Source organism: Nostoc sp. (assembly GCF_036917535.1).
GTDB lineage: Bacteria > Cyanobacteriota > Cyanobacteriia > Cyanobacteriales > Nostocaceae > Nostoc.
In genome coordinates this window covers 1-115,343 of record NZ_JBALDA010000038.1, presented here as the reverse complement: position 1 = coordinate 115,343, position 115,343 = coordinate 1, and the positions used below count along the sequence as shown (strand labels likewise).

Sequence of the window (115,343 nt, the reverse complement as noted above, 5' to 3'; positions counted from 1 at the left end):
CGCTCAAATTACTGCTGGTATTCGCCGTTATTTAGAACAGCGAGATTTTCTGGAAATTGAAACACCAGTTTTGCAAAGTGAAACTGGGGGTGCAGACGCACGTCCATTTATCACTTACCACAACACTTTAGAAATGGAATTGTATCTGCGAATTGCCACAGAACTCCATCTCAAGCGGTTGATTGTAGGTGGTTTTGAAAAGGTGTTTGAATTAGGTAGAGTTTTCCGCAATGAGGGAATTTCAACTCGACACAATCCCGAATTTACGACGATTGAAATTTACCAAGCCTACGCTGATTACAACGATATGATGGCGCTGACAGAAGGGATTATTACGACTGTTGCCCAAGAGGTACTCGGCACATTGGAAATCACCTACCAAGGGGAACCTGTAGATTTAACACCACCTTGGCGTCGGGTGACAATGCACGATTTAGTTAAAGAATCTACGGGTTTGGATTTCAATTCCTTCCAAACTTTACAAGAAGCTAAAACAGCAAGTAAAAATGCTGGTATTCCTGGTCTAGAAGAGTGCCAATCGATTGGTAAGTTACTAAATTTAGCTTTTGAAGAGAAAGTAGAAGCTAATTTAATTCAACCTACCTTTGTAATTGATTACCCTGTAGAAATTTCGCCACTAGCAAAACCGCACCGTTCTCAACCTGGTTTGGTGGAAAGATTTGAGTTATTTATCGTCGGGCGAGAAACTGCTAATAGCTTCTCAGAACTTACCGATCCCATCGAACAAAGAGAACGCTTAGAAGCACAAGCTGAAAGAAAAGCTGCTGGCGACTTAGAAGCCCAAGGTGTAGATGAAGACTTTCTCACCGCCTTGGAATACGGTATGCCACCTACAGGTGGTTTAGGGATTGGGATTGATCGGTTAGTAATGTTATTAACCGATTGTGCCAGTATTCGGGATGCGATCGCCTTCCCCTTACTCAAGCCAGAAAAATCAGAATCATCCCTAGATGAAGCCAGTAGTAACAATTCGTAATTGAACCGGGGACTAGAGACTGGGTACTGGGGAAGATTTTAACTCTTCCTCCTCATCTGCCTAATCCCCGCAGTCCTTATACCACTGCTTTTTCTAAGATCAGCTTAGAACGTTTCACTTGCTCAGGAATCGCCACGGGATAATCTCCGGTGAAGCAGGCAGAACAGAAACTATTGGTGTCTTCTCGTGTAGCTTCTAGCATTCCCTCCCAACTCAGATAGGCGAGGCTGTCTACTTCCAGTTGCTTGGCAATTTCTGCTACTGACTTGGTAGCAGCAATTAGCTGATCCTGAGAATCGGTATCGATGCCATAGAAGCAGGGATGAGTTACAGGTGGAGAAGAAATTCGCATGTGTACCTCTACTGCACCTGCGTCACGTAAGGTTTTGACTAGTTTACGGCTGGTAGTACCGCGAACAATCGAGTCGTCTACAATAATTACTCGTTTACCTGCTAGCACATCTTTGAGGGGGTTGAGTTTCATCCGCAGACCCGATTCCCGCATGGTTTGGGTTGGTTGAATGAAGGTTCGCCCAACATAGCGATTTTTAATCAGTCCTTCGCCGTAAGCGACACCAGACGCTTGGGAAAATCCAATAGCAGCAGGTATACCAGAATCAGGAACACCAAAGACAATATCGGCATCTACAACAGATTCTTTAGCTAGCTGGTGTCCTAATCGCATTCGATAGCTGTACAAACTCTCGTTGTGCATGACGCTATCAGGGCGGGCAAAGTAAATCATTTCAAAAATACACAATTTCCGCTCGGATTTTTGACTCCAATGATAGGAAGCTAAACCTTTTTCAGTAATCCAAACTAATTCACCTGGTTCTACGTCTCGCAGGTATTCGGCTCCAATGATGTCTAAACCACAAGTCTCAGAAGCCAAAACGTAACGGACTGGATTCCCAGCCAAAGTCCCAATTACTAAAGGGCGGATTCCATTGGGATCACGGACACCCATAACGCCAGTGGGAGTGCCAATAACTAAACTAAAGGCTCCTTGGCAACGGTGAAATGCCTGAATAGCACCTTCTAGCCAATCAGTACCCGTATCTATGGCTTCGGCGATCGCAAAAGCGATCATTTCTGAGTCTGTTGTTGTGACTAAGTTACATTTATTCTCAAGCAACTCTTGACGTAGTTGCACAGTATTGACTAAATTCCCATTATGTGCAAGAGCTAATGAACCTAAACGGGTTTCTAGTACTGCGGGTTGGGCATTAACTTTGCGGCTAGAACCTGTGGTGGAATAACGAGTATGACCAACAGCAAGACTACCAGGCAATCGATCTAAGACAGATTCATTAAAAACTTGAGACACCAAGCCCATATCTTTATAAAGATGTACTTGTGTACCCTCAAAGGTGGCAATACCAGCTGATTCTTGACCCCGATGCTGGAGGGCATACAATCCAAAGTAGGTCAGTTTAGCAACGTTTTCTCCTGGGGCGTAGATGCCAAAAACACCACAAGCTTCTTCTGGCTTGTCAGGCTGATTTTCATGACTATTGATTGGGTTGTTGGTCTGGTCGGGGTATTCATCCGAAGTGACAGAATGAATAGAAATCATGCTAGCTTTGCTCCTGGTGGGGGGTCAATCAATCTTGGATTTGAAATTGACGATTTTGGATCGATCGCACCGTAGTAAGGATGCGGCTTGGAATTTAAGAATAGCTATTTGAGATTTTTTTGCCCAGTAAGAACAAGATATGAATTAGAAGCAACGCTCCTAATCCCAAATCTCAAATTCAAAATCTCAAATTGGTAGTCAGTCACTGGGATTATATAGATGGCTGCGGAGTTCTTAACAAATCTTTAACCATCCATTAAAACACTACCGTAAATTTGCTCACAGACGCTAATAGTTATGACTAAAGTCTGAAATACTCAGCACTCAGAAATAGTGGTATGGATGGCGAGACGTCTGGCGATCGCATGGAAATAGCGATCATTCATATCTTCGATACTAACTTTGATTAAGGTTTGGTTATCAGTGGTGAAAACCCCCAAACCCGTCTCAAAATTACCAACTACACCCAGTTTTTGCCATTCTTGACTCAGATGTTCCTGTAAATGTGATTCCCAAATTTCTTGTTGTGCTGATGCTACAGAAACTAAAATTCTGGCACCACCTTCGGCAAACAACACCTCGTCGAGGCGAGGCAGTGCGGTCTTCTCCCAAGGGGAGACGCCAAGGGCGATGGGGTCTCCCCAAGTGGAGCAACTGCCGTGGTTTAACTGTGTTGGTGGTATTTCTAAATTGATTTCGACACCAAGATTGCCAGCAAGACAACATTCTGCTATTGCGATCGCCACTCCTCCCTCAGCAGAATCGTGGGCTGAACGTACCCAACCATTACGAATTCCTTCACGACAAACTTTCTGGACGCGGCGTTCCAAGTCAAAATCTACCCGTGGTAGTTTTCCGGCAACAGTATCGTGGATAGTGGCTAAATATTCAGATGCTCCCAAACTGATTTTAGATGTCAGAGGCAATCCGAGAAGATAAATCACATCACCGGATGCTTGCCAACCTTGACCACAAATTTTGGTTATATCAGGAATCAAGCCCACCATACCGACAACAGGGGTAGGATAGATTGGTTGTGGGATGCCTTGAGAATCAAGAGTTTCATTGTACAAAGAGACATTTCCGCCCGTGACTGGTGTCGCCAATTCTCGGCAACCTTCCGCCAAACCGCGACAAGCTTCTGCCAATTGCCAGTAACCAATGGGTTTTTCTGGAGAGCCAAAATTCAAGTTATCCGTTACTGCTAAAGGTTCTGCACCCACACAGCTAAGATTACGTGCAGCTTCTGCCACCACTGCCTTAGCTCCTTCGTAGGGGTCAAGATAAACATAACGAGGATTACAATCTACAGTGGCAGCAACACCAGATTGGGCTTTAAGGGTTTCCTTGTTTTCTTGTCCTCCTTGTCCCCTTGTCCCCTTGTCCTCTTCCAAAGGGCGCAAACGGATAACAGCTGCATCTGCACCACCTGGCAGCATAACTGTATTATTTTGTACTTGATGGTCATACTGACGATATACCCAATTTTTAGAAGCGATCGTGGGTGTATCAAGCAAAGTTAAGAGAATATCATTCCAACTTTGCAGTCCTCCTTGAAGTTCTATTCCAGCAATTGTAGAAGTAGGTAGGGAATCAGCAGTCCATTCCCAAGCTTGACGCGCATATTCTGGTGCTTCTGCCAACAACTCCCGGTTATACAGTGGGGTATTCTCCGCCAAAGCCTCAGCAGGAATTTCTGCTGCTACTTCACCTTGAAAGAGAATTCGCACAATCGGATCAGCGATGACTGTACCAGCGACAACGGCTTGAAGTCCCCAACGGTGGAAAATGTCGATTAATTCCTGCTCCCGCCCTTGATGAGCAACAAACAGCATTCGTTCTTGAGATTCCGAAAGCAGGTATTCATAAGGAACCATCCCTATTTCTCTGACAGGAATCTTATCTAAATCTAGTTCAATTCCCACACCGCCTTTTGCTGCCATCTCTGAGGTAGAACAGGTGATCCCTGCTGCTCCCATATCTTGGGCGGCGACAACTGCACCTGTCTTAAATGCTTCCAGACAAGCTTCAATTAACGACTTTTCCAAAAAGGGATCGCCCACTTGCACAGCAGGGCGATCGTCTATGGATTGATCGCTCAATTCTGCACTCGCAAAACTCGCGCCTCCCATGCCGTCGCGCCCAGTGGTAGAACCAACATACAGCACGGGATTGCCTAAGCCAGATGCTCCAGATTTGACGATTTCTGGCGTTTCCATCAATCCTAGCGCCATAACGTTCACCAGAGGATTTCCAGAATAAGCAGAGTCAAAGTAAACTTCGCCGCCAACGGTGGGTACTCCCACACAGTTACCATAATGAGATATTCCTGCTACCACACCGCTAAACAGTCGTTGGGTTTTGGGATCTTCTAAGGAACCAAAGCGTAACGAGTTTAACAGGGCAATGGGACGCGCACCCATTGTAAAAATATCTCTAAGAATACCTCCTACTCCCGTTGCAGCTCCTTGAAAGGGTTCGACCGCTGAGGGGTGATTGTGAGATTCAATCTTAAAAGCTAGTTGGAGTCCGTCACCCAAGTCTACAACACCAGCATTTTCACCAGGCCCTACGAGGATGCGGGGGCCATCAGTGGGAAATTGTTTAAGTAGAGGTCGAGAATTTTTATAACAGCAATGCTCTGACCACATCACGCCAAACATTCCCAGTTCAGCTTTGTTGGGATGACGGCCTAGCCGACGGACAATTTCTGCGTATTCTTCTGGTTTAATACCTTCAGCAGCAATTTCTTGGGGGGAAAAGGCTGGTTTTGAGGTTGCAGTCATGGAAGTAATGCACTCTGGGGGGACAGAGCATTATTCTATCGATTTACTTGCCCTGTAAGTGCAGTTCCAGAAATGCAGATAATTCTTCTTTGGATATTTCTTTCTGAACTACTTGAATCACCAAGTTGTAAGCTTGCTCTTGGGATAAGTTCAAACTGTAGGCGTTTAAGGTTATGAAGGTATCCATAACCGCAAATGCAGTGCGTTTGTTGCCATCAATAAACGGATGGTTCATTTGGAAGCGACGGGAAACTCCATCCCCTTGTGGGTGGAGAGGGATATGTAGATTGAAGCGCGATCGCTCTTCAATTTAAACTTTAACTAAATACTTATATTTCCAACTTGGTAAATATTGGCAGAAGATGCTTGTGCAGCCTTTCTTACAAGAAGCAAAATTGTTTCTTGGATGGAGGGGTAGAAAAACCTCAGAATGCACTCAACAGGATTATTCCGATAATAAGGTAGACAAGATGAAGATCATTAGCACACCAAATGCTGTAATCTTCAAAGATAACTTGATTTTTTAATCTTGGTGAAATTTCTAGCTTTTTTACTTACGTAAATCTAGTGTCCATTCAGAGATTATTCGGGTATATGCAGTTTAGATGTAACAATCAAGTGACGAGAATCACACATATTGATGATTAGGATCGTCTCCCAGCAATCGGTAACTAGGCATAATTAATGACAACTGAACTCTAGCCGAGTCATTAATAGGGAACACACTTAACAGCCGACAGCCTTAATCAAAGACTGTCGGTTTTTTGTATTTGTCATCTGTCATTTGTCATTAGTTAAATGCCCAATGCCCAATGCCCAATACTTCTCTACAAGACCGCTATGCACTCAGTACAAGTGTCCCATGCCCATATCCATAAAATTTCCCCACAACTGGTTGGTAACTTGACAGAGATTTTGCCACAGCCACTACCAAATGTGGGGAAGGTACGATCAAATTGGGGATTTTATACCTATCGAGTGCTAATACCTCGCACTCACTCTAGTAGACCGAAAGTATATTCCTAGAACCAGCACACACTTTGTATTAAGACATCGCTTGAATGATGTAATCAAAGTAAGGTGATGCTTCAGCAGCGTCTTCCGTACTCAGTAAGCTAAGGGAGGCTGTTTTGAGGGAATTAATCGCTTCTACCATTCCAGGCACGGGAACGCCCAATGAATTATACATTTCCCGCACACCAATTAAACCGATTTTTTCAATTGGCTCTTTGTCACCGGCAAGTACACCATAGGTAATTAGGCGTAAGTACCAGCCAAAATCACGGATACATAAAGAGCGTTGGCGTTCTCCGTAAGCATTACCTCCAGGGGAGATAAAGTCAGGACGCTTTTGCCAAAGTTGTTTGGTTGCTTCCTGAACTATTTTTTTTTCGTTTTCGGCTAAGGTAGCCGCAATCCGTGTTCTTTGTACGCCGGTTTGCAGAAAGTCTTTGATATTTTTAAGTTCGCCACTGCTGGGATAACGCAGTTCGTCGTCGGCTTTGAGAATAACTTGGCTAATTACAGTCATGATTATTGAAATCACCTGAAATATTATCTGTTAGTTTAGCGAGTTGGAGGTACACAAGTGAAGGGATAGGAGCTACTTATGTATTGAATTTATCTATTTGGGGAGAGTGGGGAGTAAAGACAATGCCCAATGCCCAATAACAAATGACCAATGACCAATGACAAATGACAAAAATAATTTGGCAGCAGGGCGAATTAATTGAAGTGACCATCGCTAATCTGAGTGATACAGGCGATGGTGTAGGACGTGCTGATGAACGTGTAGTGTTTGTCCCAGATACTGTCCCAGGCGATCGCGCTATTGTCCGCTTAGTTCATGTTAAACCAAAATACGCCCACGGGAAGCTCCAGCAGCTGTTGTCACCATCCGCCCACCGTATTCGACCTAGTTGTATTGTGGCGGATAAGTGCGGTGGTTGCCAGTGGCAGCATATTAATTATGATTACCAGCTAGTAGCCAAGCAAAATCAAGTTATTCAAGCTTTGGAACGCATTGGCGGTTTTATTCAACCACCGGTAGATCCGGTACTCGCCGCCCCTTCTGCTTTCAGCTACCGTAATAAATCTACATATCCTTTGGGTACATCAGCGACAGGACAGGTACAAGCTGGTTACTATCAAAAAGGTAGTCACCAATTAATTAATTTAAATCAATGTCCAGTCCAAGATACGCGATTAAATCCCTTACTTGCTGAAGTTAAGCAGGATATTCAACAACGAGGTTGGCGAATCTATGACGAACAGCGTCATCAAGGACAAATTCGCCATCTCGGTTTACGTATTGGCCGACACACTGGGGAAATGTTGCTGACTTTGGTGGTAAAGGACTGGAATTTATCAGGAATTGAAACCCAAGCCCAGGAATGGTTAAAGCGCTATCCGCAGTTAGTGGGAGTGTCGCTCAATCGCAATAGCGATCGCACAAATGCTATCTTTGGATCAGAAACCCGTTGCATCGCTGGAGTACCCCACCTGCGTGAATATTTTGCTGGACTGGAATTTCAAGTACGCCCAGATACATTTTTCCAAGTGTATACAGAAACGGCAGAGGCACTATTGCAGGTAATTCAATCAGAACTCAATCTTCAAGGGCATGAGTTCCTAGTTGATGCCTACTGTGGTATTGGGACTTTAACTTTACCCCTTGCCAAAAAAGTACGTATTGCTACAGGATTAGAAGTGCAACCAGCAGCAGTAGAACAAGCAATTTTGAATGCCCACCGCAACAAAATTGATAATGCGACATTCCAAGTCGGGGCAGTAGAGAAATTACTTCCCCAAATGGGCACAATACCAGAAGTAGTAATACTCGATCCGCCACGTAAAGGGTGCGATCGCGCAGTCATAGATACTTTACGGCAATTGAAACCATATAGGATCGTTTACGTCAGCTGTAAAGTAGCTACCCTTGCCCGCGATCTGAAATTGCTTTGTCAAGATAGGCAATATACCATTACACGGGTACAACCTGCTGATTTTTTTCCTCAAACTGCTCATGTTGAAGCTGCCGCCTTTCTTGTGCTATCACACTGTTGACAAGCGTAGTAATTCCTTCAAAAAAACTGAAATTTGAAATTTTTAGTCTAGTGCATACTAAAGATGCTAAAATTGAATTAAGCGAAAAATAAAAATTCATTTTGTTTAAATAAATTCAAGTAGCATAGGTTCTGAAAAACATGAAGAAGATTGTGTGAATTATAAATCGGTAACTAATTAGAGTATGCCAATACTCTCTAAAATTAACAGCATATTTTTAATTTGCTGACTTAATTATCAAACTTATTCCAGCCGATATATACTGAAACAATCCCAATTCAGACTATAAAACCAATGCTCCCTAGCATTTTCAAAATTTAGTTTTAAAGACGCAAGTTTGAAGGCAGCATGACCACCTCAAGTTTAATCAGGGTGACTGTAATAGCAAACTGATGTCTAGCTAACTGAAAGCTATGGGGTTTCTCTTGTGATTACTATTTCACTCCGTCCAGTTGGACGTTATTGGGGCACTATTAGTTTTGCCTCAACCCTCTACCTTTGTCCCATATTAGACTTATTGTTGGCAGAAATTCCAGCAAGATTACAAGCAGAACTGCGGCTAGGACTTCAAGAAGCCTTAGTCAACGCAGCTAAACATGGTAATAATCTCGATCCGAGTAAAACAGTTGTAGTTCGTTTTTCGGTAATAGATAATCAATATTGGTGGATAATATCAGACCAGGGTAGTGGCTTTACTCCTTTATCTACTAGTAATGAAGAACCAACAGACTATCTTCCACCAAATGAATCAGAAAATGGTCGTGGTTTATGTCTTCTGCATCAAATTTTTGATCAGGTAGAGTGGAACCGTAAAGGTACAGAATTAAGGCTTTGTAAACAAATGGAAAATCGCCGGGGATTATCTTTGCGGCGGTAGGAGAGTTAGGAGTTGAATAATAATTCATAACTCCTAACTCTTAACTTTTAACTTTTTCCGTGAGTCGGACAGGGAGGGGCAGAAATGGAGCGATCTAACCAACCAACTGCCTGTTGTAATCTAGCTTTAGCTTCTTCTGGCTGATTCTTTAAAAGATATACAATCGCTGCTGCCACTTGTTCATTGGCGCGGGAATTGCGGTTAGACTTGAGGCGATGCCAATCGTTAGGGGAAATAGTCAGCCTTTCCATAAGGGCTTGAGCTAGTTCCAGAGTAGTAAGTTCGTTCAGTTGACTGGTTTTAGGCAGCTGAGTAAATTGAGACATAATTATGAGTGCTGAGTGATGTTAGCGGAAGCGGGGCGTTTAGCCTGTGCTGAGTCAAAAACTCGTAGTTTTAATTTTGACTATTGGCAGGTCGCATTTAATCTTAGTTTACTATTTGTACATGAAGCCGTCTAAACAATCACAGCCGTCAGGGGAAACTCCCGAACCAGATTTTGAACAAGAACTAGAAGAAGTAGAGCGATCGCTCCTATTTTTAAAAGAACGTTACGATCAAGTGCAATGCGATCGCCAACAACAGGCACAATGGCAACAGCGCCGGGATCAACTAAAGCACAATAAATCTCAGACACCAGAAATCAAAGCAGAGTTACGGCAAATTCAACGGCAGTTGGAAATACTAGAACTTAACTTAGAAAGTCAGTTATTTTCTTGGCGTAGCCTCAAAAAACCTTTCTGGCAAGTCGTCCGCTTTGGTGGAATGGGCGTTATCATAGGCTGGATATTAAAGTCTTATGCTGGATAAATATGGTAAATCGACGGATTGCAGAAATATTGCGAAGTGGTCAACCTGATGAGTCCCTCCAAGTGCAAGGCTGGGTGCGGACAAAGCGCGAGTCCAAAGGGTTTGCTTTTATTGAAGTCAATGACGGCTCATCACTAGCTAATTTGCAAGTCGTCATCAATCAGGATTTGCCAGATTACGAAGCTATCTTGAAAAAACTGAATACAGGTGCTGCTGTCGAAGTGACAGGGGTATTAGTGGCTTCTCTGGGTAAAGGACAGCGAATTGAGTTGAAAGCAGAATCGTTGAAAGTTTACGGAGAAGCTGATCCCGATACATATCCCCTGCAAAAGAAACGCCATTCCTTTGAGTTTCTGCGAACCATTGGACATTTGCGATCGCGTACTAATTCCTTTGGTGCAGTTTTTCGCGTCAGAAATGCTTGTTCGACAGCGATTCACCAATTTTTCCAACAAAGAGGCTTTTTGTGGGTACACACACCCATTATCACTGCTAGCGATTGCGAAGGCGCGGGTGAACTGTTTAGCGTTACCAGTTTAGATTTAAAGAATATTCCCCGCACACAAAACCAAGCAGTAGATTACAGCCAAGACTTTTTTGCTAAACCCACATATTTAACAGTTAGCGGCCAGTTGGAAGCGGAAGTTATGGCGATGGCGTTTTCTAACGTCTACACATTTGGCCCTACCTTCCGTGCAGAAAATTCCAACACCTCCCGCCACCTAGCAGAATTTTGGATGGTTGAGCCAGAAATGGCTTTTTGTGACTTAGAAGGCGATATGGATTTAGCTGAGGCGTTTCTTAAACACATTTTTAAATATGTGTTAGAAACTTGCCCAGAAGATATGGAATTTTTCAATGAACGCATTGATAAATCTGTGTTGGCAACAGCCGAAAATATTATTAATAATCAGTTTGAACGCTTAACTTATACAGAAGCCATCAAACTTTTAGAAAAAGCCAATGTTAAATTTGAATATCCTGTGAGTTGGGGTTTAGATTTACAATCAGAACACGAACGCTACCTAGCTGAACAATTATTTAAAAAGCCTGCGATCGTTACAGATTATCCAGCGCAAATCAAAGCTTTTTATATGCGCTTGAACGGCGATGAAAAAACCGTCTGTGCAATGGATATTCTTGCACCTAAAATTGGCGAAATTGTCGGCGGTTCTCAACGGGAAGAACGTCTAGAAGTATTAGAACGCCGTGTATTAGCGCAAGGATTAAAGCCAGAAGACTTGTGGTGGTATCTTGATTTGCGTCGTTATGGTACTGTTCCCCATGCGGGTTTTGGGTTAGGTTTTGAACGACTCGTACAATTTATGACGGGGATGGGAAATATTCGTGATGTGATTCCGTTTCCCCGTACACCGCAAAGTGCTGAGTTTTAGTTTGAGAATTTGAAACCCAGGCGATTAGAAATCGCGTCTACATAGGGCTTGCTGAATGAAGGTGTAACGTTTTCTATACAAGGGGTTCAAGCCTTTTTTTACCAAACAAGTGCAAGGCTATAACATCTAGAGTCTCAAAACCCTTGCACAATCGTTAGTGATCGCTGGGGAAATTTGTCAACTGAGTAACGAAACAACTATTTTGCAACCTGTGTGGCTTCTAGATTCGCTTTAGAGACTTATTCAGCAAGCCCTACATAAACCAAGTCCGTCTGCGCGTACTCATAAGAACTTTGAAACCCGCGAATGCAGGTTTTTGCTTGTATAGCCGCGTATTTTATAAAGCGATTAGTTAAAGTTAAGATTTTTGAATCTCCTCTTGTAAATCTTGAATTTGCTCAATAGGTAATTCAGTAACTTGAGCAATTTGCTCTAAACTCATTCCAATTCGCAACAAATTTAAAGCCAACTTTCTTGTTTCTGCTTTACCTTTGGCTTCGCCTTCTACCTTGCCTTTAGCTTCGCCTTCTTATAGGATTTGTTGATAAATGACTGATTCGCGCATAATCTCACTCCTTAAAATCTTGGTAATTACATTTTTATCTAACACCAGACCTGCTAAAATTCCACTAGCAGCAGCTATATTTCTTTGTAGCTGGCGATCGCTAATTGCTTCAACTGCTTTGGCTACTTGCCTATATTCAATTTGCTCGAAAACCGCTATAGAATAACAATTAACCTCATAACTGCTGAATTATGAGCAATTCTTCACATTTACTATATATAGATTAAGGGCACTGTTTCCCAGATTGAAAGTACCTTAACTTACTTGGATGAACTGTATTTAGAAGTTTTGCACCAATCCAGCCTTGAAGTAGATGGTTGGTAGATTTAGTTAGGAGTTAGGAGTTAAAAAATTCATAACTCCTAACTTTTAACTCTTAACTTTGTTTAAGCCATTTGATTTTCAATCGCCCACCGCGCTAGTTCAGTACGGTTGTGGAGATTGGTTTTGCCCAACATATTGGACACATGACTTTCAACCGTGCGCTGACTAACATTTAGTTCTTCAGCAATTTCCCGGTTAGCTAAACCCCTAGCAACAAACTGGACTACTTTCAGTTCGGTTGGGGTTAATTGCACATCGAAGGGAACCTGGATACGGGAACCGTTTTCGCCTCCTTTTGCTTGGTGTTCTTTCCAACGGATAGTTTGTTTCAGCGAGGATTCAACTTGTGCTACGAGTTCTTCTGGTTCAAAGGGCTTGACCATATAAACATCAGCACCTTTGTTCAGACCTTTAACTCGGTCTGCACTTTGTCCTTTAGCTGAAAGGAAAAGAACCGGAATCCAGCTGGTGCGTTCATTTTGCCGGACTTGTTCCACAAAAGTATATCCGTCCATTTCCGGCATCATCACATCGCAGATGATCATGTCTGGAACGTCTTGCTCTAAAATTTCCAGAGCTTCACGTCCATTTTCAGCAGTGATGACTTCATATCCCCGGAATTCTAAGTAATCCTTCACCAGCAAGATGAGGTTAGGGTCATCATCAATCAATAGAAGTCGTTTGTGATCTTTCATGCTGGGCTCTTTCATAGCAGTGGCACTTGTCGCGCTTCGGTCCATCAAAGTCTTGAATATTTATCCTCTATGGTGGGTTATTCGAGATGTTGTCCTTTTTCCTACTTAACTTGCCTTTGCTGTCTCGAAGTCTCAAAAATGCCGAGCACTTTCAATAGACTAGTAGCTCGATAGCAAAAGTCCAGCAAGGATACGTATAGCAGTAGTATCTATAATGCGCTATTATATATCGCTTTGAAAGGGGCGGGGTAAAAAGCACTGATAAAATAATAGTCCTTCTGACTCACAAGTAAGTATTGGCTTAAAGATGACCCTACCTCAAAACCAACCCGCTCTTTCTTAAAGCTTACTGCTATACCATATCCTTTGGTACCTCTATAAAATGTTCACAAGAAACTAGGGAAGTTTCTGGCAAAAGATGGATTGAAAACGCATATTTTTCAACCGCCATTATGCCTATTCAGTGTTCTCGGATGATCCGCAGAGTAACTTCCGGGTTTGCTTGGCGATACCAGACACCATCAGGGTAAATCACCATTATGGGTCTAGAACAAGAAACACGCAAGCAGTTGGCTTTAGTTTTATAGACGCAAATAGAATTACTTTAGTGCAGCTCATTAAATTTTAAATCTTTAAGTCGCTTTTTTAAGTAATCCCAGAATTCCAGACTAGCTCGTTTTGAGCAGCAATTGCCTGGTCAGCGCAAATAAAAATATGTCGCTGAATTTTTGCAAGTCCTAAACTTTCTACACAATTACTCAGGGTCTTATGTTCCAGAGACTTAGTAGTTTTAGGAATTTGATGGCTAAACTGGATCGCTGTCACTGTATTGTTACTCATCAAGTGGCTCCCTGATTACAGTTCTATAACAAATTGCAAGCTTTGCAAATAAAGTTAACTGGGGAGTGGGGAAGAATTTTCATCCCTTCCTACTCCTCACTCCCTACTCTCTTCGTAACTTACAGAACAAAACCTGAAAGGTAGAAATAATTAAGCATTTATACTTAAGTACATCTATGACTCTCTAGTTCGGGAACCCGTACTCAAGAGATTCTTGCCATTGGACGCCACTTTTCGGTAAATTAGCACTCAGGAGTTGAGAGTGCTAAACTGGAGAAAATAATTATGGCAGCTTTATCTCTAAGCGTTTCTACAGTTAAACCTTTAGGCGATCGCGTTTTCGTAAAAGTGAGCGCCTCTGAGGAAAAGACCGCAGGTGGTCTGTATTTGCCCGATACTGCCAAGGAAAAGCCCCAAGTAGGGGAAGTAGTGGCCCTTGGCCCTGGCAAGCGTAATGACGATGGAAACCGTCAGGAATTGGAAATTAAAGTTGGCGATAAGGTGCTGTACTCTAAGTACGCTGGCACTGACATCAAGCTCGGCACTGAAGAATATGTACTGCTTTCTGAAAAAGATATTTTAGCAGTTGTTATCTAGTGGTCATTGGTCATTAGTCATTAGCCAATGACATAGACGCGCCAGCGGCTTCCCACATGGTAGGACAAATGACAAATGACGTAGACGCCCTCCGGGCGGCTTCCCAAAGGGTAGGACAAAAGACAAATGACAAAGGACAACTAATAATAAATTATGGCAAAGCGCATTATCTACAACGAAAACGCCCGTCGCGCTTTAGAGCGAGGCATTGACATCCTGGCTGAGTCTGTAGCTGTTACCCTTGGTCCTAAAGGTCGTAACGTAGTTCTAGAAAAGAAATTTGGCGCACCGCAAATCGTCAATGACGGTGTAACGATCGCTAAAGAAATCGAATTAGAAGACCACATTGAAAATACTGGCGTAGCTCTGATTCGTCAAGCTGCTTCTAAGACCAATGATGCTGCGGGCGATGGCACTACAACTGCTACCGTTTTAGCTCATGCGATCGTCAAAGAAGGCTTGCGGAACGTTGCAGCTGGTGCTAACGCAATTTCCCTCAAGCGTGGTATTGACAAAGCTACTGGCTTCCTCGTAGAAAAAATTGCCGAACACGCCCGTCCAGTGGAAGATTCCAAAGCCATTGCCCAAGTTGGTGCGATTTCGGCTGGTAATGATGAAGAAGTCGGTCAGATGATTGCCCAAGCAATGGATAAGGTGGGCAAAGAAGGCGTAATTTCCCTAGAAGAAGGGAAATCTATGTTCACCGAGTTGGAAATCACTGAAGGGATGCGCTTTGACAAAGGCTACATCTCTCCCTATTTTGCTACCGACGCTGAACGGATGGAAGCGGTTTTTGATGAGCCTTTCCTACTACTGACCGATAAGAAAATCGCTTTGGTACAAGACCTTGTACCAGTATTAGAGCAAGTAGCTCGTGCTGGTCGTCCTTTGGTGATTATCGCCGAAGATATTGAAAAAGAAGCTTTAGCAACCTTGGTAGTAAACCGTTTGCGCGGTGTACTCAATGTGGCTGCTGTTAAGGCTCCTGGCTTTGGCGATCGCCGCAAAGCTATGCTAGAAGACATCGCTGTTTTAACTGGTGGTCAACTAGTTACCGAAGATGCTGGTCTGAAGCTAGATAACACCAAGCTGGATAGCCTGGGTAAAGCTCGCCGGATCACCATCACCAAGGACAACACCACAATTGTTGCTGAAGGTAACGAAGTTGCTGTTAAGGCTCGTGTCGAACAGATTCGTCGTCAAATCGATGAAACCGAATCTTCTTACGACAAAGAGAAACTGCAAGAGCGTCTTGCTAAACTCTCTGGTGGTGTCGCTGTCGTGAAAGTGGGTGCAGCGACCGAAACCGAAATGAAAGATAAGAAGTTACGTCTAGAAGACGCTATCAACGCTACTAAAGCTGCTGTAGAAGAAGGTATCGTTCCTGGCGGTGGTACAAGTCTGGCTCACCTAGCTCCCGACTTGGAAACTTGGGCAAAGAGCAATCTTCAGGATGAAGAGTTGATTGGTGCGTTGATTGTCGTTCGCGCCTTACCTGCACCTCTAAAGCGGATTGCTGAAAACGCCGGTCAGAATGGTGCTGTAATCGCTGAACGTGTGAAAGAGAAAGAATTCAACGTTGGCTACAACGCTGCAACTAATGAATTCGTCGATTTGCTAGCTGCTGGTATTGTTGACCCTGCTAAAGTAACTCGTTCTGCTCTGCAAAACGCTGCTTCTATCGCTGGTATGGTGTTAACAACTGAATGTATTATAGTTGACAAGCCTGAGCCTAAAGATAGCGCTCCTGCGGGCGCTGGCGCTGGTGGCGGCGACTTCGATTATTAATACTTTGTAGTTACATAATTTGTAAAACAGCTGCTTCCCTTATGGAGCGGCTGTTTTTTTGTGTCAGGAGAAGAGGAAGAGGGTGAGTTACGACAACGCTTGTAAATATTTAGCTGAACAGTATCCAGCCGAGTTTGTGCGTTGGTTGCTTGGGATAGAGGTGCAGCAAATTGAAGTCTTAAAAACGGAACTCACGCTTGAGCCAATTCGTGCCGATTCTGTGACATTTTTACAGGCGGCTAACCAAATTTTGCACATTGAATTTCAAACTTTGGCGAAATCTAATCCGGCACTTAATTTCCGAATGCTCGATTATTCTGTGAGGTTGAAGCGTCAGTACCGTTGTCCTGTAGTGCAAGTGCTAATCTTTTTGCAAGAAACTACTAACGAAATGGCTTTTATTGAAGAATATCGAGACAATACGACAATTCACCAATATCAGGTTGTTCGTCTTTGGGAGCAAGATTCAACACTGTTCTTAGTTAATTCGGCGCTGTTACCTTTAGCAAGTTTGACGCGAACTGACTCACCGCAAACTTTACTAGCACAAGTGGCTGAACAAATCGCTACAATTCCAGATAGGGAGAAGCGACAAAATATCGCGGGTTGTGTAGAAATTCTGGCGGGTTTGCGGTTTGAAAAGGATTTGGTTCGGCAATTTTTGCGGGAGGATATTATGAAAGAGTCTGTAATTTATCAAGATATCGTTCAAAAAGAAGCGTTTAAATTGATTAGTCGTCAGCTTAAACGGCGTTTTGGTGATATTGATGGCTCATTAGTTGAGCAGGTTCGGAATTTATCTGCTGAACAGTTAGAGGAGTTGGGAGAGGCGCTGTTGGATTTTTCGGAGGTTGCTGATTTAGTAACTTGGTTAAAGCAGCAGGATAGGGACTAAAATTTTTGCAGAAGGATATTATTAAATAATCTACAATTCAGAATCACTAAGTGTTGGGTCAGATTTACTGACTGGTAATGGGCTTGAAAAATATTCAATAATAAGCAGACTAATACAAGAAGCTAATAGTACCGAAAATAAGGAGTATGATTACGTATTAATTGACTTACCACCCTCATTTAATAATTTGGTTAGAACTGCACTATATTCTTCTAACTATTTTATTGTTCCTTGTACATCTGATATTTTTTGTTTGTATTGTGTTGGACTAATAGGAGAAATACTACCGCGGTTTATTAAGGAATGGGAAATAGGATGTCAACTACATAACAGCAATAATCCTTATAATCAAAAATATATAAATCTTGGTAAACCTGTATTTGCCGATTGGATTTTCAATGGATACGATACAAGAAAGCCTAAATATGAGAGAAACAAGAAAATTATTGTAGCAGATAATGTAATGGGATCAAAGATAATACAGGGTGTTAAAAAACTTGTAGAAACGCTAGAGAATCAAATAAAAGAACACCTGTCTGTTTTACAAAATCACCCATCTGAAATTTTTTGGCTAGGCGGAATAGAAGATATGAACGTTCTAGTTCAAAATAGTATGTGGTTAAACTGCCCTATTGCAAAACTAGACCAAATGGAACCAGTAAGGAAGCTTCAGATTCGGGGACAATGGTCGCCAAACCAATTAGCTCAAATCACTAGATTAAAAAATAATTTTTCGTCGATAGCTGACAATGTAATTAAACACTGTATTTGAAAAAATAAATGTAAATCTATTTTGATATCTAGTAGCAACGTAATTTGGATAAAAGAAAGCGATATAAAATAACCCGCAGTATGCTAGGTTATTTTATATTGCTTTTTTATAAAAAGATACGAGAAATTTATTTATTTGCATAGTTTATATCAAAGTTTGGTGATAAAAATGAAATCTAGTTCGGCAATTTCTGTATAAGGATATTATGAAAGAGTCTGTAATTTATCAAGATATTGTTCAAAAAGAAGCGTTTAAATTGATTAGTCGTCTACTTAGACGGCGTTTTGGTGATATTGATGGCTCATTAGTTGAGCAGGTTCGGAATTTATCTGCTGAACAGTTAGAGGAGTTGGGAGAAGATTTGCTTGATTTTTCTAAAATTACTGATTTGGTAGCTTGGTTAGAACAGCAGGAGCAAGCTTAATTGAAATGAATAAAAACCCCCTTTATTACTAAGAGCGGTTAAGAAAATCTTCAGGTTCAATACCAGCTTGCTTTAAAATTGCACGTAATGTTCCTTCTGGCATATCACCAGAATGATTGGGAATAGTAGTGTAACGGTTACTTTCAGGATTAAACCAGATTTCATGACTCCCTGCGGCTTGACGATGAAAAACGAAGTCAAAGGTTTTTAAGATTTTAATAATTTGTCTGTAGCTAAACCCAGCTAGCCGTCCCATGAATTGACTACCGACCTACAACTAAAGGATAGTTAAATTGTTCAGCTATTGGTTGCAAATAATCTAGTTCTTGATCCTGAGATTGTGCTTCTAATAACTTACGCGCTACATCACGGGCAATTTCTAAAGTTTCAGCAACAGTCCGTCCTTGAGCTACTAAACCTTGAAGCTCATCAGATGTTGCTAAATAAACGCCTTCTGGTAATTTTTCAATGTGGATGTTTAGCAATCTTTCCATTATTGTATGTAGATGTTACTATTTGGAGCGATTTAATTCTTATCGTATCGCTTTTCTGGACTACAGCGATGTCTACGAGGGGCTACGCCTACGCACTTCAACTTTTACATCAAAATGCATGAGCCAAATTAATCCCAAAATAACCCCCTTACATACCTTAAACCCACTCAACCGATTTTCTGACAGAGCGGAGGATTATGTAAAATATCGACCAAGTTACCCCGCAGATGCAATTGATATTATCTTGGAAGGATTAGGTGAAAATTCGCAACTCATAGCAGCAGATATTGGTGCAGGTACAGGAATTGCTTCAAGATTATTAGCTGAACGGGGGATTAATGTCATCGCCATAGAACCAAATGCAGCAATGCGAGAAGCTGCACAAGCGCATCCTTTAATAGAGTTTCGTGATGGAACAGCTGAATTTACCCAACTTTATGATAATTCAGTTGATTTAGTTACTTGTTTTCAAGCTTTCCACTGGTTCAATCCCGAACCAACTTTATTGGAATTTCACCGCATTTTAAAACCATCAGCACGCTTGGCTGTGGTATGGAATAACCGTGATCAAGAAGATACGTTAACTACAGAATATAGCCGAATAGTCCGCAAAGCATCTAATAATCACCCAGCAGAATCTCGAATGCAGTCGGTAAAGCCACTGTTAGTAACTCCCCATTTTATTAACATTCAAGAATACATTTTTACTTATAGACAACAGTTAGATTTAACTGGACTTATTGGACGAGCAATGAGCGTTTCTTATTTACCGCGTGAAGGCTTGGTATACGAACAGCTTATTGATAATTTTCAAGAATTATATCAGCGCTTTTGTGATGAGAGTGGTTTTGTCTATATGGTCTATTGCACTAGCGTATACCTTGGTGAAGTAATTTAAAAATAAAAAATGGGAATTATGAGAAGTAGAGTGCGTTAATTCACTCTCAATAAATATCAGGATTCAGATGGCACAACCAAAATATCAAGGTTATTGCGAATGCACTCCTACCAAATTAATCCGAGAAAAATTTGGAGATGTCAATGTTTATGCACAAAATGCTAAATCACTCTTAACAAAAGCTACTGGATTTATTGGTGATTATGATTTTACTCTAAATCCTTATAGGGGATGTCAATACGGTTGTAGTTATTGCTATGCTGCTGCATTTAGTCCTACTTTGGTAATTCAAACTCGTAGTCCAATTATTATTAGAGATATTGATTATTTACAGCAATCTTCAATTTATAAATGATCTGCAATCCGCAAATATCAGAAGGTTGGCATGGCAAACTTAATTTAGTCTATGCTGATCGCCAGAGTAAAACCCAATTAATTTACAATCACCAACAAGCACCCCTGAAGGTACAACGCCCATTCTATCCAGAAAGGGAAAAAGTTTGTCATAGCGTAATTTTACATACAGCCGGGGGAATGGTGGGAGGCGATCGCTTATCCTCTAACATCCACCTCCAACCCCAAGCCCAAGCCTTAATCACTACAGCTGCTGCAAGCAAGATATATCGTAGTAATGGCTTACAAGCTAGACAAACCATCCAGATGCAAGTTGATGCTGGTGCTTGTTTAGAATGGTTGCCACAAGAGACAATTTTATTTAACGGTGCGATTTATCGGCAAGATTTACGGGTAGAATTAGCAACCGGGGCTAGTTGGTTAGGTTGGGAAATTAACCGATTTGGTCGCAGTGCTAGAGGAGAAAAATTCTTGCAAGGAGAATGGCGATCGCACACGGAAATTTGGCAGCAAGGTGTTCCTTTGTGGATTGATCGCCAATATTTACCAGGTAGTGAAGATGTTTTTCACAGTCCTCACGGCTTGGCAGGAAAACCAATAGTAGGTAGTCTAGTTTGGGTTGGTGGTGCAGTTTCAGCAGAAATTGTCGAAAAAACGCGAAATTTATGGAATGGGGAGGGAGAAGCGGGTGTTAGCCGATTACAACATGGATTATTGTGTCGGTATCGCGGTGCTTCTACATCTGAGGTGAGAAAATGGTTTACTGATGTTTGGCAGATGCTGCGAGTTTCTTTTTTGAATCGTGGTAATTGTATACCAAGAGTGTGGCAGGTTTGAACGAGCCATAGAGGAGGAAGTACGAATGCAACTTACGCCGCAGGAAAAAGATAAGCTATTAATTTTTACAGCTGCTTTATTAGCAGAAAGACGTAAAGAAAGGGGTTTAAAACTGAATTATCCTGAAGCTATCGCTTATATTTCTGCTGCCATTTTAGAAGGTGCAAGAGATGGGCAAACTGTAGCTGAATTGATGAGTTATGGTACAACTCTCTTAACGCGAGATGATGTTATGGAAGGGATACCAGAAATGGTGCATGAAGTGCAGGTAGAAGCAACTTTTCCTGATGGTACAAAGTTAGTTACAGTACATAATCCAATTCATTAAATTTACTTCATACTGTGTTCCTTTTAAGATGAAAGTCTTTTATAGACATTGATTAATAATCAAGTATATAATTTAACGCATTATCAGAAGTGTACTGCTTGATTATCATCAAGCATAAAGGCAATGAATACAGGAAACATCGGCTTTACAGCAACTATTATAACCACTGCCATAACTACTGCCTTTGCCGTTGTAGCCGGAATAGTCAATCACATTCTGTCTGGCAACAGAGACAGAGAAAATCAGCAGACAACTGCATCGTTAAAATATACTGAGCAGCAGCTAAAAGAATTATATGGGCCACTTGCTTTTCTGATCTGGGAAGGTAGACGTACTTATACAGATTTAGTAGAAAAGTTAAGAGAAATGCGCGGCCAAAAACGTATCTTAGAATCTATTCAAGTAGGAGAAAAAAATGCTTATACAATTTTCCCCTTCAAAAACGAAGCAGAAATTAAATTATGGATTTTTTGGATAGAAAAAGATGCTTTTCCCCGCCATGAAAAAATTAAAAAGCTTTTGATGACAAAGACACACTTAATTGAAGGTGAAATACTGCCAGAAAGTTATCTAAAGTTTTTGGATTATCATAATTCTTGGAAAATGGAACATCTGCGGTGCAAGAACAGCAAATTGAATATTCTTATAAATCAAAATTTGGCTTCCCATTCCAATTTGAAGATGAGATTATTCAAACTTTTAAAAACCTTAAGCGTCAACAAGCAAACTTTTTAAAAGTTAATCATGACTTACACAAAAATAGCCAAACTTATGCAAAAATATCCAAAAATTTATTGAATCGCCTACTCCTATGGAGAAGCAAGCTACGCGGAGAGTCTCGTAAAGAAGATGCGAAGAACGTCAAGAATTCATAGAGTGTGCATAAGCCTTATTTAAATGAAATATTGGATTGAACATGATACCAGGAGAAATCATTACACCAGCGGGTGAAATTGAACTGAATGTTGGTCGTCCAACTGTAAAATTGCAAGTGTCCAATACAGGCGATCGCCCCATACAAGTTGGTTCCCATTATCATTTTTATGAAGTTAACACCGCCTTAAATTTTGACAGAGAGCAAGCGCGAGGAATGCGCCTCGATATCCCCGCCGGAACCGCAGTTCGCTTTGAACCAGGCGACGCAAAAGAAATAACTCTAGTCCCCTTAGTCGGTACTCGCCAAGTCTACGGCTTCAACGCCAAAATTAACGGAAACCTCTAAAAACCTCCGCGTAACTTTGCGTTTAAAAAAGTTATTGAATAGGTTTAATTTCAAACTCCAATTTGGAACGGTAAAAACAAACATCGAATTCCAAGAAAAAATTGGTTTGTCCAAGAATTAAAGGAGTGTTAAGACTGCTTACCCATGCAAATACTAACTGCACAGGTGGAAAATTGCTAATTTCAGCCCTTGCAAAAAATGCTATAGCAGGTTGATTGCTGAGATTTCCTGCCAATTGAATAATAGCTTTACGCTCATCCCAAATCCCACCCAACTGAAGCCCTAGTTCATAAGGCATAACATTTTTAGCAGTCTTATTACTATAAGAATTATTTGTCTGTTGACTTGAAGAGTACTTTATTGCTCCGGGAATTAGCCCAATGACGAATGACTTCTACAGTATGACGAATAACCTCTACAGCAGTACATTTTACAAACTCTCTGAGGACTGTTGTACCAGCAGCAAATAGTGCTTCAAATAACATATAATTAAATGCCGAATTTGATTAAAGTTTAGACATAACTCTAGATAATACAGGCTACATCTGCTTTCTTAGCTTACCTATGTAAATATTGCAGTACAATCTGTATTTATACGTAACTTTTTCATTAAATGTGCCAAATATTTTTCATCCCTGTTAACTTCAGTTTTATTTCATTAATATTTATTTCCCTAAATTTACTGCCATCGTAAAAATATCAAATTATACAAAAATTATCACCTTATCTCCATAAGGTTGCTGAAAAATATTAAAATCAAAACCATTACTAGGAGTAGTATTATGCCTTACAAAATGGATCGCCGCGCCTATGCCGAAACCTACGGCCCAACAGTAGGCGATCGCATCCGACTTGCAGACACAGAATTATTTATTGAAGTTGAACAAGATTTCACTACCTACGGCGACGAAGTGAAATTTGGTGGCGGTAAAGTTATCAGAGACGGAATGGGACAATCCCCCATTTCTAATTCCGATGGTGCTGTAGATTTAGTAATTACTAATGCCTTAATTCTCGATTGGTGGGGTATTGTCAAAGCAGATATCGGCATTAAAGATGGCAAGATTTTCAAAATTGGTAAAGCCGGAAATCCTTATATTCAAAATAATGTAGATATTATTATCGGTCCCGGAACTGAAGCTTTAGCTGGTGAAGGAATGATTCTCACTGCTGGCGGTATTGATGCCCATATTCATTTTATTTGCCCCCAACAGATTGAAGTGGCGATCGCTTCCGGTATTACTACCATGATCGGCGGCGGTACTGGCCCAGCCACGGGTACAAATGCCACTACCTGCACCCCCGGCCCTTGGAATATTTACCGAATGTTGCAAGCTGCTGATGCTTTTCCCGTCAATTTAGGATTTTTGGGTAAAGGTAACGCTAGTCAACCCCAAGGACTTGTAGAACAAGTAGCCGCCGGCGCAATGGGGTTAAAACTACATGAAGACTGGGGAACCACACCCGCAGCAATTGATACTTGCCTTAGTGTTGCCGATGAATATGATGTACAAGTAGCGATTCATACTGATACTCTAAATGAAGCTGGATTTGTGGAAGATACGATCGCAGCTTTCAAGAATCGTACTATCCACACCTACCACACCGAAGGCGCGGGCGGAGGACACGCACCAGATATCATCAAAGTTTGCAGCCAAGCCAACGTTCTCCCTTCTTCCACCAATCCCACACGTCCTTACACTCTCAACACCTTAGATGAACACCTGGATATGTTGATGGTATGCCATCATCTTGACCCTGCGATCGCCGAAGATGTCGCTTTTGCCGAATCTCGTATCCGTCGGGAAACCATTGCCGCCGAGGACATTTTGCACGACTTAGGCGCATTTAGCATGATTTCTTCCGATTCCCAGGCGATGGGAAGGGTAGGTGAAGTGATAATTCGCACCTGGCAGACATCTCACAAAATGAAGATGCAACGAGGAACTCTTAATCCACAAGGAACTGAGCAAAAAGCAGATAATTTTCGTGCAAAAAGGTATGTTGCTAAGTATACTATTAACCCGGCGATCGCTCACGGAATTGGTCAATATGTAGGTTCAGTGGAAGAGGGAAAATTAGCAGATTTATGTTTGTGGCGTCCGGCATTTTTTGGTGTGAAACCAGAGATAGTGATTAAAGGTGGAATGATTGCATGGTCGCAAATGGGCGATGCTAACGCCAGTATTCCCACACCCCAACCAGTGTACATGCGACCAATGTTTGGTAGTTTTGCAGGGGCGCGTCATGCTACATCATTAACTTTTGTTTCCCAAGCAGCTTTAGAGAAAGAAATTCCCAGCCAGCTAGGTTTACAAAAGGCAGCAGTTGTAGTTTCTGGAACTCGCCAATTGAGTAAGCGGGATATGAAGCTGAATGATGCATTACCCCACATTGAAGTAGATCCAGAAACCTATGAAGTAAAGGCTGATGGAGAGTTACTGATTTGTGAACCTGCGACAGTTTTACCAATGGCACAGAGGTACTTTTTGTTTTAATTCATGACCCAATTAGGTTTATAAACTTCAAACATTAAGGGAAATGTCATACCCTCGAATAAACCATAAGCTGTAACTGCTACTATTCCATTCTCTATTTTTCCTAAATTGCCAATATATTGCCGTTTAACATAATCTGTTGTACTCCCTTTCTTTGGATCTCCTGTTTCATCAATAATGAGTCTGATTTCTGATCCCACCAGAAATCTAAGGGTAATCCAATGGCTCAGATTTTAATCGGGACTGTGCGATCGCCTGATGACAACGCTCAAGACTAGGATCTCCTGCAAAAACTCGCCGATTTAACTGATGAGCGATTTCGATTATATCCCTACTTGGTAGCCAGGGAAAAATCACTATATCCCCAGATGCCGAAAACATCTTGATTAGCTGTTCAATCAGCTGCTCCTTCAAATCTGATTCCGGAAAAATAATCACAGTCTTCGCCCGTTCAATTAACCAATCATGATCCCAATCATCGGAGGTAATGGCAATGGCAAGAGCAGCAAAAGGTATGCGCTCGATGAATTGTGGTGAAGCTGTATCACCACAGAAGACAAAATGTTGCTTTTCTAGTAAAAACCAACTTGACTGAATTTCATTAGGATTCACAACAACAGGTAACACTGAGGATGACGCTGCTATAGTCACCTCTAAAGCTGGTGTTTCAATTTTAATTGGCTCCTTGGGAAGGATAGCCAGGATTTCTGGCTTCTTAGAAGTGAGTAGTTGTGATAGCTCATGTAAAGCAGGAGCAGAGATAGACTGTGATTTCTCGTCCTCAATTACTTGACGAATACTCTTATGAGTTATGGCTTCGCCTTCATGAGCACGTTGTAGAAATTCCTCGCGGATGTTTTGTGGAGTTGATGGTGCTGCCAAAAGATAGAGTGCAGACGTGGCAATATCTATTTGTGCAAAATTTGCACGTTCAGCCAATGTTTCATAAACGTTAATAAAATTGTAAGCTGTGCGTCGGCTCCAACCAAACTCAGCTTTCAGCCAAGTCTCAAACTGCCCATGTTTGAGCCGAGAACGCACGTCAGTCAACTTCTGACCAATTTCCCAAATATCTTGTGCTGAACGTCGTAAGCGCTCCTTAATTTCTCCTGTTCGTTGCTGAACAACAATTCGCTGTTCAGAATCCAAAATTTCATAGTCGAAGCTAGTGACTACTTCGCTCTGTTTTTTTAACTTGCTCACAATATTATTTAAACTATTTTCTACACAAAATTTATCATAGTTAATTATGAATTGATTTGATATTTTCTAAAATTAATGATAATCTTTTTGATTAAGTAAATTCAAAAAATCAAAAAGTTTTCCAAAGATCTTACCAGCCCTTGATTTGGCATGGGTAATACAATCCTCTAAAATAACTTTGACATTTGAGACAAAGGATTGGCATAATGGTGATGTTAGATTAACAAATTTTCTGAAAAAAGTGCTTTGACTATGAGTAGAGTTGTTGTTGAATGAATTGAAATTTATGTGGATGATAATAATTATTTTCTAGCATTAGAAAAATTATTTGTCAGTATTAGACATCTCCAGAAATTAGGTTTTCACCTAGAATAAACAACTATGCTGAGTATGATTTTAAAGGTCGTTTTTTCTCATTAGCTTTTGGGATGTAAATTCGTTGTACTGGTGATGCTGGCAGAACTCTTAGAGATATTAATTCCACTCCACAGCAAAAAGCTGATGCTGGGTTTCTTCTAAACCAATACAGACAATGTGGGGGCTGTTAAAAATTTTAGAGCAAATGCCATACCTCTATTTATCACTTTTGACTCGAATTAGTCTTGAAAGATGGTGCAGAGTATTGGTACTACTGTGCACTATCAAAAAAAATTAACAGCCAAAATCCAGACAGAGAAAGACTTTCAGCCTTAGCGTACAATTTTCCCGTTTTGGCACTCATTTATTTGAGTAGCCAGAACATCTGGATTTATCTCTGTGTGATTGGTGTATAACAGAATTTGCGATCCTGTTGCGATTTTAGGTGGCTTTAGCAGAGCTATGAGCTAAAATTTCCCTATTTTCCTAATTTTACAGCAGTTTTCAATTGAGTAGATTACAAATCTAATAAACTAGAGAGGCAGTAAAAATACTCATAAACCAGTTTCCCTAAAAGTTTACTTTTACCCCCTAGCTTGCAGTTTTATGACTTCACAATCTTCTCGCTCTGACAAAATTCTGGTTGTTGATGACTCTCCTGATAACGTATTTTTGATCAAAACTATTTTGGAGGAAGAAGGTTACACGATTAGCACCGCCGAAAATGGAATTTCGGCCTTGGCAGAATTGAAAGCTTCTCCTTGTGACTTAGTTCTCCTGGATCTGATGATGCCAGGTATGGATGGGTACGAAGTCACCAAACACATTCGTGGAGAGATGAAATTGCCGCAATATATCCCCATATTGCTAATCACTGCCCATGATGCGCCCAATGTCGCCCACGGATTAGACTTAGGTGCTGATGATTTTATCCGCAAACCTGTAACAGTAGATGAATTGCTGGCAAGAGTGCGATCGCTCCTACGTTTGAAGCATAGTATGGATGAACGTGATGAAATTGCCCGCCAGCGAGAAGATTTTGTCTCCCGTCTCACCCACGACTTACGCACTCCCTTGGTAGCCGCTGATCGCATGTTAATGCTATTTCAGCAAGGTGCGTTGGGAACATTATCACCGCAAATGCAGGAAGTAATCGCTATCATGGCCCGTAGCAATATCAATCTGCTTTCTATGGTGAATACTTTATTAGAAGTTTATCGCTTTGAAGCAGGTCGCAAAAGTTTGGCATTTCAACCAGTTAATCTGGACCAATTGCTAGATGAAGTGACTGGAGAATTGTCACCCTTAGCTCAAGATAAAACACTGTCCCTAAATTTGGACGTTACTGACGAGTCAAGCACAAACACAGTGATGGGCGATCACTTGGAATTACATCGTCTATTCACCAATCTTATCGGAAATGCGATCAAGTTTACCGACTCTGGTTCTGTAACTGTTCGTTTTACTTCCCAACGCCAGTTCAACAAAAGTAATCAATCTCAGTTCTCTGAAAAATCCAATTCCGTTGACTATATTAGAATTGAGATAGCGGATACCGGCCCGGGTATTCCCCCTGAAGAACAAGCAACCATATTTGAACGATTTCGCCAAGGCAGTCACAAGAGTTCTGGTAGTGGCTTAGGACTGTATCTTGCTCGTCGAATTGTCGAAGCACATCAAGGCATTATTCTGCTTAATTCAGAGTTGGGCAAAGGTAGTGTATTTATTGTACTTATACCCACCAAAATATGATAAAATTAGTAATTATAAATTATGAATTATCAAGTTTTTTATTCTGATAATTCATAATTTATAACCTTACTACTATCTACCGATAATTGAAATAAAAATTCAAATTGGAAAGTTAAACGCTAAAATTTGACGAATTAAATATGCTGAACTAATAGCACTAGTATTAAATAGTTTTTGAAAGGATAAAACAATGATTACCACTGAATTATCTAACATTGGCAATATTATTCAGAATCAGCGAGAGTTTTTTCAAACAGGCAAAACTAAAGATGTAACTTTTCGCATTGAACAATTGAAAACTCTTAAGCAAGCAATTATTGAGCATAAACAGTCAATAGTCGAAGCATTACAAGCGGATTTACATAAACCAGAAGTAGAAACTTACCTTACAGAAATCAGCGTAATTAAGGATATTGATTACGCGATCAAACATCTTCAAAACTGGACTAAACCCCAAAAAGCAGCGGTTTCCTGGGATTTGTTTTCCTACTCAGCGAAAATTTATCCAGAACCGTTAGGGGTTGTCTTAATTATTGGACCTTGGAATTATCCATTTAACTTAATTATCTCACCGTTAATAGGTGCGCTCGCAGCTGGAAATTGTGCAATTATCAAACCTTCAGAAATTGCTTCTCATACGTCTGATATCATAGCTAAGATTATTGCCAAACATTTTGACCCTGCTTATATTGCAGTGATTGAAGGAGGCGTGGAAGCAAGTCAAAAACTACTTGCAGAAAAGTTTGACCATATATTTTTTACTGGTGGCACAGCCGTCGGCAAAATCATTATGGCAGCGGCAGCAAAATATCTCACACCAGTGACTTTAGAATTGGGTGGTAAAAGTCCTTGCATTGTAGATACTGACATTAATCTTGAACACACTGTCAGACGAATTACTTGGGGCAAATTTATTAATGCTGGACAAACTTGTATCGCCCCCGACTATCTTTTAGTTAATAAAACAATCAAGAAAGATTTAATAGATGGGCTGGAAAAATCTTTAAAAGAATTTTATGGTGAGAATCCTGTAAACAGTCCTGATTATGCTCGGATTATCAGTCAAAAACACTTTGATAGATTGGTGAGTTTTCTCAAAGACGGTGAAGTTATCGTCGGTGGAGAAAATCAACCTTCAGAGCGTTATATCGCCCCAACACTGATTGATAATGTCTCACTAGAAGATTCTGTAATGCAGGAAGAAATCTTTGGGCCCATTTTACCGATCATTGAATATACTGACATTGCAGAAGCGATCGCTTTGATTAACTCTAGACCCAAACCCTTGGCGTTATACTTATTTTCTCAAGACAAAAACCTGCAAAAGCGAGTTTTGCAAGAAACTTCCTCTGGTGGAGTTTGTATTAACGACACAGTTATGCAGGTTGGTGTCTCGTCTTTACCATTTGGTGGAGTGGGAGATAGCGGTATTGGCAACTATCACGGCAAAGCTAGCTTTGACACCTTTTCCCATAATAAAAGTGTATTGCAAAACTCCTTCTGGCTCGATTTAAAATGGCGATACGCTCCATATCAGGGCAAATTGCCGCTAATCAAGAAATTTCTGGGTTAAAAGTTATGAGCTATGACCGAAAACGAAAAGGATACAAGCTCCTATCTTACAAAGTTGAGGCAGTCCGTTGGCGGGGTTCCCCCGCTTAAAGGAACTGCCGTCTGATGCCTGCGGCGGACTGCGCTTACGAGTGGAAACCTCCGCTCAACGCCAGGAAAGCCCAAGTCGGGAAACCCTGACTGTGCGACTGGCTCGACTTTGCGCTAAATTTATTTATGGAGATGATTAATTTTGAATTTTGAATTTTGAATTTGGAGCGTACCCCTTTGGGGAAGCAAGCTACGCGTAGCGTCTCGTAGAGAAGCGACGTGACTTGAGTTCATAAAATCTTCCAATCCCAAAACTGCTTTGCATCACGAAAGTTAAACTCGATTTGAAAATGAAGCTTGCAGTAGTCTACTGTTTTCTTGTAGGACAAATTTAAATTACTAAAAAATAGAATTACATGACTACGAGCATTAGTTTGAAGATTGGTTTTGACCAGAATAGCTATATTTAGTGCTTGAGCAAATTCTTTGTGGAGTAACAACAAGCGTGCTATTCCGTTATCAAAATATGAGTTAACTCAAACTTGAAATGGCAATAAAAGCCTACTGCTCAAACAAAGCAGTTGATTTATGATTGGGTTTGGCTTTTGAGAAAAAGATTTTCTGCACTCGGCAAAATAATCATTAGTCCTAAAGACGCTTGTGCGATTGCTTCAGTTGTCCAGTTATGACTCACTACTACATTGAAGATGGACGAAAAAACCGTTAATCCAATCGCTAGCCAAAGTGTGATCGTAACGAAATTTTGTTTCCATGTTGGTTGCTGGCGCAGTCTATTTTGGCTTTGTAGTAAGGTTTGACGCCAAAACGGGGAGGTACTGAATCTAGAGAAAGTGTATAGCATTCCTGCCTCTATTAGCAAGATGGCTTTAAGGTTTGGACTCATGTTAGAGTACTTAAGTGCAATCGCAGTTGAGCAGACTCCCGCAGCTAGATACAGTAGCGTAAACAAGGTAAAACGTCTCATGGTTTTTTCCTTAATTTTTAGTACTATCAGCTTTGTTCGTGTTATCCATGTTTACCATTGTAATTCTAAGACTATTTATCTGCTACCAACATGACCTTAAAAATTGTTTGTCTCTAACTAAATTGAATAACTTCTAACTTTTAAATCCCAAAAGCTTTGCTGTAACGCTCCTCAGCCCAAGGTTCACCACGGCGATGGTAGCCATTGCGCTCCCAAAAACCAAGTTCTTCAGCAGCTAAAAATTCCAAACCATTAATCCACTTAGCACTTTTCCAAGCGTAGAGGTGGGGTACAACTAGACGCATCGGACCACCGTGTTCAGATGGAAGGTCTTCACCAAAGACTTTAAAAGCAAAGAAGTTTTCTTCGCGCAGAAAATCTTCTACAGAAATATTGGTGGTGTAGCCGCCATAGCAGTGTTCCATAATGTGGGCTACTTTCGGGTCTAATTCAATCAGATTCATGAAATCTGTAACTTTAACGCCAGTCCATTTGACATCAAGTTTAGACCAGCGCGTTACACAGTGGAAGTCAGCTGTGAATTCGTGTTGAGGTAGCGCCATAAAGTCTGACCAACTAAAGGTAGCAGATTTTGCTAAACCCCAAACTCGAAACTCCCATTCCTCAGTGCTGATTTGGGGAGTTTCACCGTAAGTTAATACGGGAAAACCTTTAGCTAAGTGTTGACCAGGAGGGACGCGTTCGCTCTCTTCTTTGCCTGGTTTCTGAAAAAATTTTCCTAGCATAGTTGGAGAAAAATCAGTTTTCTCAAAATATTTACAAGCTTTTTTGCTGAGTTACCAACAGACTAGATGTTTTACTCTTTATATGAACTCTTGAATGATAGGTAATGGGTAATGGATATTTCCAATTACTCACTACCAATTTTTTCGATCTAATGAGCTTATGTAGAGTGTCTCTGATTCATAATGCAATCAGGAAAGCTAAGAAAAAGCATTTATCCAGCTATCGGAAGTTTGATTGTTGAGTTTGGCAATCAAATCTATCGGTGCTGTTCATGCTTTTCCTGACTGAGAAATTATGATTCTTCTTCCTCTTCTTCAGCAGCTGGATAAACAAATGTAGAACGTCCAGTCAAAATTGACTTACCCAGAGATAGGGCTTTCTGAGCTTCAACGACGGCTTTATGCCTCCAAGTAGCTCGACGTTTATCTCGTTTTGATTTGGAAGTTTTCTTCTTAGGAACAGCCATGTCAGCAGATATCGCGATTCTTGACAACCTTCTTATTCTAGTCCATCCACTGACGCCAAAGACAACAGTTGAGTCAGCAATAAGTAAGTTGGGTTGAGACTCACGCAAGCACGCGGGGACAAAAAGAATGACCTTCTTTAAGTCACCCAAGCTTCCGAGCCAAGAAAGCTTTGGCTCGGACTTCTTGCTCAACCCGTCATTTTGGCGTTGATACAGCGCTAGCTGCTGGAACTTGATTAGAGTTATTTTCAAAGAAAAGTAGAGATCGCGCAGTTTTGAAGTAAGTAGCCCAACTTTGAGCATCGGGACGCGATCGCCATTGAGGACGACTGACATCTAATGTCAGGACTGGTGCGATCGCTCCATAATTTTGTACGGACACAATGATGGAAACATCTGTCACCAAGATATCTTGGTCGAAGCTCCTTTGAGCAGCTGCCCTAGCGACCGCTTCCGCCCTCCTGAGAACGGTTTCATAGTTTTCTTCTGGCAAGCGGTCAATAGCTAGATCAACTCTAGCGGTGTAAGCTCGCACAACCTGCGGTGCGATCGCTTCCATCAAAAACCACGCAGGAACAGTAGATATGAGCAAAACTACTAAAGGAATTATCCGGATTCTTCTGGCAATTTGGCTAATAACTGAAAAGGGAGCGAGCGATGATGGTAGGTGAGCAGAAATTTTGCTCATGACCTTCTATCTCCTTAGTAATGATCTGTTATTGAAATTAGGTAAAGGTATTTTCCGGCTAGCTATCGGTAATAAAAATTACATTTTAACTTAAAATTCAATCAGAATCACCTAGACTATAAGACATGGGTTAGCTTTGTTTTTTTGACAAAGCCAACCGCAATTTTAAGACCAGCAAACAACAATAACTGACAAAGAGCGGGATGGCAAATTACTGGGCGATCGCGATTGGTATCAATCAATATCAGTTATTTCAACCTTTAAGTTGTGCCCAAGCAGATGCTGAGGCACTAGAAGATTTTTTGGTGACAGAGGCAGGTTTTCTCCCCAAGCACTGTTTTGTCATGACAGATACTTCGCCACCGATTGGCGATAGGTCAACTTACCCAACAAAGGAGAATATTTTGCTGCTACTTGAGGATTTGGCAGCAACAAGTTGGCAACCGGAAGACTATCTGTGGTTATTCTTTAGTGGCTATGGAGTCAACTACAAAGGCAAAGATTACTTAATGCCAGCAGAGGGCAACCCCGAACTCGTGCAAGAGACTGGCATAGAATTGCGATCGCTAATGCAAAGTCTGCAACTTGCCGATCTGAATGTATTGCTACTACTCGATATTAACCGCGCCTTTGGCACTCAAGCGGATGCTCCTGTTGGTGAAGAAACAATAGAATTAGCTCAAGAGCTACAACTGGCGACAATTCTTTCTTGCCAACCAGAGCAATTTTCCCATGAAAGTAGCGAATTAGGTCACGGATTCTTTACAGCAGCTTTGTTAGAAGCTTTACGTTCTGGTAATGGTAGCAACTTGGCAGATTTAGAAAGCTACCTGAGCCTGATTGTACCAAAGTTATGTCACCACCACTGGCGTCCTATTCAAAACCCTGCCACTATCATCCCATTAAGGCAGCAAGTAATCTTGCCAAAAATGGCAATGAAAAGTGATTTTCAGCCAGAACTGATGATTTATCCAGAAGAATCTTTTGCTGTTGCCCTGGCAGCTCCTCCCCTCGACGATTCATCTAAAACTTCAGCAGATCAGGGCAGACGGGGAGAAGCTAGTATGAACTCCTCCCAACTGGTGAAAGGTCAAAAAGTCCGGGAGTCAGGAGGCAGCTTAGTTTCCCAACCAATGGCAGAAACTTCTTTGGGAGTAAATACCAGAGGAAGATTTATCCCCAATTCCTCAAAAGGTTACGTCTCTCGATTGCCAGCGAATCAGCCAAGCATCCCTTTTTGGAAACAGTTTATCTTGTGGGGCGGAGGCAGCTTGCTGGTAGCAGGTTTAATCGCTGTAGTTTTTCTGCGTAATCAAGAAACTTTTAGAATTAAGCAAATATCAAGTACATCACCCAATGCTTCTGTTAGCGATCGCCAAGTTGTGGAGAATTTACCAAGCGATCGCACTCCACCAGTTAGACTCAACAACCAATCTAGCGCTCAAATAGCCTCTAGTTCCCAGTCGAGAAAGCGGAATCAAGCAGTATTAGACCTGGCGAAAATGTCACTCAGACAAACTCAGGCGAGCGATTTGAGCATGGCGATCACTACAGCCCGAAAAATTCAACCGGATGAACCACTGTACGAACAAGCTCAGGAGAATATTAAGATTTGGAGCCAGATGATTTTAGATTTAGCAGAGGGTCGTGCTAAACAAAGACAGTATGCCAGCGCTATTGCTGCTGCTCGATTAATCACCAAAGATGAAGCCCCCTACGCCAAAGCCCAAGCAGCAATTAACCTGTGGCGGTTAGAGGGTAAGCAGTATGTAAGTAACAAAACTCTTTTAGATGCAGCTAATGCCTTAATTAAGCCCGAACAGGCATCTACTTACAATCGGGCGATCGAAGTTGCCAAGAAAGTACCAGCCGGTCAACCAGGCTTCGATACTGCCCAAAAATCGATCAATAACTGGAGTGAAAAAATTTTAGACCTGGCAAAGCGTCGCGCTGCCGAAGGAGAACTTAATGCCGCAATTGCGACAGCAGCTTTAGTGCCAGAGGAGACAGGCGCTTACGAAGATGCTCAGGATGCCATCCAAAAATGGCAAAAGAAATAGTAAAAAAATAGTAAAAAAGCAGTTAGAAGTTAAGAGTTAGGAGTTATATTTTTAATTCAGCACTTATTACTCCTCACTCCTGACTTTTCCCTCAGCACTCAGCAGTACTGCGATACATCTTCGCCACATTCATCGGCTAGATAGCACAGCGCTCGGAAACGTAAACCAACCACTTCTTCATATAAGGGGTTGAGCTTGCACATGGGTGGAATGTGAAACAAGGTTTTCCCAAATAATTTGACATCGCGCTCAAAGGGGCACTGAGACGGAATCAGTTTGCACAAGCGGTGAGCTAGTTGGCGATCGCGGACTTGAATGTTTTCTACTCGTTGCCGTAGGGGTTGGAGAATATTCCAGTGAGGCTTGGAAGCAGAATGGTTTAACTGGGTTACTTTATGGTCAATAGTCTCTGCTTGATTGATTGATACCCAGCTAGCCAAAAAAATCTTTTTTGTGGTATTGTCGAATACCTTCATGGTTATCCCTCTGTGTTATTGAGGCTATTCATCTTTTTGATGAATATATACAACGTGGCAACGAACTTTCCCGGAAAAATCGCGTTCTGACTGCGATATAATGTAATACCTGATTAGCCACTAAAGTCAGAACCTAATTTATTACTACGTCAAGTTAATCGCAAATTTCTGGGGATCGGTAGTGTAATATTACGATCTTGTTCATAACTTGACACAGTTTAAATTCTAATAAAGACATCCATCATTGGATAGGTTTTAGTGTAACATTTACAGAACTTAATATAAAATCTTTCTGAAAGAATTTTTGCTAAGTATAAACATCAATAATACCCTAGAAGACATTTTTCCTCTCCGTGTTCCCACTTTCTCACGTAAGTGTGTCCTGTTCATTGCTGGCTGAATACCGTAAAAGTAGCGATTTACAAAACTTCGGTTGGCAGCGCAATTTGAGAATGATATAGTCTGAAGCGTTAAAATTAGATGAACTTACTTATGGGTGTTTCTGTACTCTACAGCGCAATTCCTCCTGACAGTACGCTGTACGCACGCCTTCAAAGTGAAAAGGCACTCAGCATCCTTGTAGTTTCTCTTTTCCCCTATGGTTGCGGTATTTTCCGCTTTTTTGAGATTGAGGCTGAAGAGATTAATGAAATCCTTGAAGATGTTATCAAAACACACCAAGAAACTTTTGGATCTGAGCTAGAAGCAGATCGGGTAATCGCCCAATTGCGGTCTGAGTTAAGACTTACTCGTCAAGCCTATCCAGGGATTGAAGATAGAACGGCATCACTAGAAAAATCATCTGTTGAGATCGAGAAACGTTTGTCGCAGCAGTTATCGAGAAGAAAGTTTGCGGATGCCGATGAGATTGTTGAAAAGCTTATGTTCGGAGATCGAACTCTTGCTCCAATGTTATCAACAGAAGAGTCATTGGGACTTATATCCCGTGAGCTAGTCAGTGAAGGAGCCAGCATTTTTCGACAGATTGATCCTGAAATATTGTTTGCAACAGATGAATGGTATCTTGATGACTTTGAGCGGTGGAGAGATTTGTATCTTTCAGCAGCCGAAAAAAATGAGGAGATATTGGTTGGAGTTGCTTGAGGCGACAGCAATCTAACAAGTTAGATCGCTTTGTTGATTTGAACATTGGAAGATTTAGGCAATGCCTTCTCTTCTCTTTCAGAGACGCTAACGCGAACGAGAGGCTTCTCCTGACGGAGACGCTTCGCAAACGCCAACGGCAACGTCTTCTCCTTCTCCTATGGGAGACGCTGCGCGAACGGAGACGCTAACGCGAACGACGATCGCAACCAGTATTTTTTTGATTTCACGCAAAGGAACCAAATAACTTTAAGGTGAAAACACCTGCTGGGCTGTCAGGGTTAATTCTGGGAACGTTTGAGAAACAACTCGTTGGTCTTCGATAAACATAGTTTGCTTATAAGTGTTCTGATTTAACAAACACACAGTTATTTTATTTTCCAGAGGATCGACAATCCAATACTCGAACACACCCATCGCCGCATACTCAAAGATTTTTTGGTTATAGTCTCTGTCAATAGATTCAGGGCTTACCACTTCAACTAAGAGGGGTGGGGCAGTTTTGAGGATAGCTGAGGTAGTCTCAATACTTTTTGCCTGTTTATTGGTAATTACACAAACATCAGGTCTTCTAAGTTGTTTATTGGTCAACACCTCAGTACCGTTAGGGCGCGGTTGTAGAGGCAGTCCCATTTTTTGAATTTCTAAAAAAAAGCGAACTAACAGTAGGGTGATAATCGCCTCATGTTTGCCAGTACCAGGAGGCATTTCTACCAGCACCTCATCCTCAATTTCATAGCGCTTGTCGGTACCATCATCAAAATTGATGTATTCCTCAAGAGTACTAATTTTTATTGGTGTTTTAGTCATAGCGATCGCCTCCAATAACTATAACTATAAGCAAATACAAGCTGCTGCGGCTTCTATACTTATACTCAGAAACTGTATTTCACGCCAAAGCGCAAAGACGTTAGAAAAACTCTACGTCTGTGCGCCTCTGCCTGAGATTTTACCGTAAATTCCCTACGATGCTACTTGAGCAGCAGTCCGAGTCCGCCGTCTTCTGCCATCAGCAACTTTTACAGGTGGCTCATCAGGAATTTGCATCAACAAAGTCACAGATGGCTGACATTGCAATTCCCGACGGATGGAACGTTGCAATTCTCGTTCTAAAGTACCTTGCAATCCACCCCAGTCTATATCTGCTGCTTCACCTTCGCTAGGAGCAAATTCTGACCAGCGCACAGTGAGGATTTCTTCAATGCGTTGTTTTACCCAGGTTTGTAGGAGCGATCGCTCTACACTTGTGACTACACCCCGGAGGTGAGTTTCTGGTTTTGCCAACAGTTTACCATTCCAATCAATGGCAGCGGCGATCGTGATAATGCCTTCTGAAGCCATGCGTTGCCGTTCTTGCAGCACTTTAGCACTTACCATACCCGAACTAGTAGTATCTACCAGTTCAATACCAGATGGCACTTTACCTGCAACGCAAATGGTATCTTCTGTCAATTCGACAATATCGCCATTCTGAATAACGATCGTGTTTTCTGCGGGAATCCCCATACTTTGAGCGGTTTCTGCGTGCTTCACTAGCATCCGATGTTCGCCGTGAAATGGCACAAAGAATTTGGGTCGAGTTAAGGCAATCATCAGTTTTTGTTCTTCCTGACAACCGTGACCGGAGACGTGAATCCCTTTATCCCGACCATAGACTACTTTCGCCCCTTGAATCATCAATTTATCGATGGTATTGACTACAGCGATCGTATTTCCGGGAATTGGGTTAGCAGAAAATACTACCGTATCTCCTTGGCGGATTTTAATGTGAGGATGTTCTTTATTAGCAATGCGGGTCATTGCTGCCATCAATTCACCCTGAGAACCTGTAGTTAAAATCAGTACTCTTTCATCAGGTAGATTGCGGACTGCGTGCAATGGTTGCAGCAGATTATCTTCACACTTAATGTAACCTAAATTACGGGCATGAGCAATCAAGTTCAGCATGGAACGCCCGATAACCGTCACTACACGATTCTGCTTCTTGGCTATATCCAAAATCATGTTGATCCGATGGACGCTAGAAGCAAAGGTAGTGACAAATAATCGCCCAGTAGCTTGACTAAATACTCTCTCCAGATTGGGATAAACCGAACGTTCCGAAGGTGTAAATCCTGGTACTTCAGCGTTAGTGGAATCACTAAGTAAACAAAGAACGCCTTTTTCACCATGTTCTGCTAGGCGTTGCAAGTCAAACTTTTCGCCATCTACTGGTGTGTGATCAATTTTAAAATCCCCTGTGTGAATAACTACACCCAGAGGAGTATGAATAGCAACAGTGAAACTATCAGCGATGGAGTGGGTATTACGGATATATTCGACTAAAAAGTTTTTGCCAATCCGCACTACATCACGTGGTAGAACTGTTCTGATTTCTGTGCGATCGCGGACTCCTGCTTCTTCTAATTTACCCTCTAGCATTGCCATTGCTAGTCTGGGCCCATAAATTACCGGGATATCAAATTGCTTGAGATGAAAAGCAATCCCGCCAATATGGTCTTCATGACCATGAGTCACAATCATCCCTTTAATTTTGTGGCGATTTTCCCGCAGATAGGTCATATCTGGTAAAACAATATTGACACCATGCATCACCTCTGTGGGAAAAGCTAATCCTGCATCTAACAGGATAATTTCATCATCATACTCAAAAAGACAGGTATTTTTACCAATTTCATGTAAACCGCCCAAAGGAATAATTTTCAAGGCGGAATTATTAGCTTCGTTTTTAGCCATTTTCTCCTTAGATTGTTACTTTTGATTAATTAAGTTGATAGTTAACTTTCCTTGTATTTAAGACAACACCATCTGTCTCTTAAGTCAGTCCCAAAGCAATCAAGTTTTAATTGAAGATTTCAATTTTTTATTCAATAAAATCAACTGTAAAATTCAAGGATTCATAGTATATCTATCAGTCCTAACACAGATTTTTAAATTGCAACTTATGAACAATTACGATCGTTGTTTATATGTATCTTTGGCAAGGAGAATATTACCACCATTTAAATAGCTGGTGGCTAGATTAAATTGAGTTCTTTCAGAACCACTTCTAACTTTTGACTGACTTCTAAATCAGCTTCACATAGCGGCGGACGAGTTGAACCAACCTCCCAACCTTGAAGTTTCAGTGCTTTTTTCACTGGAATGGGATTTGAAGTGAGAAATAGAGCTTTAAACAACGGAAATAGTTGGAGATGAATCTCGCTGGCTACCTCAATTTTTCCTGCACTAAAAGCTTGAATCATCTGCTGTAGTTGGTTTCCTACCAGATGAGAAGCTACACTTACCACACCCTTTGCCCCGATCGCTAACAAGGGCAAAGTCATGTAATCATCACCAGAATAGATGTGGAATTCTTTTGGTGTCAAGCGACGAATTTCGCTTGCCTGATCTATATTACCAGTGGATTCTTTAATCCCGACAATATTGCTTACCTCAGCTAACCGGGCAACTGTTTCTGGCTGAAGGTTTTGTCCGGTACGACCGGGGACATTGTATAACAACAACGGTAAGTCGGGACAGGCTTGTGCTATTGCCTGAAAGTGCGCTTCCAGTCCCGCTTGCGGCGGTTTGTTGTAATAAGGAACAACTTGTAAGGAACCATGTACTCCTATTTTAGACGCTTTTTGGGTGGCTGCGATCGCTTCTTTGGTGGAATTTGATCCACAACCTGCGATTACCTTGGCTTTTCCGGCCACGGACTGCAATACCTCGACAAACAACTGGTATTCTTCATCCCAACTTAGCGTCGGGGATTCTCCTGTTGTGCCGCACATCACCAATGTATCTGTCCCGTTGTTAGCTAGATGCGCCGCCAGTTCTGCCGCTACATCATAGTTGACACTACCATCTGCTCTAAATGGCGTAATCATAGCGGTTAAAACATTGCCAAAATCTCCCACCCTTTTTTCACTCCTGATTACCCATGTTTTTATATATTGGTGGTTCTCTATTGTAATAACCTATTTGTAAATTGCTTTCAAGTGTCATTAGTCATTTGTTATTTGTCCTTTGTCACTTTACCAATGACCCACGCTCAACGACCAATTACTAATAACTAATAGCTAATGGTTTGAGTAGATTTTTCTCTACTAATAATTCAGCTATTTGTACTGCATTCAATGCTGCACCTTTGCGAATTTGGTCGCCACATAACCATAATTCCAACCCACAATGATGAGAAATATCCTGGCGAATTCTTCCCACTAAAACTTCATCTCGACCGGTTGCTTCTATTGGCATCGGAAAATGATTTGCTCCCCAATCTTCGACCAATTTTACTCCAGGAGAGGAATTTAAAATTTCTCTGGCTTTCTTCACACTAAAGGAAGTCTCAAATTCTAAATTAATGGCTTCTGAGTGAGCACGAAGTACGGGAACCCGTATACAGGTTGCAGTGATTCTGATTTGCTGCGTACCAAATATTTTTCGGGTTTCGTTGACCATTTTCATTTCTTCCTCACAATAACCCAAATCGTTTAATGGGGAGTTATGCGGGAATAAATTAAATGCCAATGGGTAAGGCAATATTTCGGCAATCGGTGGTTGTCCTTGTAGTATAGCGCTTGTTTGGGTTTTGACTTCTGCCATTGCCCTAGCTCCAGCACCACTAGCAGATTGGTAGGTTGCAGCAACGATACGTTGCACTGGTTTAACTTTATGCAATGGCCAGACTGCCACAGCCATTAAAATTGTTGTGCAGTTGGGGTTAGCGATAATGCCTTGGTGATTCGCTGCGGCTTGGGGATTCACCTCTGGTACTACTAAGGGAACTTCCGGGTTCATCCGAAAGGCACTGGAGTTGTCAATTACCACTGCGCCTTTTTCCACAGCAACTGCTGCCCAAGCTTTGGATGTGGAACCACCTGCACTAGCTAGTACTATATCGACATTTTCAAAGGCGCGATCGCGAACTTGCTCTATTGGTATATTTTCTCCTTTAAATCGTAATGATCGCCCGACACTCCGCTCTGATGCCAATAACTTCAAGTCAGCAACCGGAAAATTACGACTTTCTAATAATTCCAGCAACTCTGTGCCAACTGCACCAGTCGCTCCTAAAATAGCTAAACGATAGGATTTCGACAAACTTGTTTCCTCCTTTAATAGACTTAATCTACAATTTCTTGGAACAATTGACAATTTGGTTCTATTTAAATAGCGATCGCAGCCTGGAAATACATTTTTAAGTAGGTTTATATTTTTCTTTAATTTAGTCTATCTTTAATATATTTAATACATTATTTTTTTGTTTATTTAATAAGTTAAGTGATGTTGCATTTTAAAATAACGGTGATTTATTTTTTTTCATCAACAATTTTAACTATAACTAACTATAACTATATATTATACAACAAACCGCCATTTCTCATAAAAATGTAGATATCTGCACTTAAGCGTTTAACTAAGCATCCTACCTCTAAAGAAACAAATGTATTGGTTGCAAACTTGCTTATCAAGATGATGAATAAACTAGGATCTAAATAAAGCCAGCACAACTTCAAACTAAGCTATGCGGTAAAGTAACAGATGCTGCTCTCTTACCACACACAACTTAATAATAGCTAGATAATAGCTAGATTCAATACTATAACTTTAACCTGGGGGTACTAACCACTCTTTGAGAACCAGGATATCACGGCGTTAGCCCACTGAATAATTAATTCCCAAGTTTTAGAGTGAATCGGGAGTCAAAGAAGGGAATAGGGTATGGGTTATAGATTTATTCCCTATCACCTGTCACCTCCCCCTTAAATCCAATGCCCCATTAACCAAATTGTTATGAAGGTAAAATGTCAAGTCCTTGATAATTGGCAGTAAACTGGATCTTTGCCCCAAGACAAATATCCATCCTTCGATGTCACAAGACCTTTTGGCAAACTCTCGTTACCCTTAAGAGACATCAAGCCATAAACGCGAACAATTATTTTATTGCGTTTTGTGTGTACTCGGAGTATAAAATACCAGAAAACTAGAGACGAAGCATGAAAGTTACCCAGGAAAAACTTCCCGCCAGCCAAATTGGCCTGGAAATAGAGATTACGCCGGAAATTACCAAGCAAACTTACGAACAGGTCATAAAAAACTTAGCGAGTACTGCCAATATTCCTGGGTTTCGTAAAGGCAAGGTGCCTCGGCCGATATTACTACAACGGCTGGGTACAACTCGAATCAAGGCAGCGGCGCTAGAAGAACTAATTCAAGATGGCATTGAGCAAGCGGTTAAACAAGAAGCCATCCCGGCAATTGGTCAGCCGCAATTGCGCTCCTCTTTTGAGGATTTGATAAATAATTATGAACCTGGAAAACCACTGACGATTTCGGCTGCTGTGGATGTAGAACCAGAAGTGAATCTAGTGCAGTACACTGATCTACAAGCCAAGGCTGAAGAAATCAAGTTCGATCCACAGCGAGTGGAGAACACGCTGGATAAGGAACGTCAAGAATTGGCGACATTGATCCCTGTGGAAGGACGTGCAGCCCAAATTGGCGATATTGCCGTAGTCGATTTTAAAGGTTCATTCGCCAGAGTTGAGGGCGAGGACGAAACAACTGAACTAGAGCCGATTCCCGGAGCCGAAGCAACTGATTTTCAAGTTGAGTTGCAAGAGGATAAGTTTATTCCAGGCTTTATTTCGGGAATAGTGGGGATGAATCCGGAAGAAACTAAAGAAATTGCGGCACAGTTCCCAGATCCTTATGCTAATGAAGATTTAGCTGGAAAAGCGGCAACTTTCACCGTGACGCTCAAAGAATTAAAGGAAAAGGAGCTACCAGAAGTAAATGATGATTTCGCCCAAGAAATCAGCGATTTTGAAACCTTAGAGGAGTTACGCACTTCTTTGGTAGAGCAATATCAAAAAGAGGCGGACGACAAAACAAAAACCAATAAGCAGGAAGCCTTGTTAACGGAACTGCTCAAGCACGTAGAAGTTGACTTACCAACAACTTTGATTGAGCAAGAAGTGGATGCAATGCTAACGCAAACAGCAATCCGGCTGTCTCAGCAGGGATTGGATGTGAGAAAGCTGTTTACTCAAGATATTATTCCGCAATTGCGGGAGCGATCGCGTACTGAAGCAATTGAACGCATCAAACGCTCCTTATCCTTGCGAGAAATCGGCAAACGCGAATCTATCGAGGTAACATCAGAAGAAATCGCAGCCAGAGTCACAGAACTTTTGGAGCAATACCCAGAGGAACAAGACGTTGATGAAGATAAACTGCGGTCAATCGTGGAAAACGAACTGTTAACCGAAAAAATCATCGATTGGCTCTTAGAACACTCATCAGTTGAACTTGTACCCGAAGGTTCTTTGAGTCCTGCGGAGGAAACAGAAGACGCAGAATCAGATGGTGATGGTGATGCACCTCAAACAGAGCAAGGAAACAGCGAAACTTCTACAGAAGTCACAGAAGAATAATAAAAAATCCCACAGCCATTAATTCACCAGTTCTGAGTTAAAGTACTGGTGAAATGGGTAAGCTAAGGGAGATGAGGAATTACAGGGAGAAATAACCAATGCCCCATGCCCCATAACTTACAGATGAAGTCAAAAAAATTAAAGAATTAATGAATTTTTGGCAAATAGTGACATTTGTTATCACTTGAGCTTGATAGTGTGTTACACGAGAGTAAATCATATGAGGCATAATGGTTAACACGTAGCTTATAAAAATTCCACTTGTTGAAAAGGCAGCATCTGCTGCTGAAACATTTGTCCTAAATAATTGTCAAAGAAAGCTTGTATGCTTGAATCGCAGTCGGGAAATTCCCCAATCAGCAACTTAAGTCGAATAAACATTAACTCCCAGTTAAGCAGTCCTAGCAACATCGTACCGATGGTGATAGAACAATCTGGCATGGGAGAAAGAGCTTTCGACATCTACTCCCGCCTGCTGCGAGAGCGGATTATCTTTTTAGGAACGCCAATAGACGATGCCGTAGCCAACTCAATTGTGGCTCAGTTGTTATTCCTAGACGCTGAAGACTCAGAAAAAGACATCCAACTGTATGTTAATTCTCCTGGCGGCTCCGTCTACGCAGGGATGGCAATCTATGATACAATACAGCAAATTCGCCCTGATGTTGTTACCATCTGTTTTGGATTAGCCGCGAGCATGGGGGCATTTTTGTTGACAGCAGGAGCTGCCGGTAAGCGAATGTCTCTGCCCGACTCCCGGATTATGATTCACCAACCACTTGGTGGCGCTCAAGGTCAAGCCATTGACATTGAAATTCAAGCCAGAGAAATTCTTTACGTTAAGGCTAAGTTGAATCAGTTAATGGCTCACCATACTGGTCAACCTTTAGAAAGAATTGAAGCAGATACTGAGCGCGACTTTTTTATGTCGGCAGAAGAGGCAAAAAACTACGGTTTGATTGATCAGGTCATTTCCAGGCAAAATCTTCCCGTAGCAGGGGAAAACGTCACCATTCTGAAATAAGAGGCTGGTATGTCTAAGTACGACTCCCATTTAAAATGTTCATTTTGTGGCAAGTCCCAAGAGCAGGTGCGTAAATTAATCGCAGGGCCGGGAGTCTACATCTGCGATGAATGCGTTGACTTGTGTAATGAAATACTAGACGAGGAGTTACTCGATACTAATGGTGCGGCAGCACAACCAGCACCAAGAGCAGAGCCACCTGAAAAACGGCGTACCCACTCTGCTAGTATTTCGTTTAATCAAATACCCAAGCCAAGAGAGATTAAAAAGTATCTAGACGAACACGTCATTGGTCAAGACGAAGCAAAGAAAGTTCTGTCAGTAGCTGTTTACAATCACTACAAGCGGCTGGCAGTCATTCAGTCTAAAGCCAGTGGCAAGCCAGGGGCGGATGATGCCATAGAACTGCAAAAGTCCAACATCTTGTTAATCGGCCCGACTGGTTGCGGCAAAACTCTCTTAGCGCAAACTCTAGCGAAAATCCTGGATGTACCCTTTGCCGTAGCCGATGCGACGACGCTGACGGAAGCAGGGTATGTGGGAGAAGATGTAGAAAATATCTTGCTGCGACTGTTACAGGTGGCAGATTTGGATATAGAGGAAGCGCAACGGGGAATTATTTACATTGATGAAATTGACAAAATTGCTCGTAAGAGCGAGAACACGTCAATTACCCGCGATGTTTCTGGCGAAGGCGTGCAGCAAGCCTTGCTAAAAATGTTGGAAGGAACGATCGCCAATGTACCACCCCAAGGAGGGCGCAAGCATCCTTATCAGGACTGCATCCAGATTGATACAAGTAATATTTTGTTCGTCTGTGGTGGTGCTTTCGTAGGCTTAGAAAAAATTGTAGATCAGAGAGTTGGCAAAAAAGCAATCGGCTTTGTACAACCGGGAGAAGGGCAATCGAAGGAGAAACGAGCAGCAGACACTCTTCGCCATCTAGAACCGGATGATTTAGTAAAATTTGGCCTGATTCCAGAATTTATTGGGCGGATGCCAATGGTAGCAGTAGTAGATCCGCTAGATGAAGAAGCGCTGATGGCGATTCTCACCCAACCACGCAGCGCCTTAGTGAAGCAGTACCAAAAGCTGCTGAAGATGGATAATGTCCAATTAGATTTTAAAGCAGATGCTTTACGAGCGATCGCTCAAGAAGCTTACCGCCGTAAAACTGGTGCAAGAGCATTACGTGGTATTGTTGAAGAATTGATGCTGGATGTAATGTATGAGTTACCGTCTCGTAAGGATGTGACACGCTGTACAGTTACAAGGGAAATGGTCGAGAAGCGATCAACTGCTGAACTGATAATACATCCGTCTTCACTACCGAAGCCAGAATCTGCTTAATAGTCATTAGTCATTGGTCATTAGCCATTGGTAATTGGTCAAAAACTAAGGAATAATAACCATGTACCAGGCATAAATGACTAATGACAACTGACAAAACGCAAAGTCTGAGCGGAGGTTTCCTCCGGTCAGAACTTTGTAAGAGAGGACAAACGACTAATGCCTTATATTAATGTTCGTGGCGTTGAGCATTACTACGAATGGGTGAAAAAACCATCCGGTTCTTTGGTAAAGCCGTTGATGGTTTTCATCCACGGTTGGGCTGGTTCGGCTAGATATTGGCAAAATACTGCTAATGCTTTATCAGAGCAATTTGATTGTTTACTCTACGATTTGCGGGGATTTGGCCGTTCTCGTGGAAAGCCAACTATTGCCCAAGCCAGTGAAGCTGTTGCTGAATCTGAGTCATTACAGGAAGAATCACAGGCAATTAGAGAGTTAACCTATGAATTAGAGGAATACGCTGATGATTTGGCAGTTTTGCTAGATGGGTTGCATATTCAGCGTGTTTATATCCATGCTCATTCAATGGGTGCGTCTGTTGCCACTTTATTTTTTAACCGCTATCCCGAACGAGTAGAACGAGGAATTTTAACTTGTAGCGGTATTTTTGAGTACGATGAAAAATCCTTTAGTGCCTTTCATAAATTTGGTGGCTATGTAGTGAAATTCCGTCCCAAATGGTTAAGCAAAATTCCATTTGTTGACCGAATGTTTATGGCTAGATTTTTATATAGTTCCATACCACATTCTGAGCGGCAAGCTTTTCTACAAGATTTTCTCGAAGCAGATTACGATGCAGCTTTAGGGACAATTTTTACTTCAGTCAGTAAGGCTCAAGCTGAAGTGATGCCCCTTGAGTTTGCCAAACTGACAGTGCCAACTCTACTTGTAGCAGGGGAGTATGACAAGATTATTCCAGCTGAAATGGGGCGTCAAGCAGCTGCACTAAGTGACAAAGTGGAATTTGTGATGATTCCCAATACAGCGCATTTCCCAATGTTGGAAGATGTACCAACTTATCTGCAACGTGTACAAGAGTTTTTGCAAATTAACACACTAAAACCACATCTGGGTTAACTGATTTTTCGGATAGCCTGCAAAAATTCGGCAACAGCGTCGTATTGGTCAGGATGTTTGATATATTGGAGCAACAAAGTCAGGTCTAGATTCGGTAAAAAATCACTACGGTTTACTTCTTCATATTCACCAGCTGCATTTAAACGGAATATCTTTATCTGGTCAGATTTCCAGAACCAAACTTCAGGCACTTTCTTAGGTTTGTATAACTCTTTTCGGTTAATTGTGCCGCTAGTAACAATAACTTCAATAACAATGTCTGGAGTTTCTTTATTGCTGCCAATGCAGTAAGACTCATCTGGTGTGCCAGAAGCATACCCAGATTCTTCCAATGTAAAACCACCACGACCATAGAACCGAATTCCCAACTCTCTCATGTAAGCTTCTAGCAAGTATCCAAGAGTTGTTTTTACGTACTCATGTTTATCTCCAATGGGCGACATGATTTCTAATATTCCTGACAAATAAGAGAGTCGGACATTGCGGTTGTCTTTTAGCTGTGCCTCAATAGCTTTGAATTCCTCCCAAGAAACATCTGCGACGGTCACTAGTTTCTCTTGTATGGGATTGCCTAGAAGTGGGATGCTCATATTACCTACTTGTCTATTTTGAGTTAAACATGATTTTTGATTGCTACCAATATTCCCCACACACTTACTGATAAGGATAATCATTATATAATAGCTTCGCCAAATCAAAAAACGCTTTTATTTATAGATTGGGTTAAAGTACAAAACCCAGCCTACAAAAAATGGCGAAGGTATTATTATACAGATTTCTTTCTACTTTTTGATGTATTGACAAAGTTCGGTCACTTATAACTTGTTCCTTAGCTGATAATCGGTAGCAATTTTATTAAACTGTGGTGATGAATCTTCTATGAGTCTTTCCAAGACAGTAATGGCTGATTCTACGTTTTTACACTATTCTTTCTGCAAAACCTTCTTCTAAACCAAATAGATTTTCTCAGAAGAAACTGCTCAAAATTGTCAAAGGTTTGAGGCAAATTTTTTCTTTTGATTTCTGTATATACAAGATAAAAAATCAGTAGACTGAGAAGTTTTGCATAACTCTTAATAGCCGTTTATTTGAGTTAGCTCTCTGCTTTTCAAGAAACGAGGATTGTAAATGGGTTCTCTTGCAAGTACTTGCGATTGTCTTGCTAACAACATCGATTGCTATCAGAACCCGAATACTGCTCTAAATATTTAAGCAATATTGCTGATTGACAAACCTCAGTTTGCCTTAATTTATCACAAATGTGTACTCCCCTACGTCTGTTGTATCGAAATCACAACCTTTGGATTAACTCAAACCCAGCTCTCGTTTTAGCAAGTTAATTGAGTTAGCGCCGATATAATTTTCAACCTTAATCAGCTTTGGTGGACGAATAATATCTTCATCAGATGCTTGCACGGCTGCTTGTACTGCCGCAAAACTGGCTTGATCGCTTATGATTACCTCAGCCCGTTTAACCATAGCGTGAAGTTTATAAGCATCTTTTGGTTGCGAAGTCATCACCAGTAGTTCATCACCTCGCAAACCGTGGAGGATGACTTCTGCGGCTCGTGCAATCCCGGAACTAAGGCTAACTATCCCAACACAGTTTTCTTTTGGTAGAGTTTTTAATAGGTTAAGTTCCTTGCTGTAGTCGTAGATATCGAGAGGAATTACCCGTGCAGCTTTTGGAGCTGCGATCGCTTCTACATTGCTGATAAAATATCGACTTGTGACTACTGTCGCCGAGGTAGTTTTATCTAACACAGCTGTTAATTCTTCCATTGCTACCAACTGGACTGGAATTTTTAGCGATCGTTCTAATTCATACACCATCAACTCGCCAGCACCTATGTCATAAGATGGAACTGCAACCAGTACCCGCGCACTACAACGCAAGCGCCAGTCAATTTCCGCTAAAAATAGCTCTCTAGCTTGATTCAGCGAACATCCTTGGGAGAGCAACTCGTCAAGTGCTTGCTGGACAACTTGATAGGCATGAGGATTTTGCTTGAGAATTGGTGATTGCAGCCTACTACCGCCCTCATGACCTTGGGCACGAACATAAATACCCGAACCAGCCATACTTTCAACAAATCCGTCTTCCTCTAGTTGACGGTAAACCTTACTTATGGTATTACGGTGTAACCCCGTTTGCATTGCCAGCGCCCGTGTGCTTGGTAATTTGTAAGCCGGGGGATATTGCCGAGAAGCGATCGCAAATCGGATTTGATTAAACAGCTGGGTTGATGCGGGAATTTCGCTGTCTGGCTGAATACGGAATTGAATCATCACCAAACCTCCTGAATACTAAGTGCTAATGAGTGCTGAATTTTGAGTATTAAGTGTTGCTTTTATACTCAACACTTTTAACTCAGCCTCCTTTTGTGACCAGCTACATTTGCTACATCTCAAATATGTTTATTTACATATAAAGTTTTTCTGATACAAATTTCTAATGCGCTCACTATTGGTAATTGATAATTTAATTAGAAAAAAGCTAGGCATACTGGCATAGTTATATCAAATAAACACACGGCTAATCACATAGCACTGGTAAGAATTATTATGACAGAGCAAGCAATAATCACCACAACGGTTAATCTTTTGCAAGATAATATTCAAGTGTCTGCTTATCTGGCAGAGCCAAAAGAACCTGGATCTTATCCAGGAGTCGTGGTATTACAAGAGATTTTTGGTGTCAACGTTCACATTCGGGATGTTACAGAACGAATTGCCAAACTTGGATATGTAGCGGTAGCACCTGCACTTTTTCAACGTACTGCTCCTGGCTTTGAAACTGGATACACACCCGAAGATATTGAAACAGGCAGAAGTTACGCCATGCAAACTCAAGCATCAGAGTTATTGAGCGATATTCAATTAGCAATTGACTACCTCAAAAATCTGCCTCAAGTGAAAAAAGATAGTTTTGGCTGTATTGGCTTCTGCTTTGGCGGTCATGTCGCATATCTTGCAGCTACCTTGCCAGATATTAAAGCTACGGCTTCCTTCTACGGTGCTGGAGTTACCAGCCGCACGCCCGGAGGTGGCGCTCCCACTGTTACCCGCACCAAAGAGATTCCAGGTACTCTCTATGCCTTCTTTGGCAGGGAAGATACTAGCATCCCACCCGAACAAGTAGATGAGATTGCAGCAGAGTTAGAAAAATATAAAATTCCTCATCGTGTGTTTCGCTACGATGGAGCTGATCACGGATTTTTCTGTGACCAGCGTGCCAGTTATAATCCTAAAGCTGCGGCCGATGCTTGGGAGCAAGTAAAACAACTCTTTGGTCAACTAAACTGAAGCATACGCAGCCAGGTTTGTCATTAGTCATTGGTCATTGGTGAATAACAAAGGACAAATGACAAATGACAATCTAAACTTCAGTTGCACCATCTCAAATAACAATTAATCTTCAAAAGTCATGAATTCCGAATCGAAACTTTCTCAAACAGCCAATTCGTCATTTACGATGGACGATTTTGCCAAAGCATTAGAAAAACACGACTACCAGTTTCAAAAGGGACAGATTGTACATGGCAAAGTTTTCCAACTTGACCATGATGGAGCCTATGTTGATATTGGTGGCAAGTCGTCAGCTTTTCTGCCGCGCGATGAGGCTTCTTTGAGAGCAGTTACCGATTTATCGGAGGTGCTGCCATTGCAAGAGGAAATGGAGTTCTTGATTATCCGAGAGCAGGATGCAGAAGGTCAAGTCACCCTTTCTCGAAAGCAGTTAGAAATTCAGCACATCTGGGAACGACTGACCGAAATGCAGGAAAATGCTCAGACTGTGCAAGTACGGGTTATGGGTGTGAATAAAGGTGGTGTCACCGTCGATATTCTTTCTTTGCGGGGATTTATCCCGCGATCGCACTTGGCAGAGCGTGATAATTTAGAAGCACTCAAAGGTCAAAGTCTAACTGTGGGCTTTTTGGAAATTAATAAAAACACCAACAAACTCATCCTTTCCCAGCGTTTAGCAACTCGTTCTAGCAACTTCAGCTTATTAGAACTAGGTCAATTGGTGGAAGGCAAAGTTACTGGTATCAAACCTTTTGGTGTGTTTGTCGATTTAAGTGGCATGAGCGCCCTACTTCACATCAAGCAGGTAAGCCAGAAATTTATTGATTCTTTAGAAAAAGTATTTCAAGTTGGTCAGCCAATTAAAGCTGTAATTATTGACTTGGATGAAGGTAAAGGGCGGGTTGCTCTTTCTACCAGGGTTTTGGAAAACTTTCCTGGCGAAGTGCTAGAAAATTTTGATGAGGTGATGGCTTCAGCTGAGGCGCGTGCTAATAGAGCAAATAACAAAGCTGCTGAATAGTTTTGAGATGTGCTACTTGCACAAAGCGTTTAAATCCCCATCTGAAACAATTTTGAATTTTGAATTTTGAATTGTTAATACTCCCCCTGCGTCTACAAAAATGTGGGGGGATTTTAAATTGGGAAAACTTTATAATTACGAATTGTTTCTGACTAAATACAGTTCAGAGACGCGATAAATTGCCGTCTCTACAAGTGTTTTGGTCTTATCTAAATTGTATTGGTTTATGACTCGTTCACCCCGAAATTTTCAACCTGGATTTTGCTATCACATCACCACTCTTTGTAAAAGTATAACCCCCAGTGCCAGGTATCGGATCTCTGAAATGTTGATTAACTGGTAGAAAACAACCTTATTACAAATATTTATAAAAGTCTGAAGTGCTTATATGTTAAGCTTCACAAGCCACGACGCGAGAAAAAAGAATCGATATGACGCGAGAAGAAAGAATCGGTGTGTCAGTGAGAAAATGGTGCTGATACGCGAGAAAAAAGAATCGTTGTTGGATAACCAACAGACCCACTACAATCGGGAGGTATCCTAATGGTGCTGAAGTGTTAAAAGCTACCTCTTTATACTCAATCATGTTTCCTTTCACTCTCCATCCTACGTGATCGCTAAATTTTTCCCAGGCTTCTTGATAATATTCACCATCAGCCTTAACACCACATTTGAGATAAATTTTCTTCTGAACGCTAAAGCCAAAGCGCCCCTTGCTATATTTTACCCAAAGTTGGTCAATGGTGCGTAAGTCAGTACAGGGAAAATTATTGATGGATTTGGAATCTAACCAGCCTTCCTTTTCCCTGCTAGATGCCTTGAGCATGACAGCAAAAGTTTCCTCATCCGCTTCTTTCCACTTGCCTGCTGCTAGCAAATCTCGCAATCGCGTGTAGTTTATTCCCTTCTCAGAACTGATCTCAGAACTGAGGTCATCGGCTTGAATTACTGGCTGTAGCTTTGGTTTTCGCTCTGGGCGTTTTCCAGTAATACCCCAAATTAACCGCTCCATAGCATCAGTATCTGTCCGAAAGTCAACCCACGTATGACCCCTAAGAAAAATTGGGAGTTTAGGCTGCTGTGGTGTATTCTCAAGCAAAACGGGAATTACGGGACAGCCTCTCTCTACAAATTCGTTTAAAAAAGCTCTCATCTCTTGACTTTGCCAGGGGCCAAATCCACTGCTACCTACAAAAACTGCTGCTGATTTAATATTTTCTATTTGTTCTTCTAGTAAAGACTGCCATGCTAAACCAGGACGAAGTTCCCATTTATCTAGCCAAGGTTTAATTCCTTGTCTTGTTAGTTCATGAGCAATTTCTATAACTTCAGGCTTGTCTTTGCTATTGTGGCAAAGGAAGACATCAAACTGATCTTCGTCACTCATCTATAAGTCTCCTAACATCCACTTCTCTATATTGGCAATAATTACCAACGCATTATATTTACTGCTTTAATTAATTTTATATTACGTAATATAGTTTGATTTCTTCTTGCTTACTTACTTAAGTTATTAGTTAATACATCGGAAAAATGAATAAGGGATTTCCAACAAATAAATTATTCAATCTTGTGGAGTGGTCATCTTAGAGGTTGTTTGAAAAGTGGTTGGCTGTGATTTTAATCGAATTTTTACCCCCCTTAATCCCCCCTTGGAAAGGGGGGAAACTGGAAAATCTAGTACCCTCCCCTTTACAAGGGGAGGGTTAGGGTGGGGTAAAAAAACGTTGATACACCAATTATGACTTTTCAAACATCCTCTTAACAGCTTTTGGCTAAACTGAATATTTTTTTATTTGGGAGTCCTAAAGTCGAATTTAATAAGCAAAATGACATTTGACTTACTCAAAAGCTGTGTTTGCTTTCTCAAAATCTGCTTTTGCTTTCTCATTTCGGTGTTTTACGCAAGTCAAATAAGCTTTTACTTTCTTAAACCCCAGTCTACTTTCTCATTTCGGTGTTTTACGCAATTCAAATAAGCTTTTACTTTCTCAAACCCCAGTTTGCTTTCTCATTTTGGTGTTTTACGCAAGCAATCAAGCATATTGCTGACTCATTCCAGTAATTCACACACTCGTGACAATTACCCCTTTGAAATTACTTCTCTTTATCTTTATCTAATGCTTCCTGGATTGCACGACGACAAAATTCTGGAGGATCATCTTTGGTAGATAGTTCTTCCTTCATAGTTTTTGTGACACGTAAGTTAAGACGCTCACTTAAAGGTTCTTCCCTCTCTGATTTAAATGGTTTTAAATTTTCTGGATGACCTTTAGGGTTAGGCATTTATGTAGAAATATAAATATAAATTGAATCACTGGTAGGCAGCAGATTAAATTGTTTTTTAGTGGTTGCTACAACTTGCCGGAAGTACAACCACTAATATCCAATATCAAAAATGGACACTACTATTTTATGTTCACGCGTTCTGAACTTGAAATCAAAACTATTAAAGAATTACGCGACTTGTGTCGCAGATACGGTGTAAAACCTACTGGAAATGCAGGATACAAAACCTCGTACATCGTAACTCTGATGGCATTTCCACTTTTAGCGCTGCAACAAATGAAGCAAGGTAAAGGGTTAAAATTCCCGAACTTTAACGCTATCCAGGTAATCAGTTCTGCTATAGATGAGATGAATTCACCCACAGATGAGCAAGCAGCACTAATTCGGATAACGCTTGAGGGCAGGAAAATGAGCTATCCTGACCGATATGACCAGGAAAATTTGCTGAATTTGCACAAGGCTAAGATGTCGCTTGAACAAGCTATTGACTTGTTGAGCTAGTAAAACTAATCCTATTACTCTATCCCCTGCATCTACAAGGATGTGGGGGATCATTTTTAGAGTATTAAAATGAAGAAGGTATGACTTATTGGCATGACAATATCTTGAGCATGGTAATAAAGTATAAAAATATGCTCATATCTTTATTTAAGTATTGCTCAATGAATTTTGAGCATATATTGAGCATTTTGACAACTATAAACGCTGTAACTATTCAATTTAGGTATTTATATGTTTCTGGTAACTGGTGCAACGGGAGGAATTGGCCGCAGAGTTGTGCGACTCCTACGACAACGAGAACAGTCTGTGCGGGCATTTGTCCGCCTTAATTCGCGCTACAGCGAGTTAGACCACCGGGGTGCAGAAATCTTCATTGGTGACTTGCTAGAGGAAAAAGATATCCAGAAAGCTAGTCAAGGTGTACGGTATATTATCAGTGTCCACGGTTCCGATAGCGATGCCTTATCTTTAGATTACCGCGCTAATATTGAACTCATCGACCAGGCGAAAGCCAATGGTGTAGAGCATTTTGTCTTCATTTCTGTACTGGGAGCCGATCGCGGTTATGAAGATGCTCCTGTTTTTAAAGCCAAACGAGCAGTAGAGCGATATTTAGCAGCTAGTGGCTTAAATTACACTATTTTGCGCCCAGCTGGATTAGCATCTAACTTGCTGCCACTGGTAGAACGATTTCGGGAAACGGGATTGTATTTGCTGGTTGGCGATCGCAAAAACCGTACCTCAATTGTTAGTACCGATGATTTGGCAAGGATAGTAGTGGATTCTGTGACGGTTGAAGGCGCTCGCAACCAGATTTTACCCGTCGGAGGGCCAGAGATTTTATTACGAGAAGATATTCCCCGGATTTTTGGTCGGATTTTCGCCAAAGAACCAGTAATAATTAACTCACCCCTATTTCTCATTGATGGGTTACAAAGTGCATTAGGTTTATTTAATCCCCAAACTCAAAAAGCTTTGGGAACTTATCGTACATTGCTAGCAAATGAATTTTTCTGCACAAAAGATGAAATTGCCAATTTAGAGGCGATTTTTAACTTCCAATTAGAGACATTAGAAAACTTTTTGCGGCGCTATTTAGCAGTTTGAATAGTCATTAGTCATTGGTCATTGGTCATTAGTGAATAACTAAGGACAAATGACAAATGACTAATGATAAATGATAAAGGACAAAAATATATGGTAAATGCTGCTCAAGCACGTCAGACAAAAGAGCGATTCGCGCAACCGGAGGAACAACTTACTTATGAATTGGGGAAGGCAGTACAGGAATTGCCACCCCTGTATACTAGATTATTAGCGGGAACGATGAGCGCCATCGTCTTTGGGGCGATCGCCTGGGCGTACTTTTCGCAAATAGATGAAGTGGCAACAGCACCAGGGGAATTAATTGCTTCTACACAGGTAAGACCGGTGACATCTTTAGGTGGAGGGTCAATTGTCGCTGTTAAAGTACAAGAAGGCGATCGCGTTACTAAAGGTCAAATTCTGATTCAAAAAGATCCAGACTTGCAAATAACCGATGTTTCCCGCCTAGCTAAATCTACTAGATTAATTCAAGACGATTTAAAACGTTTGGATGCAGAACGTCTTGGAGGCAAAACTACTGGGACGAAACTGCAAGATGAACTTTTAACCTCCCGCCTGCAAGACTACCAAGCGCGTCAAGCAGCAGCGGAAGCAGAAGCAAATCGCCAAATAGCACTCATCGATCAAGCCAAAGTCCGCTTGACTCGATTGCAAGACAACTTAGTTAATGCCAAAAGCAGCTTTGCAAATGCTCAAACCAACCTTGTGAATGCAGATAGCATCCGAATTAAAATTGAAAGTAATTTAGCCCTTGCTCAAGAAAGGGAAAAAAGCCTACGTACTCTAATTACTCCTGGCGCTGTGCCTCGTGTCGATTACCTGGATGCCCAAGAAAGATTAACTCGTGCAAAGACAGAAATCACCAGAGCGCAAGATGAAGTCATCAACGCCCAGAATAGAATCACAGAGGCTCAAGATAAAGTCACATCATTAGAAAAAGATATTGCTGCTCAAGTCCAAGAAATTCGCCAAGCAGAACAAGCTTACAACGCTGCACGCAGTCAGGCCCAGCGTGTAGCATCAGAACGCCAAAGCGAAATTTTGACGCAGTTTAATAAGCGTAAAGAAGAACTGACAACTGTACAAGGTCAATTAGAGCAGGCGAGAAAGCAACAAGCTTTAGAAACGATTGAGGCTCCCGTAGCCGGTACAATTTATAAAGTCAAAGCCACCAAAGGGCCAGTACAATCGGGTGAAGAATTGCTGTCAATTTTGCCGGAAGGGGAAGAAATGCTCCTAGAGGTAAAAGTTCTCAACCGCGATATTGGATTTATTCGTCAGGGAATGAAGGCAAAAGTGAAAATGGCGACTTTTCCCTTCCAAGAATTTGGCATTGTGGATGGCGAAGTTATGCAAGTCAGTCCAAATGCAATTGCTGATAAAGAATTGGGTTTAGTTTTTCCGACGAGAATTAAGCTGAATAAACACTCAGTAAACGTCCGCGGTCAAGAAGTAGAATTTACACCAGGGATGGCTGCTACAGGTGAAATCGTCACTCGTAAAAAGTCAATTTTGACATTCATCACTGAGCCTGTGACACGGCGGTTCAATGAGGCATTTTCCGTTAGGTAGGAAAGTCTGTTAAATCGGCGATCGCTCCGTTATTTCCTTCATCTTCACAACTGGAGTTTAGACTAATCCATGATTAAATGACCCAGCAGCACTGAGTTGACAATCTACACACCCATTGCCTGGGAAACCTGTCTTGGGGTCATTTTAACCTCTAACTTTTGCCAGGGGAGAAGGTTGTCACTCACAATATCAGGCTTCAACCAAAGTTGCCAAGTCATTAATGGTAGCAAGTCACTCCAGTGTTCACACTATTCTAGGGAAAAACCACAATTGGAATGCAGTATTAAAATTTTCAATTAACATTTCGTCATCTAAAGTCAGTTCAGACTTTTTCAAAGTTTTAAGGTATCTGTATCGTTTAAGCGCTTTTTGCTGTTGGTAGCCTCTATCTGTTTCAAGGTGCCAATTGTTGTAGTCCTTCAGCATACTAATTACGTTTCCAATTAAGAGAAAAGTCCTGCTTGACGATTAGCATTAACTAGCTGTAAACTGCTCAGTTGAGATTTTATGAAGTTTTATAAAGTTTAACATTGTCTTTAGATTTTGGCAGCATTGATGTGGAATTGATTAAAAACTCGTTGCAATGCTTACAACACCGCTCTATTACAAAAACCTCATTCCAACTTATGTATCGTTCAACCCACCCTTAAAAACGTAAGGATTTAGCTTGCTAAACCCCTACATTCATTCACGACTGATGAGCGAGTTGGTTGACTTTCTTAACCGAGGAGTATTAACTGCAAATCGCTGTAATTTTCAAGTCATACCCAAGAATTTTCTGTATTGTTCTATTTGTTTTTGGATTTCCTCTAGTTGTTTGCCAAAATCGGGATTATTCTCATCCTCATTGCTATTCACATTGATGCTGCTCAAATTATTCTCATAGTTTTGGAATTGCGACCATAATTCTGGATTGGCTAATCCATTATTATCTGCGGCTGATGTCAGATATTTTGTAGTTTCTGCGTAGGTGTAGCCTGTTTTAGACATGGCCTGACCGCTCGCAGGGCTAAAATCAGAATTATTCCAACTGGTGATAGTTTCTGGTGTTAGAGATTTTCCTGTTTCTGTAATTGCCTGACCGATTCGAGAACCAAAATTAAAACTATTAAAACTAGAGCTTGTAGTTTGCGTCTTATTTTCTGCTGTGTCTGCAATCACCTGACTTGCTAGAGAACTGACATTAGAAATGTTAAAACTAGAGCTTGTAGTTTGCGTACTATTTTCTGCGGTTTCTGTGACAATCTGACGTACTTGGGCATCAGTCAGGTTGGGGTTAGCACTAAGCATCAGGGCAACGATACCAGCAACGTGGGGAGCAGCCATAGATGTGCCGCTATAAGTTGCATACTGATTATTCGGAACTGATGAATAAATATTGACTCCTGGAGCTGTGACGTAAGCGATTTGATTTGTTCCAGAGCGGTTAGAGAAGTCGGCCAAATTATTATTTTTATCTACTGCCCCAACGGCAATCCCCGACTTGGATGCATAGCGGGCGGGATATTCTGGTGATGAGCCACCATCATTACCTGCTGCCATGACGACAATCACTCCTTTACTGCTGGCATAATCAATAGCTGACTCTAGAGTGCGATTGGAAGATGCGCCTCCCAAACTGAGGTTAATCACATTAGCTCCATTATCTACAGCGTAACGAATACCTTTAGATATGGAACTAAAGGAACCAGAGCCAGAGCTATCTAAAGCTTTAACAGGCATAATCTTGGCATCGTAGGCAATACCAGTGACACCGTAGTTATTATTTTCTCCTGCGATCGTGCCGGAAACATGAGTGCCATGACCGTTGTCATCTAGGGTGTTGTTGTTTTGATCGGCAAAGTTCCAGCCGTAAGTATCATCAACATAGCCATTGCCATCATCATCTATACCATTACCCGCAATTTCCTTGCTATTCGTCCAGATATTATTTTTTAAATCCTCGTGATTGTAGTCAACTCCAGTATCTACAACAGCGACAACAACACCTTTACCTGTGTATCCATGTGCCCAAACTTCCGGTGCTTTAACCAGGTCTGCTCCCCAATTATTGCCACCAAGATCGGGAACATCAGCAAAGGTCTTCTGATTAATAGCTCTAGCCACTGCTGCTGCTCCATTAATCAAGCCGTAGCCATTAGTGGGGTTATAATTTTGAGTCCTAAAATTTTCAGATTCATCTTTATTTAGCAACTGCATATCAGCATCGGCTGATTTATAGCTACTACGTCTGCTGAAGTTGAGGCCGTAGTCATCTTTTGTATTCAAGCTATCTAATGAGGAGATTGAAGTAACATTGAGCCGTTTATTTGACAATATATTGTTATTAACATCATCAATGTGCATAAGTTTTTTCTCAAAGATAGCAACCGTTTTTTGACAGTTTGAAGCCTTGAAATCTTGACAATAGGAAGATTTCAATCAATATGTGAATAAGCCTTATTCTCAATAATTACTATGAAATTTCATAACAAAATGCTAATTTTATTACCAAAAAACCCTCTGACAACTACAGTTTTAATTAAGAATAAGTTTATCGAGTAAATCTTAAATTTTAGAGGTGTATTAATGAAGACTAATTAAAAAATAATCGTCGGGCGCTATAACTATTTTTGTTACTCTTAAAACTGCTGCGATCGCTAGCTATAAAAGTGTTTACCCACCTAGACTGGAGCAAGAATAATTATTAAAATCATCAAAATAAAAATGGCGAATGAAGTTATGCTCCATTCGCCAAAGGCTATCCTTAAAGCCGCTTTACAAAAGTTTATCTTTTATATAGCCATAAACTTTGAGTTAGTTAAATCTATTAAATGTTTGCTTGCTGCCGTTGATATAGTGACCAGTACAAACCTTTTTGTTGCAACAATTGTGAGTGAGTACCACGTTCGGCAATCACGCCTTGCTCCAATACCAAAATCAAGTCAGCACGTTTAAGGGGTGCAAAGCGGTGAGCAATCAGAAACACGGTACGGTTAGCGGAAATTTTTTGCAGGTTTTGCAGCACCTGTTGTTCAGTTTCACTATCCAAGGCGCTGGTAGCTTCATCCAAAACTAAAATCGGCGCTTGGGAAAGAAATAGCCTTGCTAGGGCAATACGTTGTCTCTGTCCACCAGATAAAGCTGTACCGCGTTCGCCAACATTGGTTTCGTAACCGTAGGGTAATTGACTGATGAAGTCGTGGGCCACGGCTAATCTTGCCGCCTCTACTACTTGCTCTGCGGTAATGTCGGGACTACCGAGAGTGATATTTTCCAAAATAGAACCGTTAAATAAAAAGTCTTCTTGGAGAACTACACTAACTTGTTGCCTCAGTGAGGCTAAATCGGCACTTTTTATATCAAAACCATCAATCAGGATGCGTCCTGATTCAATTTGATAGAGGCGTTGTAATAGTTTAGACAGAGTACTTTTCCCAGAACCGCTACGTCCGACAATGCCAACAAACTGCCCTGGTTCGGCACTGAAAGAGATTCCCCGCAAAATTGCGTCAAAGTTGGACCGATAGCGGAAAAATACTTGCTCGAAGGTGACTTGTCCTTTCAGGGGTGGTAAAACTAGGCCAGTTCCCAGTTCAGCTTCTGGAGAGACGTTGAGAATATCACCAATGCGATCTACAGAAAGTAGCACTTGTTGAAGGTTTTGCCACAACTGTACTAAACGCAAAAGCGGGCCTGTGACTCTACCAGACAGCATTTGAAATGCAACAAGCTGTCCAATTGTGAGTTTTTGTTCGATGACTAACTTGGCACCAAACCAGAGAATCAGCATGGTGGAAAAATTCGTGAGAAAATCACCAATGTTACTGCTGATATTGGAGGTGGTAGAAGCTTTAAAACCTGTGCGAATGAAGCGGGCAAATAAGCCTTCCCAGCGATCGCGGGCTACTGGTTCGGCTGCATGAGCTTTTACCGAGTGAATCCCCGTCACTGTCTCTACTAAAAACGATTGACTATCGGCACTCCGGTTAAAAGTTTCGTTTAGCCAGTTACGCAGAATTGGTGTTGCAACTATCGTTAATGTGGCAAATAGCGGCAGTACTGCTAAGGCGACAAAGGTGAGTGGGATATTATAGTAAAACATCAATGCCAGGTATACCACAGCAAAGATGCTATCCAAAATCACAGTTAATGCTGTACCTGTGAGAAACTGACGAATTTGTTCGAGTTCCTGGACTCTTGCTACTGTGTCTCCGACGCGCCGCGACTCAAAATAAGCCAAAGGCAAACGCATCAGATGGCGAAATAGCTGTGCTGATAAACTCAAATCCAGACGACGAGCTGTATGGGTAAAGATAAATAGGCGCAGAATACCCAGTATGGACTCAAATATGGCTACGCATAAAAGTGCCAGCGCCATCACATCGAGAGTTGGCAAACTTCCCTGCACCATCACTTTATCAATGACGACTTGGGTAATTAGCGGTGTTGTTAACCCCAAAAGCTGCAAGGTAAAAGATGCTAACAATACTTCTGTGAGCAATCCCTTATACTTCCAAACTGCTGGGGTAAACCAACTCAGGTTAAATTTTTCTTGCTGGGATATGAGTTCTACTTGCCACAATTGTCCATCCCAAGACACCTCAACTATTGACTGCGGCAAGCTTTCACAAGTCCGTTCGGGATTTAGAGGGTTAGCGATAATTAAGCGATCGCTTTTAACTCCATAAGCTACCACCCAGGATGGACTCTGGGGTGAGTCAGAATTCCATAGTAGTAAAGCTGGAAATGATAACTGTCGCAACTCACCCCAACTCACTTGTAACCGCCGCATCACTAACCCTAACTTTTCTGCTGCTTCCACAACCTGTTTTGGGCGTTGTCCTCTGAGTTGGCGCTGCACCCATTCCAGTTGCACGGAATTTTCTAACTGTTGCGCCACCATTGTTAAACAGGCAGCAGCAGTGTTCCAGCTGGCAACAAACGGATAAATTGCAGTGATTAGATTGGCGGCTGGGAGTCCTTTTTGGGGTTGGAGGCTGTGGGGGCTGGAAGTCCCGTCCGAGGCTGGTATTACTGAAGGAGTGGCAGAGAAGGAAAACATCTCCTTTTGTCCCTCCATGTCCACTGGTGAAGCTTGCCAAAATTCCAGAATTTGCGGGTGAGAAAATTCTGCCCACAGTGCAGTATCCCAATAAACTACTATCACTTCTTTACTAGCAGCTACAGCTTTAAAATCCGCAGACAGCTTTTGGAAGTCACCAAACCAATCCCCTGCATCTAGGGCTGCTAAAGGTTTGCCAATTCCTTCTTGAGACAGCGCATTGGGCGGCTTTGCCGACTTGTTGCGACTGTCGTCTCGCAAACGGACTTTCCCAACCACAATTAAGAATTGATAGCCACCAACATCGTTTGACCAGATTTTTTCTCCAAGACGATACTGGCGGGTTTGACACTTATTTTCTAATAGGGATTGTTGTTCGGGAGTCAACCAGCATAGCGGTGGCTGATTCCAAGGCAAAGAAGCTAGCACTTTTAATCGTAAAGATTCATTATCCAGAATTTTTAACTCACTTGTAACTTGACTGTCAGTTTTTGAATTTTCTCTGCTAGCCATTTTTCAAACAACTCATTTTGTAGTGCTTGCTGTAGTTGAGTATCTTCTAAAGACGCTGGTAGAAATTGTTCTACTCGAAACAAACCATAAGGACCTTCTCCTTGGGGAGAGTCTTTGCCAACGATTTCTATTGGTCCTATCAATTCTCCAGGACTAGCCACATCAATAGCTGCCCGTAATATATCCGGCATACTACCTCGGCTGACGATTCCCATCATGCCATTCACAATTCGATCATCTGAAAGGGAATACTCTTTAGCTAGTTGCTCAAAACTACCTCCTTCTTCAATTTGGGTTTGGAGTTCGTCTGCTAATTCTCGATTATCAACAACAATCCGGGAAAGTACCACCCGATCCAAGAAAATCTTGCGCTCAATAAAATATTCTGGGAGTTTTCCTTCCGTCACTACAGCTTTCAGCTTTTCTAACTTGTAACCAAAAGCAACCGATGTGTGAAAAGTAGCGTAATCTGTGTTATTTGTCTTTAACCATTCTTGAAAACTTTGTGGGTCAGTTAGTTGATTTTTCAGTCTAAAGTCAATAATTGACTGTTCAGTTATTGCGGTGCCAATTTCAATATCACTTCGTGTTCTGATTTCTTCCTCAATCACGTACTGCCGGAGAATATCCCCAATGAACTGTCCCAATTTTCCAGAGGCTTGCAGGTACTTTACTGCTTGCTCAATAGAAATTATTTGGTCATTAATTGTCAAAAATGATAAATATTCCATGAACTAATTATGTAAAAATGGTTAAACACTTATAGGACGTTTTTTATTAAATCATATAGAAATCATCTGATTGTTAATGGATAAATATGATAAAGATTCCATAAACTAATTACATCTAAATGGTCAAAAAATTATATAGCTAGTAAATAAAATAATTTGCCACGATCACTTTTACAGTCTAGCCGGGACAAAATCAGGATTGAAAATATCAGTGGTGGCGCAGTAGTAAGGCAAATTAGTTATTTTCTACCAATGCCCTTCAAGAGTGCTGTTAGCAGTAGCAGGGCATTTAGCCCGTGCTGTTAGCGGAATTGTTTTGCTCAATACCCCACTTAAACGAGTAATTGTTTATTCTCATCAGTCTAGTTAATGAAAGTTATCCATGTCCAGGCCAATAGCACAGATGCGATCGCACCAATTAATGTATTAAAAATATTTACTACTTCATTGGTCAGCCAAGTATACTTAGATTGCAGTGTTGCGCCAATCACACTTTCTAAGTTGGTGGCAATAAATGCTGCCAGTACACACCAAGCTACTCCAAATAGATCGATTAAGCCAACTCCCCAACCCACAAATGCGATCGCTACAGAAGCCACAATCCCAGCTAAAGTTCCCTCCAAGCTTACCGCTCCTTCTGTACCACGAGGCACTGGTTGGAGTGTGGTGATCAAAAAGGTGCTTTTACCATAAGCTTTACCGACTTCACTAGCAGTGGTGTCAGCTAGCTTTGTGCTGAAACTCGCTACATAGGCTAGCAATAATAGAGACAGGGGATTAGGGATTAGCGACTGGGGAGTAGGTACGAGGAATCCCGAATTTATTATTCCTACTCCCAAAGCACACAGTGCCCCAGTTAAAGCCGAACCCCAAACATTTTCTGGGCCTCTTGCCCCAGAACGCTTTTCGGCAATTCCTTCTGCCTCTTTCTGCGCCATCCCGATGCGGGTAACGCCAGAACCAACCAAAAAATAGAACATTACTACTGCATATCCTTGCCAGCCTAATGTTACCCAAATTAAGATGGCCAAAAACCAAGCGTGGAATAATCCAGCAGGGGTAAGTAGCTTTTTCGGAGCAATCCAAGCTAAACCCAATAAAATCGTGTTTAATACTACTGCTACTAACCAGGGATTTACAGAATCAATTGAGGATGACATCAGCAATTAATTATGAGTAATTTTGTTTGAATATCAACAGAATAACCAATTTGTGATGCTTGGTGCTTTATTTTGGAAACCTCTCTAGTTCAAGTAATATGTTTGTATTATTAATTAAATTGCATAGGCATAGCTCTCAAAGCAGAATGTCAAACTATCAATGATGTCTTAGACATACACTGTAATATTGACTAAAGAACGTGAATTAAACAAAATACAAAACTTCTTTTGAGTTAGGTAAACTCTTCTCCGTAACCGCAGAGTATAGTGGCTGAAGTATTACTCAGTCCCCAATCTTAGTCATAAGCATAAAGAATATAATTTAATATCAATAAAAACTGTGTTCAAGTTAACCACAGTCAAAACTTAATAGCATAAATTGTAGATAGCATCAACTATTAGTCTTTTTCACACAAGCTATGAACCAAACTTTATTCCATTTAGCTTTCCCGATAACTGACATTGCCCAAACAAAAGCATATTATGTAGATGGTTTGGGCTGCATTCCTGGTCGTGAAAACCACCATGCCCTGATTCTCAATCTCTACGGTCATCAATTAGTGGCTCATGTCACAAAAGAACCTTTGACACTGCAAAAAACTATCTATCCCAGACACTTTGGGCTAATTTTTACCCAAGAACGTGACTGGCAAGACTTACTAAAAAGAGCACAACAACAACAGCTGCTTTTTCGCGAAGAAACCAAAAATCGCTTTGTTGGTTCTCCTCTTGAACATCGCACTTTCTTTTTAGAAGATCCCTTTTATAACCTCATGGAGTTCAAGTATTATCGTCACCCAGAGGCGATTTTTGGGAGTTACGAACATACGCAAATTGGGGATAGGACTTAAAAAATTAAAAATGAAAAATTAAAAATCAAGTAATGCAAGCATAGTAAGCATCCTGGCTATTGACTGGATTTTTTATTTAGCAAGGGTAGCTTAATAGGCTTTGCTAAAGCTGCTGTAACTACCGCTAAACTCCTGGAGTTTGTGAGCATCCAAGGGTGTAGAGTAACTGGTACTATTACTTGGCTTCCTACGGGCATTTGTGAACTATTTGCTGGGACAATCATTAAATCATAAGGTGTCCAGATAGACGTAAAATCTAACTGCCCCAACATTACAGCATCAGAATTTAAATCCTTGAGAAAAATGCTGTCGGGGCGCATTTGTAGGCAACCAGGACGCCGGGAACCATAAGCCACAACAGTTCCACGATGAGGCGAAGAGATTGTAAGAAACCGCTGCACACGGTTAATTCCTCCCAATCGCTGAACATAGTAACGGCTGACAATTCCTCCCATGCTGAAGCCGATTAAATCTAGGCGTTGTTCTGGTGCAAAGGTCGCTGTAACATAATTGGCTATTTGTTTTGCCAATTCATCAAGACCCACATCACCATTATTAGGAACTAGATTCAGGCTATATACAGACCAACCTCGTTGTATAAGGTATGCCCTCATTTTATGGAAAACTGCCTCTGTGTCGTCAATGCCGTGTATTAACAAAACGGGATTGCGTTGTTGATTTTCAATATTCATTTACAAAATCTGGCTGAATTAAGGGGTGTATTTCACTTTTGTAGGTACATACTGCTCTACAAACTGAAGCTATTGCTTTTCGGATCGTTTATAAAGATATTGTTGCAAACAAAACTAAAATGCTTTCAAAGATAGTTAGTATAAAAATTAACTAATTCATCTCGCCATCTGCCATTTGGCTATGACACTCTTCCTACTGATTGAGAGTAAACTGCTTGTTTAACTTCAATTGGCTATTTACCAAACAAAGAAATGTTAATTATTGTAAAGCTTGCTTTCAGAATCTTGCTCTTAGCTACAGTAAAATTTAATAATTAGTTCTCGGTATGTGCAGGTTGCAAATGCTTGTAATAGAATATTTGCCCTGTGGTTTTACTACAATGTTAATTAAGCACAAGGCTATAAGGGCTTTCACCAAAGCAAGGTGACGCCAATAAGATGATAATGTAACATTCTGTCGTAATTTTTAACAATTACGGTTGAGTTCAAAATATAAAAGGTAAAAGGCAGGAGTAATTGTAATGGATTTTATCAAAAAGTTAATTTCGGGTATTCAGGGTTTCTTTGGCAGTATTCTAGGTTTCATTACTGGGCTATTACCAGGGAAGAAAAAAAGCAACGGCTACTTTTTAGAATTGGACGAAGCCAAAGATGCTGCTAAAGATGCTGCTAAAGAGGTAGCATCGAACGCGAAGAAAGTGGCAGATACAGTTACATCAACAGTTGCATCGAATGCTAAGAAAGTAACAGAGACAATTACATCAGAAGCACCAACTTCATCCAAGCCAGATTCGTTGAACGGAGCAAAAACCGCGCCTGCTAAGGCTAAGGAAAAATCAGCTAAAAATCCCAAACAAGCTGACGTTCAATTAGTCCAGACTGCTGAAGGTCTTAAAGTTGAACCAGGCAATAAAGCAAAAGCCGCAGCAGCCAAAGTACTCAAAGAGCAGCCAACTGAAACAACCTTTGCACCAAAATATCTTGCTCCTTCGACTACTAGCTCTAATGGTCGTCGTCGTCCAGGAGCGAATATGAGTGCTTATTTAGACATGGCACGTCAAATTAAAACACCTAAATAATCTATAGAGACCGTAAATTTACGGTCTCTATAGATTAAAAAACGTGAAGATGCAAGGACTAAGATAATTTTGCCAGTTGTAGATGGAGGAACTCTCGAAAGTAAGAGCGATCGCTTAATTTTCTCCACTACAACTGGATTTTTTAGAATCGAGGCTTTTTCATCCAAAACTACTCTTCCTACCCAACCTTTGTTGACGGTGAACTCAAAGACGATTTCATTACTAAAGCCGAAAGGAAAGTTTAGTTGTTGAAGGTGTTGAGCCATTGGAGATATTGTGGCGATCGCTTTTCCTAAAGAAAATCTGGAGCTTCTGCTGAGGCTGGCGTTGATGGCATTAAAAGTGATATTTTATATACAGCCGAAGCTTTACCAAACTTAACTGCTTCAGGCATTTCCACTGGCACTTGCATAGACACGTATTCGCTTCCTGGTTCAATCTGCACGTCATTGCTGATAGCCACAAAAATCGGTATTGAGAAAGCAGTTGATAAGTTAAGACTGTTTTTGTAACTGCTTCTACAACAGCTTTGGTTTCAAAACTCACCATTTGATTCATCAAGTATTTGATCCAAGCACGTCCTCACAACTGCCCTACAGCAATATTTCCTGTTTCTTCAAATATAAAATTACGAATTATTTAACAAACACCAGTCCACTATATAAATGAAAAGCTGAATCCCAATTGGTCTGTTCTCGACGAAATAGACCGATGTGAGACTTGATATGACTCAGCATTTCTGTTTGATCTAATGTTGTATCTGCAAAAGAAGTGAAATCTGACCAGATTTTGACTTGAGGAAGTTGCTGGTCAATCCAACTTGATAAACTATTCCAATTAATTCTGATTGTATTTTGGCTAGCTTGGGGAATAATTTCTAAACCTCGCTGAAATTCATAGCCGTTATCATAAAGTCGGAGAATGCAGCGTCTACCAGGTATGTGTAAATCACAAAACTGGGCATAGTCTTGTGTTTGAGTTTTCCATTCTAGTTTACGGCGGGCATCAACATCTACAACTTGTTCAAAAATTGGCAAAAGTCCTACTACTTTTGCTGTGACTTCTGACCAATCAAAGGTGAGAAAACCGAGTTGATTTACCTCGTTACGACAAACAACAGTAGCTTGTAGGGTAGATGCTTGGAAATATTTGATTTGATAAACTTGAATTTGCTGAATTTGAACTATTGTTGCCCAAAAGCAAGGAATACCAGCCTGCTGTAGCTGTTTGCCATAAAATTTTAGTTCTCCTATTTGACCAGTGCGGTACAACTTCCAGCCACGACTTGGCAGTACCAACCGTGCAGTGTAGGGGTCTAACTGCATAATTTGGGCGAATTTTCGAGACGCTTCTGTTTTCAGTTCATTACTGAGTGGCTCTAAGACTAGTACGCCAAGTTCGGTATTATTCGGTTCAGATTTTGCTTGAGAAATAGCTCTTTGTCTTTCTTCTAGCTCAATTTCTTGTAGCCGTCGCAAACCTTGGCGTGCGAGCGTTACTATTTTGGCATTCCTTATATCTCGTAGCAGTTGCCGATAAATTTTTTCTGCATCTTGGTGCTTTTGAGTTACTTCATGTAGCCGACCGAGATAATATTGTACCCAAGGATTTTCAGGTGATTCTTTTTGCAGCTGTTTGAGTAACTTCGCTGCTGTTTGATAGTCTTTACGCTCAAAGGCGATCGCAACTTGCTCAATCATCACTTACTTTAAAAATATGCGTTGGAGTGATGTCTCGCGCAAAAGAAATTTTGCGTGAGCTATAAATCATTTATACTTCACAAGTTGCGGTAATCAAGGATAATGCTACTACCGGGGCTGTAACTGCTCTCAGGATACGGCGACCAAGGGAAACAGGTTGAAATCCAGCTGACTTGGCATTCTCAATTTCTTCTGTTGTCCATCCCCCTTCTGGCCCAGTAGCAATGATAATTGTTTCTTGTCCTTTGTGGTATAAGCAATCTTTTAAATGAGGAAAGTCACCACGCGCCACACAGATATATTGCTGGCTGTTTGCAAATGACAAACTCGTATTAAAAGCAACAGGCTCTAAAATTGTCGGCACGAATGAGCGCTCTGATTGTTCAGCGGCTTCCGCAGCGATGCGCCGCCAGCGTTCAAGCTTTTGAGGACTAGGATGAAGCAAAGTGCGATCGCTCAATACTGGTGCAATACAAGCTACTCCCAATTCTGTACAACACCGCACCACTTCATCAAATCCATTACCTTTGGGCAACGCCACCATTAGCGTAATCGATACAGGTAATTCAGTTTCTACCAAAAGCGCTTCTAAAACCTGTGCTTGTTCTCCTGCTAGCTGGGCTAACCACCATTTTCCCCTACCATCCATTGCAATAAAGCGATCGCCTTCACGCAAGCGCAACACGCGCCCCAAATAATGTTGTTGTTCTTTGGTGAGTAAAATTTGCTCTTGTTGGAGTTGGGAAGGTGCGATCGTAATTCTTTGCAGTTGAGACATTTTTCTAAATAAATTATCGTAAATTAAAAGGAGTCTGAAACTCTCTTCTTTACGAAACGCTGCACGTAGCTTGCTTCCCTGTAAGGGTACAATTTTGAATTTTGAATTTTGAATTTTGAATTTTTATTGTCCTGCTATAGATATCTGCTGTCTAACACAGGTACGGAAAGCACGAGTTGTTGCTATTTGTCCAACTTTTTTACTTTCTTGGATAAATTGGGGAATCTCTGTCACCAGCACAGGCGCAAAAGTTGGACTGCGATCGCTTTGCGAGTATTGTCTACTATTAAGAGTGTAGATTCTCAACACATTTCCGTTATATCGCCAGAATTCTGGAACTCCCATTGAAGCATAAAGGGTTAACTTGTCTATCTTGGGTCTGGAATATTCCACTTCCAGTACTATGTCTGGTGGTGGGTCTGTATTCAGGTCAATATTTTCTTTGTTGCGAACTAAGAATTCATTTTGGATATAGTAAGTATTGTCCGCTTCGCCTCCTTGCTCCAAATCATCCCGCGTCATAGTCAACGAGCCAGCACTTTTAACTTCTAAACCAAATTCTTCACACAGTACAAGAACAAAACCTTCAATGAGACGGTTTGAGTTCTCGTGTGGCATTAGCGGCGTCATAATTTCTACTATTCCGTTGTCATAAGCTAGCCTTTTATTTCGTTCAGACCCCATATCTGCCAGCATCGCTTTGAATGTCTGCCAGCTAATGTTTTGCAGCACATCCCTAGTCTCTGCGAATTTTGCTGTTGTTACCATAGTTCAGTTTTCCTGTGGATGTGTTACCTAACTGTATTAGGATTTATACCAAATAGACACAGATGGATTTATCTGTGTCTATCTGTAGTTTTATTATCTTCAATTTTTTGGCTTACGAAAGATTCTGAAAGTAAGCCTCCAGGGCTTCAGTAACTAACTGAGTCATCGGCTTACCTTGACTTTCTGCTACTTCCTTCAACTTGCTATAAATCTCTTCTTTCAAATTGACCCGATGGCGTGATTTATTTGCACCATTGGCTGTTTGGGGTTCGTATGTGGCAGCAAATTCGCGGATAGCATCAAAGCCAACGCGATCGCAAAAATCACCAAACTTTTCTTTCGATTTCCGAGATTTCTTAAAGTAAACAAAAATCGGTTCTAAGAAGCTTTCCAAGTCGTTATGGTGCAACTTATCTATATAAGGTTGTGCCAGTCGAGTCTGATTTGCCGAACCCCCTAACCATAATTGGTAAGATTCTGGGGCGCTACCAACAAAGCCCAATTCTGCTAGGTACGGACGAGCGCAACCGTTGGGGCATCCTGTCATCCTGGTCACAAAATGTTCTTTTTGTAAACCTAATTTATCCAACAGAGCGCGAATCCGCTCCAAAATACCCGGTATTGCGCGTTCTGATTCCGTGATTGCCAAACCGCAAGTGGGCAAAGCCGGACAAGCCATTGCATACCGTACTAAAGGTTCGATTTTGCTAGGGTCGTCTCCGACACCGTGACGGCTGAGAATATCTTGAATAGCTTCCTTGCTATCTGGTTCGATATCGTAAAAAATCAGGTTGTGGTTGGGTGTCAGGCGGATATGTAAGTTGAACTGCTTGACAATTTCCCGCAAGGCGGTTTTCAGTTGAAACGAACCTTCATCCTTGATTCGACCATTGTCAATGGAAATTCCTAAGAATAGCTTGCCATCACCTTGTTCATTCCAGCCGAGGAAGTCGTGAAATTTAAACTCTGGTAGTGGTTTGAAGGCTTCAACTGGTTTGCCGAAATATTCTTCAACTTGGGTGCGGAATTTATCTACGCCCCAATCGTTGATTAGATATTTTAATCTGGCATGACGACGGTCGGTGCGATCGCCATAATCTCTCTGGGTAGCAACAATCGCTTTCACTATGTCGTAAACGTCATCCTTGGCCACATAACCAATCTGGTCTGCTAACCGAGCGAAAGTTTCTTCTTTACCGTGGGTTCTACCTAAGCCACCACCAGCAAAAATATTAAATCCTTCTAGCTGTTTTTTCTTATTAGTAATTACTACCAGCGTCAGGTCTTGAGAATACAAATCAACCGAATTATCCCCTGGCACTGTCACGCAAATTTTGAACTTGCGGGGCATATAGTGAGTGCCATAAATCGGTTCTTCGTTGTGATGGATAATTGTGCCATTGCCATTGCGCCCTCGAGCCGCCTTCACCTCTGGGTTCTCTTCAGCACTAATTGCTTTTTCCCCATCTAACCAAATTTCGTAATAAGCGCCTGTTTGTGCTGACAGCAAGTCAGCAATATTCTGGGCATACTCCCAAGCATATTGATACTCTGGGCGATTCTTAAAGGGGGCTGGTGGTGCCATCACGTTGCGGTTGATGTCGCCGCAAGCTCCCAAAGTCGAACCCAGGTTGTTGACAATCGTGGCAATTGCTGATTTAAGATTCTTCTTTAAAATACCGTGCAGTTGGAAACCTTGACGGGTAGTTGCTCGTAACGTGTGGTTACCATACTCATCAGCGATTTTATCTAAAGCCAGATACAGCTGCGGCGGTACCAAACCACCCGGATTTTTTGTCCGCAGCATAAACTGGTAATCTTTTTCCTGTCCCTTGGTGCGGTTGTCGCGGTTATCCTGCTGGTAAGAACCGTGAAACTTCAAAAGCTGTACCGCATTTTCAGTAAAATGGGTAGTGTCTTGAAGGATCTCAGTTGCTACAGGTTCACGCAAAAAATTACTATTTTCCTTGATTCCTTCTACTTTGGAAGGCTTACGGCTAGCGATGGGGGAAGGAGCAGATTTAACCATTAGACTTACATATATATAGGATTCTCAATAAAGCATTAGTAGACGCCGAATTAGCACCTTTCGGCTACTTTATCCCCGGTAATCCGGCCGGAATAATGAGGAATATTTTAATTTTACCACGGCAAAAGCAGGCTTTGTCAGTGATGTAACACTTAACAAAACCAGCTTTTAGGAGTAGTGAGTTTTGTTAGCCGTAGCGGGACGTTTAGCTTGTGCTGAGTCTTGAGTACTAAGTAAAGTATAGAGCGACTGAGGACTCAATAATTTTTTATTTGAAGCGATAGCCAATACCACCATTGATGCTAACAGCAGAAGCATCGCTATTTTAGTAGGCACCAAGTCCGATTTTTGCCTACTTTTTCACAGAGGGTGAAAAAGTAGGCTGTAACATCTGTTGCAACAAGCTATAAAGGGAATCTATAAAGTTAATTTTGAGCAATTCTTGTGGAGATTGAATAATGCTAACCGCTGCAAAAACGTTGTCTGGTTTGATGGGTTTATGTATCGGTGATGCGTTGGGTGTGCCAGTGGAGTTTACTAGCCGTGCTGAACGAGTAAAATCTCCAGTTACAACGATGTTGGGTTATGGCACATGGAATCAACCACCAGGAACTTGGTCAGATGACAGTTCCTTAAGCTTTTGCTTGGCAGAATGCCTTTGTAGGGGGTATTCTTTGGATGCTATAGCTAATTCCTTCTGGCGCTGGTACAAGGAAGCTTACTGGACTCCACGCGGCGATGTCTTTGACATTGGTCAAACTACTCATACAGCAATTATGCGCCTGAAACAGGGAGTTGTTCCCCATCAGGCGGGCGGTAAGGTTGAAAATAGTAATGGCAATGGTTCGTTGATGAGAATCTTGCCGATGGCTTATTGTCACAGAAGCTTAACTTTAAACGAATTGCTGGCGCGGGTACATGATGTTTCGGCAATTACTCATGCTCATGCGCGATCGCAAATGGCCTGTGGCATTTATATTAGTATTGCAGTGGCGCTCTTGGAAGGGGCTGACCCCCAAACAGCTTATTTACAAGGATTGCAAGATATTCAAACAATTTATTCTGTGCGGGAATTTTTGTTAGAGAAGCCGCATTTTGGCAGAGTTTTGAGTGGTGAGCTTGCCAAGATACCAGTAGAAGAGATTAATTCTGGTGGCTATGTAATTGACACCTTGGAGTCATCCCTGTGGTGTTTATTAAATAGCTCGTCTTATTCTCAGGCAGTACTAAAAGCTGTTAACTTAGGCGGAGATACCGATACTACCGCCGCCGTCACCGGTGGATTAGCGGGAATTTATTACGGCGTGGAAAATATTCCTAAACAATGGATGAACCAAATTGCTCGTAGACAAGACATTATTTACTTAGCAGAGCGTTTTGGTAGGTCTGTTTACAGCTAGTCCCAATCTTATCAAAAATTCAAGTGCTTAATATGCTAGTGCTAAACCATCAGAACGAGATTCAGAAGCAGCAACTAACACTCCATTATGTCTCAGAATCATTTGACCTTTACCAAACATTATTTCAGAAGCAATTTCTTGATTATGACCTCGCTTTCTTAAACCTTCAATAATTTCAGAACTTACACTCTTTTCTAAAAGGATCTTATTGCCTTCTAAAAATCGCCATCTAGGTGCATCTAAAGCTGCTTGAGGATTCATTTGATAGTCAGATAAATTAACTACCATTTGTAAGTGTCCTTGAGGTTGCATTGGTGCACCCATAACCCCAAAAGGGCCTAAAGGTTGATTGTCTTTAGTCAGAAAACCAGGGATAATAGTATGAAATGGAAGTTTTTGTGGTGCAACTTGATTAGGATGTCCCTCTTGTAAAGTAAATCCTGCTGCCCGACATTGTAAAGAAATTCCAGTTTCAGGTATTAAAATACCGCTACCAAATCCTTCATAGTTAGATTGAATGAAGGATACCATTAAATCTGGATCGGCAGTACATAAATAAACAGTTCCTCCTTGAGTTAATCCTGTATTAGCCAGAGTAATTGCTGTATCTTCAATTAAAGATTGACGCTGGATAGCATAATTTTTATCTAGTAGTTGATTAACAGAAATCTTCATCAAATCTGGATCGCAAACATGAGAATAAACATCAGCAAAAGCAAGTTTCATTGCTTCAATTTGATAGTGGAAACTTTCGGTTGAATCACGAGCATATTTTTCGATTTTCAAGTTTTCTAAAATATTCAGTGCCATCAATGCAGCAATTCCTTGTCCATTGGGAGGGATTTCCCACACTTGTAATTGCTTGTATTGAGTTGAGATTGGATCGCACCAAGTGGGTTGATGATTAGCTAAATCAGTTTTTGTTAAACATCCTCCTGTATCAGTAGAAAAATTAGCGGCTGCGATCGCTAATTTTCCTCGATAAAAGCTTTCTCCTCCGCTATTGGCAATTTCTTTTAATGTTTCTGCAAACCATAAACTCCCCCAGACTTCTCCTGTTTTAGGGGCACGATGATTAGGAAAAAAGACTTGCTTGAACGGCTGAAATTCTGGAGAATTTAGAGATAGATAAATATTTTCTTGACGTTGCCAATATTGTGCAGTTACGGGAGACAAAGAAAATCCTTGTTCTGCATAACGGATTGCTGGAATAAATAGTTGTTCAAACGGTAATTTTCCCCATCGATTCCATAATTGATACCAAGCAGAAACTGCTCCCGGAACAGTTACAGATAACCATCCTAATTGAGGAATTTTTTCCATACCTAAGTATGATTTTAAATTCAGTTGTTGAGGACTTCTTCCAGAAGCATTAAGACCATGTAATTTTCCATCCCAAACAATCGCAAACGCATCTGAACCAATTCCATTTGATGTAGGTTCAACAACGGTTAAAGCAATCGCAGTCGCAACGGCAGCATCAACTGCATTTCCTCCTGCTAAAAACATTTCTATTCCTGCTAAGGTTGCTAAATTTTGACTAGTAGCAACAGCATATTTTTTGCCTAAAATAACTCGACGGTGGGAATGATAAGGATAATTATTGAGATTAAACTCCATAAAATGGCTCTGTAGTAATATTTTTTTGCCAAATGATTCTTGGCGGACTATACCACACTCCCTAAGTATTCATGGAAGGTTAAGACAAAATCAGTTTTATCAAGAGTGCTGAGTTTCAAGTGCCTCGGCTTAGAGTGAAAGACCACCCACAAGAGGAGGCAGTTCGGTCTTCTCTATTGGTGCTAGGGCGTGTTTTCAAACTATAACCATAACAAAATGGAGGCGATCGCGAGCGCTCATGGCTGTATAATTAGCTGCAAGTTTTTCATATCGGGTGGCGATGCGACAGAATTGTTTGATTCGTTTGATAGCGCGCTGCACAACGTTGCGTTAACGTTAGATTTCAAAGGCTTTCGGGCCGCGTTGCGGTTCCTCCCACTGTTCGCTATTTTAGTCTCCTTGGTTGATCAACCTACCCTGTCTGCAATCGCCTATTTTGTAGGATACAACGAGGCAAGAAAACACACCACACCCTAGAGACTAGAGATTAGGGACTGGGTACTAAGAACTGGGGATTAGAGAAAAGTTTTCTTAGTACCCAATCCCCAATCCTCAATGTCCCAATGCCCCAATAAAAAATCTTTGCCCTTTCGATATTTTTCTATTATTCTTGGGCATAGTTTCAGGGGTGACTATCTCTGTTAGCATCTCTGTACAATCTAATTACTTTGATTTTTAATACCAAACCCCCAATGCGAACAACCATAGGTTCTGTTCACAGGAATTCGCCAACACCGACTACTCAAGCCTACCCTCCTTCTGTACCGCTATCTGTATACAGGGAATTATCAACAGAGTTGCAAGCAGTACAGGCGAGGCTAAATGCACTCACTATTCAAAATCAGCAACTAGCACAAGAAAATCAACTATTACGCCAAGAAATTACCAAAGTCGTTGAGTCTTTTTCTCGTTTGCAAAATTTTGTGGATTCCCACACTACACCTAGTTATCACCAAGTCAACCAAGCTTCTGGTGACGTTAAAAGTGCTGCCAAACAGCCAGTAACACAAGCACATCCACCTCAGCAGGTTTATCGTTCGCGTCCATCAGTTGTGCCCAAAACACCACGTGAAAAAAGCCGCCAAGACTTTTCTACACCTGTAATGGAAGTGAATTTCCCGATACCAGAACCAGTTTTTATAGAAGAGCAACAAGTAAGTTATTATTCCACTACTGAGCCAGATGTCAAGGAACTCAATGGCTGGTGGTTAATTATTACTATCTTGTTAATCATGCTGACTGCCTTTAGTGCTGGGTATTTCGTTGTGCGTCCCTTATTTGAACATCAGAAACGTTAGTTGACATTCCCACTGTCAGCAGCAGTAGCAGACTTTCGGGTTACCGTGCAATTTGTCTGCAATCACTTTCTTAATATCCGAATAAATCTGCTAAATGGCAGAAACGATCTATTTTTAGGTAATAAAAGCTACATAAAATGCTAAATTGACAACAACTTCTTTATGTTAGAACCTTAAAGATTATCCAATTAATAAATCCTTGCCGCTTTTCGTGTCACAAACCCTCAAGTAAAGCACTTATACTTTAAAAAAGTTGTAATTATTACATATTTTTTAGGAAAAGCACTGCTAGTTACAGCTTCAGACAGCGGATCTGGTTAGATATATAAACGAAGCTAGTAGAAGTCAGGAGTCAAGAAGATGAAAAAAGTAGAAGCTATTATCCGCCCATTTAAGCTAGATGAGGTGAAAATTGCCTTAGTTAACGCCGGTATTGTTGGCATGACTGTTTCTGAAGTCCGGGGGTTCGGACGGCAGAAAGGTCAAACTGAGAGGTATCGCGGTTCTGAGTACACCGTTGAGTTTCTGCAAAAACTCAAAGTGGAAATCGTCGTTGACGACAATCAGGTTGATATGGTGGTAGACAAAATTATTGCTGCTGCCCGCACTGGTGAAATTGGCGATGGTAAAATTTTCATCTCGCCTGTTGAGCAAGTGATTCGGATTCGCACCGGCGAAAAGAACACAGAAGCAGTTTAAAAAAGTTATGAGTTAAGAGTTAAAAGTTATGAGTTGTGAGTCAGGACTAATGAATGAAGATTTAGCAGAATTCATAACTCCTAATCACAGGCAAAGCGTCTTTGGCTCTGCTCCTAACTCCTAATTCTTAACTCTCTCTAGTTGCGGAAGTAAAGCTGTAAAAGCCTTGCCTCGATGGCTAATTGACCTCTTTAGTTCCCGTGTCATTTCAGCAAAGGTCAATTGCAACTCTTGCACATAAAAAATTGGGTCGTAGCCGAAACCACTATCACCACGAGGTGTATGGAGAATTTCGCCGCGACAAACACCTTCAGATTCTAATACGATCGCACCATCGGGACGAGCGATCGCTACTGCACAAACAAATTGAGCTTGCCGATTTACCTCGTTACCTAATTCTTTGAGTACCCTAGCAATGCGTTCTGAGTCGGTTTTGGCGTAACGTGCAGAATACACCCCTGGTGCACCATTTAAGGCATCTACTTGCAAGCCCGAATCATCAGCAATTGCCCAGTTTCCTGTAGTTTTAGCAATTTGTGACGCTTTTAGACAAGCGTTGGCGGCAAAGGTTTCGCCCGTCTCTTCAATTTCCAATTCTTCAGGTTTGAGGGTTAACTCCCAACCAGAATTTTCTAGGTAAGCTTGCATTTCCTGTAACTTACCAGGATTTCCTGTGGCTACTACGAGTAATTTGGTCATTGGTCATTAGTCATTGGTTATCGGTCATTGGTCATTTACCAAGGACAAATGACTAATGACTAATAATTAATTTTACTCTGCCCACTGTTTCGCCCAAGCAAGAGTTTGATGCACTTGTTCAATTGTCGGGGCTTCGCAGTACAGGCGTAAAACTGGTTCAGTCCCGCTAAAGCGAATCATTAACCAGCTTTTATCAGCTAGGCGATATTTGTAGCCGTCTATTGTTTGGCAATCAATCACTGTTTTACCTGCAACTTCCGTTAAAGGTTGGGTTTGCAGTTGTTGCAAAAGACGCGATCGCACTTCCATACTTGCTAAGGGTAAATCAATGCGATCATATGCTGAACTAAACCCTGTCTGTTCCTGCAAGTGGCGATAATACTCACCTAAATCCAAACCAGATTCTACAATCGCCTCTAGTACGTACAATGCTGACAGCAGTGCATCGCGTTCGGGAATATGGCTGCCATAGCCAATTCCTCCCGACTCTTCACCACCCAGCAACACTTGTGCTGCTAACATTCTGTCAGCGATGTATTTATAACCAACTGCTGTCTCAAATACTGACAGGTTATGTAGTGCTGCTACAAGGGGCATCAAATCGGAACCACTAACAGTTTTAACTATTTCACCTTTAAAGTCGCGCCGCAGGGTTAAATGGTCGATTAATATCGGGATTAATACTTGGGAACTTAGGAAGTTGGCTTCTCCATCCACTGCTGCAATACGATCGCAGTCTCCATCAAATACCAACCCCACTGTTAAACCTGATTTATCGGTTTCTCGGTGAGTCTTGATGACTTCAAAAAGCTTTGAAAGATATTTAGGCAAGGGTTCCGGCGCACCGCCACCAAATAGGGGATCTCGATTGCTGTTAATTTCTTTGACCTGATTGCCTAGTAGTCTCGCCAATCCACTAGCAGCTGCGCCATGCATGACATCGGCAAATAATGTCAATTTACCAGAGGCGATCGCTTCTCGAATTTTGGCAATATCAACTTTAGCTTCTAGTGCTTGGGTATAACTGGGCCAAGGATCGAACTTCTCTTGCTTGCCTGGGGTAGCTGCTAGAGGCACTCCAACCGACAACTGCGCTTCTATCTCTTTTGTGACTTCTGGTGGTACTGACCCACCAAAATAACCCTTGACTTTTAATCCCAAATATGACCCAGGGTTATGACTGGCTGTAATTACCAGCGCTCCTAAAGCATTGAGTTTTTTTGCTGCCCAACTATAAGCTGGGGTTGGGGCATAGCTTTCGCTCAGTAGCACATCAAAACCGACAGCGGTGACAGTATCGGCAACAGCACGAGCAAAGTCTTCGGCCATGAATCGGCGATCGTAACCGACAATTATTGTCCGGCTACCCACCGTAGAGAAGTATGTATCATATAATACTTTTGCGGCAACTGGCGCGACCAGGGCTAGGCGTTCAAAAGTGAACTCGTCACCAATAACGCCCCGCCAGCCGTCTGTACCAAACTTGATTGAGTTAGCTACAACTGGCATCTAAGTATCCTAACTGTCTACTTGAGGATTCTAGCATTTATACAGTGTATAAAAGAATAGCGGTCTGTGCTTTTACCCGTATCTCTTCAGTAAGTATTGAGTCATTAACAAATTCTGGTTCTTCCGGCAGTTTTATGGTGATAATTAAAAATTACTAAATTTTAACGACAGTTTGTATCTATGTCATCTTCATGCCCAATCGCCTTTAACAGGTCATCAGTGATAGCATAGATAGCAATTATTTCGTTTAGCATAAACCCCTCCTTTTTTTCTTCGGGAGGGGATTTTATTGCTTTTTTGGCATTTTTTGATTCAGCGATCGCATAACTAGCAACTTGGGTTAATATATATGCCACCTTAAATGTTGATATTAGTGTGCGTAGACTCACGGCAGCAAGCTGCCAGACATCGCTAATTATTTAAATATGATTATTTCTCCCTTTAAGTAATAAAAGAAGAAAGAATTAAGTAGCTTAAATTAATCAATTGTCTGTTAAATATTGTTAATCATGTGAAAGGATAATGTATGGGATTCCTTTTACTCTTTCCCTTTTACTTTTAGTTATGGAATCACCAATTGAACGTATTCGCCTATCTCAAACAGCCAAAGAACAACTGCTCAAACTCAGACGCAGCACAAAAATTGACCAATGGAATATCCTATGCCGTTGGGCATTTTGTCGTTCTCTCGCAGAAGCAACCACACCCTCCCCTGTCCCAATTCCCCAGGATAGCAACGTCGAAATGACTTGGCGCGTCTTTGGCGGCGAAATGTCTGATATTCTCCTCCTTGCCCTTAAGCAACGCTGTCACAATGACGGTTATCCCACCGACAAAGAAACCCTCGCCACCCAATTCCGCCTGCATTTGCATCGCGGTATTGGTTACTTAGCAGGCGATCCAAATATCAAGAAAATTGAAGATTTAATTGAACTGGCGGTTAAAAATTGAAAGGATATTAGTTGACTGTTAACTGTTTACTGTTAACTGACAAATAATATTATGCCTGAAGCGCTAGAAATAGAGCGTCATAGAGCTGCGATCGCTCGCACTGATTTATCTCGCCCCGTGCGATTGGCAATAGAATGGGCAATCTTGAATCAAGATACCACTTTTTTTGATTACGGTTGCGGCTATGGTGGTGATGTCCAGCGAGTAAAAAACTTAGGCTACACCAGTGCAGGCTGGGACCCTTACTACCATCCCGATGTCCCACGCACCAGAGCCGATGTGGTCAACTTGGGCTACGTCCTCAACGTCATTGAAGACTCAGAAGAACGCCGTCAAAGCCTTCGCCAAGCTTGGGAACTCACCGGGAAAGTTTTAATTGTCGCGGCTCAAATTCTGATTAACGCTCCCAGCAAAACTCAACTTGCTTACAATGATGGCATTGTGACGCGCCGCAATACTTTTCAGAAATATTATGAACAAGAAGAACTCAAAACTTATATTGATGAGGTGCTAAATGTTGATGCAGTACCAATCGCGTTAGGCGTCTACTTTGTTTTTCGAGATGAAACTGAAAAAGAAAGTTACAAAGCTATCCGCTTTTTTTCTACCACTTCTACACCGCGAGTCCGCATCCCTGTTAAACGGTTTGAAGACTATCAAGAACAACTGCAACCATTAATGGCTTTTTTTACCAAGCGCGGTAGACTACCCGCCAAAGGCGAATTAGAAAATGAACAAGAATTACTGAGCGAATTTGGTAACTTCCGCCGCGCCTTTGGGGTAGTTTTGCAAGCTACTGATGAGGCTGAATGGGATGCGATCGCTTACCGTCGTTCTCTAGATATCCAAGTTTATCTCGCCCTCACTCACTTTGATCAACGCCCTGCATGGCAGAAACTAGCCCCAGAAATGCGGCACGATATCAAAGCTTTTTTTAGTAGCTATGAAGAAGCTTGTCAAGTAGCTGACCAAAAGCTTTTCAGCTTAGGTAAACCTGGGGTAATTCAAACTGCGTGTGAAAAAAGCAAAATTGGTAAACATACGCGCGGTGCGCTTTACGTCCATGTTTCCGCACTTGCTGCACTTGACCCGATACTCCGAATTTGTGAAGGTTGCGCTAGCCGTACCATTGGGCGTGTCGATGAAGCCACATTAATTAAATATCACACTGATAAGCCGCAAATATCTTATCTGTCTTACCCAGAATTCGACACCGATCCGCATCCGGCACTAAAAGCCAGTATCAGTATTGATTTAAAAACTCTCTTCATAACTCATCGAGATTATGAAACTAGGGCAAATCCGCCGATTTTACACCGTAAGGAAACATTTGTTACCAGCAACTACCCACGCTACGAAGAATTTGCTAAACTCACCCAACAAGAACAGGAATTAGGGCTGCTCAAGGACAAAAGCGACATCGGCACGCGTGAAGGTTGGGAAAAATGCCTCGCTGCCCACGGGGTAGAAATCAGGGCACATCAGGTTTATTCAATTAAGGAAAATTAAGGAATAATCACACTGTTAGAGTATTGCTGATATGTATCTTAAATAAAGTAAATCTTAGCTAGTTTGTGTGCTTATACGAAATTAAACAGTAGTTATGGCAAGATAACTGCAATTCAATTAAACAAAAAGGAATCTTCAAGATTGTGCAAGTAAATAAATCGTTGCTACGAATTTTTAGCAGCCCGAAGATGGGAGCTTTGTTATTTCTTGGCTTTTCATCAGGGTTGCCGTTATATTTAACCAGTCAAACATTACAAGCCTGGTTGACCAAAGAAGGAATCAGTTTGGCAGCGATCGCCGCTTTTAGTTTAGTCAAGCTGCCCTATTCTTTAAAATTTCTCTGGTCGCCTTTATTAGATAGATTTGTACCACCTTTTTTGGGGCGGCGTCGAGGTTGGCTGGTAATTACACAAGTAGCATTACTGTTAAGTATAGCTGCAATGGCTCTACAACACCCATCCCAAGGGTTACAACCTTTAATAATTGCTGCTATTACCGTTGCCTTTTTGAGCGCCAGCCAAGACATTTTAGTTGATGCTTACCGCACTGATGTAGTGGAAGTAGAAGAAAGAGGTGCTGGAGCATCTATTTATTTATTGGGTTATCGCGTTGCCATTCTCGTAACTGGTTACGTTACCCTATTTTTAGCAGATAGAATCCCTTGGCAAGCTGTTTACTTGTTGATGTCGCTGTTGATGCTCATAGGACTGGTAACTTCTATTTTTGCACCAGAACCAGTCCTACGCGATCGCCCGCCTCAGACTTTATCTGCCGCAGTCAAATTACCCTTTATTGAATTTTTTCAGCGTCGTGGCCGGCTACAAGGACTTTTAATCCTGATATTCATTGTAATCTACAAGTTGGGGGATTCTTTACTGAAGAATGTATCGACTCCATTTTTGTTAGATAAAGGCTTACATTTCACTCAAACCGACATCGCATTTCCTGGTGCACTAGGAATTTTCGCCACTATTGTTGGCACTTTGGCAGCAGGAGCAGTAATGACCAAAATTGGTGTTAATCGATCGCTTTGGATATTCGCCATCATGCAAGCTGTCGGCAACTTAGCTTTCTTTGCGTTAGCAGTAGTAGGTAAAAACTTTTATCTAATGTTAGCTGCCGTTAATATAGAACAATTCTGTGCTGGTTTAGAAACAGCAGCTTTTGTAGCATTTTTGATGAGTCTTTGTAACCAAAGCTTTTCAGCTACACAGTACGCCTTACTTTCCAGTTTGCAGGCTTTTAGTAGAGATATTCTCACGGCTCCAGCAGGTACATGGGCACAAACCACCGGCTGGTCTACATTCTTTCTACTGACAGCAATAGCTGCTTTACCAGGATTATTATTATTGCCATTCTTTGCACCTTGGAATCCAAAGCCAGTGGTAGTATTATCCAGACCAGGATTAGAGAATGAAGACGAGGATATATGGGGAATCAAGTAGTTATTGCTGTCGGCACATTCATCCTCTTACTCACTGGTTTATTACTTGGGTATGTTCTCTCGCAGTTAGTTCTGGGATTTCTAGCATTTAATCTCCTAACTTTTTTCGGAACACTCAGCCTAATTTTAATTTTTGGTACGCTTTATTACGTTTTATTTTGGCAATTGCGAAGAGAGCAGTCCCGCCCATCAACTCCATCAACCATTAATCAAGGGATACCAACCCAGGTTGAGGAGGGTTTATCTGATAGCTATCTCAAAAACAGACTAATTGCTAAATTATCTGGCGACACTGCCGCTGCCGAACGGTTAATTGCACAAGCAAAAGAGACTTATCCTGGGATGCCGGAGAATTGGTATTGCGAAAGAGTACTTGATGACTTGGAGAGCGATCGCCAGCGGGAGTAGGGGAGAAATCAATTCAAAATTCAAAATGACGCTCGCAGACTCGCTAACGCTGCGCTAACAAAATTCAAAATTGAAGATTCAATCTCCATGCCCAATGCCCCATTTCCAATTTCCATGCATAGAAAATTGCTAAAATAAATCAAGAATACTTCACAAATCTTCAGCTAGGTTCTCATAAAAGTTCCTAGCTTCTTGCAATTAAAATATGGCTATTTTTCGTCAATACATCGCTCCACTGCTTGTAGTACTAGTGTTTGTTTTTGCCCTAGTTGCAGTCAGCGCTCGGATATTTTTACCGTCCGATATGGCAGCACCCGCACCAACTCAAGAGGTAGAGGTAACTTCTCAACCTACTACAACTGATTTACCTCCAGCAGCACATAACGCAAGCTAGCTAAGTTAATAAACGTATTTAAGTGTCTGAACAACTACTACCTGGATATATTATTCGCTGTGGTTCCCTTTTGGAGCGATCGCTGCTGCTTAAATTCATGCAGCGAACTTATCAGGATTTATTTCCCAATGAAGATTTTTCCCATTTAGAGCAAACAGTTAAGCAATACTTTTCTAGCAATACGCCTCTGTGGTGGGTAGAAGAGGAGGGGGAGCAGGGGAGTAAAGGAGAAATCAATTCAAAATTCAAAATTCAAAATGACGCTCGCGGACTCGCTAACGCTGCGCTAACAAAATTCAAAATTGAAGATTCAATCCCTCTGCCCCCCATCGCTTGTCTCTGGGTAGGCAATGCTATAGATCAAGTACATGGGTACCGTCATGCTCACATCTTTATCCTCTACGTTGTACCAGAACATCGGCGACGGGGTATTGGTACGGCCTTGATGCGATATGTGGAAAATTGGGCTATTCAAAGAGGCGATCGCCAGATTGGACTGCAAGTGTTTCAATCCAACAAACCCGCATTGAATCTTTACAATCAGTTAGGTTATCAAACCCAATCCATCTGGATGGTAAAATTCCTGAGTGCAGAAAAATAAACTTAAGCATAGCGATAGTATACTGTAGCGTCTAAGTTATGGAAATTCTCGTTTGGATAAAACTCAACGAGGAAGAAAGGAAAATGTATAAGAACCCAACTAATATATATAAAGCTTTAACTTATACCAATTTTAAAACAGAATGCGACAGATACATATCTCCAAAACCTTGTCCTGTCTGGATTCTTAATTTTGAATTTTGTTAGCGCAGCGTTAGCGAGTCCGCGAGCGTCATTTTGAATTTTGAATTGGTATTATTAGTGCGGGGGATTATGTGTTAATCCCTTTTCGGGATTGAAATCAAATTATGTATGACGAAGACGATCTAAGCCTACTCGATATTGAGGAGGAGCTAGAAAGCCCCTTAGATAAAATAGAGCCGCTAACTGCCGAATCAGTTGTGGCAAAGCCCGATCCAGAAGTGATGCTAGCCTTGCTGGAAAATCCCCAGCCCCAGCAAAGAATGTTAGCGGCACGTGCTTTTTGTGATATTGAAGATGCACGTGCTACCCCCCATCTGATTCGCCTGTTAACTGATACCTGTCCCCTAGTGCGGGTAAGTGCAGCTTATGGCATCGGACGTAATCCCAGTTCAGAGGCAGTGAGTCCGTTAATTGCTCAACTAAACAGCGATTGGAATGGCTATGTCCGTAAAGGTGTTGTTTGGGCTTTAGGAAACTGTCGCGATCGCCGTTCTTTAGCACCTTTGGCAGACGCTTTAAGAACCGACATTTCCGCAGTGCGTTTGTGGGCTGCTAGCGCCTTAGCACAGATGGCAGAGGTAGGTTATGAAGCAGTTATAGGGGCAATACCACCATTAATCGAAGCCTTAGTCCAAGATCCCGTAGCAGCTGTACGAAGTAACAGTGCTTGGGCAATTGGTCAACTGTGTCGCGAACTCCCTTCAAATGTAGTTTATGCTACAGCAATCGATGCCCTAATTCAAGCCTTTGCCGAAGACCAAGATTTGGGAGTCCGGGAAGACGCCAAAGCCTCACTATTAGGAGTGGGCGATCCTCGTGGCTTGCAACTAATTGAAACCCTAGAACAAGAAGGATGGTTTTGATTAAACATTGGGCATTGGGCATTGGGCATTGGGCATTGGGCATTGGGCATTGGGCATTGGGCATTGGGCATGGGGTATTAATCACTTGAATCCCAACTTCTAACTCCTAACTCAGCCCTTACTGTCCTTCAACTACAGATTATTAGACCAAATTTAAGTCATAAGGGCGCTCAGTATCATCCTCACCCAAATATTCACCATTTTGAATTTCCAGAATAACTAGCGGTATATGTCCAGGATTTTCTACTTTATGTAAGGTTGCTGAGGGGACATAAGTTGATTCGTTTCGATTGAGTAATATTTCCGCATCGCCACAAGTCACCTTTGCCACACCAGAAACTACAACCCAATGTTCATTGCGATGATAATGAATTTGTGGTTTAATGCCGTGTCTGGGCTTGATTTCAACACGACTAATTCTATAGGTTTCTCCCTCTTCGATTACCTCCACCTCACCCCAATATCGTGTACCTGAATGTGCAGACAATTCGTTGATATTTGACTGAGTGTTATTTTCATTCTGAGCCATAACTAATTTTTCAACCAGATGATTATCACTATTTTTAAGTAATTAAGTAATCTAGCGTAAACACAATAAACCTGGGAAAAGAAATGGTAACAGCATCTCTATTAATACAACTGTTCTAACTTGACCCCAAGTAACAAATTCTATCCTTGAATTTCTGAATTTTGAATTTTGAATTGTTCATCCTCCCGTATATTGAATCCGATAAATCCGATTATTGGCTTCTTCTGTTAGTAGTAAACTGCCATCTGGCAACACAAGTAAACCTACAGGTCGTCCCCAAGTGGTTGGTACAGAAGGATTTAGCAAAAATCCTGTGAGAAAGTCTTCGTAGTAGCCGAGCGATCGCCCTTTAGCATCGAAGGGAACAAATACAATTTTATAACCAGTGCCGCGATCGCGATTCCAAGAACCACGAAAAGCAGCAAAAGCACCATTCTGGTATTTTTTTGGAAATGTTTTACCATCATAAAACTGCAAGCCCAATGCTGCTGAGTGCGCCTGGAACAGCACATCAGGCGTTTGAGTCCGGGCTGCTAAATCGGGACGTTTACTTTTGTCATCTGTCTTTTGGCGCGGATCGAGGTTGTTTGGTGTTAGATAAGCATAAGGCCAGCCATAAAATGCCCCCTGTTTAACGCGTGTCAGATAGTCTGGCACCAAATCATCACCAATTCCATCCCGTTCGTTGACAGTGGCGTAAAGTTCTTTAGTGACAGGATGAAAGTCTAAACCAACAGGATTACGCAAGCCGGAAGCAAAAGTTTGTTGTTGGGAACCATCTAAATTCATCACTTGTATCGAAGCCCGTGGTAGAGGTTCTTCATCTACATTGGTTCCCGATCCAACTGAAATATATAATTTATTGCGATCAGGTGAGACAACGACATTGCGCGTCCAATGATTGTTATAACCTTGAGAAGGCAAGTCGGCGATTTTTTCTCCCTTACCTGTAATCTTATTTTGACCTTGAGTATAGGGAAAACGCACCACAGCATCTGTATTCCCTAGAAAAAAAGAATTACCTGCAAAAGCCATCCCAAAGGGTCTATTGAGTCCATTGTCCTTACTAGCAAAGGTTTCTCGAACGTCGGCTACACCATCAGCATTGCTGTCACGCAACAGACGAATGCGATTTTGCCCGGTTTCAGTCACTAAGACATCACCACCGGGGGTTAAAGCTAGCCAACGTGGGGCATCTAAACCTTCAGCAAAGACGTTCACTGTGAAGCCTTGTGGTACACGCAGCACCGGATTTTGGGGAATAGGCACAACTTTGGGCTGCTTGGAGGCGCTTTCTGTTGCGAAAGGTGCTGGTAAATTCTTCAGATTGATTCGGATGGGTGTAGGTGAAATTGCTTCAGTACGGACAATATTTTTTGGCTCTGTAGGATTCTGTGTCAGTTGGGCAGAAGGTACAGATTTTTGAGGTGTAGGATTATCTGAGTTAGCGCGAGTCTGGTTGCAGGCTGCTGCCAGAGTCATTAAAAAAAGTGGCAGCAAGAAACGCGCAGAGAGTTTCATGGTTGTACACACTATACACAATGTTCCTACTTTAAACTTGAGGCTTAATAATTGTCGCCAGTCAAAAGTTTGATTTTTCTTAATTAGTCAACTTATTAACAATTTAAAAATAAAGCACTAGTGACTAAATTCTATTCCCAATGCCCAATGCCCAATATTTACACATACAAGCATTTGTTATTGAACAAAAAACTTTCTTTCAAATTCTACAGCTGATAAGGGACGACTATATAGAAAACCTTGCATATAATTACAGTTATTTTGGCGTAAAAAACCTAGTTCTGCTTCTGTCTCTACACCTTCAGCCACTACATTTAGATTAAGATTATGAGCCATCTGAATTAATGCCTTAGCGATAGCTGACTTTTGCGAATCGTTAGCAACATTATGAATAAAATAACGATCTATTTTTAATGTATTAATTGGTAAGTTTTTCAGATAAATCAAAGAAGAATAACCCGTACCAAAATCATCGATCGCAATTTTTATACCCAAAGATTGCAATTTGCTCATAGTAGCGATCGCACTATTTACATCTTGCATAATCATACTTTCAGTGAGTTCTATTTTTAAATCATCTGGTTCCAAATTATTGATAGATATATAATTGACTACGTTCTGAATAAAATCTGGTTGATTAAATTCAATTACTGACAGATTTACAGCAACAATCAAGGAACGAATTCCGGCATCGCGCCAGCTTTTAATTTGTTCACATACCCTTTTTAATACCCATTTACCAATTGGAACAATTAAACCTGTAGACTCTGCCAACGGAATAAACGCTGTTGGATAAATCATTCCTAATTCTGGACTTTGCCAGCGCAATAAACTTTCAGCACCTACTATTTTTCCAGATGCGATATCGACTATTGGTTGATAATAAATTTCAAATTCTTGAAAATTATGTTGTTGTATAGCTCGGTGTAAGCTAATTTCTAACAACTGCATTTTTGGAGACAAGTTATTAATTCCAGTCTGAGGAGATAAATACCTTTTTAAAGTCGCGTATTTTTCCAACCTGTTCATGATGGCACTTAATAACTCAGATCGAGTGAATGGCTTAGTTATATAGTCATCTGCACCCATATCCATACCTTGACGGAAGTCAGATTTGGCAGATTTGGCAGTGAGAAAGATGAAGGGAATTGTTGCCGTTGATGAATTTTGACGTAATGCTGTTAGCACGCCATAACCATCAATTTCTGGCATCATCATATCACAAAGAATTAAATCAGGAACTTCGGAGATAGCCAAATTTATCCCAATTTTGCCATTAGCCGCAGCAATAGTTTGAAAACCCTCAGCTTCTAGCAAATCTAAAAGATTTTCCCTAACTGATTCTTCATCTTCTATTATTAATATCCTTGGCATAAATTACCTCATTTTTATATTGTATTCTTTAACGGTCAAGTCCAACAACATCTATTATATGAATAACGATGTTTGTAATAAGTATTTTAATTTTGTAGATATCTACACACTTTTTAAAAACTGCCATCTTAATTTATTCTTTAGTATCCTAACACCATTTATAGTGCAATCAAATAATTTAAGAAGATCTAAAATAGATTTTTGTAAAATAAAAATTTGCCAATCTGGAATTTTAAATAGGGGTTGTCTATTTTGATTAAGTAAATTAAGCTTTAAAATGCTATCATCTGAGAAAAATTTAATTGAATTTGAAAACAAGTTAGTCAAAATGTATGTCATAAATTTTTCATCAATGCAGCAGGTTACAAATTTATATTGACTGATGAAAAAAATCAAGCGTCGATAGCCCAGATTCACCTGTATTTGTTCTGGCGATTGTCGGTTATGTTCAACCAAATTGAAGGATGTTGGTTTATACTCTAATTTTTCCACTTCTAATTGACCAATAATCAACACATCATTCAATATTTCAGTCATGATTGTGTGATATTTGGGCGTATTGGTCTGCATGATCTTATTAGACTTACGGTAGAAGTCCAAATCTTCTTCATAAACTTCAATGAAGTGAGTGTATTTACCTGTCGTAGCTTTACGTACTATAACGCGTACTAGTAACCATTGGGACTTGAGTAACTGTCTCTCTGCGAGAAGATGATATTGTACCTCAAAGGAACCAATACTACATTACATCTAGTTTTCTCTGTTTCTTGTGCTAATGCTTGACTGATACTTTCAGGAGTAATATTACCAACAATATTACCTTGGTTATCTACAACTAACGGTAGTTCTAATTGATGCTATTTTATACGTAATAGTACTGAGATTTTTCCAAAAATTCTGACACGTTCAATGCCATGACTAACGTATATATAACTTCAAAAACATTGGCTGTTTTCATAGCTAGTTCTAGAAGCTACAAGCATTACCACATCATGCTTAGTGAAGTACCTTACTACCTGCAAAGATGAAAAAACAAGATATTTTTACTCCATGCTACATTAGTGCGTAAGCGTAGCTAGTTATAGACATAGCATCTAATCTAATAGTGATGTTTTTAACACAACTATTAGCGACAAACAGTCAATTCTTAACTCTAAGCTTTGTAGCCAGATGAACTAAGGTAAGGCTTGCATAGATTTTAAGAATAGTTATCATCAAATAATAGTTATCTAAGTATTTTCCAATATTTTGACGCTAAACAAGTAGTAATATTTTGGATACAAACACTACAAAAAGTGTGTTAAGAATTACAAACTAGCTTATATCCAGCTAATTGTATATTGAAAAGAAACAAGGGGTACAAGAAAGAAAATTCTTTAATAATTAATTTTCCTTTGTCCCCCTGCTTCTCGCCCCTCTACTTCTTTACAAAGGACGCGACTGCACTTGCCGTTCGCCATAACGTAATAGCCTTTCTATAGTTACAAGGCGATTTTCCCAAACTTTGACTTGATAAGAATTCGACTTAATTTCTTGGCTCATCAATACTCGAAATTGAGACTGGAACCGAGTTAGAGAGGCTTTTGCTACAAGTAACTTATTAGCAGAAGGGGAAGCAGCAAGCTGATTTAAAGCACTGCGTAAAACTTCTGCCTGATTGTTAAAATCTGAAATTTTCTCAGCAGACCTCTGGAGTTGGTCATTTTGAAAAACAAATTTCCATTCCCGCTGTAGCGCGGTGTAACGGATAGCAGCAGTTTGAAAAGGCTGGCGTTGAGGAATCGGTTCACTTGTTGTGGATTGACTTCTTCCTTGGGTGCTACTAAAGAGTTTTTGGAGATCGTTACTAAAATTCTCTGCGGCAAATAGTGCATAACCACTAACTGGCAAGTCCCTTACCAACTGGAGTTGATCGAATGCTCCGATTGTTGGCAAAGAAAGTAAGCGAATTCCCGGCACCAACAAGGTAGCTCCTAATTGTTTAGATGCAATCCAGGGTTGGGCCAGTCGTTGAAACCGAGAAGTATCCAGAGCATAAGTCATGGGAACAATTAAATCTACATCCCCCCGCCTTGCCCAAGTTTCCCAATTTTGTTGAATTTTCTGAATCCGCTCTATTTCTGGCAAAGGAAATACTGCAACCGACAAAATCAAATTCGGTTGCTTTTGTCGCAACTGGTGTGATACTTGGGCGACAAAGCTATCAACTTGCTCGGTGCGAAATGTTGTCCATTTTTGCCACAAGTCTGCTTGGCTAGGAGAAATATTCACCGGATCTACACCAGTAAGTTTCTGAAATTGCGCTCTTGCAGCTTTCCCATAGCCGTAAGTTCGACCTGCTGATGGGTCTTGGAAAGGGTAGCGAATGTAGTCTAGCTGTAGACCATCCACGTTATATTTAGTGACGATTTCCTCATACAGCTTGAGCAAGTACTGCCGCACTTCGGGGTTGGCTGGATCGAAGAATGGCTTAGTCTGTCCAACGGGAATCATATTGCCAAGGTTATCGTAGTTTGCCCAATCGGGATGAGCCGCTAGTACTGGCCCTGGATAATTAGGATTAAGGTTGAGAATTTCATTATGACGTTGATTGCCAGCAGCAAAAGTCCAAACCCAAGCGTGTAATTCCATGTCTCGCTCATGGGCTAGTTTCACTGCTTCTTCCAGTGGGTTCCACCCACGAATTAATGGGTTTTGCTCTTTTGCAACTTGGCTCGGATAAATTGTATAGCCAGCGTTAACAGTTTCAAAAAAGACGGTATTAATCCCGGCTTGGGCGAGGCGATCAAAAATCTGGGCTAGTCCCGCCTTACTACCAGCACGAACAATCGTCCCCCGATCCAACCAAATTGCGCGAATTTCTGGTTGAGCTAGCTTCCGATCAATAGGAAACTGCTGCCACAAAGTCGTTTTAGCGACCAGCCACTGCTGACGAGCCAAAGCATAGTTTTTTTGAGCAATCAATTGGGGTAAATTTTTGGCAATTAGCCTTGCTTGTGCTAAAGCTTGGTCTTTACTTATGGCTAGCGCCCCCAGTTTGGTTGAGGCCAATTGCGTTGGCTGTTCTTTGACAGCCTGGGGGGTGTTCAAATCCCTAGAAAACTGCTTCTTCTCAGATATTGTTTCACCAACATTAGCCGCATCGGCTAATACCGCTAATTGAGCGCTTTCCACTCGACCAATCAGATTTTCTAGCTCTTGCTGGAGAGCGATCGCTTGGTTGTGATCAATCGGCTCATTGGAGTTGGGTGCAACATCCAAACGCACTGCTTGTTCTAACTGGTCAATAGCCTCCTGAGAACTTGGGGGTTTGACCATAGGTAACGCTCTAGGTATGGGAGCAGTGGCAGTTTTAGGAGGAGTGAATGAGGGGGATAAGGCAGATGAACTACCACCTTGCCCTCTCGGCGCAGCCGCCACCGTTGTAGAGCAGCTTTGGGAACCTCCTACTATTTTTTTTGTCCGATTTGATGGCGCTAGTGCTGTTAAATAGTGATTGATAGTAGTTTTTAACCAGGCATTATCCAACTCGGCTGCTGATGCTGTATCTGTTCCCCAGCGCCAGCCCAAAAAAGTTGAACGCTCAGTTGTCACTACTGCGGCCGGATTATCTTTGGAATTCCAAACAGCAGGAGATTCAGTGCCCATATCGTTAGGAATCACAACACCCCCGCGCACTTTACCAAAGAGTCCAGTTTGATTTGTCCATTCTGGGATCTTAGTTTTTGCAGCTTGAATCTGTTCTGTGTCACTAAGGCTGAATCCCCAATAACCTCCCAAGAGCGATCGCAATAACTGCCGTACTCCTGGAGATGACAGACTACCTACAGGCCCACTAGCAATCAAACGCCCTCCCCTACTCATCCAATCTTCTAGAGCGATCGCTTGAGTTGGTGTTAATGTCTCGACGTTTGGTAAAAATAATACGCGGCGATCGCCCCAATCTCCCCCACTCTTGACATCATTTAGGGAAATTACACAATATTTCATCCCTATTGTTTGTAAGCGATCGCTTATCCCTCTCCATTGATTTGCATTTTCTTGGCCATACACTACACTCAATACGGGTTCTTCAGTCGCCGCCGTTACTGGCAAAATACTCAAAAAACTTAAAACTACAATTTCACAACTTAAAATAAATAATCTTCTAGCTTTTTTAATTTTTAAACTTATATATTTTTGGTTTTCCTGATACTTCACCAGTGGCTCCTCACTTCATTATTAATTAATTTAGTTATTAGTCAAAATTCATTAGTACACAATATAGGACTCTAGCTTGATTCCTAGTAAGTTTACTGAGATTCTCACCCTGATTAAGGAAAGCTAATGTTTGGCTTTTCAAAAATCAAATAGAATTCCTATAAGCTTTTCGTAGAAGTACTTAGTGAATGACCTTTATTAATCTAGCCTATCAAAACCAGTAAAAAATGCCAAGATGGATACTCAACTTTCCAGGCGATTCTATAGAAATTGTTAGCTATTACATTGTGAATTTAATTCCGTTAGTAAATAGGTTTTTAAAATTTTGCGTTTACTAATTTCTATAGGCTTTTGCGTAATTGCAGAGAATTTTCGCTGAAACCTAAAATAAAAAATGCCACATTTGTTTTAATTATCTGTTTTTCAGGGTTTTTGTGAATTCCAAAAGTAATACTTGTGCATCTTAAAGCCCTCACCTAAATCAAAGAAAAGAAACAGGAGATCATCAGGCAAAAATTGGATATCAGCAAGGATATAAACCAAAATTACTGATTTAGAAGAGTTTCAACAATTCGCTCAGGTAAATGGCAGCAAAACCCAAGTATAAATGGCATCAAAAAAACTTTTACCTCAACTCAAATCAAGACAAATCGTTATTTTAGATAATGCCACTTTCCATAAATATGATAAAATTTAGAAATTAATTGAATCAGTTGGCTGTGAAATTCAGTATTTGCTGCTTTACTCTCCTTACTTTAACGATATTGAGCATTATTGGTTTCTCATAAAAAATCTTGTTAGAAAATCAGAAGGTACTGTACTATCGAAGATTTTCGGGAGAGAGTTGATACAGCTATTTGTTTAACGTCCTAACTTATGCTTCGACTTCTATATATCTATAATTTTTTCTACAAAAAAATAAAAAGCTTTACAAAAACTTTGCAAAGAAAACTAGTATATTACATAAATGGTTCTCTCGTTTTTAGGTAAAATATCTCCAGGCTAATTATCACAAAAAGCGCCATTTTAGTAAATATTAAAAACTGGGTTTAGCATCTTTTATACTAGTGATTATTACCAAAAAAACTTACCCTTTCTGAGTCAACCCACTTTCAGACAAGGGCAATTATTAAGGAATTAACAAATATGATTATTACGTTGATTGTAGCTTGGATAGTTTTCATAATATTATGGAAATTGCTGAAAGCAACCGTGAGCACTGCATTAACTCTTGCGGCAATCCTTATTTTATTAAATATTAGTTTTGGCATTACTCCACAAGATATTTGGCATTACGTAACGCAGTTTGCTCAAAGTCTGTCGCAGATCAAAAGTGGCAAGTAACAATATATACTTCATTTTTGCTAAGAAAAGCGAAGCTTGAAGAATTCAGAAACCTAAATTCAGGAGTCAGAAAAAGAAACTAAGGGATTCAGCGGAAAGTCGGACTCCAATTCTGAATTCTGATTCTTGGCTACTGAATTCTTTTGTGATAAATATGAAATGACAAAATTTTTAACTTTGACATAACTGGCGTCAAGGTTTATATGGTGTTTAAAACCTTTATTATTCAATTATTATTTAATACTGAAATTTTTAGCCAATGCATCCTTAACACTTGCCGGTAACTGACGCATAATCTTCCCTCTTTCGCGATCTAAAGCGACTAAAGTCACCTTGGCAGTGACGTACAATTGTTGTCCATCAGTTGAGACAATGACATAATCCCAATTGATGCGAACACCAGTTACTTCAGCCATGCGCGTTTTTACCACCACTGCCATACCCAATTGAATTGAACGGTGATAGCGCACTGACAGTTCTACAACTAGTAAATCGCAGCCTATAGCGACTAAATCAGTAAATTCAATCCCTATAGATCGCAAGCATTCAATCCGCGCTTCTTCCATCCAAGCTATATAGGAACCGTGCCAGACAAGACCGGCATAGTCAGTATGGTGGGGTTGCACTCTAACAGGATATTCAAACCAATTCCCAAACTCGTGACTGGATGGATTTTCAAGAGCGCTGGTTGGTGGTAGTTTTGGTTGACTGGTTTTTTTTTCTGACATCTTCAAATTTCTCAGTACCTATAAATTTTCCAAATTATTGAATAGCATAAAAATTAATTGCGTTGCTGGACTTATTGATTTAATATTTACCTTCCGAGCATAGAGAGTGTTTTGTTATGCAGCTTAATCTCCAGCATGTGAGTGTTGTTACTTTATCTCTACTTAGCTTACTAGGTTTTGGGATGGTGTATCCAGACAATAACCAGGTAAACACGAATGCAAGGTTGAGGCACGAATCTGGAGAAAAAGCTCAAGCTTTACCCAAAAATAATCAACTCTCAGAAATTGCAAGGCTTAACAAAGAAGCGATCGAAGAATCTCGGCAAGGTCAATCGAAAGAAGGGTTGCAGAAATTACAGCAAGCATTAGCTATCAGTAGAGACCTTGGAGAGCGCTCTTGGGAAGCGGTAACATTCAATAATATTGGCAGAATCTACCAAACTCAAAAAAAGTATTCTGAAGCACTTCAATCCTATCAGCAAGCCTTATTGATTAACAAAGAACTTGGAGATTTGGTTCGACTTGGCAAAACCTACAGTAACATAGGTTACTTATTCGATATCCAAAACAAGCCAGAGTTAGCAATTTTTTTCTACAAGCATTGTTTGATTAATCGTGAGAAAGCTCGCTTGAATCCATCAGCACTGAGTGCGACACAACCAGATGCTTACAACATAACTGTTAGCCAGACATATCGCATTTTGGGTGAACGATTGCTGAAACAGGAACGTGTTGTTGAAGCACAAAGAACAATAGATTTACTCAAAGTTGAAGAACTAGAAGAATATCTCCAGACTGTGCCAGGTAATCAACGTACTGTCAAAGGTATTAATATAGCGGCACCAGAAAAACCAATTAAACAAAAGCTGGATCAAAGTGTGGATAATGCTGTTGTGCTAGGTAAAGAACTGACAACACTACGTAAAATTTCCCCTCAACAGCGATCGCTCCAACAGAAACAACGCATTGAGCAATTAGTCTTAAATCAACAGCAACTTCTAGATGGATTTAACGAATTTATCAATAGTCCTTCAGTGAAAGCACAGGTAGAGCAAATTAGCCGTACAGCGAGGCGGCAAAATTTGGATTTGGAAAGTCTCAACGAACTTCGAGATAACTTGGCGCGATTGCCGCAAAAATCGGCACTACTCTACCCACTGATTTTAAAAGATAGTTTAGAATTGGTCTTGGTAACTCCTGAATCTCCACCAATTCATCGCACCGTTGCTGTAAAACGCGAAAACCTTTATCAAACAATTGATGCTTTCCACCAAGCTTTAATCAATCCCAGTCGAAACATCAAAACACCTGCACGCCAATTATATGACTGGCTAATTAAACCGATGGAGAAAGACTTGAAGCTATCAGGTACGCAAACTTTGATTTACGCTCCAGACGATCGGTTACGCTATATTCCTTTAACTGCTTTATATGACGGCAAACAATGGCTAGTGCAGCGCTTCAATGTGAATCACATTACATCCGCCAGTTTGACTAACTTAAACACCCCAAAACAATCGACTTTGCGGGTTTTAGCTGGTGCTTTTACTAAAGGTAATTATCAAATCAAAGTTGGTAATCGACAGGTTGCTTTCACTGGCTTACCCTTTGCAACGCGGGAAGTGGAAAGTCTAGCAGCTGCGGTTCCTGAAACTACGAAGCTTTTAGACGATGCCTTTACCCCTAAAGTCGCTGTACCCCAAATGGATGATTATACAATTGTCCATTTAGCGACTCATGCAGCCTTTGTAGTGGGTAAACCAGAAGATTCATTTATTTTATTTGGGAATGGCGATCGCATTAATTTTAGAAATGTCGCCACTTGGTCACTCCCGAATGTAGATTTGGTAGTGTTGAGCGCTTGTGAAACCGGCTTGGGAGGCAAGTTAGGTAACGGTGAGGAAATTTTGGGCTTCGGCTATCAGATGCAACAAACCGGCGCAAGAGCTGCGATCGCCTCTTTGTGGTCTGTAGATGATGGTGGTACACAAGCACTTATGAGTGCTTTTTATAGTATACTCTCTACTGAAAAGCTGACTAAAACTGAAGCTTTACGCCAAGCTCAAATCTCATTAATTACAGGAAACTGGAAGGAAATAAGTCATAATGTACCCGTAGCAGCAGTTAATGACTTTAGTCACCCGTACTATTGGGCACCCTTTATTTTAATTGGCAATGGACTTTAGGTGTATCGCATCTGACATGATACAGCAGATTTTAAGTCGGTGAGGTACACAACGATTCGTCTGTTAGCCAGGTATAAAGCAATACTGTTTAGTTAAGAATTTATCTGTTAAGGCAGGCTGTTCTTGAGCAGGGGAGGCAGTGGGAGAGAAAAAAGCTTAAGTAAACGGTATTGAGGTATAAAGCGTGTTTTACTCCTGAATTATGAATTTTACTTTAATTACTACTATTTATCAGATTCACTATCTGACCCTAATAACGTCCTTCTACATTGCCTTAACGAAAACTGCGTTAGCAAAGCTTAACGTACCCCTAAGGGGAAGTAAGCTACGCGCAGCATCTCGTAGAGAAGTTTTCGCGTTTTGATGAAGTTGTGGGAAAAGAGGAGCGTTCAACTACCAAACCTCTGATTTTAGTGTGTATTAATACCTTCCAGCTAAAGACTGGAAATCCGGCTCATGAGGTTTTGGTAAATATAAAAAGGTATACGATGGGCCAGCCATAGCCAATCACTTAATGGTAATGGAGAAGTAGGTAAGAGCGATCGCTAACTAAGCCACTATTACCGATTAACAGTTACCGATAATCAATTTCTAATTTGCCATCGACCTCTGAAACCTTAATACTTCTTGGCAAGAGCTTTAGAGCTTGTATCACTTTGCATAGATTGCTTGACAAGATCGGCCAGTTCGTCTAATTGGCTAATTGCCTCCGCACCCTCTAGCTTCATTAATTCGCGGTCATCCCGCATTTCTGTCCAAGTAATGCCGTAATCGGACACTAAAAATCGAATCAGATGGTTATCACCCAAGCTAACCATAAACGATGCACTATTCATTTGGTCGCCACAGGTATAGCAGGATGCAGGATACCCACGCCGCTCTAATACAATCGCCAAGGCTTGCAGGTTCATTACTAAGTCTTGGACGAATTGTCGATGTTGATGTGCTAGTCTCAGAAACACTTTTGTCCTCCAGACACCACAGTAATTTGAGTTTCTTTTATATTTTCTTTAGATTTTCTCACCCATTGGTATTGTAAACTATTCATTACAATTACCAGACAAATGATATTGAGTCGTTAATTGACTACCTTGTTTAGGGTAGTGGATCGAGATTTTGAGGGCCGTATCAAACTATTCAGTTTGCAAATTCAAAATTTCGGACAGAATTGCTAAATTTAACTATATCTTTATACACTGCTGTCAGGGTAGATTCTTAGAGTAAGCGATCCGCTTTAAGAGTAACTTAAATCTAGCACTAGTCAACTGCAAAAAAGCTACATATTTGGTTTTTATTGGCTATGTGCAGTCAAATACACTGTTATTAAATGCTATAATGTAGTTTTGCATCGTTATAGTGTCTCTTGCTTAGATGTTTAATCTGTTTTCTTTCTAACGTAGATTTTGGTATAGACAAATAATTAGTTATACCAAATTCGTTCCTCCTATATATATAAAGTTAAGCAGATGACAGTGCAAATTATAGGTTAAGTAGTTGCGAGAGAATAAATGCAATATTTTATACCAAACCAATGTAATTAGTAGACAAGTGTGAGTGTAGAATCCACAATGGGAAAGCTTAACACTGACAATACCTAAACTCAGCAGAGCAATGTTGCCATTTAGGCAATATTTTCAGGTATTTTTAGATTATTTTCAAAAAGTTGTACGAACCAAAGCACTGTAATTTAGAAGTATAATTTTAGTTTGGTTGTGCCAAATTTAATGCATATATAATATATTTCGATTATCTATCCAAAGTGAGTAATTATTTTTTATTAATAACTCAGTTAACTAATTCGTAATTTGTCATAATGCTTTCAACAAGAGGCTGCGCCTAGCTTGCTTTCCCATAGGGGAAGCAAAATCGCCACCATTGCACTAACGTAATTCGTAATTATTGGCGAGATATTTGCGCTTCATTATCTTTTTTAGTGGTCTTGAATTAGTTGGAGTCTAGATATCCAACTAATTCAATTATGAATTAAAAATTAATAGACTACTTGCCACCAACCGAAAGCTGGGCCGATAAAGCGGATTGTTGCCCATGCTACAACCATAAGACCAATGCCTATCCAAGCACCACGAGTAGTCCAAGTGACAAATTGTTCGCCTTGAGTTTTTGTGATCGGAACCCAAGACAAGATCCGAGTCTCTTGACCGTATGTTTTCCCTAGTGTGGTTTTACGACGTTTTGCTTCACCCATAATCAGCAACTCAAATTCTACTTAGGTTCTAAATTTATTTTGCCAGTAATCATGCCTACATAGAGGCGATAAATCGCATAACTTCCATAAGCTGATAATAGTGCTTGCTTCTTTGCGATCGCACTTTGGTTGACAAAATTTAAATTGGGCATTGGGCACTGGTAATTGAATTTTAAGCAGAATTTTCCTCATCGGTATTGGAAAACAGGCTGGGATCGAGATAGTTAATGCGTGCTAGAGGACTTAAAGCTGCGAGAATTTGAGCGCCATAGCTGCGGTTAACTACACGACTATCAAGCAAAGCCACAATCCCTTGACTTTCTCGTACTGGAGCGATCGCCCGTTGTAATTCATTTAAAGCTGTTGGCAACAAGTATAAACGGAACCAATCTTGATGCGATCGCTTATAAAGAGCTACCCTACCAGCTACCAAGGGATTTTCCAAAGATGGTAAGGGCAAAGTAGCAATAATTAACAGATGGGGTGCTGGCAAGACTCGTTGATGTTCTCGCCAAAATTCCCAACCGCTAATCAAAATACCATTTTCATCTAAACAAGTTTTTTCTACTTGCACCCGCGAACCAAACTCTGAGGCCAGAATTGTTGCCACTTGAGACTTGAGTGGTACATCCCCCACCAAGACAACTGTCAATCCTGGTGCTGTCGCACTTAGACAAACCAGTGTGCGGACTTTATGAATAAATGCCGCTTGAAATTCTGGCGTGTTGGGTAGAGGCAACTTATAAGGTACATACAGTTGAATTGCTTCTCCTTGACTCTCCGAGGAGAACTTCAGGCAAGTTAAATCGTCTAAACCCAGGCGCTGGCAAAAAAGGGGAGCCTCAGTTTCTGGTTCGATAGCACTACCAATTAAAACTACTGGTTGTCGCTGCCAAATAGGCGAGAGTATTTCCCCTAATTCCATTGGGGCGTAGTGCAAAGAAAATAAACCTTGTCGATGGGCAATAGTTGCCCAGAAGAGAGCAGGGGGAGCAGGGGAGGCAGGGGGGGAAAGATTTTCATCAAGGGTTTGAAATTGTTGCCAGAATTTTTTCCAATTATCTGGGAGGTTGCCTCGATCTAAAGCCAAACACAGACGACTCAAAATTTCTATTTCTGGCTGGGAAATTAGATAACACTGATATGGATTAGCAGGATGCTGAAAAAGTTCGTGTGTTAGTTGTATCCGTGCTTCGCGAATTGCCTCAGCTTGGTTTGGACAAGCCAGCATCAGTTGATCCCAATCATCGGGTTGAATATCTTGGGTAAGTTGATCACGCACCCAATCTTCAAGATCGTCTACCCCATCAATAATTGTGGGAATGCCTTGGGGAAAGCGTGAGCTACCAGCCAATTGTCCTCTTAACCAAGCTTCTGGGGAAGTTAACAGTAGCCCTTGGAACTGGGCATCAGGCCAACCGTCACCTGTTCTAATCGATTTATTGGCTGGTAGCCACTGCTGTAGACGGGGAATTTCCACCCGCAGCAGAAGTTGCTGAACTGCTTCTTGAGCAACAATAATTACAGGGCCGTGCCACATCAGGGCTGATGCTACGAAACTAGTACGATACCGCCCTTGATAGCCACAAACCGCCCCTACTTGAATTAGGGCACTACGTCCCAGGCGCAAGGCGCGTGCTACCAACCTTGCCATCGTCAAATGATGGGGCCAGGAAGGGAACCCCGCTTGCGATCGCAAAAAGTTATGTAGTGACAAATGAACTTCTGCCTCAATCACACGCTTTCAATTCCATACAAACTGACTTTTACGAACAAAGCCCCATTTCTATTATCTTGTTGTCATTTGTCATTTGTCCTCTCTTACAAAGTTGAGGCAGTCCGTTGGCGGGGTTCCCCCGCTTAAAGGAACTGCCGTCTGATGCCTTCGGCGGGCTGCGCGAGAGCGTGGAAACCTCCGCTCAACGCCAGTGACGCTCCTGCGTCGCTACCGCTACGCTAACGCCCAAGTCGGGAAACCCTTTCCCTTGCGACTGGCTCGACTTTGCGCTTTGCCTTTGCAATTGATCCAGAACTAATGACCAATACAACTTTTGGAGAGGCTGCGCCAACAACTACGCTCAGTACAAGTGACTAATGACTAATGACCAGTGACCAATGACCAATTACCCAATACCCTAAATTATGCCAACTTACACAGGAATTTCTAGCGAAGCCTTCAGGCATCCACTAGATCGTCAAGCCGAGCAAGCTTTACGAAATTTGCCAGGATTTGATTTAATCGCTCGTAAATTTGTGGAATTTATCTACGAACGCCCTCAATTAGTCTATCTAATGGGTAACACCATTCAAGTCGGGCCGCGTCAATATTCCACTATTTATCAGATGTTTCGGGAATGCGTCCGAGATTTGGACATTTACCCAGAACCAACACTGTTTGTCTCGCAAAATCCCCAAGCAAATAGCTATGCGCTGGGGCAAGAGAATCCTTACATAGTCATAAATACAGGGATACTAGACTTACTAGATGACGCCGAGATTAGGACGGTACTAGCCCATGAACTAGGGCATATTAAATGTGGTCATACTATTTTAATTCAAATGGCGATGTGGGCGATGAGTGCTGCTTCTGCCTTGGGAGAATTGACCTTTGGCATCGGTAATATTGTCACACAAGGCTTGATTTACGCCTTTTTTGAGTGGCGGCGCAAAGCGGAGTTATCGTCAGATCGCGCTGCACTACTAGTGATGGATGATTTGAATCCTGTGATGTCAACGATGATGAAACTCTCTGGCGGTAGTAATAAATATGCCAATGAATGTAGTTTACAAGAGTTTATCAAGCAGTCAGAAAATTATCAGGCATTGGATGAGGATGGACTAAATCAGATATATAAATTCTTGATATACAATGGCGCTCAGGGTATGATGTTGAGTCATCCTTTCCCTGTTGAACGCTTACATTACTTACGATCGTGGGCAGTATCCGAAGAATATCAGCAAATTCGCCGAGGAAATTATCAGCGATCGCCTGCTTCCGGATCGGTAAATGTTGCAGCAGAATCTTCCGAAAATGAAACAGAAGTTTTACGCCGTCAAATTGAAGAATTACAACGAGAAATCGACAGAATGAAAAGGTCTGAGTAGTTTTAAATGAAGTTGTATATAGTGCGCTAGATTTGCCTAATGCACTATATATATTTGGTTGTAAGGAATTACAGCAACCAAATTTTACCAGGGCTTACACACTACCTAGAGAAGAACCAGATAATTACTCCAGTTGCCAATACACAAATAATTCCCGCCAAGCCAGCTAGAGGTTTTTTATTCTTACCTGTAAACCAGTCAGAGACTTTACCTGTATAAGTAATTAGTTCTGCTGTATCTATGGTAGCGATCGCCCATACCCATCCCGCGTGCAATCCCCAAGCTAAACCTAAATTACCACTTGCAGCAAAGCGTGCTAATACCAGCACCATTGCCATCAGCCATAATCCAGGAAGTTGGGGTGCAGTTTCGCGTTGCTCCCAAACCAAGTGTAACAAGGCAAAAATCAAGCTAGAAATTGCTGCTGCCACCCAAACTGGGTAATCCTGTGCTAATTCTGTAAACAAGAAACCGCGAAAAACTAACTCTTCTATCCCACTGACTAACAACGCTATCAAGAAAATCGGTAGCAATATGGGTAATACTAATTTGAAATTCGACTTCTCAAAAGAACACCAACCCAATCCGAATTGCCCACTAAATATAATGGCTAGACTCAGCACTCCCAAACTAAAACCTAGTGCTAAAGAACTAAGAGTTGAAAGATTGGCAACAAAGCCGTAATCTGAAAAAGATTTATTAGTCAACCAAACAACTCCCCAGAGAATCAGAGGAGCTAATAGGTAAAGTGACACCAATAAAGGCATTTTTTGCTCTGGCTGTAAAGATTTAGAGGGTTGCCAATTAAGCAATATTGCTGATACTGTTGCTACTGGCAACCAGCAAACTATCCAGCAAACAAAAAATGCCGTCACTATAACTAGTGCCGATGCATTTTCTATAAACGCCAGTAAGACGTTGACCGAAGACTCAAAGAAAGTTATCAAAATAAACAAAAAAACACGATAGACTTCTTGCATTATAGATTTCTTGCTGATTAATCAAGACTCTACTAAATTTGGTGAATTTTGCAAGGGGTCTAATCGTATTTTTTACTTGGCTACCAATTTGCTGTTGGAGTAAGGACAAGTTATCATCACCTGAAACTTATCCCTACCATCAGCAAATTTACTCTTCGTCTTCCAAATCTTCGTCTGATTCGTCAGAATCTATATCTTGTGAGGTTAGTTTTTTATCGCTTTCACCTAATTGGATCAGGTGAATATGTTTGTATCCCAGCCTAATTTCAAACTCATCTCCAGCCTTCAAGCCCATTGCTTTGGTATATGTAGCACCAATTACAATCTGACCATTTTGATGGACACTAACTCGATATGTCGGTTCGCGACCACGACCATCTTTAGGTGCTTCTGGACTTAGAGGAATTCCCCTAGCAGATAGCAAAGCGTCATAAAAATCGGTGAGATTGACACGAACTTGGTTATTCTTAGTAACAGTGTAATAGCCGCACTGTTTAGCTCTTTCTCGGCGTGGTAATGTGGAAAGTTCTTTTACTTTAGCAAGTAGTGCTTTTCCAGTTAATGGCGCAGTTGCAGTTTCAGTCATTATGCTCAAATTTTCCTTACTCTCTCCAAACTGATAAACAATGTAGTCTCATGCCAGCATTTAATTTTTTAGCATTTGCATAGAGCTACTGAAGACCCTGGCGTAACAGGTGAATTCCTGCTGATAGGAGGCAAAAGTACTTCCATACATGGTTGTCCACAACCAACTAGAGGCCATAGTTGCCACAGACATTAATTTTGGCGATGTTACGGCACTTTTAACCATTATTCGCCATCAGAAAAAAAACTATTTTTTCCTTTGGCGCTACTGTAGCGGTGTAACTTTCAGCCACCTTTACAAATGGGCTTAGGTTCTACTGCAAATAAGTCGTAGACCCAAAGAATTGCAGGTTTTTCACTTTCAGTGCTTGCCTTTCTTGCCAATGAGCAAGTAGAATTTTCTCCACTTGTCCTCTCAAGCTTAGGACAGCATAGTATTTCAATAGAGTCCTACAGGTATACACCCTTTTGTCCTACCAGTAGAGACACGAATTTTCTTGTCTCTACATTACGAATCAACAAAGCAGTATTAACCGCGCTGATACGGCTATTGATTCTGGTTTTGTTACTTCGCAATTTTATATTAAATACTAGCATGGACTAATAATAGCAAAATAGTTGTTTAATTTTGAATTAAATTTGCTAGTAAATTTTTATTTAAATTCCTGGACTTAAAGAAGAAAAAAGCAGTGACGATTTTCTTAACCCTTTATTGCAAGCGCGAGCATTGCTATCTGGCTTTTATAAAAGTTTATATAATTGAGACGAGCAGTTTTGACCAATGAGTTCAATCCCATATTTACTTGATTGAGAGCAAGCCAAAAAGCGAAAAGTCTCGCACCTGCGGGTTTCGCGGTGCTCTAACTTTTCTTTAAAAGTGGTGAGGATTTTTCCTTGGTTTATTATCTTTAGGTCAAAAGCGGTCAGAAGATTTTGCACGTCTGTCTACGGGAAGAACAAATCTTTTAACATCTGTCTAGTGCTTGATTGCCACTACTATATATTAAACATGGGCTTTTACACTTCTATATAATCAAAAATTCCGCCTTTACTACCACTTGACGGAATTTTACTGTCAGGACTGCTTAACTCAAGTTGACATCAAGACGTGTTGCTAACCTCACATGCATTTCATTTGGATATGATCGCTAGGTCAAAGATCAACTTAAGTTACTTTTTAAGCAAACTCTCTTTCCCTTACATTCCCAAACAGGTAAATTCAATGCAAAGCTGCGATTACATTTTTGGCGTTTTAACTCAAAATTTGACAAAAATCTTGCCTACAACGCTACTACAAGTAAAATTTTAATGCTTATCCTTAAACTAGAAGTCAGTCGCCCTTTAATCGTCAGCCTTTTAACACTAGAGTTTGAATTAGGGGCGAAAAAATATAACTCACTTTTCGTAACTACCTGCTTTAACTCATAATTGTTGAGGCTGGTGAAGTAATTTTAAAATTTTGGTTAGTGGTTATGGAAGTTATTTTTAAGGTCATTCGACAGCAACAAAATTCCTCCCCTGTTGTGCAAACCTACCTCGTGGAGGCCGAACCAGGTAATACAATCTTGGATTGCCTCAATCGTATTAAGTGGGAGCAAGATGGAACTTTAGCGTTTCGCAAAAATTGCCGCAATACTATTTGTGGTAGTTGTGCTATGCGAATTAATGGGCGTTCGGTTTTAGCTTGTAAAGAAAATGTTGGGAGCGAACTCGCCAGATTACAACAAATACCATCATCCCAAAGTAAAGTAAATGCTATTGGTGAAATTACGATCGCCCCTCTTGGCAATATGCCTGTGATTAAAGATTTGGTCGTAGATATGAGCAGCTTTTGGAATAATCTAGAGGCAGTTGCTCCTTATGTAAGTACGGCAGCACGACAAGTACCAGAAAGAGAGTTTTTGCAAACACCACAAGAGCGATCGCGCCTCGATCAAACTGGTAACTGTATTATGTGCGGAGCTTGTTACTCTGAATGCAACGCTCGTGAAGTTAATCCAGACTTTGTAGGCCCCCATGCCCTTGCCAAAGCTTACCGAATGGTAGCAGACTCCCGCGATAGCGATACCGAAAATCGCTTAGAAAGTTACAACGAAGGTACTAAAGGTGTATGGGGTTGCACTCGTTGTTTGTACTGTGATTCTGTTTGTCCAATGGAAGTTGCACCATTAGAACAAATCACCAAAGTTAAACAAGAAATTCTCACCCAGAAACAAGCCAGTGATAGTCGCTCAATTCGTCACCGAAAAGTATTGGTGGATTTAGTTAAAGAAGGTGGTTGGATTGATGAACGCCAATTTGGTTTACAAGTAGTTGGTAACTACTTTCGAGATTTAAAAGGATTACTCAGTCTTGCACCCCTCGGTTTACGGATGATCCTGCGCGGTAAGTTTCCCCTATCATTTGAAGCTTCTGAAGGAACGAAACAAGTGCGATCGCTCATTGAATCTGTTCAACAAGTAGAAAGGAGTAGAGAATAGGGCATTGGGCATTGGGCATAAAGAAGAGACAAGGTAGACAAGGAAGACGGGGGAGACTTGGGAGAGACTTGTTCAATAATTCCCTCTTGTCCCCCTTGTCCCCCTTGTCTGTTGTCTCCCCTGCTCCTCTGCTCCCTGCTTTGTCCCCAATCCCCATTCTTCAACGCGGTTCTTGAGGTATATTCAACGGTTGTCCAAAACGGTCATATACTAAAACATCCCACTGACCATTGTTACTAGACTCAAAAGCAATCCTGCTACCATCAGCGCTAATTGTAGGGTTGCGGACTTCCGCTTGCAGGTTATTGGTCAAATTCCGTGATTGGCGTGTTTCTCTGTCGTAAAGAAAAATAGCCGATCGCCCCTGACGGCTAGCTGCAAATACAATATAACGACCATCTTGTGAAACGCTAGGATGATTTGCGATCGCATCAAAGGAATTTAAACCTGGCAAATCAACCAAATCACGAGTTACCATATCAAACATATAAACATCTTGACTACCACGTCTATCAGTAATAAAAACGATGTATCTCCCAGAAATTTCGGGGTTTAATTCCGACGCGAAACTATTGAGACTCCGACCCCCCGGATCAAATGGATAATTCAAAATACGAGGGTAGCCAAAACACCCAGTCAATAAACTTAAACAGAAAAATATAGGTATAAAAAAAACACGTTTCATATAATTAGTCATTAGTCATTAGTCAATAGTCTCACAACTCCTAACTCCTAACTCCTAACTCCTCACCTTCTCCCCTACGGAGGTGAACCTACAGTTGCACCATTGGGAATATCTAACTCAATATTTGGTCCTCGGTCTAGAACTTCAATATCCCACTGACCACGAGTGGCGGTTTCAAAGACAACATAACGTCCATCTGGACTAATATTTGGTTTTCTAACCCAGCCGCGATAAATTGGTGTGACAATTTGCGACTGTTGCGTAGCGCGATCGTAAAGCGCTACCACTGGTCTACCTTGGTCACTAGTAAGATATGAAATATAACGCCCGGTATAGCTCAAACTAGGACTTTCGGCAATTGTCTCTTGTCGATTTATGCCTGGTGTGCCAATAAACACTTGCCTTTCCAAATCGTACACTAGTAGCTGCTGATTACCATTCCGATTAGATACAAACGCTAAAAAGCGCCCATTTCCACTTAAAGCAGGTTGCTCCTCGGTGTAGCGACTGTTAAGAGAAGTAGGCCCTATGGGAATATTGTTAGAACTACAAGATACAAGCAAACTTGTTAAACCAAATACCAGGCTCCAATGAATTGGTCTTTGGAGCCAAAATGTAGGCGTAAATTTTTCCACCTCAACTGTTTTCCGTCGCCTCTGAACCTAATTGCACGCCAACTGTTTTAAACATCATCAAAATCGGTCGAATTATCTAGCTCCTCCTTTGGCTTTTCAATCGGATTGTATGGCACATAATCAGTTGGGATCGCCTCATCATCTTCGCGCGGTCTTCGAGGAGTTGAGTCAGCGGGTGGACGACGCCTTCTTGGTCTGGGAGCAACATCATCTTCACGACTTTCTGGACGCTGGGACCCGTTATTACTGCGGCGAGAAGGCTTTCTGATTTCTCCACCTGAATTTTCCCAATCATCAACTTGCCTAGATGAAGAACCCCAATTCTCTTCTTCAAAGCTTTCAGAAGGGCGATTCACAGCACGCCCAGAAGTCCGCCGACGCGTTCTATCAGATGGAGCCTGTCTTTCACTACTGCTGCTGTTGCGGCGTTCTGTACGACGGGGAGGTTGTTCTTGATAGTAGTCATCACGAGTTGAAATCTCATCCCTGCTACCGCGAATCCGAGCACGCACTGGGCGTTCTTCCTCCTCTTCATAAGGCAATGGATCTAAGTCTGCCTCCATCTCAGCCTGATATCTGCTGCGATTATTGTACGAATAGCGATCGCTAACCGATCGATCTTCGTCCACAATCGGAGTGTTGCGCTTTGCTTGCTGGGTAGCTATACTCCGCAGACGAATACTTTCAACTGCAAAAAACACAGTTGTGCCAACTAAAAGTAGCTGACCAAATTGTAAAATCGGGTCTAGCCGCCATCCTTGAAAGATAAGAATGAAGCCGCAAAGTAAGCCGACTGCCGCAAAAAAGATATCTTGATCCCGTGACAATTCCGGACGCACAGTGCGGAGAAAATACAGTGCTGCCCCAGCCACAGCCAGGAAAATTCCTAGAATACTGGCTGAGTTTGCCCCAAAATTTACCTGAGCCAGAAAACTGGCTGAGTTCAGCCCAAAATTTATCATTGCTGTTTTCCCAATATCAAATCTATGTTAGCGAGTCACAATTAAAATCACTACTCTAATTAGTCACAATATATTGAAGCTTCAAAGCCTCTGGCAAAGAAGCTCTGAAGCTATTCACCGAAAAGTAAAAACGTCTATGTCTGTCATCTACAACTGCCACCAACCGCAGAAACTGCTGCTTTTAGTGTAATTAAGTAGATAGCTGACAGACAATCGATTGTGAGAGTTAAATTAACTCTCATAAGCATTATGAACGCTGTATTTTATCTTTTTGGCTAATGAAAATTAGACCAACTGTAGCGGGTACTACCACAATTGCAGCACCCCATAACAGACTCCAAAGAAAATTTGCTAAAGAAGGCGTCATACTTCTCAACCTTTTTTTACACACTTCATCCTAATTTTAATAGTGTATTACTTTCTTGAGAAGCCTCTAACTCTGAACTGCTAAACTTGGTAACTGCTTTTACCATTTGTTGAGTTAACCACGTCAGCGAGTTCGCTTTTCTATTTCAGAAAGAAATGACAGCATTTAGTTAAAATGATGATCAGAGTGCTTTACAAAGCTTAAAATTTTGTGGCGATGTCTACGACAGGCTATGTTTACGCAAAGCGCGGTGAGCCAGCACGGTCTTCTTCCAAAGGGAGAGGCTAGCGCCAATGGAGTTCACCCCATGAGCGACTGGGGAACCCGAAAGGCTTGCTGTTACCTAATTTTTTCTTTCTTTACAGATAGATAGTACTTGAAACCGATGACTGGTGTTAACCTGACTGCTTGGATTCTTGGCCCTGTGTTAGGGGTAATGACATTCTTATTTATATTTCGTATCATTCTCACTTGGTATCCGCAAGTGAATCTGAATCGTTTACCGTTTAATTTAATAGCTTGGCCCACTGAGCCATTTTTAATACCTTTGCGAAAACTGGTGCAACCTATAGGTGGGGTAGATATTACACCTATTATTTGGGTTGGTATCTTCAGCCTGCTGCGAGAAATTCTGTTAGGTCAACAAGGATTGCTGACTATGCTATCTCGTGTTAATTAAAAATGGGGCATTGGGCATTGGGCATGGAGAAGAGACAAAGGAGACAAGAAAGAAAGGGGAGACAAGGAGAGAAGTCTGAGCGCCGGCTTCCGGCGATCAGAACTTCGGAGAGAGATTTTCAATAATTCCTCCTTGTCTTCCCTGCTCCCCTGCTCCCCACTGCCCTACCCGTTCATTTCTTGCACAAAATTTGTATAGACATTACCCTGTAAAAACTGTGGAGTTTCCATAATTTTTTGATGAAACCCAATGGTGGTAGGTAGTCCAGTAATGGCACATTCCCGCAGTGCGCGTTTCATCCGGTTAATAGCAGTGGGTCGGTCTGGCGCCCAAACGATTAATTTGCCAATCAAGGAATCGTAGTAGGGTGGGATTTGATAATCTGTGTAAACGTGGGAATCAATCCGCACACCAGGGCCTCCGGGGGGCAGATAGCTACTGATCCGTCCAGGAGAAGGGCGAAAGTCATGATCAGGATCTTCAGCGTTGATTCGACATTCGATCGCATGACCTCGTAATACTACTTGCTCTTGGGTAAGCTTGAGTCTTTCACCTTGAGCAACGCGGATTTGTTCGGCAACTAAGTCTATCCCAGTAATCATTTCTGTTACAGGATGTTCTACTTGAATCCGAGTGTTCATTTCCATAAAGTAGAATTTACCGGATCTATCCAAGAGAAACTCAATAGTACCCGCCCCACTGTAGTTAATAAATTGGGCAGCTTTGATCGCAGCTTGTCCCATTTTTTCACGTAGGTCTTGGTCGAGAGCCGGACTAGGAGCTTCTTCTAACAGCTTTTGATTCCGGCGCTGAATTGAGCAATCCCGTTCACCCAAGTGGATGACATTACCGTAGTTATCCGCCAAAACTTGAAATTCGATGTGGCGAGGACGTTCAATAAATTTTTCTATGTAAACGCCAGAATTCCCAAAAGCTGCTCCTGCTTCGCCTTGGGCCGCAAGAAAAAGTTTAACAAATTCGTCTTCCGAACGAACTAGGCGCATACCCCTTCCACCGCCACCTGCTGTAGCTTTGATCATCACTGGATAGCCGATATCCTTGGCGAATCCTAATCCTTCTTGCTCGGATTCTACCAATCCCTCACTACCTGGTACCGTCGATACTCCAGCTTTTTGCATGGTTTCTTTAGCAGTGGATTTATCCCCCATCAGCCTGATAGCTTCTGGAGTTGGGCCGATAAAAGCAATATGATGGTCGGCACAGATTTCCGCAAACCGGGCATTTTCTGCCAAAAAACCATAGCCTGGATGAATGGCAGTAGCATTGCGCGTCAGTGCAGCAGCAATAATATTAGGAATATTCAAATAACTTTTACCGCTAGCAGGTTCGCCAATGCAAACTGCTTCATCAGCAAGTTGGACGTGCAGAGCATTACGGTCAACGGTGGAGTGAACCGCAACTGTGGCAATTCCCATTTCTTCACAGGCGCGGAGAATGCGAAGGGCGATTTCTCCCCGATTGGCAATTAATATTTTGTCAAACTTCATTTTTTAGTTTCGATATCATTACCAGTAGATTGACATTTTCTCCGATCCAACCTAAAACAACGCTTCCGCATTATTTCAAATTATCACAGGAGATTCGCCACCCTGACTCTAAGCAAACGCAAAATTGCAGGCTTGCTGTCTCTACAGGTCTTACTACACTAACAACATTGCTGCTGTAAGTCTTGGCTAGACTACCAAGCTGGGCTTTTGCGATGCCGATAGCGAATTAGACACTTTTGCGTCGCTCTAAGCGTTCGCGCAGCGTCTCGAAGAGAAGCTATGCCGTAGGCTTTACAGCTGCGCTATCGAGCGTGCATTATAGCCCGTCGTAGAAATCGCCTACAGCAGACGGATACGCCATTGCACTCCGCGAACACAGTAGCTCTACCCTTTTCAATATCACTTATAGAACTGCTAAATTTCTGTCAGTCTGATACCGCCTTGAGAAAATTTATATTTTTGAGCAACTGAATTTAGACATCTCCTTACTATAATTATTTTCTTATGCTATAGTCTATATTTAGACAAACCATGCGGATGTGGCGGAATTGGTATACGCGCACGCTTGAGGTGCGTGTGGCTTTGCCTTGCGAGTTCGAGTCTCGCCATCCGCATTTTTGATTTTTTAAGCATAGGGTCAATGGTCAGAGGTCAAAAAACCTTATATTTTTTACCCTTAAATATAAGTTTACAATGATGACTTTAGTCTTTTTCAAAGGCATTTCACTGCTTACTACATACTAAGTAAAGTTGCCTTGTCAAAGTACTAGTTCTTTATGCTTTTATAGAAATAGGTGAAGTTTTGTAAAAAGCATTGACTATTACTTTTACGCCGACAAACAATCTAACATTGCCACCAGCTTGGCATCGCCTCACTCCGATTTGGCAAGGAGGGGAGGAAATAATTCAACAAAGTTTACCTCACACTCAGTTGGCACCTGCATGGCAGCTAATGCTTTTGGGTGACGGCTCCCCAACACGTCACTTAGAATTGCTTACAGGAGAGGCTGTAGAAGTAGATGTTATTGATATGTCATTGATTGGCATCGACTTGGATGCTGCTCCTGAGTTAATCCAAACTGTCCCAGAACCACGATTACGGCGACAAGTATGGCTACGTACCGCTTCTGGTCAACGATTAGCCTATGCTACTTCGTGGTGGGAAGCCAGTCATGTCGATGAGTATTTACAAAACCGTTCATTACCAATTTGGGCAAGTTTAGCTCGTCTTCGCACAGAATTGTATCGGGATGTTCGAGGAATTTACTACGGTGACTCATTGGCACTAGAGTCCGGTTTTGGTGAAACCGGGCCTTTTTGGGGTCGCCACTATTTGTTTTGGCATCACGGGCAGCCACTGACATTAATTTATGAGGTTTTTTCACCTTATTTAACCAAATATTTGGGGCCTATGCAATTAAATTCCAAAAATCAGTGAGAAGCCATGAACTAGGCTGATCGCTATCGAGTAAAGCTAAGTAGCTGAAATCATGCAATGAAATTATCAAAGGAACGTTGAATTATTTAGGACTTACGCAAAAAGGCAGTGAAAGCCTTGATTTCCCGTAGGGGCAATTCATGAAGTATAATTTCCCCGTTCTGACTCAAGTCAACTGCAACGAAAAACTAAGGTTTGAGCCATGTACTGAGATACTCCGTTGTGTTCAATATGAGAACAAAAGACCCTTTTAAAACATCTTCTAATGATACTAATACCCTTTAACCAAGGAACATTGAGGACAATGGCTGACAAACAAGGTAACCAGAATCCCGATACAGTATTCAACACACAAACCCGTGTTGTCCGAATCTATCAACGCGAATATCAGCTACCAGTATTGTTAAGTGAAAGCTTTCAGCAGCGAAACAGCGATATCCGTCAACGATGCCAGTTGGTAAAAGAAGGTAGACGAACATTTCTGGGACTGAGCCGCAAGCCTCTTAGCGTCGATGAAAGCCTTGAGAATCTCAATAGCCTCATGAACGACTATGAGTCGATTATCGATTTTATCCAGGCTCAAAAAACAGTTTATACTCAATTTTTTGCTGATCTAGTTGATGAGATTAAATGCATTACTACAAAAAAATACCAAAAAATTTCTGCCCTAGAAGACAAGCGAACTATTTTGGTGAGACGAGCTGGACAAGATCCAGATCTGCAACTGATCTATCGTAATCAGCAATCTCAACTTTTAAAAGCAGCTCAATTGGTTGGTAGTGCTTCACTATTAATGTTGAAGAAGCTGGAATTAATCCAAGGTGCGTTCGCCAAGTTAGCTGACGATCAGGAGGTTCAACGACAGGTTTTTGATGAGATGCTCGGTCATTTGCGCATTTATAGCGAGACTCATAAGCTTCAGAAGGAAATTGCCGACATCCAGCAAGAAGCAGCGGAGATGGCAAGAGGTGCCATTGATTTTGACAAATATATTGGGGAATACTTAGGTTCTTTACAAGGTTTGATTAATGAAGTGGTCAACATTGATCAGAAGCTGTCAATAGGGTTAGAGGAGATTAAGGATCTTACTAACATAATCCTGGGTGAAGCAGAAATTTCCTCAATTAACAGCGATCCAGGACTCTCTGATAGCTTAATGAGCTGGTTGACACAATCTAGTCTTAAGGAAAGTAGACTGACTGACGCATTGAAAGAAGCCGAAAAACAGACTCTTTTTACCGCAGAAATAGATCTTCAGATGTTTCTAGCTAACACTGAATCTGATTCAGTACTAGAAACCGTAGCAAAAATCCAGGGACATTTAGAACCATTTTTCAACTCTAACAATGCTATAGTTTGCAAAAACCGAGGGATTGCTTGCCGGAATCAAAAAGACTACGAAGGTGCCATTGCTGACTTCAGCCAAGCCCTGAAACTTGACCCTAACTACATTGACGCTTACTACAACCGAGGGTTTGCTTACTTCGATTTAAAAGACTACGACAGCGCCATTGCTGACTTCAACCAAGCCCTGAAACTTGACCCCTCCAAAGCCACAGATTACTACAACCGAGGGCTTGCTAACGCTTACTACAATCGAGGGACTACTTACTATGAGTTAAAAGACCACGACAGCGCCATTGCTGACTTTAATCAAGCCTTGAAACTTGACCCTAACTACTTCAACCAAGTCCTGAAACTTGACTCTAACTACACTGACGCTTACTACAACCG

The 115,343-nt window shown here is 41.3% G+C and carries 107 protein-coding genes, 1 tRNA gene and 3 pseudogenes (1 of these 111 running past the window's edge); 52 read left to right on the top strand and 59 right to left on the bottom strand.

Going from position 1 to position 115,343, the window contains the following annotated elements; translation table 11 throughout:
* Nucleotides 1-997, top strand: partial view of a lysine--tRNA ligase gene (gene lysS / locus V7K56_RS13410; RefSeq protein ID WP_334911157.1) — the 3' portion only. 542 nt of this gene lie to the left of the window's left edge; only the last 997 of its 1,539 coding nucleotides appear in the window; its start codon lies off the left edge, out of view; its stop codon occupies nucleotides 995-997.
* Between the two features lie 76 nt (nucleotides 998-1,073).
* On the opposite strand, the gene purF is transcribed toward lysS, so the two are convergent.
* The 4 genes from purF to V7K56_RS13390 form a co-directional block, all read right to left on the bottom strand.
* Nucleotides 1,074-2,573 (bottom strand): amidophosphoribosyltransferase, encoded by a 1,500-nt coding sequence (gene purF / locus V7K56_RS13405; RefSeq protein ID WP_334911155.1) that lies wholly within the window; start codon nucleotides 2,571-2,573, stop codon nucleotides 1,074-1,076.
* Between the two features lie 317 nt (nucleotides 2,574-2,890).
* Nucleotides 2,891-5,359 carry a phosphoribosylformylglycinamidine synthase subunit PurL gene (purL, locus tag V7K56_RS13400; RefSeq protein WP_334911153.1) on the bottom strand — a complete coding sequence of 823 codons (2,469 nt, stop codon included), beginning with the start codon at nucleotides 5,357-5,359 and terminating at the stop codon, nucleotides 2,891-2,893.
* Between the two features lie 43 nt (nucleotides 5,360-5,402).
* Nucleotides 5,403-5,594 carry a type II toxin-antitoxin system death-on-curing family toxin gene (locus V7K56_RS13395; RefSeq protein WP_442940026.1) on the bottom strand — a complete coding sequence of 64 codons (192 nt, stop codon included), beginning with the start codon at nucleotides 5,592-5,594 and terminating at the stop codon, nucleotides 5,403-5,405.
* 810 nt (nucleotides 5,595-6,404) lie between these two features.
* Nucleotides 6,405-6,890: an allophycocyanin subunit alpha-B gene (locus V7K56_RS13390; protein WP_334911151.1), complete on the bottom strand. Its 486-nt coding sequence runs from the start codon at nucleotides 6,888-6,890 to the stop codon at nucleotides 6,405-6,407.
* Nucleotides 6,891-7,054: 164 nt separating this feature from the next.
* Between V7K56_RS13390 and rlmD the strand changes: the two genes are divergently transcribed.
* Complete coding sequence (rlmD, locus tag V7K56_RS13385) at nucleotides 7,055-8,425, top strand: 23S rRNA (uracil(1939)-C(5))-methyltransferase RlmD (RefSeq protein ID WP_334911149.1); 1,371 nt, start codon at nucleotides 7,055-7,057, stop codon at nucleotides 8,423-8,425.
* A 427-nt stretch (nucleotides 8,426-8,852) separates the two neighbouring features.
* Complete coding sequence (locus V7K56_RS13380) at nucleotides 8,853-9,302, top strand: ATP-binding protein (protein ID WP_334911147.1); 450 nt, start codon at nucleotides 8,853-8,855, stop codon at nucleotides 9,300-9,302.
* Nucleotides 9,303-9,349: 47 nt separating this feature from the next.
* On the opposite strand, the gene V7K56_RS13375 is transcribed toward V7K56_RS13380, so the two are convergent.
* Nucleotides 9,350-9,628: a DUF6439 family protein gene (locus V7K56_RS13375; protein ID WP_334911145.1), complete on the bottom strand. Its 279-nt coding sequence runs from the start codon at nucleotides 9,626-9,628 to the stop codon at nucleotides 9,350-9,352.
* A 121-nt stretch (nucleotides 9,629-9,749) separates the two neighbouring features.
* Here V7K56_RS13375 and V7K56_RS13370 point away from each other — a divergent pair, with 121 nt between their 5' ends.
* Nucleotides 9,750-10,112 (top strand): hypothetical protein, encoded by a 363-nt coding sequence (locus V7K56_RS13370; RefSeq protein ID WP_334911143.1) that lies wholly within the window; start codon nucleotides 9,750-9,752, stop codon nucleotides 10,110-10,112.
* A 2-nt stretch (nucleotides 10,113-10,114) separates the two neighbouring features.
* The gene (gene asnS, locus V7K56_RS13365; RefSeq protein WP_334911141.1) at nucleotides 10,115-11,506 is read left to right on the top strand and encodes an asparagine--tRNA ligase; all 1,392 of its coding nucleotides are present in this window, start codon (nucleotides 10,115-10,117) and stop codon (nucleotides 11,504-11,506) included.
* A 951-nt stretch (nucleotides 11,507-12,457) separates the two neighbouring features.
* Here the strand turns inward: asnS and V7K56_RS13360 are convergent.
* On the bottom strand, nucleotides 12,458-13,135 hold the full coding sequence (locus V7K56_RS13360) for a response regulator transcription factor (protein ID WP_012407592.1): 678 nt from the start codon (nucleotides 13,133-13,135) through the stop codon (nucleotides 12,458-12,460).
* 600 nt (nucleotides 13,136-13,735) lie between these two features.
* Nucleotides 13,736-13,930, bottom strand: a complete 195-nt coding sequence (locus tag V7K56_RS13355; RefSeq protein WP_334911139.1) for a hypothetical protein — start codon at nucleotides 13,928-13,930, stop codon at nucleotides 13,736-13,738.
* 285 nt (nucleotides 13,931-14,215) lie between these two features.
* Between V7K56_RS13355 and groES the strand changes: the two genes are divergently transcribed.
* The 5 genes from groES (at nucleotide 14,216) to V7K56_RS13330 (ending at nucleotide 18,406) form a co-directional block, all read left to right on the top strand.
* Nucleotides 14,216-14,527 (top strand): co-chaperone GroES, encoded by a 312-nt coding sequence (gene groES, locus V7K56_RS13350; protein ID WP_094348596.1) that lies wholly within the window; start codon nucleotides 14,216-14,218, stop codon nucleotides 14,525-14,527.
* Nucleotides 14,528-14,680: 153 nt separating this feature from the next.
* Nucleotides 14,681-16,315, top strand: coding sequence for a chaperonin GroEL (groL, locus tag V7K56_RS13345; protein WP_334911137.1), 1,635 nt, complete (start codon nucleotides 14,681-14,683; stop codon nucleotides 16,313-16,315).
* Between the two features lie 82 nt (nucleotides 16,316-16,397).
* Nucleotides 16,398-17,210: a DUF4351 domain-containing protein gene (locus tag V7K56_RS13340; protein WP_334911135.1), complete on the top strand. Its 813-nt coding sequence runs from the start codon at nucleotides 16,398-16,400 to the stop codon at nucleotides 17,208-17,210.
* 25 nt (nucleotides 17,211-17,235) lie between these two features.
* On the top strand, nucleotides 17,236-17,982 hold the full coding sequence (locus V7K56_RS13335) for an AAA family ATPase (RefSeq protein ID WP_334911206.1): 747 nt from the start codon (nucleotides 17,236-17,238) through the stop codon (nucleotides 17,980-17,982).
* A gap of 205 nt (nucleotides 17,983-18,187) precedes the next feature.
* A complete protein-coding gene (locus V7K56_RS13330) occupies nucleotides 18,188-18,406 on the top strand; it encodes a DUF4351 domain-containing protein (RefSeq protein WP_334911133.1) in 219 nt (72 codons plus the stop codon).
* A 28-nt stretch (nucleotides 18,407-18,434) separates the two neighbouring features.
* Here V7K56_RS13330 and V7K56_RS13325 read toward each other — a convergent pair whose 3' ends face one another.
* The gene (locus V7K56_RS13325; protein ID WP_334911131.1) at nucleotides 18,435-18,662 is read right to left on the bottom strand and encodes a type II toxin-antitoxin system HicA family toxin; all 228 of its coding nucleotides are present in this window, start codon (nucleotides 18,660-18,662) and stop codon (nucleotides 18,435-18,437) included.
* A 7-nt stretch (nucleotides 18,663-18,669) separates the two neighbouring features.
* Complete coding sequence (locus V7K56_RS13320; protein WP_334911129.1) at nucleotides 18,670-18,900, bottom strand: type II toxin-antitoxin system HicB family antitoxin; 231 nt, start codon at nucleotides 18,898-18,900, stop codon at nucleotides 18,670-18,672.
* A 118-nt stretch (nucleotides 18,901-19,018) separates the two neighbouring features.
* On the opposite strand from V7K56_RS13320, the gene V7K56_RS13315 reads away from it, so the two are divergent.
* The 6 genes from V7K56_RS13315 (at nucleotide 19,019) to V7K56_RS13290 (ending at nucleotide 22,539) form a co-directional block, all read left to right on the top strand.
* Nucleotides 19,019-19,798: a class I SAM-dependent methyltransferase gene (locus V7K56_RS13315; RefSeq protein ID WP_334911204.1), complete on the top strand. Its 780-nt coding sequence runs from the start codon at nucleotides 19,019-19,021 to the stop codon at nucleotides 19,796-19,798.
* Nucleotides 19,799-19,865: 67 nt separating this feature from the next.
* Nucleotides 19,866-20,153, top strand: coding sequence for a hypothetical protein (locus tag V7K56_RS13310; RefSeq protein ID WP_334911127.1), 288 nt, complete (start codon nucleotides 19,866-19,868; stop codon nucleotides 20,151-20,153).
* The gene (locus tag V7K56_RS13305) at nucleotides 20,150-20,989 is read left to right on the top strand and encodes an urease accessory protein UreD (protein ID WP_334911126.1); all 840 of its coding nucleotides are present in this window, start codon (nucleotides 20,150-20,152) and stop codon (nucleotides 20,987-20,989) included. Before V7K56_RS13310 ends, V7K56_RS13305 begins: the two co-directional genes overlap by 4 nt.
* Nucleotides 20,990-21,014: 25 nt before the next feature.
* Nucleotides 21,015-21,317 carry an urease subunit gamma gene (gene ureA / locus V7K56_RS13300; protein WP_334911124.1) on the top strand — a complete coding sequence of 101 codons (303 nt, stop codon included), beginning with the start codon at nucleotides 21,015-21,017 and terminating at the stop codon, nucleotides 21,315-21,317.
* Between the two features lie 123 nt (nucleotides 21,318-21,440).
* On the top strand, nucleotides 21,441-22,052 hold the full coding sequence (locus tag V7K56_RS13295; RefSeq protein ID WP_334911122.1) for a hypothetical protein: 612 nt from the start codon (nucleotides 21,441-21,443) through the stop codon (nucleotides 22,050-22,052).
* A 181-nt stretch (nucleotides 22,053-22,233) separates the two neighbouring features.
* Nucleotides 22,234-22,539 carry an urease subunit beta gene (locus V7K56_RS13290; protein ID WP_334911202.1) on the top strand — a complete coding sequence of 102 codons (306 nt, stop codon included), beginning with the start codon at nucleotides 22,234-22,236 and terminating at the stop codon, nucleotides 22,537-22,539.
* Between the two features lie 31 nt (nucleotides 22,540-22,570).
* Here the strand turns inward: V7K56_RS13290 and V7K56_RS13285 are convergent, their stop codons facing one another.
* Entirely contained in the window at nucleotides 22,571-22,837 is a 267-nt protein-coding gene (locus tag V7K56_RS13285) for a hypothetical protein (RefSeq protein ID WP_334911120.1), read from the bottom strand.
* A gap of 484 nt (nucleotides 22,838-23,321) precedes the next feature.
* Here V7K56_RS13285 and ureC point away from each other — a divergent pair, with 484 nt between their 5' ends.
* Complete coding sequence (gene ureC, locus V7K56_RS13280; protein WP_334911118.1) at nucleotides 23,322-25,037, top strand: urease subunit alpha; 1,716 nt, start codon at nucleotides 23,322-23,324, stop codon at nucleotides 25,035-25,037.
* A 14-nt stretch (nucleotides 25,038-25,051) separates the two neighbouring features.
* Here the strand turns inward: ureC and V7K56_RS13275 are convergent.
* Nucleotides 25,052-25,234 (bottom strand): annotated as a pseudogene (locus V7K56_RS13275) (transposase); the annotation flags it as partial.
* A 10-nt stretch (nucleotides 25,235-25,244) separates the two neighbouring features.
* Nucleotides 25,245-26,240, bottom strand: coding sequence for a DUF3102 domain-containing protein (locus tag V7K56_RS13270; protein ID WP_334911116.1), 996 nt, complete (start codon nucleotides 26,238-26,240; stop codon nucleotides 25,245-25,247).
* 963 nt (nucleotides 26,241-27,203) lie between these two features.
* On the opposite strand from V7K56_RS13270, the gene V7K56_RS13265 reads away from it, so the two are divergent.
* From V7K56_RS13265 to V7K56_RS13255, 3 genes are all read left to right on the top strand, one after another.
* On the top strand, nucleotides 27,204-28,349 hold the full coding sequence (locus tag V7K56_RS13265) for an ATP-binding response regulator (protein WP_334911114.1): 1,146 nt from the start codon (nucleotides 27,204-27,206) through the stop codon (nucleotides 28,347-28,349).
* A 190-nt stretch (nucleotides 28,350-28,539) separates the two neighbouring features.
* Nucleotides 28,540-29,922 (top strand): aldehyde dehydrogenase, encoded by a 1,383-nt coding sequence (locus V7K56_RS13260; protein WP_334911112.1) that lies wholly within the window; start codon nucleotides 28,540-28,542, stop codon nucleotides 29,920-29,922.
* A 67-nt stretch (nucleotides 29,923-29,989) separates the two neighbouring features.
* Nucleotides 29,990-30,151: a hypothetical protein gene (locus V7K56_RS13255; protein ID WP_334911110.1), complete on the top strand. Its 162-nt coding sequence runs from the start codon at nucleotides 29,990-29,992 to the stop codon at nucleotides 30,149-30,151.
* Nucleotides 30,152-30,200: 49 nt separating this feature from the next.
* On the opposite strand, the pseudogene V7K56_RS13250 reads toward V7K56_RS13255, so the two are convergent.
* The 5 genes and pseudogenes from V7K56_RS13250 to V7K56_RS13230 all read right to left on the bottom strand — a co-directional run.
* Nucleotides 30,201-30,463 (bottom strand): annotated as a pseudogene (locus V7K56_RS13250) (IS4 family transposase); the annotation flags it as partial.
* A 74-nt stretch (nucleotides 30,464-30,537) separates the two neighbouring features.
* Nucleotides 30,538-30,936: a hypothetical protein gene (locus V7K56_RS13245; protein WP_334911108.1), complete on the bottom strand. Its 399-nt coding sequence runs from the start codon at nucleotides 30,934-30,936 to the stop codon at nucleotides 30,538-30,540.
* Between the two features lie 140 nt (nucleotides 30,937-31,076).
* Nucleotides 31,077-31,682, bottom strand: coding sequence for a sulfite oxidase-like oxidoreductase (locus V7K56_RS13240; RefSeq protein WP_334911106.1), 606 nt, complete (start codon nucleotides 31,680-31,682; stop codon nucleotides 31,077-31,079).
* A 293-nt stretch (nucleotides 31,683-31,975) separates the two neighbouring features.
* Nucleotides 31,976-32,149 carry a 50S ribosomal protein L32 gene (gene rpmF, locus V7K56_RS13235; protein ID WP_094328804.1) on the bottom strand — a complete coding sequence of 58 codons (174 nt, stop codon included), beginning with the start codon at nucleotides 32,147-32,149 and terminating at the stop codon, nucleotides 31,976-31,978.
* A gap of 196 nt (nucleotides 32,150-32,345) precedes the next feature.
* Nucleotides 32,346-32,837: a hypothetical protein gene (locus V7K56_RS13230; RefSeq protein ID WP_334911104.1), complete on the bottom strand. Its 492-nt coding sequence runs from the start codon at nucleotides 32,835-32,837 to the stop codon at nucleotides 32,346-32,348.
* Nucleotides 32,838-33,040: 203 nt separating this feature from the next.
* Between V7K56_RS13230 and V7K56_RS13225 the strand changes: the two genes are divergently transcribed.
* A complete protein-coding gene (locus tag V7K56_RS13225) occupies nucleotides 33,041-34,897 on the top strand; it encodes a caspase family protein (RefSeq protein WP_334911102.1) in 1,857 nt (618 codons plus the stop codon).
* A 98-nt stretch (nucleotides 34,898-34,995) separates the two neighbouring features.
* Here V7K56_RS13225 and V7K56_RS13220 read toward each other — a convergent pair whose 3' ends face one another.
* The gene (locus tag V7K56_RS13220; protein WP_334911100.1) at nucleotides 34,996-35,373 is read right to left on the bottom strand and encodes a Mo-dependent nitrogenase C-terminal domain-containing protein; all 378 of its coding nucleotides are present in this window, start codon (nucleotides 35,371-35,373) and stop codon (nucleotides 34,996-34,998) included.
* A 492-nt stretch (nucleotides 35,374-35,865) separates the two neighbouring features.
* Here V7K56_RS13220 and V7K56_RS13215 point away from each other — a divergent pair, with 492 nt between their 5' ends.
* Nucleotides 35,866-36,477 carry a hypothetical protein gene (locus tag V7K56_RS13215; protein ID WP_334911098.1) on the top strand — a complete coding sequence of 204 codons (612 nt, stop codon included), beginning with the start codon at nucleotides 35,866-35,868 and terminating at the stop codon, nucleotides 36,475-36,477.
* 87 nt (nucleotides 36,478-36,564) lie between these two features.
* Here V7K56_RS13215 and V7K56_RS13210 read toward each other — a convergent pair whose 3' ends face one another.
* The 5 genes from V7K56_RS13210 to V7K56_RS13190 all read right to left on the bottom strand — a co-directional run bounded on the left by V7K56_RS13210 (nucleotide 36,565) and on the right by V7K56_RS13190 (nucleotide 41,565).
* A complete protein-coding gene (locus V7K56_RS13210; RefSeq protein ID WP_334911096.1) occupies nucleotides 36,565-36,720 on the bottom strand; it encodes a hypothetical protein in 156 nt (51 codons plus the stop codon).
* 6 nt (nucleotides 36,721-36,726) lie between these two features.
* Nucleotides 36,727-37,287, bottom strand: coding sequence for a Uma2 family endonuclease (locus tag V7K56_RS13205; RefSeq protein ID WP_334911094.1), 561 nt, complete (start codon nucleotides 37,285-37,287; stop codon nucleotides 36,727-36,729).
* 153 nt (nucleotides 37,288-37,440) lie between these two features.
* Nucleotides 37,441-39,213: a ribonuclease J gene (locus V7K56_RS13200; protein ID WP_334911092.1), complete on the bottom strand. Its 1,773-nt coding sequence runs from the start codon at nucleotides 39,211-39,213 to the stop codon at nucleotides 37,441-37,443.
* A 281-nt stretch (nucleotides 39,214-39,494) separates the two neighbouring features.
* A complete protein-coding gene (gene dapA / locus V7K56_RS13195) occupies nucleotides 39,495-40,379 on the bottom strand; it encodes a 4-hydroxy-tetrahydrodipicolinate synthase (RefSeq protein WP_334911090.1) in 885 nt (294 codons plus the stop codon).
* Nucleotides 40,380-40,527: 148 nt separating this feature from the next.
* Nucleotides 40,528-41,565 carry an aspartate-semialdehyde dehydrogenase gene (locus V7K56_RS13190; RefSeq protein ID WP_334911088.1) on the bottom strand — a complete coding sequence of 346 codons (1,038 nt, stop codon included), beginning with the start codon at nucleotides 41,563-41,565 and terminating at the stop codon, nucleotides 40,528-40,530.
* Between the two features lie 896 nt (nucleotides 41,566-42,461).
* Here V7K56_RS13190 and tig point away from each other — a divergent pair.
* From tig to V7K56_RS13170, 4 genes are all read left to right on the top strand, one after another.
* A complete protein-coding gene (gene tig / locus V7K56_RS13185; RefSeq protein WP_334911087.1) occupies nucleotides 42,462-43,901 on the top strand; it encodes a trigger factor in 1,440 nt (479 codons plus the stop codon).
* Between the two features lie 325 nt (nucleotides 43,902-44,226).
* Nucleotides 44,227-44,925 carry an ATP-dependent Clp endopeptidase proteolytic subunit ClpP gene (clpP, locus tag V7K56_RS13180; protein ID WP_104905916.1) on the top strand — a complete coding sequence of 233 codons (699 nt, stop codon included), beginning with the start codon at nucleotides 44,227-44,229 and terminating at the stop codon, nucleotides 44,923-44,925.
* 9 nt (nucleotides 44,926-44,934) lie between these two features.
* The gene (gene clpX / locus V7K56_RS13175; protein WP_292775233.1) at nucleotides 44,935-46,275 is read left to right on the top strand and encodes an ATP-dependent protease ATP-binding subunit ClpX; all 1,341 of its coding nucleotides are present in this window, start codon (nucleotides 44,935-44,937) and stop codon (nucleotides 46,273-46,275) included.
* A 159-nt stretch (nucleotides 46,276-46,434) separates the two neighbouring features.
* Nucleotides 46,435-47,355 (top strand): alpha/beta fold hydrolase, encoded by a 921-nt coding sequence (locus V7K56_RS13170; protein WP_334911084.1) that lies wholly within the window; start codon nucleotides 46,435-46,437, stop codon nucleotides 47,353-47,355.
* Here V7K56_RS13170 and V7K56_RS13165 read toward each other — a convergent pair.
* Together V7K56_RS13165 and V7K56_RS13160 are read right to left on the bottom strand one after the other, a co-directional pair.
* The gene (locus tag V7K56_RS13165; protein WP_334911082.1) at nucleotides 47,352-47,945 is read right to left on the bottom strand and encodes a Uma2 family endonuclease; all 594 of its coding nucleotides are present in this window, start codon (nucleotides 47,943-47,945) and stop codon (nucleotides 47,352-47,354) included. The genes V7K56_RS13170 and V7K56_RS13165 overlap by 4 nt on opposite strands.
* 715 nt (nucleotides 47,946-48,660) lie before the next feature.
* Nucleotides 48,661-49,644: a GntR family transcriptional regulator gene (locus tag V7K56_RS13160; protein ID WP_334911081.1), complete on the bottom strand. Its 984-nt coding sequence runs from the start codon at nucleotides 49,642-49,644 to the stop codon at nucleotides 48,661-48,663.
* Nucleotides 49,645-49,920: 276 nt separating this feature from the next.
* Between V7K56_RS13160 and V7K56_RS13155 the strand changes: the two genes are divergently transcribed.
* Nucleotides 49,921-50,661, top strand: coding sequence for a dienelactone hydrolase family protein (locus tag V7K56_RS13155; protein WP_334911079.1), 741 nt, complete (start codon nucleotides 49,921-49,923; stop codon nucleotides 50,659-50,661).
* 121 nt (nucleotides 50,662-50,782) lie between these two features.
* Nucleotides 50,783-51,685, top strand: a complete 903-nt coding sequence (locus V7K56_RS13150; protein ID WP_334911077.1) for a S1 RNA-binding domain-containing protein — start codon at nucleotides 50,783-50,785, stop codon at nucleotides 51,683-51,685.
* Nucleotides 51,686-52,076: 391 nt separating this feature from the next.
* Here the strand turns inward: V7K56_RS13150 and V7K56_RS13145 are convergent, their stop codons facing one another.
* Entirely contained in the window at nucleotides 52,077-53,072 is a 996-nt protein-coding gene (locus V7K56_RS13145) for a GUN4 domain-containing protein (protein ID WP_334911075.1), read from the bottom strand.
* Between the two features lie 710 nt (nucleotides 53,073-53,782).
* Nucleotides 53,783-53,971: a hypothetical protein gene (locus V7K56_RS13140; protein ID WP_334911073.1), complete on the bottom strand. Its 189-nt coding sequence runs from the start codon at nucleotides 53,969-53,971 to the stop codon at nucleotides 53,783-53,785.
* A gap of 129 nt (nucleotides 53,972-54,100) precedes the next feature.
* On the opposite strand from V7K56_RS13140, the gene V7K56_RS13135 reads away from it, so the two are divergent.
* The 3 genes from V7K56_RS13135 (at nucleotide 54,101) to V7K56_RS13125 (ending at nucleotide 57,154) form a co-directional block, all read left to right on the top strand.
* On the top strand, nucleotides 54,101-54,475 hold the full coding sequence (locus V7K56_RS13135; RefSeq protein ID WP_334911071.1) for a hypothetical protein: 375 nt from the start codon (nucleotides 54,101-54,103) through the stop codon (nucleotides 54,473-54,475).
* 231 nt (nucleotides 54,476-54,706) lie between these two features.
* The gene (locus tag V7K56_RS13130; protein WP_334911069.1) at nucleotides 54,707-55,582 is read left to right on the top strand and encodes an SDR family oxidoreductase; all 876 of its coding nucleotides are present in this window, start codon (nucleotides 54,707-54,709) and stop codon (nucleotides 55,580-55,582) included.
* 63 nt (nucleotides 55,583-55,645) lie between these two features.
* The gene (locus V7K56_RS13125) at nucleotides 55,646-57,154 is read left to right on the top strand and encodes an HlyD family efflux transporter periplasmic adaptor subunit (protein ID WP_334911067.1); all 1,509 of its coding nucleotides are present in this window, start codon (nucleotides 55,646-55,648) and stop codon (nucleotides 57,152-57,154) included.
* 756 nt (nucleotides 57,155-57,910) lie between these two features.
* Here the strand turns inward: V7K56_RS13125 and V7K56_RS13120 are convergent.
* The 4 genes from V7K56_RS13120 to V7K56_RS13105 all read right to left on the bottom strand — a co-directional run bounded on the left by V7K56_RS13120 (nucleotide 57,911) and on the right by V7K56_RS13105 (nucleotide 64,602).
* Entirely contained in the window at nucleotides 57,911-59,500 is a 1,590-nt protein-coding gene (locus V7K56_RS13120; protein WP_334911065.1) for a S8 family peptidase, read from the bottom strand.
* 463 nt (nucleotides 59,501-59,963) lie between these two features.
* Complete coding sequence (locus V7K56_RS13115) at nucleotides 59,964-62,711, bottom strand: peptidase domain-containing ABC transporter (protein ID WP_334911063.1); 2,748 nt, start codon at nucleotides 62,709-62,711, stop codon at nucleotides 59,964-59,966.
* On the bottom strand, nucleotides 62,660-63,442 hold the full coding sequence (locus tag V7K56_RS13110) for a foldase protein PrsA (protein WP_334911062.1): 783 nt from the start codon (nucleotides 63,440-63,442) through the stop codon (nucleotides 62,660-62,662). The genes V7K56_RS13115 and V7K56_RS13110 overlap by 52 nt, the downstream gene beginning before the upstream one ends.
* 362 nt (nucleotides 63,443-63,804) lie before the next feature.
* The gene (locus V7K56_RS13105; protein ID WP_334911060.1) at nucleotides 63,805-64,602 is read right to left on the bottom strand and encodes a TIGR00297 family protein; all 798 of its coding nucleotides are present in this window, start codon (nucleotides 64,600-64,602) and stop codon (nucleotides 63,805-63,807) included.
* A gap of 419 nt (nucleotides 64,603-65,021) precedes the next feature.
* On the opposite strand from V7K56_RS13105, the gene V7K56_RS13100 reads away from it, so the two are divergent.
* Nucleotides 65,022-65,453, top strand: a complete 432-nt coding sequence (locus V7K56_RS13100; RefSeq protein WP_334911058.1) for a VOC family protein — start codon at nucleotides 65,022-65,024, stop codon at nucleotides 65,451-65,453.
* 56 nt (nucleotides 65,454-65,509) lie between these two features.
* Here the strand turns inward: V7K56_RS13100 and V7K56_RS13095 are convergent, their stop codons facing one another.
* A complete protein-coding gene (locus tag V7K56_RS13095; RefSeq protein WP_334911056.1) occupies nucleotides 65,510-66,145 on the bottom strand; it encodes an esterase/lipase family protein in 636 nt (211 codons plus the stop codon).
* Nucleotides 66,146-66,666: 521 nt separating this feature from the next.
* Here V7K56_RS13095 and V7K56_RS13090 point away from each other — a divergent pair.
* The gene (locus V7K56_RS13090; RefSeq protein ID WP_334911054.1) at nucleotides 66,667-67,224 is read left to right on the top strand and encodes a hypothetical protein; all 558 of its coding nucleotides are present in this window, start codon (nucleotides 66,667-66,669) and stop codon (nucleotides 67,222-67,224) included.
* Here the strand turns inward: V7K56_RS13090 and V7K56_RS13085 are convergent.
* The 6 genes from V7K56_RS13085 to sir form a co-directional block, all read right to left on the bottom strand.
* Nucleotides 67,203-67,490, bottom strand: coding sequence for an after-VIT domain-containing protein (locus V7K56_RS13085; protein WP_334911052.1), 288 nt, complete (start codon nucleotides 67,488-67,490; stop codon nucleotides 67,203-67,205). The genes V7K56_RS13090 and V7K56_RS13085 overlap by 22 nt on opposite strands.
* Before the next feature lie 26 nt (nucleotides 67,491-67,516).
* Nucleotides 67,517-67,687, bottom strand: a complete 171-nt coding sequence (locus V7K56_RS13080) for a hypothetical protein (protein ID WP_334911050.1) — start codon at nucleotides 67,685-67,687, stop codon at nucleotides 67,517-67,519.
* Nucleotides 67,688-67,859: 172 nt separating this feature from the next.
* Nucleotides 67,860-68,924 (bottom strand): tetratricopeptide repeat protein, encoded by a 1,065-nt coding sequence (locus V7K56_RS13075; RefSeq protein WP_334911048.1) that lies wholly within the window; start codon nucleotides 68,922-68,924, stop codon nucleotides 67,860-67,862.
* A 70-nt stretch (nucleotides 68,925-68,994) separates the two neighbouring features.
* Nucleotides 68,995-69,702 carry a 16S rRNA (uracil(1498)-N(3))-methyltransferase gene (locus tag V7K56_RS13070; protein WP_334911046.1) on the bottom strand — a complete coding sequence of 236 codons (708 nt, stop codon included), beginning with the start codon at nucleotides 69,700-69,702 and terminating at the stop codon, nucleotides 68,995-68,997.
* Nucleotides 69,703-69,825: 123 nt separating this feature from the next.
* The gene (locus tag V7K56_RS13065) at nucleotides 69,826-70,470 is read right to left on the bottom strand and encodes a Uma2 family endonuclease (RefSeq protein WP_334911044.1); all 645 of its coding nucleotides are present in this window, start codon (nucleotides 70,468-70,470) and stop codon (nucleotides 69,826-69,828) included.
* Between the two features lie 112 nt (nucleotides 70,471-70,582).
* Nucleotides 70,583-72,499: a sulfite reductase, ferredoxin dependent gene (gene sir, locus V7K56_RS13060; protein WP_334911042.1), complete on the bottom strand. Its 1,917-nt coding sequence runs from the start codon at nucleotides 72,497-72,499 to the stop codon at nucleotides 70,583-70,585.
* Between the two features lie 458 nt (nucleotides 72,500-72,957).
* Between sir and V7K56_RS13055 the strand changes: the two genes are divergently transcribed.
* Nucleotides 72,958-73,899, top strand: a complete 942-nt coding sequence (locus V7K56_RS13055) for an ADP-ribosylglycohydrolase family protein (RefSeq protein WP_334911040.1) — start codon at nucleotides 72,958-72,960, stop codon at nucleotides 73,897-73,899.
* Between the two features lie 27 nt (nucleotides 73,900-73,926).
* On the opposite strand, the gene V7K56_RS13050 is transcribed toward V7K56_RS13055, so the two are convergent.
* Entirely contained in the window at nucleotides 73,927-75,519 is a 1,593-nt protein-coding gene (locus V7K56_RS13050; RefSeq protein ID WP_334911039.1) for a gamma-glutamyltransferase family protein, read from the bottom strand.
* 692 nt (nucleotides 75,520-76,211) lie between these two features.
* Between V7K56_RS13050 and V7K56_RS13045 the strand changes: the two genes are divergently transcribed.
* Entirely contained in the window at nucleotides 76,212-76,817 is a 606-nt protein-coding gene (locus tag V7K56_RS13045) for a hypothetical protein (RefSeq protein ID WP_334911037.1), read from the top strand.
* A gap of 360 nt (nucleotides 76,818-77,177) precedes the next feature.
* Entirely contained in the window at nucleotides 77,178-77,516 is a 339-nt protein-coding gene (locus tag V7K56_RS13040) for a P-II family nitrogen regulator (protein ID WP_012410794.1), read from the top strand.
* Nucleotides 77,517-77,636: 120 nt separating this feature from the next.
* On the opposite strand, the gene rdgB is transcribed toward V7K56_RS13040, so the two are convergent.
* The 3 genes from rdgB to V7K56_RS13025 form a co-directional block, all read right to left on the bottom strand.
* On the bottom strand, nucleotides 77,637-78,215 hold the full coding sequence (gene rdgB / locus V7K56_RS13035; RefSeq protein ID WP_334911035.1) for an RdgB/HAM1 family non-canonical purine NTP pyrophosphatase: 579 nt from the start codon (nucleotides 78,213-78,215) through the stop codon (nucleotides 77,637-77,639).
* A gap of 72 nt (nucleotides 78,216-78,287) precedes the next feature.
* Entirely contained in the window at nucleotides 78,288-79,724 is a 1,437-nt protein-coding gene (locus V7K56_RS13030) for a phosphoglucomutase/phosphomannomutase family protein (protein ID WP_334911033.1), read from the bottom strand.
* 161 nt (nucleotides 79,725-79,885) lie between these two features.
* A complete protein-coding gene (locus V7K56_RS13025; RefSeq protein WP_334911031.1) occupies nucleotides 79,886-80,113 on the bottom strand; it encodes a hypothetical protein in 228 nt (75 codons plus the stop codon).
* A 175-nt stretch (nucleotides 80,114-80,288) separates the two neighbouring features.
* Here V7K56_RS13025 and dndE point away from each other — a divergent pair, with 175 nt between their 5' ends.
* The 7 genes from dndE to V7K56_RS12990 all read left to right on the top strand — a co-directional run bounded on the left by dndE (nucleotide 80,289) and on the right by V7K56_RS12990 (nucleotide 86,097).
* The gene (gene dndE, locus V7K56_RS13020) at nucleotides 80,289-80,675 is read left to right on the top strand and encodes a DNA sulfur modification protein DndE (protein WP_334911029.1); all 387 of its coding nucleotides are present in this window, start codon (nucleotides 80,289-80,291) and stop codon (nucleotides 80,673-80,675) included.
* Between the two features lie 51 nt (nucleotides 80,676-80,726).
* A complete protein-coding gene (locus tag V7K56_RS13015) occupies nucleotides 80,727-82,184 on the top strand; it encodes a DNA phosphorothioation-associated putative methyltransferase (RefSeq protein WP_334911027.1) in 1,458 nt (485 codons plus the stop codon).
* 143 nt (nucleotides 82,185-82,327) lie between these two features.
* Nucleotides 82,328-83,629, top strand: a complete 1,302-nt coding sequence (locus tag V7K56_RS13010) for an AmpG family muropeptide MFS transporter (RefSeq protein WP_334911025.1) — start codon at nucleotides 82,328-82,330, stop codon at nucleotides 83,627-83,629.
* A complete protein-coding gene (locus tag V7K56_RS13005; protein ID WP_322685134.1) occupies nucleotides 83,614-84,036 on the top strand; it encodes an ABC transporter permease in 423 nt (140 codons plus the stop codon). The genes V7K56_RS13010 and V7K56_RS13005 overlap by 16 nt, the downstream gene beginning before the upstream one ends.
* Nucleotides 84,037-84,241: 205 nt before the next feature.
* Nucleotides 84,242-84,430 carry a hypothetical protein gene (locus tag V7K56_RS13000; RefSeq protein WP_334911021.1) on the top strand — a complete coding sequence of 63 codons (189 nt, stop codon included), beginning with the start codon at nucleotides 84,242-84,244 and terminating at the stop codon, nucleotides 84,428-84,430.
* Nucleotides 84,431-84,452: 22 nt separating this feature from the next.
* Entirely contained in the window at nucleotides 84,453-85,031 is a 579-nt protein-coding gene (locus V7K56_RS12995) for a GNAT family N-acetyltransferase (RefSeq protein ID WP_334911020.1), read from the top strand.
* Nucleotides 85,032-85,338: 307 nt separating this feature from the next.
* Nucleotides 85,339-86,097, top strand: coding sequence for a HEAT repeat domain-containing protein (locus tag V7K56_RS12990; RefSeq protein WP_334911018.1), 759 nt, complete (start codon nucleotides 85,339-85,341; stop codon nucleotides 86,095-86,097).
* A 142-nt stretch (nucleotides 86,098-86,239) separates the two neighbouring features.
* Here V7K56_RS12990 and V7K56_RS12985 read toward each other — a convergent pair whose 3' ends face one another.
* From V7K56_RS12985 to V7K56_RS12965, 5 genes are all read right to left on the bottom strand, one after another.
* Nucleotides 86,240-86,626 carry a phosphomannose isomerase type II C-terminal cupin domain gene (locus tag V7K56_RS12985; protein ID WP_334911016.1) on the bottom strand — a complete coding sequence of 129 codons (387 nt, stop codon included), beginning with the start codon at nucleotides 86,624-86,626 and terminating at the stop codon, nucleotides 86,240-86,242.
* A 177-nt stretch (nucleotides 86,627-86,803) separates the two neighbouring features.
* Nucleotides 86,804-88,147: a PQQ-dependent sugar dehydrogenase gene (locus V7K56_RS12980; protein ID WP_334911014.1), complete on the bottom strand. Its 1,344-nt coding sequence runs from the start codon at nucleotides 88,145-88,147 to the stop codon at nucleotides 86,804-86,806.
* Between the two features lie 177 nt (nucleotides 88,148-88,324).
* Nucleotides 88,325-89,521, bottom strand: coding sequence for an EAL domain-containing response regulator (locus tag V7K56_RS12975; RefSeq protein WP_334911012.1), 1,197 nt, complete (start codon nucleotides 89,519-89,521; stop codon nucleotides 88,325-88,327).
* 102 nt (nucleotides 89,522-89,623) lie between these two features.
* The gene (locus tag V7K56_RS12970; RefSeq protein WP_334911010.1) at nucleotides 89,624-90,058 is read right to left on the bottom strand and encodes a hypothetical protein; all 435 of its coding nucleotides are present in this window, start codon (nucleotides 90,056-90,058) and stop codon (nucleotides 89,624-89,626) included.
* Between the two features lie 888 nt (nucleotides 90,059-90,946).
* Nucleotides 90,947-93,721 (bottom strand): glycoside hydrolase family 10 protein, encoded by a 2,775-nt coding sequence (locus V7K56_RS12965; protein WP_442940023.1) that lies wholly within the window; start codon nucleotides 93,719-93,721, stop codon nucleotides 90,947-90,949.
* 616 nt (nucleotides 93,722-94,337) lie between these two features.
* Here V7K56_RS12965 and V7K56_RS37075 point away from each other — a divergent pair.
* Both V7K56_RS37075 and V7K56_RS12955 read left to right on the top strand, forming a co-directional pair.
* Nucleotides 94,338-94,586: pseudogene (locus V7K56_RS37075) on the top strand (transposase); the annotation flags it as partial.
* Between the two features lie 281 nt (nucleotides 94,587-94,867).
* A complete protein-coding gene (locus V7K56_RS12955) occupies nucleotides 94,868-95,065 on the top strand; it encodes a hypothetical protein (RefSeq protein ID WP_334911008.1) in 198 nt (65 codons plus the stop codon).
* A gap of 233 nt (nucleotides 95,066-95,298) precedes the next feature.
* Here V7K56_RS12955 and V7K56_RS12950 read toward each other — a convergent pair whose 3' ends face one another.
* Nucleotides 95,299-95,793, bottom strand: coding sequence for an acyl-CoA thioesterase (locus tag V7K56_RS12950; RefSeq protein WP_334911006.1), 495 nt, complete (start codon nucleotides 95,791-95,793; stop codon nucleotides 95,299-95,301).
* 116 nt (nucleotides 95,794-95,909) lie between these two features.
* Here V7K56_RS12950 and V7K56_RS12945 point away from each other — a divergent pair, with 116 nt between their 5' ends.
* Nucleotides 95,910-97,979 carry a CHAT domain-containing protein gene (locus V7K56_RS12945; RefSeq protein WP_334911004.1) on the top strand — a complete coding sequence of 690 codons (2,070 nt, stop codon included), beginning with the start codon at nucleotides 95,910-95,912 and terminating at the stop codon, nucleotides 97,977-97,979.
* 617 nt (nucleotides 97,980-98,596) lie between these two features.
* On the opposite strand, the gene V7K56_RS12940 is transcribed toward V7K56_RS12945, so the two are convergent.
* The 4 genes from V7K56_RS12940 to V7K56_RS12925 form a co-directional block, all read right to left on the bottom strand.
* Complete coding sequence (locus V7K56_RS12940) at nucleotides 98,597-98,941, bottom strand: DUF1815 family protein (protein WP_334911002.1); 345 nt, start codon at nucleotides 98,939-98,941, stop codon at nucleotides 98,597-98,599.
* Nucleotides 98,942-99,969: 1,028 nt separating this feature from the next.
* Nucleotides 99,970-100,185: a DUF2839 domain-containing protein gene (locus V7K56_RS12935; protein ID WP_334911000.1), complete on the bottom strand. Its 216-nt coding sequence runs from the start codon at nucleotides 100,183-100,185 to the stop codon at nucleotides 99,970-99,972.
* Between the two features lie 17 nt (nucleotides 100,186-100,202).
* Complete coding sequence (locus V7K56_RS12930; protein WP_334910998.1) at nucleotides 100,203-100,337, bottom strand: hypothetical protein; 135 nt, start codon at nucleotides 100,335-100,337, stop codon at nucleotides 100,203-100,205.
* A 20-nt stretch (nucleotides 100,338-100,357) separates the two neighbouring features.
* A complete protein-coding gene (locus V7K56_RS12925; RefSeq protein WP_334910996.1) occupies nucleotides 100,358-101,923 on the bottom strand; it encodes an ATP-dependent DNA helicase in 1,566 nt (521 codons plus the stop codon).
* Nucleotides 101,924-102,327: 404 nt separating this feature from the next.
* Between V7K56_RS12925 and V7K56_RS12920 the strand changes: the two genes are divergently transcribed.
* A complete protein-coding gene (locus V7K56_RS12920) occupies nucleotides 102,328-103,290 on the top strand; it encodes a M48 family metallopeptidase (RefSeq protein ID WP_334910994.1) in 963 nt (320 codons plus the stop codon).
* A 101-nt stretch (nucleotides 103,291-103,391) separates the two neighbouring features.
* On the opposite strand, the gene V7K56_RS12915 is transcribed toward V7K56_RS12920, so the two are convergent.
* Nucleotides 103,392-104,270 (bottom strand): CPBP family intramembrane glutamic endopeptidase, encoded by an 879-nt coding sequence (locus V7K56_RS12915; protein ID WP_334910992.1) that lies wholly within the window; start codon nucleotides 104,268-104,270, stop codon nucleotides 103,392-103,394.
* 148 nt (nucleotides 104,271-104,418) lie between these two features.
* The gene (locus tag V7K56_RS12910; protein ID WP_094350106.1) at nucleotides 104,419-104,856 is read right to left on the bottom strand and encodes an AbrB family transcriptional regulator; all 438 of its coding nucleotides are present in this window, start codon (nucleotides 104,854-104,856) and stop codon (nucleotides 104,419-104,421) included.
* 1,471 nt (nucleotides 104,857-106,327) lie between these two features.
* On the opposite strand from V7K56_RS12910, the gene V7K56_RS12905 reads away from it, so the two are divergent.
* Nucleotides 106,328-107,335: a succinate dehydrogenase/fumarate reductase iron-sulfur subunit gene (locus V7K56_RS12905; protein ID WP_334910990.1), complete on the top strand. Its 1,008-nt coding sequence runs from the start codon at nucleotides 106,328-106,330 to the stop codon at nucleotides 107,333-107,335.
* Between the two features lie 160 nt (nucleotides 107,336-107,495).
* Here the strand turns inward: V7K56_RS12905 and V7K56_RS12900 are convergent, their stop codons facing one another.
* From V7K56_RS12900 to psbX, 4 genes are all read right to left on the bottom strand, one after another.
* A complete protein-coding gene (locus V7K56_RS12900; protein WP_334910988.1) occupies nucleotides 107,496-108,020 on the bottom strand; it encodes a TolB family protein in 525 nt (174 codons plus the stop codon).
* Between the two features lie 74 nt (nucleotides 108,021-108,094).
* On the bottom strand, nucleotides 108,095-108,655 hold the full coding sequence (locus V7K56_RS12895) for a TolB family protein (RefSeq protein ID WP_334910986.1): 561 nt from the start codon (nucleotides 108,653-108,655) through the stop codon (nucleotides 108,095-108,097).
* A gap of 47 nt (nucleotides 108,656-108,702) precedes the next feature.
* On the bottom strand, nucleotides 108,703-109,617 hold the full coding sequence (locus V7K56_RS12890) for a Ycf66 family protein (protein WP_334910984.1): 915 nt from the start codon (nucleotides 109,615-109,617) through the stop codon (nucleotides 108,703-108,705).
* A gap of 247 nt (nucleotides 109,618-109,864) precedes the next feature.
* A complete protein-coding gene (gene psbX, locus V7K56_RS12885) occupies nucleotides 109,865-109,984 on the bottom strand; it encodes a photosystem II reaction center X protein (protein ID WP_334910982.1) in 120 nt (39 codons plus the stop codon).
* A gap of 385 nt (nucleotides 109,985-110,369) precedes the next feature.
* Here psbX and V7K56_RS12880 point away from each other — a divergent pair, with 385 nt between their 5' ends.
* Nucleotides 110,370-110,663: a YggT family protein gene (locus tag V7K56_RS12880; protein WP_099100806.1), complete on the top strand. Its 294-nt coding sequence runs from the start codon at nucleotides 110,370-110,372 to the stop codon at nucleotides 110,661-110,663.
* Nucleotides 110,664-110,827: 164 nt separating this feature from the next.
* Here V7K56_RS12880 and accC read toward each other — a convergent pair whose 3' ends face one another.
* Nucleotides 110,828-112,171: an acetyl-CoA carboxylase biotin carboxylase subunit gene (gene accC / locus V7K56_RS12875; protein ID WP_334910979.1), complete on the bottom strand. Its 1,344-nt coding sequence runs from the start codon at nucleotides 112,169-112,171 to the stop codon at nucleotides 110,828-110,830.
* A gap of 533 nt (nucleotides 112,172-112,704) precedes the next feature.
* Between accC and V7K56_RS12870 the strand changes: the two genes are divergently transcribed.
* The 3 genes from V7K56_RS12870 to V7K56_RS12860 form a co-directional block, all read left to right on the top strand.
* Nucleotides 112,705-112,785 (top strand) — tRNA-Leu (locus tag V7K56_RS12870).
* A gap of 200 nt (nucleotides 112,786-112,985) precedes the next feature.
* Nucleotides 112,986-113,609, top strand: coding sequence for a chorismate lyase (locus V7K56_RS12865; RefSeq protein WP_334910977.1), 624 nt, complete (start codon nucleotides 112,986-112,988; stop codon nucleotides 113,607-113,609).
* A 304-nt stretch (nucleotides 113,610-113,913) separates the two neighbouring features.
* On the top strand, nucleotides 113,914-115,343 hold a 1,430-nt coding region (locus V7K56_RS12860), incomplete at its 3' end, for a tetratricopeptide repeat protein (RefSeq protein ID WP_334910975.1).

Excerpts from the sequence above, each read along its gene's own strand:
- purF (WP_334911155.1), bottom strand. The coding sequence starts at position 2,573 with ATGATTTCTATTCATTCTGTCACTTCGGATGAATACCCCGACCAGACC.
- purL (WP_334911153.1), bottom strand. The coding sequence starts at position 5,359 with ATGACTGCAACCTCAAAACCAGCCTTTTCCCCCCAAGAAATTGCTGCT.
- V7K56_RS13395 (WP_442940026.1), bottom strand. The coding sequence starts at position 5,594 with ATGAACCATCCGTTTATTGATGGCAACAAACGCACTGCATTTGCGGTT.
- V7K56_RS13390 (WP_334911151.1), bottom strand. The coding sequence starts at position 6,890 with ATGACTGTAATTAGCCAAGTTATTCTCAAAGCCGACGACGAACTGCGT.
- rlmD (WP_334911149.1), top strand. The coding sequence starts at position 7,055 with ATGACAAAAATAATTTGGCAGCAGGGCGAATTAATTGAAGTGACCATC.
- V7K56_RS13375 (WP_334911145.1), bottom strand. The coding sequence starts at position 9,628 with ATGTCTCAATTTACTCAGCTGCCTAAAACCAGTCAACTGAACGAACTT.
- V7K56_RS13370 (WP_334911143.1), top strand. The coding sequence starts at position 9,750 with ATGAAGCCGTCTAAACAATCACAGCCGTCAGGGGAAACTCCCGAACCA.
- asnS (WP_334911141.1), top strand. The coding sequence starts at position 10,115 with ATGGTAAATCGACGGATTGCAGAAATATTGCGAAGTGGTCAACCTGAT.
- V7K56_RS13360 (WP_012407592.1), bottom strand. The coding sequence starts at position 13,135 with ATGGACCGAAGCGCGACAAGTGCCACTGCTATGAAAGAGCCCAGCATG.
- V7K56_RS13355 (WP_334911139.1), bottom strand. The coding sequence starts at position 13,930 with ATGAGTAACAATACAGTGACAGCGATCCAGTTTAGCCATCAAATTCCT.
- groES (WP_094348596.1), top strand. The coding sequence starts at position 14,216 with ATGGCAGCTTTATCTCTAAGCGTTTCTACAGTTAAACCTTTAGGCGAT.
- groL (WP_334911137.1), top strand. The coding sequence starts at position 14,681 with ATGGCAAAGCGCATTATCTACAACGAAAACGCCCGTCGCGCTTTAGAG.
- V7K56_RS13330 (WP_334911133.1), top strand. The coding sequence starts at position 18,188 with ATGAAAGAGTCTGTAATTTATCAAGATATTGTTCAAAAAGAAGCGTTT.
- V7K56_RS13325 (WP_334911131.1), bottom strand. The coding sequence starts at position 18,662 with ATGGGACGGCTAGCTGGGTTTAGCTACAGACAAATTATTAAAATCTTA.
- V7K56_RS13320 (WP_334911129.1), bottom strand. The coding sequence starts at position 18,900 with ATGGAAAGATTGCTAAACATCCACATTGAAAAATTACCAGAAGGCGTT.
- V7K56_RS13315 (WP_334911204.1), top strand. The coding sequence starts at position 19,019 with ATGAGCCAAATTAATCCCAAAATAACCCCCTTACATACCTTAAACCCA.
- V7K56_RS13310 (WP_334911127.1), top strand. The coding sequence starts at position 19,866 with ATGGCACAACCAAAATATCAAGGTTATTGCGAATGCACTCCTACCAAA.
- V7K56_RS13305 (WP_334911126.1), top strand. The coding sequence starts at position 20,150 with ATGATCTGCAATCCGCAAATATCAGAAGGTTGGCATGGCAAACTTAAT.
- ureA (WP_334911124.1), top strand. The coding sequence starts at position 21,015 with ATGCAACTTACGCCGCAGGAAAAAGATAAGCTATTAATTTTTACAGCT.
- V7K56_RS13295 (WP_334911122.1), top strand. The coding sequence starts at position 21,441 with ATGAATACAGGAAACATCGGCTTTACAGCAACTATTATAACCACTGCC.
- V7K56_RS13290 (WP_334911202.1), top strand. The coding sequence starts at position 22,234 with ATGATACCAGGAGAAATCATTACACCAGCGGGTGAAATTGAACTGAAT.
- V7K56_RS13285 (WP_334911120.1), bottom strand. The coding sequence starts at position 22,837 with ATGCCTTATGAACTAGGGCTTCAGTTGGGTGGGATTTGGGATGAGCGT.
- ureC (WP_334911118.1), top strand. The coding sequence starts at position 23,322 with ATGCCTTACAAAATGGATCGCCGCGCCTATGCCGAAACCTACGGCCCA.
- V7K56_RS13265 (WP_334911114.1), top strand. The coding sequence starts at position 27,204 with ATGACTTCACAATCTTCTCGCTCTGACAAAATTCTGGTTGTTGATGAC.
- V7K56_RS13260 (WP_334911112.1), top strand. The coding sequence starts at position 28,540 with ATGATTACCACTGAATTATCTAACATTGGCAATATTATTCAGAATCAG.
- V7K56_RS13245 (WP_334911108.1), bottom strand. The coding sequence starts at position 30,936 with ATGAGACGTTTTACCTTGTTTACGCTACTGTATCTAGCTGCGGGAGTC.
- V7K56_RS13240 (WP_334911106.1), bottom strand. The coding sequence starts at position 31,682 with ATGCTAGGAAAATTTTTTCAGAAACCAGGCAAAGAAGAGAGCGAACGC.
- rpmF (WP_094328804.1), bottom strand. The coding sequence starts at position 32,149 with ATGGCTGTTCCTAAGAAGAAAACTTCCAAATCAAAACGAGATAAACGT.
- V7K56_RS13230 (WP_334911104.1), bottom strand. The coding sequence starts at position 32,837 with ATGAGCAAAATTTCTGCTCACCTACCATCATCGCTCGCTCCCTTTTCA.
- V7K56_RS13225 (WP_334911102.1), top strand. The coding sequence starts at position 33,041 with ATGGCAAATTACTGGGCGATCGCGATTGGTATCAATCAATATCAGTTA.
- V7K56_RS13220 (WP_334911100.1), bottom strand. The coding sequence starts at position 35,373 with ATGAAGGTATTCGACAATACCACAAAAAAGATTTTTTTGGCTAGCTGG.
- V7K56_RS13215 (WP_334911098.1), top strand. The coding sequence starts at position 35,866 with ATGGGTGTTTCTGTACTCTACAGCGCAATTCCTCCTGACAGTACGCTG.
- V7K56_RS13205 (WP_334911094.1), bottom strand. The coding sequence starts at position 37,287 with ATGACTAAAACACCAATAAAAATTAGTACTCTTGAGGAATACATCAAT.
- V7K56_RS13200 (WP_334911092.1), bottom strand. The coding sequence starts at position 39,213 with ATGGCTAAAAACGAAGCTAATAATTCCGCCTTGAAAATTATTCCTTTG.
- tig (WP_334911087.1), top strand. The coding sequence starts at position 42,462 with ATGAAAGTTACCCAGGAAAAACTTCCCGCCAGCCAAATTGGCCTGGAA.
- clpP (WP_104905916.1), top strand. The coding sequence starts at position 44,227 with ATGCTTGAATCGCAGTCGGGAAATTCCCCAATCAGCAACTTAAGTCGA.
- clpX (WP_292775233.1), top strand. The coding sequence starts at position 44,935 with ATGTCTAAGTACGACTCCCATTTAAAATGTTCATTTTGTGGCAAGTCC.
- V7K56_RS13170 (WP_334911084.1), top strand. The coding sequence starts at position 46,435 with ATGCCTTATATTAATGTTCGTGGCGTTGAGCATTACTACGAATGGGTG.
- V7K56_RS13165 (WP_334911082.1), bottom strand. The coding sequence starts at position 47,945 with ATGAGCATCCCACTTCTAGGCAATCCCATACAAGAGAAACTAGTGACC.
- V7K56_RS13160 (WP_334911081.1), bottom strand. The coding sequence starts at position 49,644 with ATGATTCAATTCCGTATTCAGCCAGACAGCGAAATTCCCGCATCAACC.
- V7K56_RS13155 (WP_334911079.1), top strand. The coding sequence starts at position 49,921 with ATGACAGAGCAAGCAATAATCACCACAACGGTTAATCTTTTGCAAGAT.
- V7K56_RS13150 (WP_334911077.1), top strand. The coding sequence starts at position 50,783 with ATGAATTCCGAATCGAAACTTTCTCAAACAGCCAATTCGTCATTTACG.
- V7K56_RS13145 (WP_334911075.1), bottom strand. The coding sequence starts at position 53,072 with ATGAGTGACGAAGATCAGTTTGATGTCTTCCTTTGCCACAATAGCAAA.
- V7K56_RS13140 (WP_334911073.1), bottom strand. The coding sequence starts at position 53,971 with ATGCCTAACCCTAAAGGTCATCCAGAAAATTTAAAACCATTTAAATCA.
- V7K56_RS13135 (WP_334911071.1), top strand. The coding sequence starts at position 54,101 with ATGTTCACGCGTTCTGAACTTGAAATCAAAACTATTAAAGAATTACGC.
- V7K56_RS13130 (WP_334911069.1), top strand. The coding sequence starts at position 54,707 with ATGTTTCTGGTAACTGGTGCAACGGGAGGAATTGGCCGCAGAGTTGTG.
- V7K56_RS13125 (WP_334911067.1), top strand. The coding sequence starts at position 55,646 with ATGATAAATGATAAAGGACAAAAATATATGGTAAATGCTGCTCAAGCA.
- V7K56_RS13120 (WP_334911065.1), bottom strand. The coding sequence starts at position 59,500 with ATGCACATTGATGATGTTAATAACAATATATTGTCAAATAAACGGCTC.
- V7K56_RS13115 (WP_334911063.1), bottom strand. The coding sequence starts at position 62,711 with ATGGCTAGCAGAGAAAATTCAAAAACTGACAGTCAAGTTACAAGTGAG.
- V7K56_RS13110 (WP_334911062.1), bottom strand. The coding sequence starts at position 63,442 with ATGGAATATTTATCATTTTTGACAATTAATGACCAAATAATTTCTATT.
- V7K56_RS13105 (WP_334911060.1), bottom strand. The coding sequence starts at position 64,602 with ATGTCATCCTCAATTGATTCTGTAAATCCCTGGTTAGTAGCAGTAGTA.
- V7K56_RS13100 (WP_334911058.1), top strand. The coding sequence starts at position 65,022 with ATGAACCAAACTTTATTCCATTTAGCTTTCCCGATAACTGACATTGCC.
- V7K56_RS13095 (WP_334911056.1), bottom strand. The coding sequence starts at position 66,145 with ATGAATATTGAAAATCAACAACGCAATCCCGTTTTGTTAATACACGGC.
- V7K56_RS13090 (WP_334911054.1), top strand. The coding sequence starts at position 66,667 with ATGGATTTTATCAAAAAGTTAATTTCGGGTATTCAGGGTTTCTTTGGC.
- V7K56_RS13085 (WP_334911052.1), bottom strand. The coding sequence starts at position 67,490 with ATGGCTCAACACCTTCAACAACTAAACTTTCCTTTCGGCTTTAGTAAT.
- V7K56_RS13075 (WP_334911048.1), bottom strand. The coding sequence starts at position 68,924 with ATGATTGAGCAAGTTGCGATCGCCTTTGAGCGTAAAGACTATCAAACA.
- V7K56_RS13070 (WP_334911046.1), bottom strand. The coding sequence starts at position 69,702 with ATGTCTCAACTGCAAAGAATTACGATCGCACCTTCCCAACTCCAACAA.
- V7K56_RS13065 (WP_334911044.1), bottom strand. The coding sequence starts at position 70,470 with ATGGTAACAACAGCAAAATTCGCAGAGACTAGGGATGTGCTGCAAAAC.
- sir (WP_334911042.1), bottom strand. The coding sequence starts at position 72,499 with ATGGTTAAATCTGCTCCTTCCCCCATCGCTAGCCGTAAGCCTTCCAAA.
- V7K56_RS13055 (WP_334911040.1), top strand. The coding sequence starts at position 72,958 with ATGCTAACCGCTGCAAAAACGTTGTCTGGTTTGATGGGTTTATGTATC.
- V7K56_RS13050 (WP_334911039.1), bottom strand. The coding sequence starts at position 75,519 with ATGGAGTTTAATCTCAATAATTATCCTTATCATTCCCACCGTCGAGTT.
- V7K56_RS13045 (WP_334911037.1), top strand. The coding sequence starts at position 76,212 with ATGCGAACAACCATAGGTTCTGTTCACAGGAATTCGCCAACACCGACT.
- V7K56_RS13040 (WP_012410794.1), top strand. The coding sequence starts at position 77,178 with ATGAAAAAAGTAGAAGCTATTATCCGCCCATTTAAGCTAGATGAGGTG.
- rdgB (WP_334911035.1), bottom strand. The coding sequence starts at position 78,215 with ATGACCAAATTACTCGTAGTAGCCACAGGAAATCCTGGTAAGTTACAG.
- V7K56_RS13030 (WP_334911033.1), bottom strand. The coding sequence starts at position 79,724 with ATGCCAGTTGTAGCTAACTCAATCAAGTTTGGTACAGACGGCTGGCGG.
- dndE (WP_334911029.1), top strand. The coding sequence starts at position 80,289 with ATGGAATCACCAATTGAACGTATTCGCCTATCTCAAACAGCCAAAGAA.
- V7K56_RS13015 (WP_334911027.1), top strand. The coding sequence starts at position 80,727 with ATGCCTGAAGCGCTAGAAATAGAGCGTCATAGAGCTGCGATCGCTCGC.
- V7K56_RS13005 (WP_322685134.1), top strand. The coding sequence starts at position 83,614 with ATGGGGAATCAAGTAGTTATTGCTGTCGGCACATTCATCCTCTTACTC.
- V7K56_RS13000 (WP_334911021.1), top strand. The coding sequence starts at position 84,242 with ATGGCTATTTTTCGTCAATACATCGCTCCACTGCTTGTAGTACTAGTG.
- V7K56_RS12990 (WP_334911018.1), top strand. The coding sequence starts at position 85,339 with ATGTATGACGAAGACGATCTAAGCCTACTCGATATTGAGGAGGAGCTA.
- V7K56_RS12985 (WP_334911016.1), bottom strand. The coding sequence starts at position 86,626 with ATGGCTCAGAATGAAAATAACACTCAGTCAAATATCAACGAATTGTCT.
- V7K56_RS12980 (WP_334911014.1), bottom strand. The coding sequence starts at position 88,147 with ATGAAACTCTCTGCGCGTTTCTTGCTGCCACTTTTTTTAATGACTCTG.
- V7K56_RS12975 (WP_334911012.1), bottom strand. The coding sequence starts at position 89,521 with ATGCCAAGGATATTAATAATAGAAGATGAAGAATCAGTTAGGGAAAAT.
- V7K56_RS12970 (WP_334911010.1), bottom strand. The coding sequence starts at position 90,058 with ATGACTGAAATATTGAATGATGTGTTGATTATTGGTCAATTAGAAGTG.
- V7K56_RS12955 (WP_334911008.1), top strand. The coding sequence starts at position 94,868 with ATGATTATTACGTTGATTGTAGCTTGGATAGTTTTCATAATATTATGG.
- V7K56_RS12950 (WP_334911006.1), bottom strand. The coding sequence starts at position 95,793 with ATGTCAGAAAAAAAAACCAGTCAACCAAAACTACCACCAACCAGCGCT.
- V7K56_RS12945 (WP_334911004.1), top strand. The coding sequence starts at position 95,910 with ATGCAGCTTAATCTCCAGCATGTGAGTGTTGTTACTTTATCTCTACTT.
- V7K56_RS12935 (WP_334911000.1), bottom strand. The coding sequence starts at position 100,185 with ATGGGTGAAGCAAAACGTCGTAAAACCACACTAGGGAAAACATACGGT.
- V7K56_RS12930 (WP_334910998.1), bottom strand. The coding sequence starts at position 100,337 with ATGCCCAATTTAAATTTTGTCAACCAAAGTGCGATCGCAAAGAAGCAA.
- V7K56_RS12920 (WP_334910994.1), top strand. The coding sequence starts at position 102,328 with ATGCCAACTTACACAGGAATTTCTAGCGAAGCCTTCAGGCATCCACTA.
- V7K56_RS12915 (WP_334910992.1), bottom strand. The coding sequence starts at position 104,270 with ATGCAAGAAGTCTATCGTGTTTTTTTGTTTATTTTGATAACTTTCTTT.
- V7K56_RS12910 (WP_094350106.1), bottom strand. The coding sequence starts at position 104,856 with ATGACTGAAACTGCAACTGCGCCATTAACTGGAAAAGCACTACTTGCT.
- V7K56_RS12905 (WP_334910990.1), top strand. The coding sequence starts at position 106,328 with ATGGAAGTTATTTTTAAGGTCATTCGACAGCAACAAAATTCCTCCCCT.
- V7K56_RS12900 (WP_334910988.1), bottom strand. The coding sequence starts at position 108,020 with ATGAAACGTGTTTTTTTTATACCTATATTTTTCTGTTTAAGTTTATTG.
- V7K56_RS12890 (WP_334910984.1), bottom strand. The coding sequence starts at position 109,617 with ATGATAAATTTTGGGCTGAACTCAGCCAGTTTTCTGGCTCAGGTAAAT.
- psbX (WP_334910982.1), bottom strand. The coding sequence starts at position 109,984 with ATGACGCCTTCTTTAGCAAATTTTCTTTGGAGTCTGTTATGGGGTGCT.
- V7K56_RS12880 (WP_099100806.1), top strand. The coding sequence starts at position 110,370 with ATGACTGGTGTTAACCTGACTGCTTGGATTCTTGGCCCTGTGTTAGGG.
- accC (WP_334910979.1), bottom strand. The coding sequence starts at position 112,171 with ATGAAGTTTGACAAAATATTAATTGCCAATCGGGGAGAAATCGCCCTT.